Consider the following 115343-nt stretch of genomic DNA (forward strand, 5'->3'; position numbering starts at 1 on the left):
TCGTCCTGACGGCGGACCTGCCCTGGGCGCAGGCGGGGGCCGCGGCCCTGGCCAGTCGCCTGTGCTGCACCGTCACCGAGGTCCTGGGCGCCGGCACGGCCGTCCTGGCGGGCCGCCTGGCGACCGGACGCCGGGGCGGGCGCCCCCTGGCCCTCGCGGGGGAGGCGCCCCATGGCACCTGAGACGTCCGCTCGGGCGGTACGGGCCCTGGGGGCGCAGGCGGCCTGGAGTCTGGTGCGCCGGACCGAGGCACTGCGCGCCCGGTTCACCGGCGGCGCGGGGACCGGTCCCGTCCTCGGACGGGGTCCCGTCTTCCGCGTCCCGGCCGGCCCTGCCCGGGACCCGGATCCGCCGCTGGCCCTCACCGTCGACGACGGCCCCGATCCCCGCTGGACGCCGGCCCTGCTCGACGTCCTCGACACCCACGGGGTGCGGGCCACCTTCTTCGTGGTCGGCACCCGCGCGAGAGCGCATCCCGCACTCCTGCGCCGGGTCCTGGCCGCCGGACACCGCCTCGGCAACCACTCCCTGACCCACCGCCAGCCGTTCGCCGCGCTGTCCGCCGGCGCGCTCGACCGGGAGATCGCGGAGACCCAGCGCGTGGTGGCGGACGAGACCGGCGTCGCCCCGGTCCTCTTCCGGGCCCCGGCCGGCGGCTGGTCGCGGTCGGTCCTCGCCGCCGTACGGCACCACGGCCTGACCCCGGTGGACTGGACGGTCGATCCGAAGGACTGGCGCCGGCCCCCCGCCGACCGGATCGCGGAGCGGGTGGTCCGCGCGCGGGCGGGCGACATCGTCCTCTGCCACGACGGCGGCGGTGACCGCTCGCACACCGTCAGGGCGCTGGACACGGCGCTGGCGTCGCTGCGCGCCCGCGGGACGCGCTTCACCCCGCTGTAGGACCCGGTCCCGGACGCCGCCGGCCGCGTCGCGCGCACATCCGCAGGCGCGTCCGGGACCCACACGGACATGTCCGCCCGCCCCGGCACAGGGCCGGGAGCGGCGACGGACAGCACAAGGAGGAAACCCATGCGAAGAATCCGGGGAATCCGGAACATGTTTCTCGTCCTCGGGGCCATGGCCGGCCTCTTCGGCGCCACCGCCTGGCCGGCCCAGGCGGCGCCCGCCGCCTACCAGTGCGATGCCGCGCACGACCACGACGGCGTCCTCGTCACGTTCGCCGACCGCGACTACGGAGGGGAGTGCCGGGCCACCTCGTACCCCCAGGTCGGAGACCTCCGGAACCTGGGCTTCAACGACACGATCTCCTCGTTGAAGAACCGCACGCCCTACACGCTCTGCTTCTACAGCGACTCGGAGAACAAGGGAAAGGTGTTCCAGATCCACGCCTATGAGTGGTGGTGGACCCTCCCGGACTGGATCGACGACCAGATCTCGTCCTACGACTTCTGCTGAGGGTCCGCGAGGCTGAGCGTCACCGGCCGGGCCGCCTCCCGCCGTCCGGGGAGGCGGTCCGGCCGCGCCGGTGGTGCGACCGGACCGCGGTTCGCCCGGACGGTGCGGGCTGAAGGCGCCGGTTGCGGCCCCCTGCGCACGGCAGGTGTCTCAGGTGGTCAGACCGGCGGCGGTCAGCCAGATGTGCGCGCAGGTCGCCGACGCCTCCTCCAGTTTTCCGGGGGACTGCTGCGAGGCGTGGTAGAACGTCCGCTCGATCATCCAGCACAGGGCGCGGGCCATCGCCGGTGCCTCGTCCGGCGCGGTGCCGGTCCGGACGCCGGCGCGTTCCAGGACGGCGGTGATGGCCGCGATGAACAGGTCGGCCGTATGACTCCACAGCTCGCCGATCTCCGGCACGGTCAACGACAGGTCGATCGCCGTCCGCATGACCAGGCCGTGCTCGTTCCACAGCTCGACCGTGCGCCGCATCGCCGCCGCGACGGCCCGGCGCGGCTCGTCGGCCTGCGCTGTGGCCCGGGACCGTTCCCACAGGTGCGCGACGGTCCGGGACACGAGCGCGGTGACCACTTCCTGCTTGGAGCCGAAGTAGAAGTACAGGGCACCGCGTGTGATCCCGGCGCCCTGAGCGATGTCGCCGACGGTCAGGGCGTCGTACCCCTTCTGCGCCAGCAGGGCTTCGCAGGTGTCCAGGATGGCCCGTTCCCGGACATCGCCCTTGCGTTCGGTGGAGCGCCGGCTCCGCGCGGGGTGGTGGGCGGGCATCAGAGCTGAGCCCCCTCGGGGAAGTCGGTCGTCCGGGAGAGTCCCTCCCACGCGCGGATGTCCTCGTCCACGGCCGTGCGCGCGGCGGTGACCAGGCGCAGCGCGTCCGAGCCCAGGACGAGGTGGGCCGGCGGCTGAGCGACCGACGCGATGTGCACGACGGCCTCCCCGGCCTTGGCCGGATCACCCAGCTGGTTGCCGCTGGCCTTCTGCCGCGCCTCGCGGATGGGGGCGAACAGGTCGTCGTAGTCGTCGACGGTCCGTTCGGCGCGGGTCATGGACCGTCCGGCCCAGGCGGTGCGGAAGGAGCCGGGCTCGATCGCCGTCACGTGGATCCCGAACTGTGCGACCTCCTTGCCCAGTGCCTCGAGGATGCCTTCGAGGGCGAACTTGCTGCCGCAGTAGGCGGACATGCCGGGCACGGCCATGAGGCCGCCCATGGAGGTGACGGCCATCAGGTGCCCGCGGCGGCGCCGGCGCATGGGGGGCAGCGCCGCCTTCAGGGTGGCCACCGCCCCGAAGACGTTGACCTCGAACTGCCGCCGCACCTCGGCCAGCGGCGTCTCCTCGAAGGTGCCCTCCAGGCCGTAGCCCGCGTTGGCGACGACGACGTCCAGCGGACCCGTGTTCCGCTCCGCCTCCGCGACCACCTCCGAGACGGCGTCGTCGTCCGTCACGTCCAGGACACGGCCGTGCGCGTGCCCGGGCCCGAGCGCCTCGAAGACCCGCAGGTCCTCTTCGGAGCGGACCGTGCCGACGACGGTGTGCCCGGCGGCCAGGGCCGCTTGGGCGAAGGCACGTCCCAGGCCCGAGCTGACGCCGGTGACGAGCCAGTTCTGCTGCCGCACTTTTCTTCCTCCCGACGGGACCCGAGGGGGCAGGACTGCCCCCTCACCCACAGAGTCTACACACCGTCGATTTTTATCTTCGATGCGTCGATTCGGGCGTCCTGGGACGGCGCCAGACCTGGCCGAGGCCGGTCCCGCCGGAGGCCCGGCCGCCGCGAGGACCTCCGGTCCGGCCGCTGGAGCGGGGTGAGCCTGGCCTGATCTGGCCGTACGGACCTGATCCGGCCGTACGGACGTGGCCGGTCATGCGGACGTGGCCTGGCCGTACGGACGTGGCCGGTCGTGCGGACGTGGCCGGCCGTGGGGACAGGCAGACCGTAGGGACGGGCCCGTGCCTGCGGTCTGCCTGTTCACGGTCTGTCTGTCCCCACGGTCTGCCTGTCGGTCGGCCGGGCGGCGCGGATCAGTCCTGGGCCGGGGCGGGGTTCAGCTCGGTGTACACCGGGTGGCCGAAGACGCCGTTCTTCACGGCGTCCTTCGCGGTCAGGTACATGGCGTAGTACGCCCAGGAGATGGGCGTCTCGGACAGCCAGCGGTTCACGACCAGACCGCCCGGCGGCTGGTTGCGGTACGCCCATTTCTCGCCGACGGCACTCCACTTGTACAGCCCGTGCCGTACCGTCGCGAGCCCTCCGCCGAGGAACTCGAAGACCCACTCGCCGGTGGTGAGGTGTACGCCCGTGAGGTGCTGGACGACACCGTTGGTCATGAGGTTGCCCACGGTGACGTTGAAGCCCTCCTTGAGTCCCGAGTACAGGGCCTCGCGGAACTTCTGTCCCTTGAACGTGTTCCACGTGGACCCCGGCTCCGGCCCGGCGGAGCCAGGGGAGACGGCCTCCTCGGCCGAGCGCACGCTCCCCGCCGGGGCGGGGGGCGGTTCTGGGTTCCGCCCCGCCACCGCGGCTCCGTCCGTCTCCGTCCTCGACGGGCCGCCCGACGGCGGGTCCCCGGCGCCCGGCTTCTCCCCGGGCGGCCGGGGTGTGCCGGGCCCGGGTTCCGGTCCCGGCTCCCGGGCTCCCGTGCCGGCGGGCTCGGGGGTGGCGGTGGGCTCGGCCGGGGTCCCGGCGGGTTCCGGGCGCACGGCCGGCACCTCGCCCGCCCCTGGGGGCGTCCCGCCGCCCGGGTTGCCGGTCCGTACGGGTCCGGCGGGCGGTACGCTCCCGGCGTCCGGCCCCGCTTCCACGGGCCTCGTCCCGGTGGCGGGCGGCCGCGGTGGGGCGGCCGGGCTCGGCGGACCGGGAGGAGCGCCGTCCTTCGCGGGCGTGCCGACCGCGCGGGGGCTGAGGATCGCCTCCACCTCGTCGGCCCTGGTCATCCGGGTCGCGGCGGAGCCTTCCGCCGCGGTCGAGGCGGACGCGGGACCTTCGGCGGTGCGCGTGGCGGCCCCGTCGCCCGAGGCGCGGACCGATGCCTCGCCCGCGGTCCCGGCTTCCGTCGAGGACGCCCGCTCAGGACGGGAGAGCGTCTGCCCGGTACGGGCCGGGGAATCCGCACGCGCGGTACCGGCCGGCGTCTCCCGCACGGCACCGGTCTCCTCCGCGGACGTCCGCTGCGCGGTGGGCCGGGGTGCTTCCGCTGTCCGTGCGGGGGCAGCCGTGTTGGCCGTCCCGGCCGGGACCTCCCTCCCGCTCTCCGCGGGCGCGGCGGGGTGCTGTTCGCGCACGGGAGACGGTGAGGGCGGCTCGCCACGGGGTTCCCGTGCCGGGACGGCGCTGTCCCCGCTCTTGGGCACGGGAGCGCCCTTGGCAGTGGCGGAAGCATCGGACACGGTCGGCAGGGGCGACCGAGCGGCCCCGGCCCCAGTCCCGCTCCCGGCCACGTCCGGGGACCGGCCCTCCGCCACCGCCTGCGGCTCGGCGGGGCGCGGCGCGGATTCCGCAGGACGCGGCGCGGACACGGCAGGGCCCGGTGCCTGGTCAGCAGGGCGCGGCGCGGGGTCAGTGGGGCGCGGCGCGGATTCCGCAGGACGCGGCGCGGACACGGCAGGGCCCGGTGCCTGGTCAGCAGGGCGCGGCGCGGGGTCAGCGGGGCGTGGCGCGGGTTCCGTGGGGCGTGGCGCGGGCTCCGCAGGACGCGGCCCGGGTTCGCCAAGGCGCTGCACAGGTTCCGTAGGACGCGGCGTGGACACGGCAGGGTCCGGTGCCTGGTCAGCAGGGCGCGGCGCGGGGTCAGCGGGGCGCGGCGCGACTTCGGCAGGGCGCTGCACAGGTTCCGTAGGACGCGACGCCGGGTCGGTACGAGGGGCCTCCGGTCGGGGGCGTGGCGCGTCGGTGGTCCCGGCTCTGGACTCGGTCGTCAGGCGCGTGCCGGCGGGTGCCGCGGTCTCGCCCGAGGCGGCGGGCGGGGGCGGCGCGCTCTCCTGGCGCGGTGTGCCCGCCCGCACCGGTTCGGCCGGGGCGGCCCTGCCGGACTCCGTGACGGTGCGCTCCGCGCCGGACGCGGGACCGCCGGCGTCCGTCCCGCCCGTCTCCGCGCGCGTGCCCCGCGCGGACGCCTGCGCGCCGGTCGTGCCACTCGGCGGGACGGGGTTCTGCGACGCACGCCCGGGCTGCTCCGCGCCCGCCTTTGCCTCCGTCTCGCGGACCGCCGGTGCCGTCGGCGCCTCACCCGCCGGGCGCGCGGGCGGAGGCGGTGTCACGGCGGCCGGACGCGCGGGCGGCGCCGGCGCCATGGCCGCACCGGAAGCCTCGTCCGCCGGGGCGCCGGGCACCTCCCGGCTCTCGCGCGGCGTACCGACCGCCCCCTGGCCCGGTCTCCCGCTCTCCTTGAGCGTGCCGGCGTCCGCCGGGCGCGGGCTCGGCGTCGGGGTGGGACCGGCCGCGGCTTCCTCGGACACGCGCGCGGGCGTGGCCTCCGGGGCCGCCTCCGGACGCGGAGCCGGCGCCGGACCGGCCTCGGTGGGCCGGACGGACTCGGTGGGCCGGACGGACTCGGCGGGCGGAGGCGTCAGGCCCTGCGGCTCGGGCGTTGAGCCGGGCTCCGGCCGCCCCTGCGGAAGCGGCTGCGGCGACCCGGGTGCCTCCTTCCGCAGAACCACGCCGGTCTCCGGGGCCGGCACGGTCTCCGGGGCCTCGGACGGCCGCGCCGGGCCGGTCGCCGCCTCGGGAGCGGGTTTCTCCGTCAGGGCCTTGGTGGACCCCGCGGCCTCCTTCTCGGACGCCGCCGCGGCGTCGTCGACGGCCTTCTCCCCGGTGATGAGGCGCTTCAGCCCGGCACCGAGCGCCGTCTGCTCCAGGACGCCCTCGGCCAGCCCGAGACCCGTGTCGAAACCGAAGAACACGGCGAGCTGCCAGGCGTTGCCCTTCCAGTCCACCGGCCGTCCGCTCAACAGCTTGGGCACGGCCAGCGACACGTAGAAGCCCGGATAGGCCCGCGCCTGAGCCGGCAGGACGTCGATCACGAGGCTCTCGGTGAGCTTGCCCAGGCCCTCGCCGAGACGCTCACCCGTCCGGCCCGCGGCACTCCCCGCGGCGCGCAGGAACTGGGTGAACCCGGCGAGGGTGGCGCGGAACCGGGCGAGCGCGGTCAGGACGCGTTCCATGAGCGGCAGCACACGTGCCCACACCCAGTCCAGCACCAGGCCGCCCAGCCAGCTCAGTGCCATGCCGACGGCCAGGATCTCCAGGATCTCCAGGACGATGCCGATGACCTGTTTGACGATGAGCCAGGTCTTGTCCGCGTGGTCCTGCGCCTGTTGCCCCGTGGTCTCCAGCACCTCGGCCGTGCGGGCCATCAGATCCAGGTGCCCGTCGAGTGCCTTGGTGTAGGCGGGCGCGTCCGGGCCCTCCCAGGCGCCGCTCCCCGCGGTCTCCTCAAGGGTGTCGCGCAGGACACGCAGCCTCTGGCCGTGGGCAGCCAGTTCCTGGCCGTGCTCGTGCAGGGAGGACGGATCGCCGAGCTCCCGGATGACCTGGGTGATCCAGCCGGCGATGGCGTCGTTGATGTCCACGGATCAGCTCAGCCGGCGAACGGCTTCCAGGGCGTGCGCCTGCGCGGCGCTGTAGGTGTGTGCCGCGCGGCTCATGGCCTCGCTGAGTGCCGTCAGATGCCTGCTGATGCCGTTGGTCAGCAGGGTCAGGTCCTCGTGCACCCGCTGGTACTCGGTGTGCGCCTCCGCGCCGCCCGATCCGTTGCCGAAGGCGCGGCCGTCCGGGGCCGTGAGCTGCCGCAGCGCCTCCGCGACCCGGGAGGCGGAGCCGGCACTGGATGCGATGTCGTCCGCGACGGCCACGAGATCCGCGGGGCGGACATGAATGCGTTCCGACATGCTGCACAGCCTCCTGGTCCAGGTTCAGGTGCCGCTGGTGTCCGGCGGGTGCGGCACATGTGTGCCGTGCCGGTGGAACTGATCGAAGGTTCCAGAAAACTAACAGCGCATCAGTGACGCGACAACCACCCTGTGTGACCGACATGTTGCTTTCATGTGTCGCCCGGCCTCCGGCCCGGCCGCGACGTGCGCCGCAGGCGTGGCACGAGGCGCCCGCACGGGCCGTCCCGGCGCCGGAAACGGGGGGACGGCCCGTGAGGTGCGTGGAGGTCAGCCGGTGCGCTCCAACTGCGGCTCGCGGCGCTCGGTGGCCTGCGGGTTGCGGGCCTTGAGGACCGTCCAGCCGATGCCCAGGGCGACGGCCCAGCCCGCCATCACGTACAGGCACACCCGGGAGTCGGCGTCGTAGGCGATCAGACCGGTGACGAAGAGCAGGAAGACGATCGCTGCCCAGGAGCACACCGCGCCGCCCGGCGCGGGGAAGGAGGAGGGGGGCAGCCGGCCCGCGTCGACCGCCCTGCGGTAGCGCACGTGGCTGATCAGGATCATCAGCCAGGTCCAGATGCCGGCCGCGGTCGCCACGGAGGTGACGTAGCCGAAGGCCTTCTCCGGAACGATGTAGTTGAGCACCACGCCGATGGCCATGAAGGCGACGGAGACGGTGATGCCGAGCGCCGGTGTCCTGCTGGCGGACAGCCGGCTGAAGGCCTGCGGGGCTTCGCCGTTGTCGGCCAGGGTGCGCAGCATGCGGCCGGTGGAGTACATGCCCGAGTTGCAGGAGGACAGGGCCGCGGTGAGGACGACGAAGTTGACGATGCCCGCGCCGGCCGGGATGCCGATGACGGCGAAGGCCTTCACGAAGGGGCTGACCCCGGCCGCGAACTCGGTCCACTTCACCACGCACAGGATCACGGTGAGGGCGCCGACGTAGAACAGGGCGATGCGCCAGGGCAGGGTGTTGATGGCCTTGGGGAGGGTTTTCTCCGGGTCCTCCGACTCACCGGCGGTGACCCCGACCAGCTCGACGGCGAGGTAGGCGAACATCACGCCCTGCAGCGTCATCAGGGAGGAGCCGATGCCCTTGGGGAAGAAGCCGTCGAACTGCCACAGGTTGGAGACCGAGGCGGTGTCGCCGGCCTGGCTGAAACCGAAGGTCAGCACACCCAGACCGATGACGATCATGCCGATCAGCGCGGTCACCTTGACCATCGAGAACCAGAACTCGATCTCGCCGAACAGCTTCACGGAGATCAGGTTGGCCACGAACAGCACGACCAGGAACACCAGCGCGGTCACCCACTGGGGGACGGAGGGGAACCAGTAGTGGACGTAGATCGCGGCGGCCGTCAGCTCGGCCATGCCGGTCACCACCCACATCAGCCAGTACGTCCAGCCGGTGAAGTAGCCGAAGAACGGCCCGAGGAACTCCCGGGAGTACTCCGCGAAGGAGCCCGAGACGGGGCGGTACATGAGCAGTTCGCCCAGTGCCCGCATGATGAAGAAGATGATCAGACCGGCGAGGGCGTACATGAGGATGAGACTGGGCCCGGCCTTGGCGATGTTCGCCCCCGCGCCCAGGAAGAGACCGACGCCGATGGCGCCGCCGATCGCGATCATCTGGACCTGGCGGCTGCCGAGTCCCCGTTCATAGCCCTCTTCAGCGGTTTCGGTGCTCCGCGAGGAGGACGCGGCGACCTTCGATGAGGTCATGGTCGTGTGCCTTTCTCCATGCCGGTCCGGGGCCGTGGACGGGCCGCGGACCAGGTCTCGATCTGCCGGAAACGCAGTGGAGTTCTGCCGGGCCGACCCTCGGTCGTCCCGGCGGCGCACCCGGTACGCAGTACGTGTGGTGTTCGCCGGGCGGTCGTGCAGATGTATCACGTCGGCAACCCTGCCCACACCCACCGTCACCTATCCAGTTACTCTTTTGTTATGTATATTGCTCGACTCAGAGGGCGATAAACGCTGGCGATGCCACCTTCAGGCCTCACTTTCCAAGGCAGGGAAGGACGCACTCCTTGACATCCTTTCAACTCTGCTACCTAACATGTATGTATGCGTAGCCCACTCCGGCGGTACGGCGCCCAGCACCCGAAGCCGGTCCGGCTCGTTCTCCGCGGACAGCGGGGGCCCGCCGCCCTGCCGGCCGTCGCATCGCTGGTCGCGGTCACGGCCGTGTGGGGTTCCACGTTCCTCGTCGTGCAGGACGCCACCCGCCTTAGAGCTGCGAACAAAAGGGGCGCCCGGCTCGCGGCGTCCGGCACGCACGCTCGCGGCGTTGCCGGAAGGCCCTGGTAGCTCCGCTACAAGGACCTTCCGACGGTCTCCGCCTTCGTCACCGGACTCTTCGTCGTGCTGACCCCGCTGCTCGCGGCCCTCGTGCTGCGCCGGCGCGTCACCCGCGCCGGCTGGACGGGAACGGCCCTGGCGGCGGGCGGGCTGGGTCTGCTGACGCTGCGCGGTCTCGGCATGGGCCCGGGTGAGCTGCTGACCCTGGGGTGCGCGGTGTGCATCGCGCTCCAGATCGTGGGCACCAGCGCGTGGGGAGCCGACCAGGACCCCTATGCACTGGCGTTCGCGCAGACCCTGGCCGTGGCCGTGGCCGCCTCCCTGGCGGCGGTCCCGGGAGGGCTGCGCTTCGTCCCGCCCGACGCGTCGGCCTGGTTCGCGGTCCTGTGGACGGGGGGCCTGGCCACAGCCGCGGCTCTGGTCGTCCAGACCTGGGCACAGAGCAGGCTCGGTGCCACGCGGGTGGCCGTCATCATGACCCTGGAGCCCGTCTTCGCCGCTGCCCTGAGCGCACTGGCCGGACATGAACTGACAACGCGTCAGCTACTCGGAGCCGGTCTGGTGCTGCTGGCCATGTTCGTCGTGGAGATCGGTTCCCTGCCGGGCTCCGTGGCGGCGGCGCCGGTGCCGTGACCTGGTGGCCGCGGCAGCCACTTCCTTCCCGGGCCCGGCACCGCTCCCGTCTCACCGTTCACACCTCACCGTTCCCGGCCCGCCGTCCGGGGCCCGAGGGCTTCGCCGTCCCGCTGTGCCCGGTGACGTGCCGGTCGTCGACAACGCCGCCGTGGTGCACGGCGGGGTCGTCTTCCGTCCCCGTTGCGACGGCACCGGCCGGTGGCCAAAGGGCGTCCTCGTCCGGGCCACGGGGCCGGCCCGGACGCTAGGCGCACGAGCACGGCCGCCACCAGGTGCCGGCACGGCCGGCGCCGGTGTCCGGGGAAGACACGCACGCGGCCGGCCGGGGCGGGCCGGCGGTCACCGGCGCAGGGGACGGTGACCGGGGACACCGCGGCCGTCGGCCCTCAGCCGGGTTCACTGGCGGCGACGTGCCCGCAGAGCGGCGGACTTGACCCGGTTCCCGCAGGTTCTCATCGCGCACCATTCCCGCCGGTGGCCCCGGGAACGGTCGAGGTAGACCTGGGTGCACCCGGGACGGGCGCACTCACGCAGCAGGACCGCCTCCGCGCTCGCGAGCAGGCTCACCGTCTCGCGCGCCAGGTCCGTCAGCGCCTGCGCGGCCGATCCGGTGCGGCTCGTCCCGTGGGCCCCCAGCCGCACCGAAACGGGACTCTTCGCGGCCTGACGGTTCACCGCGGTCATCGCGGCGGGGGGAAACGGTTCGCCGGTGCGGCGCGCGGTCACCAGCTCGTAGATGCCCTCGCGCAGGCCCACGGCGGCCCGGAGGTCCGACTCCCCGGATCCGGGCGCCTCGTCGAGCAGTCCGGACTCCACGAGCCAGGAGTCCAGGAGCCGGGGCGTACCGATCCTCTCCACCGGAACCGGTGCGTGTCGCGCCTGAAGGGTGCCCAGGAAGTCGAGGGCGGGCGTCCCGCACAGAAATACATGTTTCACATCACTCTCCTGACAGGTGACTGGAATGCCACCCCTCAAAGTAACCCCCTCAACCGGTGACAGTCGAGAAGGCGTGCTGTGCCGTTCGTCAAACCGTCCGCACGGCGGGCGTGTCGCTCCGTCACACGTGTGGCGGGATTCGCCCTTCCCCGCATATGCTTGAAGGTGCAAGCATGTCTTCGGCGGCGTCGGCCGGACCGCACGGAAACGTTCCTCACTCATTCGTCACCGCATCCAGGACAAAGGTGGGTACATGCTCATGCTGAAGACCAAGATCGCCGGTGCTGCCGCCGCGCTGGCCGCCGCCGGGGCGCTGCTGGGGCTCGGAGCCGGGACCGCGGGGGCCGCCGGCTGGCCGCCCCTCCAGGAAGGTGCGTACCTCTACTCGGGCCCCACCGGAACCGGCACCGTGACCAGGGCCGACCTCACCGATCCGGGTACCTGCCACACGCTGTCCAAGGCCGCCGTGTCGGTCCAGGTCGCTTCCGGCTCCTGGGCTCTGGAACTCTACTCAGGGGCCGGATGCACCGGTTCCACCCCCTGGCGCACCAGTTCCCTGGCCCAGCAGAACCTCCCCTGGAACATGCTGAGCTACCGGGTGGTCCCGGCGACGTGACGCCGCTTCCCGCGGCCGTGGCGCCACCGGGCCGGCGCAGCGGTGCGGCCACGGGAACGACACCCGCATGACCGATGGACTCAGCAGTGCCTGAGCCCCGTCGACCACATGACGGTCCCGGCCCCCGCCCTCATCCACGGAGCTCCCATGCGCACCCGGCAGAGACCGAGCAGCCGGTCGTGAGGGACCCGCTCGCACGGCGCCGCACCACCCTCGCCGCGGTGCCGGGCGGCGATCGGGCGCGTTGAGGAGAATCGTCCTCGCGGGCCCGCAGAACTCCCGCTGCCGGACGGTGGCGCAGCGGGGAGACGGCGGCCGCCCCGGCTCGTCCCACTACTCCGGGCGGCCGCCGTGAAGACCGGGACCCGGCGGGGCTCCGCTCGACGCCGCCGACACTGCCGGAGGCCCCCCGCCGCCGGCCAGGGCACTCCGGCCGCCCGCCGGGACCTCCTCCACGCCGCGGCTACCCGGCGGCGGTCTCGTCCCGCGGATGGGCCGCGGACTGCGCGCGGGCGCGCATCTGCGCGGCGCGCGGACTGCCGATCTCCTGCAGCAGCTCGACCGCCCGCGTCCAGCTCGCCCGCGCCGCTTCCGCGTCCCCCAGCTCCAGCTGGGCCTCCGCCAGGTGGTCCAGGACCTCGGCCTGGTTGTAGCCGTCCAGCACCTCTCCGTAGAGCTTGAGCGACTTGCGGTAGTTCTCGACCGCCGCGTCGAGATCGCCCAGGCGGTGCTGCGCGTAGCCGATGCTGTCCCAGGTCGCGGCCTCGTTGCGGAGGTTGCCGTTGCCCTGGAGGATGGGCAGCGCCTCCTGGCACATCGCGATGGCCTCCTCGTACCGGCCGAGCAGGGCCAGGTACCAGCCGACCGCGTTGAGTTCGCGCGCCACCTCGTTGCGTTCCGGGAGCGTACGGTAGATCGCCAGCGCGCGCCGGGCGTGGTGGAGGGCCTGCTCGTGGCGCCCCTGCCGGCCGCGCACCCAGCCGATGCTCCGCTCGGTGGCCGCGCGCTCGGCCGGCCCCAGCCGGTGCAGCTGCCCGAGCATCAGGTCGACCTGTTCGTCGGCCTCGCCCGCCTGCCCCGACTCGGCCAGCGCACGCGCCAGACTCGCGCAGTTCACGGTGATGGCCGTCGGATCGTCCATCGCGAGCGCGGCCTGGAGCGCGACGCGCTTGGTGGAGGCCTCCTCGGCCCACCGGCCCGTGAAGGAGAAGTAGCCCACCCAGTCGGCCGTCAGATGCGTACGCTGCCGCAGCAGCCGGGGATCGTCCAGGGCGGTCAGCGCGGCCATGACCGTCGCCTCCTCCTGGCGGTACCAGTCCAGTGCCTCGGCGCGGTCGTCGATCACGACCCGTGCCACCCCCGGCATCGGCGGAGGGGCGGCCGTGCGTCCGGGCCGGGTGTCCAGCACCCGGGCGGCCGCGTGGGCGTTGTGGCGCAGGTAGTCCAGGAGGCGTGTCTCGGCGCCGTGGCGGTCGTCCTCCTCCTGCGCGCACAGTTCGCCGCCGTAGGCCCGTACCAGGTCGTGCAGGATGTAGCGGCCGTCGGCGTCGCGGGAGAGCAGACTGGCCGCGGTCAGCTCGCGCAGGTGGCGGCGGGCCTCGGCCATCCCGACGGCCGCGAGGGAGGCGGCGGCCTCCGCGGACGCCGCAGGACCGGGGTGCAGGGACAGCAGGCGGAAGAAGCGCGCCGCGCCCGGGGTGAGCGCCCGGTAGGACCAGGAGAAGACGGCGCGGACGTCGCCCCGCCGGTCGTCGGCCGACAGCGCGTCGAGCCGGGAGGCCTTCAGTTCGCGCACGGCACCCTGAAGCGGCATCTGCGGGGCGGCACTGAGCTGGGCGCCCATGACGGCCACCGCCAGCGGCAGGTACCCGCACAGCCCGACCAGACGCGCGGCGGCCCCGGGCTCCGCCGCGCACCGCTCCTCCCCGATCCGGGCGGCCAGTCCGGCGACGGCCTCCTCCTCGCTCCACACGTCCAGACCGACCAGCGTGGCGCCGTCCGTGGCGGCCAGCCCGGACAGCTGGTTGCGCGAGGTGATGAGCGTCAGGCATCCCGCGGAGGCGGGCAGCAGCGGCCGTACCTGCTCGGCGTCGCGCGCGTTGTCCAGCAGCACGATCAGCCGCAGGGCGGCGGTCCGCTCACGGAAGACGGTGCTGCGCTCGCGCGTGCCGGGCGGGATGTCACTGCTGGGCACGCCGAGCGCGCTCAGGAACCGGCCGAGCACCTCGCCCGGCTCCAGCGGGGACCCGGAGTCCTCGAAGCCGCGCAGGTTCACGTACAGCTGGCCGTCCGGGAAACGGTCCGCCACCCGGTGCGCCCAGTGCACCGCCAGCGTCGTCTTGCCCACCCCGGCCATGCCCCCGATCGCCGAGATGACGACGTGCCCGGCGCCCACCGTGATCTGTGCGCCCAGACCCTGGACGGCCGACAGGGTGTCCTGACGGCCGCGGAACACCGCCAGGTCGGGCGGCAGTTGCTGCGGGACCTGCCCGGTACGCCGGCCCGGAGCGGCCGCCTGCACCAGCCGCCGCCGCTCCTGCTCACCCAGCTCCAGCGCGTCCATCAGCTCGGCCAGCGTCGCCTGCCGCGGAAGACTCTTCCCCCGCTCCATGTCACTGATGGCCCGGACGCTCACCCCCGACGCGTCCGCCAGACCCTCCAGCGTCAGCAGCGAACGCCGCCGTGCCTGCCGCAGCAACCGGCCGAACTCACCCTTGTCCATCCCACCCCCGCGGGGCCGCCCCCGACGTGCCTGCCGTGCCCGCCGGCCCTGCCCCGCGACGCCGCGGAACCAGCCGTTGTGGATTGACCATTAAAGCAAACCCGGCCGACGGCAGGCCGAATGACCCGGGGCCGGACGGGGATCGGCAGTCAAACGACTGATCCGCACCGGGCGGACGGCTCGCAGAATGGGGCCCCCTGGCAAGGAACGGGAAAGGACCGCACACATGTCTGTCATCACCAGCCCGCTGCCGGAGAAGGAACGCGAGATCGCCGGGAAGGCCCTCCAGGCCACTCTGGTCGACCTGCTCGACCTGTCCCTGGTGGCCAAACAGGCGCACTGGAACCTGTTCGGACCGCGCTTCCGCTCCATCCACGAGCAGCTCGACGAGGTGGTCACCACCGCGCGCGAGTACGCCGACACGGTCGCCGAACGCGCCGCCGCCCTCGGCGTCGCCCCCGACGGCCGGGCCGCGACCATCGCGGCCACCAGCGGCGTACCCGCCTTTCCGCAGGGCTGGACGAGGGACGCCGCGGTCGTGGAGATCCTGGTGCGCACCTTCTCCGCCGTCATCGAGCGGGTGCGGCAGCGGATCGAGGAGACCGGGCCCGCCGACGCGGTCACCCAGGACCTGCTGATCGGTCTGACCGCCGACCTGGAGAAGCAGAGCTGGATGTTCCAGGCGGAGAACCGCGGCTGAGGAACGTGCGGAAACGCACAGGGACATGTCGGACACGACATGTCGGGAACGGCACGTCGGACACGACACGTAGATCGGACGTGGCACGTCGGATCCGACGGGCGCGCCGGACACGGCACGTCGGATTCGACAGGCACGACAGGCCGGCACACGACGGACGGAAGGCAGTACCCCGCATGCACACGATCGCCGACCACCTCATCGCCTCACTGAAGGCCAGCGGCGTACGCCGCCTCCACGGGCTGCCCGGCGACTCCCTCAACGGTCTCACCGACGCCCTGCGCCGCGACGGCGAGGTCGACTGGGTCCACGTACGGCACGAGGAGAGCGCCGCCTTCGCCGCGGCGGCCGAGGCCGCCCTCACCGGTGAACTCGCCGTCTGCGTCGGCAGTTGCGGGCCGGGCAACCTGCACCTGGTCAACGGGCTCTTCGACGCGCAGCGCAGCCGGGTGCCGGTGCTCGCCATCGCCGCCCAGATCCCCGGCCCCGAGGTCGGCTCCGGCTACTTCCAGGAGACCCGCCCGCAGGAGCTGTTCCGCGAGTGCAGCGTGTACGCGGAGGTGGTCAACAGCGCCGAGTCGGCGCCCCGCATCCTGGCGATGGCCATGCGGGCGGCCGTGGAACGCAACGGAGTGGCGGTGGTGGTGGTGCCCGGCGAGATCTTCCTCGCCAAGGCCCCCCAGGACACGCGGCCCACCGTGGTCCGCGCGGCCCGCACGGTCGCCCGGCCGCAGGAGGCGGACCTGCGGGAGGCCGCCGCGCTGCTGAACGCCGGACGGCGGGTGACCGTGCTGGCGGGCGCGGGCGCGGCCGGCGCCCACGACGACCTGGTCCGGCTGGCCGGGGTCCTCAAGGCGCCGGTGGTGCACACCCTGCGCGGCAAGGAGTACGTCGAGTACGACAACCCCTACGACGTCGGACTCACCGGCCTGCTCGGCTTCGCCTCCGGCTACAAGGCGATCGAGGAGGCCGACACCCTGCTCATGCTCGGCACGGACTTCCCCTACCGGCAGTTCTACCCGAAGCACGCGAAGGTCGTGCAGCTCGACATACGCGGCGAGCAGATCGGCCGCCGCACGCAGGTCGACCTGCCCCTGGTGGGCAGTGTCCGCGACACCCTGCCCGCGCTGCTGCCGCTGCTGACGGCCAAGTCCGACCGGGACCACCTCGACCGTGCCCTGGCCCACTACACCCGCACCCGCCGGTCACTGGACGCGCTGGCGGTCAACGACCACGACCGCACCCCCATCCACCCGCAGTTCGTGGCGAGCACCCTCGACCGCCTCGCCGACGACGACGCCGTCTTCACCACGGACGTCGGCTCGCCCGTGGTCTGGGCGGCCCGCTACCTGACGTTCAACGGACGGCGGCGCCTGCTCGGTTCCTTCAACCACGGTTCGATGGCCTGCGCGCTGCCGCACGCGGTCGGCGCCCAGGCGGCGTACCCCGGGCGGCAGGTCGTCGCCCTCGCCGGTGACGGCGGACTCACCATGCTGCTCGGCGAACTGTTCACGCTGCGGCAGAACGGGCTGCCCGCCAAGATCGTCGTCTTCAACAACGGCTCGCTCAACTTCGTCGAACTGGAGATGAAAGCGGCGGGTGTCGTCAACTTCGGTACCGAGCTGGACAATCCCGACCTCGCGGCGGTCGCCTCCGCGATCGGACTGTGGGCGCGGCGGGTCGAACGCCCCAGCGACCTGGAGGGCGCGCTGAAGGACGCGTTCGCACACGACGGCCCGGCCGTCGTCGAGGTGATGACGGCCCGGCAGGAACTGTCGGTGCCGCCCGCGATCACCATGGAGCAGGCCAAGGGCTTCACCCTCTACGCCATCCGTACGATCCTGTCCGGCCGCGGCGAGGAACTGCTGGACCTGGTCTCCACCAACGTGTCCCGGCGGATCCTGCGTTAGCGCCGAAGGGACGTGCGCGCGGCCGGTCCGTCCCTGGCACGGGGGCGGACCGGCCGCGCGTACGGTCAGCGCGCGCGGAAGCTGTGTGTCGGGCCGAACGTCAGCCACGAGTGGAAGTCGCCCGCGGGCTCGGTCACCGAGTCGCCGGTGCAGTCGGCGTTCTTGTAGTAGCTCACCGGCCCGTTCGTCATGTTGTAGTCCGCCAGGACACCGAACGGCGTGGTGACGCACTGGCTGTCGACGTCCTGGTACAGGGCCACTTTGCCGCTGAACCACTGGTTGTCGTAGAGACACACGTTTCCGCTGCCCACGGTGGCGCACCGGTCGTCGGCCCTGTCCAGGATCGTCGGCCCGGAGGTCGCCGAGGCCGTGCCGGGGGCCAGCCCCAGCAGCGCGGCGGCGGCCGCGGAGGCGAGGGCTGTGGTGACATGTCTGCGGGGGGACCTGCGCATGATCGACTCCTCATGGGGACGGGGACACGTGCACTGCACGCGTAGCCTGCCCACACACCTCGCAGCTGTCGACAGTTCAACTGTTTTTGGCTGAATATGTTTCTCCGGATGTCCGCCTGCGGAGCCTGATCCGGCCGCCCCGGGCGGGGACGAGCGTCACGGAGACCGGTCGCGCCGGCTCCGCGGGACCGGCCGGCTCGGGGACGGCCGCCGCGAGCACCGTCCTCAGCACCGTCTCGGTCCCCAACTGGGCCAGCGACACACCGATGCAGCGGTGCACACCTCCGCCGAACGGGGTCAGGGCGTACGGCGCCGGGTCCGCGCCCAGGTGCCGCTCGGGCCGGAAGGCGTCCGGCCGGGGCCACGGTTCCGGGTCGAGGTGGGTGAGCGGGAACAGCGCCGCGACGAACGCGTGCCGCGGTACGGGGTGGCCGCCGAGCCGGGTGTCGCGCGTCGCGGTGCGCATGGCGTTCCAGACGGCGGGGCGCAGCCGGCCGGACTCCTTCACCGTGGCCCTGAGCAGGCGGTCCGAGCCGGCGTCGAGATCGGCGATCAGGTCGTCGCGGGCGGCGGGGTGGTGGGCCGGCAGGTGCAGCGTCCAGGCGATCGTGGTGGCCGTGATCTCGTAACCGGCCAGGACCAGACCGGTCAGCTCGTCCAGCAGGTGCGCGTCGTCCGGGCCGGCCCCCCGCTCGTCCCGGGCGGCCGGCAGCAGGGACAGCACGTCGTCGCGCCGGGTGCGGTCGGAGGCGGCCCGGCGGGCGGCGATCTCCTCGCGGGCGAGGTCCCGCACGCAGGCCCGCAGCCGGTGGAAACGTCCGCCCGGCGAGAGCGGCCCCAGGTCGCGCCGCAGGGGTCCGGGCAGGAACAGGCAGGCCAGGTTGCCGGTGGCGACGAAGGCGCCGAAAGCCTCCCGGAAGGCCGCCGTCCGGGAGGGGTCCGTCAGACCGAGGACGACCCGCAGGATGACGTCGAGGGTGAGCCGCTGGGCCCAGGGCCGCACCGGCGCCCCGTCACCGGACAGCAGCGCGGGCAGCCGGGCGCGGACCAGTTCGCGCACCCGCTCCGCCCAGACGGCGATCCGCGTGCCGTGGAACGGCGGCAGCACCCGGTTGACGCCGGGGGGCGGGGGACGTCAGCTGGGGCGGGTGGGGGCGGGAGCGATGCGGATCGTCGCGGCCCGGGCCCCGGGAGAGACGACGAGAGAGGCCGCGGCGGCGCCGTACGCCGCCCGGTAGGCGGCGTCGATCTCGGGGGCGGGGCCCGGGTCGCCGGTCTCCAGCAGCACCTCGCGGGTGATCCCTCCCACCCGGATCCGTCCGCGGCCGTGCTCCCGCGCCGCCTGGTACCAGCGGGAGCCGACCCCCCGGTAGGCGCGGACGTACAGGGCGCCGCGGACCAGCACCATGCCGGTCTCGACCCCCTCCCGGTCCTCGTCCCCTGCGGTGAGGACGAGGGAGTCGTGCGCGGCGAGCAGGGCGAGGTCCTCGGGACCGAAGGTGTTCATCGGGTCGGGTTCTCCGTTTCGTCGGTGGCCGGCTGCGGGGCGTGCCAGGAGGTGAGGATCCGCAGGGCGTCGTGCGAGGGCGTGCCGGGTTCGGCGGTCAGGACCATGAGGCACTGTCCGGAGCCGTCGGGCGCGGCCCAGGTGTCGCACTCGAGTGTGAGGTCGCCCACCAGGGGGTGGCGGTAGTGCTTGGTGCCGTGCCCGGCGCCGCTGACCTGGTGCTCGGCCCACCAGGTGCGGAAGTCGCCGTCCCGCACGGACAGTTCGCCCACGAGGCGGGCCAGGCCGGGGTCGTCGGGATCGGCCGCGGCCCGAGCGCGCAGGGCGGCGACGGCGTCGCGGGCGTCGTGGCTCCACCGCCGGTGCAGGTCCCGGACCGCCGGGTCGGTGAACAGCAGCCGCACGTAGTTGCGTTGCCCGGACGGCACCGACGCGAAGTCGGTGTAGAGGGCCGCGGCGGCGGCGTTCCACGCCAGTACGTCCAGGTGCCTGCCGAGGACCATCGCCGGGACGTGTGTGAGCTGGGCCAGCAGGCGGCCGGGGGCGGGACGCGCGTGCTGCACGGACCGGCGGCGGGGCTGTGCGTCGCCCCGGCCGGCGAGTGCGTACAGGTACTTCGTCTCGGCCTCGTCGAGGCGCAGGGCGCGGACCAGGGTGGCGAGCACGGAGGCGGACGCCCGCACCCGGCCCTGTTCCAGCCGGGTGTAGTAGCCGACGCTGATGGCGGCGAGCTGGGCGACCTCTTCGCGGCGCAGCCCGGCGACCTTCCGGAAGGCGCCCGTCGCGGGCAGGCCGCACTCCTGCGGGGCGAGCTGTGCCCGGCGTGCTCTGAGGAAGGCCCCGAGAGCGGGGCCGGGTGTCGGATGCATGTCTCCCAGTGTCACGCCGTCGGCGGCGCAGCGGGACACGTGTGGGGGGGAAGGTTTCTTCCCAGGCAGGAACCTGTCTCTTTTCCCCCCGTGGACGAGGGGCGATCGTAGAAACGTCCCTCCCCGGCACGGCGGGGACCGGGCTCCTCACGGGGCGCCCGGCGACCGTACCGTCATGTGACTGATGTGCGGCCCGCGTCCGCCGTGAACAGTGGGGGAAGGCACGAACCCGTCGTTCCGGGATCGTTCCGGCAAGCACGCCTCAATCAGTTGACAAGGAGATCTCCATGGCCAGGACCAGCGTCACCTTCGACAGCGCCGGCATCACGATCGCCGCCCACCTCTACACCCCCGAGACCACCGTCCCGGGCCCGCGCCCCGCCCTGGTGGTCGGCCACCCCGGCACCGGTGTGAAGGAGCAGACCTCCGGCACCTACGCGCAGCTGATGGCCGAGCGCGGGTTCGTCACCCTCGCCTTCGATGCCGCCTACCAGGGCGAGTCCGGGGGCCTGCCGCGCGGTCTCGAGGACCCCGCCCAGCGGGTGGAGGACTTCAAGGCCGCCGTCTCCTTCCTCACCGCCCGCGAGGAGGTCGACGCCGACCGGATCGGCCTGCTCGGCATCTGCGCCTCCGGCGGCTACTCGCTGGCCGCCACGGGCGGTGACCACCGGGTGAGGGCGGTGGCCACCGTCTCCACCGCCGAGCCCGCCCGCCAGTTCCGCTACGGCGCGGACGGCGCCCAGGACCCGGCCGTCTTCCAGACCCTCCTGGACGCCGCCGCCCAGGCCCGCACCCGGGCCGCCCGCGGCGAGGACCCCGGCGCGATGACCATGTTCCCCGAGACCGCCGAACAGGCCGCCGCGCTCGGCGGCGAGCACGGTGTCGAGGGCTTCGAGTACTACTGCACCTCCCGCGGCGAGCACGAGCGGTCCGCGAAGGTCCTCGCCTGGGAGAGCATCGACAGGATGGCCTCCAGCGACGCCTTCCACGCCGTCCCCCTGATCGGCCCCCGCCCCATCCTCCAGATCATCGGCGAACGCGCCGTCACCGCGTGGATGGCCGTGGAGGCCCACCGCCGCGCCACCGGCCCCGCCGAACTCCACCGCATCGAGGGCGCCAGCCACGTCGACCTCTACGACAAGAAGGAGTACATCGACCCCGCCGTCGACAAGCTGGCCGCCTTCTTCACCGCCCACCTCGTCGTCACCGGCTGAGGAACGCGCCGTCCGTGCCGGGGCAGGGGCCGTGCGGGGCGCCCGCCGCCCGGCGGGCGCCGGCCGCCCGGGGCGGGGATCCGTCCTGGGGCCCGGGCGCCCGATGAGGCGGCAGGAGCGCGCCTCACGGGGCGGCGGGCGGGATGTTCTGGTTGGCGTGGAAGAAGTTGTCCGGATCGTAGGTGCGTTTGACCTCGGCCAGCCGGTCGTAGTGGCCGCGGTACGTCCCCCGGACCCGGTCGCCGCTCTCCTCCTGCCCCAGGAAGTTGATGTAGGCGCCGCCCATGGAGTGGGGGTGCAGCGCGGTCCAGTAGTCCACGCACCACCGGCGGATCAGTCCGGCGTTGGCGGGCTCGGGGTCGATGCCGGCGATCACACCCGACCACGTCGCGTCCCGGTAGGCCCAGGCGGTGTCGTCGGCACCGGTGCGGCGGGCCGCGCCGTCGACCGGGTACAGGTGCATCGTGGACAGTCCGGTGGGCAGGTCCCGGCCGTACTTCTCGTGGACGGCGACGGCGTCGTCGCAGAGGGCGTCGAAGAAGTCACCGCGCCAGTACCACTGCAAACCCCTGGGGAGCAGCCCGTCGAACAGGGACTGCAGGGCGGGGTAGGGCATCGGGGTGGTGAAGTGGAAGGCGGGCGGTCCGGGTGTGTTCACTTCCCTGAGCGCGTCCTCCAGCCGGTCCTGTCCCGGATCACCGGTGCGGCACCACACCACGCCGCACATCTTCCGGCCGTGCAGGGGCTCGGGGAAGGGCGGGGCGGGCGGCACGGCCAGCAGGAGGAAGAAGCCGTTGAGGTCCTCGGGCGCGGCGGGCAGGAACTCCCGGTACCAGCGCAGCACTTCTCCGACGCGGTCGACGGGCCAGACGGTCAGCCCGACGCCGACGGTGTCCACGGGGTGCAGCCGGAAGGTGAACGAGGTGACCACGCCGAAATTGCCGCCGCCGCCCCGCAGGGCCCAGAACAGGTCCGGGTGCTCGTCCGCGGAGGCGGTGAGGAAGGTGCCGTCCGCGCGGACGACGTCGGCGGACAGCAGGTTGTCGATCGTCAGACCGTACCTGCGGGTCAGGTGCCCGTGGCCGCCGCCCAGCGTGAGACCGCCCACCCCGGTCGTCGACATGATCCCGGTCGGGGTGGCCAGTCCGAAGGTGTGCGCCGCGTGGTCGAGATCCCCCAGCAGGCTTCCGCCGCCCACCCGCGCCGTCCCGGCCCGCGGGTCGACGTGCACCCAGCGCATCGGCGTCAGGTCGAGCGTCAGCGCGCCGTCGGCCAGACACAGCCCCGGCCCGCTGTGTCCGCCGCCGCGCACCGCCAGTTCCACGCCCTCCTCCTGGGCGAAGGACAGCACGGTCCGCACGTCCGCCACGTCGACGCACCCGGCGATCGCGGCCGGCCGCCGGTCGATCATGGCGTTGTAGACGCCCCGGGCCTCGTCGTAGCCCGGGTCACCCGGAGCGAGGACGGTTCCTCGCAGTGCCGTACGCAGACTCTCCAGAGCCTGCCCGTCGATCCCGTCCATGGCCGTCACTCCTGCCTGCGCGTGTCAGGCGCGCACGGACGGGGGCGCGACGTCCGGGCCGGCGGCGGGGGCGTGGGACGCGGATCCGTACGCGCCGGTGACGATGACGTTCGGCGGAGCGCGGGCACCACCCCGCCGGCAGCATTGTCCGTCCGCCGGCCGCGTCCCGCACATGGGCGGGGCACCGGCCGTGCCCGCACGCCGGCGGCGGTCCGGCGGAGCCGGCACGGTCCGCGGGCCGTTCCAGCACCCTCACCTCCGTGGTGCGGGCGGGCACACACCGCGCCGAGGCGCCACGGGCACCGCCCCGTCCCCTCACCCACGCCTCACCGCACCGGCGCCTCCCCGCGGTGTTCCTCCGGTGTCCCGGCCTTGGCGCGTATCTCGTCGGCCCGCGGACTGCCGGTCGCGCTCAGCAGGTCGGAAGGACCTCCCGGCACCTTGTGATCGCACGCAGGAGACACCGCCCGCTGATCGGAACCCACTTTGGTCCGCAGCTCTCAGGAAGGGACGGGCCCGAGGGACGCCGGGTGCGGGCACCGCCGGTCTCCCGCTTCGTAGCGGGCGGGAGACGAGACGCCCGGACGGGAGGCCGTCCCGGACCCCTGCCCGCCGGGTTTCGCCGTTCGGCATCCCGCCCCGGGGTTCACGGCTCGCCACCTCGCCCCGGGGCTCCACAGGCGGCGCCGCCCCTACAGGACCTCACACTCCTCGGAGCGGGCGGCTTCGAAGACGGCCCGCAGGCCGGCGGGCGGCGCGGTGATCCTCCGCGCGCGGACGTCGATCCACGCGCCGAGCGAGTGCACGACGGCGGCCTCCTCGCCGTCCTCCCGGAACACGGTCTGGCGCACCCGCCACCGCGCGCAGTCCTCGGTAAGTCCCACCACCTCGCAGGACACCTCGACCTGTTCGGCGAGGAAGACCTCGCGGCGGTAGCGGACCTCCTCACCCAGCAGAACGGCGGCGAACCCCTCCTTCTGCAACGCGCGGACGTCCCATCCCGACGCCACGAGGAAGCCGAGCCGGGCCGTGCTCGCGTACTCCAGGTACCTGGTGCTGCGCAGATGGCCGTTGAAGTCGACATCGTCCCAGCGGACTTCGAAAGATTTCCGGAAAGCCTCATACATGTCATGGAGAGTACCGCCCGCCATGAAGAAACATGTGAGTGGCTGGCCGCGCCCGCCGCTGCCCGTCCCGCGACACCGCACAGGGCGCTGGCCTGGCACAACTCCGCCCGGCTCAAACACGTGGTGCCGGAAATGAACCCGCCGACCGGGTGTGAGCGTGTACCGGACAGTGGCACACGTGTGTGGCCGTGGAGAAACTGGGGTGGAAGACATGAGCATGAAACACCGGTTGGCATCGGCCGCCGTCCTGACCGCCACCGTCGGCGCGGCGCTCGCCCTGGGCACGGCTTCCGCGTCCGCGACGTCCTACGAGAACGTCCTCCTGGACAGGAACGCGGGCAAGTCGTGCCAGAGCCAGGCGAACACCAACAACGACTGGTGGCACTTCTCCCGCAACGGCAGCGACGCCTACTGGTTCTACTGCGGAGGCAGCAACCACACGGAGCTGTGGATCCGTCAGCCCGTGGGCGGCTGGTGGAGGCCGGCCTGACGGCCTGGGCCCGCCCCGCGCCCCATCCGACACGACCAGGGACAGCGCGCAGACGCACGCTGCCGTTCCGGAGAGCCAGGCAGGAAATGATCAAGAACGTACGAGTGAAGGCCGTACTGGTAGCCGCGGCGGCGGCCGGCAGCCTCCTCAGCTTCACCCCGAGCGCCAGCGCGGCCGGGAACTGCGACCACTACGGGCAGCCCGGGTACATCCAGGTGTTCTCCGGAGGGAACTTCACCGGGAACTGCTACGAGACGTACTACTGGAACACGGTCGCTGACTTCAGGCAGGTTCCCAACGGCATGAACGACAGCATCTCCTCCGTGAGGAGCTGGTCCGGCGGTTCCTTCGGGGACGGCGGCTTCTCGAGCGAGTCACTGTGGACGGACCAGTACGGCAAGGGGCTCGCGTTCACCTTCCACGCCGGTGAGTCGTGGCCGAACCTCCCCTCCTGGATCAACGACAAGGCTTCCTCGCTCTACTGAACGCGGGAAAACCAGGCCCTGTGGTCCGGGCCCATGCCCTGTCGTCACATTCCTGTCTGCCCCGGGGCGACGGGAATGTGCCGGCAGGGCCTAATAGCTGTCGTAGCCGGGCTTCCCGTTCGGCCGGTAGACGCCGACGACGGTGCCGCCCTTCGTCGTCGAGACGCTGACCGGCTCCAGCGCGGTGGGGACGGCTCCGTCGGCGAACAGCCGCTTGCCGGTGCCGATGATCACCGGATGGATGGTCAGCCGGTACTCGTCGACGAGGCCGTGCCGCATGAGGGTCTGGGCGAGGCCGCCGCTGCCGATGACCTTGATGTCACCGCCGTCGGACGCCTTCAGCTCGCGTACGGCGTCGACGGCGTCGCCCTCCAGCAGGGTGGAGTTCTGCCACTCGACCGATGTCAGGCTCCGGGACGCCACGTACTTGCGCATGCTGTTCATCCGGTCGGTGAACGGGTTGCCGGGGTCGGCGCTCGGCCAGTACGACGCGAAGATCTCGTACGTCCTGCGGCCGAGCAGCATCGCGTCGGAGTGCTCGTACCAACCGGAGACGGCCGCGCCGACCTCCTCGTCGTCCACCGGTTTCTGCCAGCCGCCGTGCTCGAAGCCGCTCTGAGGGTCCTCGTCCGGGCCGCCCGGGGCCTGCATGACGCCGTCCAGCGTCAGAAACGTGCAAACGATGATCTCGCGCATGGTGCGCTCCCTTCGTCGACGGGTAGACCGCACCACCGCCGGGAACTCATCGGCGGCACCCGGAACTCCGGGCAGAAGGGGAGTCCGGTCAGCTCGCGGCGCCGGTCGCGTCGCTGATGTCCTGGTGGAGTGCGCCCCCGCGTCCCTGCCGGCCGGCGGCCCTGCTCTCGGTCCACCAGGACCTCAGCCCGGTCACCACGGCCTCCCCCCAGCGCCGGCCGGGGAGCCGCGCGGTCAGAGTTCCCCGGCCCTGGCCCTGAGTTCCGCGGCCCGCGGGACCCGCAGGGCGGTGAGCAGGTCGGCGGCGCGCAGCCAGTTGGCCCGTGCACCGGCCGTGTCCCCGAGGTCGAGCTGCGCCGAGGCGAGGTGGTCCAGGGTCTCGGCCCGCTGGTACTCGTCGTGCACCTCGTCGAGGAGCGCGAGCGCCTTCTCGAAGCTGGTGACGGCGGCGGCCGGGTCGCCCAGGCGCTGCTGGGCGTACCCGACGGAGTCCCAGACCGACGCCTCGCTGCCGCGGTCGTCGCTCTCCCGCAGCAGCGGCAGCGCCTCCTCACACGTGCTGATGGCCTCCTCGTACTCACCGTTCAGGGCGAGACACCAGCCCACGCCGATGAGGGTGCGGGCGACCTCGTCGGGCCGGGGGAGCGTCCGGGCGACTGCCAGGGCGGCGCGGGCGTGCCCGAGCGCCTCGGCGTAGCGCTCCTGCCGAGTGCGTATGAAGCTGACGTTGCGCTGGACACGGACCTGGTGCTCCACGGGGAGCCGGTCCAGTTGGCCGAGCATCAGGGCGATCGGCTCGTCGGCCTCGTCGAGGCGCCCGGTCTCGACCAACGCCCGCACCAGGTGCGCACTGCTGCGCGCGACGGTGACGGGCTCGTCCAGCAGGAGCGCCGCCTCCAGTCCGGTGCGCGCGGCCGACACCTCCTCCGCCCAGCGGCCCATGACCGCGTTGTAGCCCACCCATTCCAGCGTGAGGCCGACCCGGTGGCGCAGCAGCCGCGGATCCTCCAGGCTCCGCAGGGCCGCGGCGGCGGTCGACTCCTCCTGCCGGAACCAGCCCAGGCCCTCCTCGCGGTCGTCGAACTCGACGCGCACCGTCCCGGGCGCCGGGGACCCGGCCGGTCCCGGCGGGAACCGTGAGACGAACCGGTTGGCGGTGTGCGCGTTGTGGCACAGGTAGTCGAGCAGGCGGGTCTCGGCGGCGAGGCGGTCGTCCTGCTCCCGGGCGGCGAGTTCGCAGCCGTAGGCGCGGACGAGGTCGTGCAGGACGTAACGGCCTTCGGCGTCCCGGGACAGGAGGCTGGCGGCGGTGAGTTCGCGCAGGTGCCGGCGGGCCTGTACCGGTTCCGTCCCGGCGAGGGAGGCGGCGGCCTCGGCGGAGACGACCGGCCCCGGGTGCAGCGCGAGGTGGCGGAAGAAGCGTGCCGTCCCCGCGCTGAGCGCCCGGTAGGACCAGGAGAAGACGGCGCGTACGCCCTCGCTCCGGCCGTCGGCCGACAGCGCGTCCAGCCGTGGGCTCGTCGCGCGCAGTTCCCGTAGGGCGAGGGCGAGCGGCATGGCGGGGGCCTCGCCCAGCTGCGCGCCGACGACGGCGACGGCCAGGGGCAGGTGCCCGCACAGGGCGACCAGTTCGGCGGCGGCCTCCGCTTCGGCCCGGCACCGCTCCTCGCCGATCCGGGCGGCCAGAGCCGTGACGGCCTCCTCCCGGCTCCACACGTCCAGGCTGATGAGGGCGGCGCCCTCGGTGGCCGCCAGACCGGCGAGACGGTTGCGGGAGGTGACGACGGTCAGACTCCCGGCCGAGACGGGCAGCAGCGGCCTGACCTGGTCCGCGTCGCGCGCGTTGTCCAGGAGGACGATCAGCCGCCGGGCGGCGGTACGTTCCCGGAACAGCACCGTACGCTGCTCCGTGCCGGGCGGTATGTCGCTGCTGGGCACGCCGAGCGCCCGCAGGAACCCGCCCAGCGCCTCCCCGGGGTCGAGCGGTGCTCCCGAGTCCTCGAAGCCGCGCAGGTCGACGTAGAGCTGACCGTCGGGGAAACGTTCCGCCACCTGGTGCGCCCAGTGCACCGCCAGCGCGGTCTTGCCGACCCCGGCCATCCCCCCGATCGCGGAGATGACCACGTGTCCGCCCCGCCCCGCGACCTGGTCCGTGGCCTGCAGGGCGGACCGCAGCGCTTCCTCGCGCCCGCGGAAGGAGACGAGGTCGGGCGGCAGTTGCCGCGGGACCTGGTCCGCACGCCGGGTGGCCGCCTGCACCAGACGCCGGCGCCGGGTCCCGTCCAGCTCCAGCGCGTCCATCAGCTCGGCCAGCGTGGCCTGCCGCGGCAGGCTCCTGCCCCGCTCCATGTCGCTGATGGCGCGGACACTCACGCCCGAGGCCTCGGCGAGGCCCTCCAGGGAGAGCAGCGCGTGCTGCCGTGCGGCGCGCAGCAGCGCTCCGAAGGTCTCTTCGCCCATGCCGGCCTCCGGGCCTCACCCCGACCGCAGGGGCCGGTACCACTGCTTCAGGTTCCCGGAGAACGTAGCAGTTGTGGAGTGATCGGTCCAAAGGACGTCTCGGGGTGGTGACCGCCGCGGAACCGGTGCGCGGCGGCCGCCTCGAACGCCCCCGATGCGCCGGCATCCGCCTCCTCGGTACCGGCTCGACGGAGTTCACGTGAACGGCCGGGCAGAAAGGAAACGGCCGGTCCATGCGGCGGCGCCGATCGTCGAAGACGCCCGCGGCGCCCGCGGCGGGCACCGGTCGCAGCCGAGTGCCGGGCATGGTCCACACTGCGGTGGTGGTCCGCCGGCCGGGGTGCGGACCGTGCGCCCCGGCCGGGTCTCGCCGTCTCGTCCCCTGGGGGTCCAGTGAAGTACAGAGCCGTTCTCCTCGCGTTCTTCCTCCTGCCCGCGCTGTGGGGGGTCGCGGACCTCGCGGGCGCCCTCACGGCCTCGGCCGAGGTGGTGTGCCCGGGGGAGAACGTGCGCGACGGGGAGGAGCGGCCCGGCCCGATGCGGCCCGGGGACAGCGAGTGCTCGGTGCTGGAGGGCTCCCTCGCCGTGGCGAGCCGGACGTACGAGGAACAGCGGAACCACCAGTCCCTGCAGCGTCGGCGGGACGCCAGGAACGGAGCCCTGCTCATGGCGTACGGTGCCGGGGGCGCGCTCCTGGCCTGGCGGGCCACCCTGCGGACCGCCAACGGCACCTGAACCCCGCCCCGCTGACGAACGGACCGCGCGGGTCCCCCGGCCGGCGGCCACCGCGTCGTCCGGGCACCGGCCGCGGAGAGGGCCGCGCGCGGCAGGCGGGGCGGGAAGCCGCCGAAGGCGCGGGTTCGTCGGGCAGGGTCCGGGCCCGCGCGGCGGGCCCGTTCGCCGCCCGGCGTTCCGAGGAGGTCCCCGGCCGGCGGGCCCGCGGTCCGGCCCCGGCCGGGCCGGTGGCACGGACGGTCAGACTCCGTGGCACACCCGGTCACACCCTGGGCGGCACCGGGAACACCATGGAGACATGACCAGCAACAACCCGGCCGTCTTCGGCGGACGCCTGCTCATCGGCGCCACCGGCTCCGCCGCCGTCGCCACGCTTCCGATGTACATCAACGCGCTGCGCACCACCTTCACCGGGACGATCACCGTCCTGATGACGCACACCGCCGCCACGTTCCTCCCGCCGCACACCGTCGGGCTGTTCGCCGACCGTGTGGTCACCGGCACCAGGCCGGACGACTGGGCCCGGGAGAACCAGGCGACCCTGGCGGCCGGCCACGACATGATGGCCGTCCTGCCGGCCACCGCCAACATGCTCTCCGCCGTCGCCACGGGCGCCGTCCCGAACCTGCTGACCGCGACGATCGCCGCCGCCGACTTCCCCGTGGTGTTCTTCCCGGTGATGACCGACGGCATGTGGGGCAAGCCCGCGATCCGGCGCAACGTGGAACAGCTCCGTCTCGACGGCTACCACGTCGTCGACCCGCAGCCGGGACAGCGCTACGACGTCGGCCTCGGCGAGTTCGTCAAGGCGCCCATGCCGCCCGCGCCGCCCCGGTTCGTCGAGGTGGTCCGGGAGTTCATGCCGGGCGACGGCTGACCGTACGAGGGGAGCCGGCCGCCGCTGGTGATCCGGCAGCGGCCGGGTCCCGGCGGTGCTCACGGCGGGCACCGCCCGCTCCACCGCGGACGCGAAGGGGCGCGCCCCCCCTGCGGGTCCCGCCGCCTACCGGACGGCAGCCGCGACGGGCACCGTGTTCGCCGCACGCGTCACCGCGGCCAGGCTGGCGGCGAGGACGGAACGGTCCCGGCCCGCCGCCCACCGGACCCCCTCCCCGTCCCGGAACTCCAGCAGGGTCAGGGCCTCGCCGTCGTTCCCGGCGTCGACACTGGTCTGGTGCAGGCTCACCACGTCGATGCGGATGCCCTGCGCGCCCAGGGCCTCGGTGAGCGCTTCCACCGGGCCCACGTCCGCGTGCGTGCTGGTGTGAGCGGTTCCGCCGATCCGGAGCGTGACCGTGGTGCGGTTTCTTCCGCCGGTGTCGCTCGTCTCGTACCCGGCCAGTTCGACGCCGGGGCAGGCGCTCGCCGCCGCCCTCGGCGCGGGCGCGAGGTAGGCGTCCTCGAAGACGCCCCACAGGCCGGCCGCGGTGACCTCGTGGCCGGTGGCGTCGGTGCGCCGCTGGACATGGCGGGCGAAGTCGATCTGGAGCCGGCGCGGCAGTTCGATGCCGTACTCCGTCTCCAGCAGGTAGGCGATGCCGCCCTTGCCGGACTGGGAGTTGACCCGGATGACCGCCTCGTAGCTGCGCCCGAGATCGGCGGGGTCGACCGGCAGGTACGGGACCGACCACTCCAGCTCGTGCTCCGCGACGCCCCGGGCCGCGGCGCGGGCGCGGTGCTCGGCGAAACCCTTCCTGATCGCGTCCTGATGGGTGCCGCTGAAAGCGGTGTGCACCAGGTCGCCCGCGTAGGGGTGCCGGGGATGGACCTCGATGCGGTTGCAGTACTCGACGGTGCGCCGCACCTCGTCGATGTCGGAGAAGTCGATCATCGGGTCGACGCCCTGGGCGTGGAGGTTCAGGGCGAGGGTGGCGATGTCGACGTTGCCGGTGCGCTCGCCGTTGCCGAAGATGCACCCCTCGACGCGCTGCGCCCCGGCGAGGACGGCCAGTTCGGCGCAGGCGATGCCCGTTCCCCGGTCGTTGTGCGGGTGCACGGAGAGGATCACCGAGGAGCGGCGGGCGAGGTTCTTGTGCATGTACTCGATCTGGTCGGCGTACACGTTCGGGGTGGCGGCCTCGACGGTGGCGGGCAGGTTCAGGATCACGGGGCGGTCGGGCGTGGCGTCCCACAGCCCGGTCATGGCGTCGCAGATCTCCAGCGCGTAGTCCGGTTCGGTGAGGTTGAACACCTCGGGGGAGAACTCGAACCGCACGTGGGGCAGGTGCCCGGCCAGCGCGAGGACGTCGCGGCCGCCGGCGAGGATCAGCTCCTTCAGCGCGTGGCGGTCGTGGCCGAGGACGACATCCCGCCAGACGGGCGCGGTGGCGGTGTACATGTGGATCACCACGGGGTTGGTGATGCCCCGGACCGAGTCGACCGTGCGCTCGATCAACTCGCGGCGCGCCGGGGTGAAGACGACGATCGTCACGTCCTCGGGCGCGAGGTCCGACTCGGCGATGAGCCGGACGAAGTCGTAGTCGGTCTGTGAGGCGGACGGGTAGCCGACCTCGATCTCCTTGTAGCCCATGGCGACCATCAGCTCGAAGAAGCGCCGTTTGCGCGCCGGGTCCATCGGCTCGGCCAGCGCCTGGTTGCCGTCGCGCAGGTCGACGGGCACCCACAGCGGCGCCGTCGTCAACTGCCGCGTCGGCCAGTCGCGTTCGGTGAGCGGGACCTCGACGCGGGAGTGGATGCCGCGGTAGCGGTGTGACGGCATCGGTGAGTGCCGCTGCCGGTTCCAGGCCGGTGCGTCCGCGGGGACGGGGCCCGCCGGGGCCGAGGTTCGGGGGGTCGGTGCGTGAGTCATAGGGTGGAATCCTGCTTCGCTGTCGCGTAGGGGAGACCGGCGCGGACGAGCGCTCCACGTCGGGGCGCCGGCCTTGCTAGGCCCCGACGTGGCGGAGAAGGAGGAGGATTCCGGAGTTCAGCACGGGTGCACCGTAGCACAACTCCTCAGACAAGTAGAGAAGTTACGGAGACGGGAGGGCCGAGATGGCTCAGGTTCGGCGTGCGCCCCTGGCTGATCAGGCGGCGCAGGCGCTGATGGAGCGCATCCGGGCCGGGGAGTGGCGGCTGGGCGGGAAACTGCCTGGCGAGACCACCCTCGCCCCTCAGCTCGGCGTGGGCCGCTCGACGGTCCGCGAGGCGATCCGGCAGCTCGCCGGCCGCGGCGTGCTCGCCTCCCGGCAGGGAGCCGGTGTCTTCGTCACCGCCCTCGACGCCCCCGAGGACTGGGACGACGTGGTACGCCGTGCCGACATCGTCTCCGTGATCGAGGCGCGCGTCGCCATCGAGACCGAGGCCGCCGCCCTCGCGGCCGGACGCCGGACCCCGGCGGAACTGCGGGCGATGCGCCGCGCCCTGGCGGATCGCCGCGAGAGGCGTTCTGGCATCGAGGAGCACGTGGACGCGGACACGGCGTTCCACCGCAGCATCGTCGTGGCGGCGCACAATCCGATCCTGACCGAGCTGTTCGACGGATTCACCCCGCGCAGCCGGCAGGCCATGGTCGAGATGCTGCGGATCCGCGGCGGTCTCGGCGACGACGCCGGCCACGGCGCCGACCACGACGCCCACGCCCGCCTGCTGGAGGCCGTCGCCCACGGAGACCCCCAGGAGGCGGCGCAGGCCGGCCGCGCCCATCTCCTCACCCTCAAGGCACAGCTGGGCTGACCGGCCCCGGCGGCCGAGCGAGGGCTGCCGCCCGGCACCTCTCGTGGCCAGTGCCGGTCGGCCGGCTGCCCCCGGTCACCCCCCCGGCCGGCGCGGCGACCCGGCACCACCCGGGTGACGTCGGCGTCCCCCGGCCCGCGCCGGGCCTCGGCACCACCAGATACTCGGCCCCGCCCGGTCCTCGGCCCCGCCCGGTCCTCGGCCCCGCCCGGTCCTCGGCCCCGCCCGGTACCCGGCGTCGGCCGCCCGCACCACCCGCCCTCCCCGGTCGCTACGCGCCCCGTGCCGTCCGGCGGAAGGCCGTCGGTGTCGTGCCGGTGCGGTGCCGGAAGAACTTGGTGAAGTCACCGGCCCCGGCGAACCCGAGCCGCTCGGCCACCGCGCCGACGGACAGCCCGCCGTGGGCCAGCTCCCGCTTGGCCTCCAGGACCACCCGCTCGTCGACATAGCGCTTCGCCGACATCCCGGTGACCGCCTCCGCGGCCCGGGTGAGCGTGCGCCGGCTGTAGCCGAGGGCGGCGGCGTAGTCCTCCACCCGCCGGGTGACGGCGAAGTCCCGCTCGACGGCCGCGTGGAAGCGGCGGAACGTCTCGCTCGGCACCGGCCTGCCGGGTTCGGCCCCGTAGGCCGCCGTCAGCCGTTCCACGAGCACCGCCAGCAGGTGCCGCAGCACCCTCAGATGGGCCTCCAGCGGCAGTTGTGCCGCGGCGTCGTACTCGTGGCGCAGATGGTCCAGGGCCTTGTGCAGCCCCTCGGCCACCGGACCGGCCGGGGCGAGCGGACCCCGCGCGAAGGGCGGATCGGCGACGGTGGCCGCGGTGGTCGCCGCGTCCGGGAAACCCGGCGGGAAGGCGACCACCACACCGTCCGCCTCCGGCAGGTCCGGACTCCAGCGCTGCACCTGCCCCGGCCGGATCCACAGCCACTGGCCGGCCGCCGGCTCGTACGTGGTGAAGTCCACGGAGACGGTGACCCGGCCGGAGCGCACCGCGACGATCTGGTGGAAGGCCGGCCGCAGCGGCGCGTACGGATCGTTGCCGTGCCGCAGCGCGCGCTCGGCGAGCCCCGCCAGCTCCACCAGTTCCAGACCGGGCGGCGACCCGGCCGTGTGCCGGAAGACCAGCTCCCGGATCGGAGGAGTCGGCGCCGGCGCCGGCGCCGAAGGATGTCCGTTTTTGCCCATCGTGAGTCCCGAGCTTACCGCCGTGTGCCCTGACCGCGCTCCTAGGGTGAAGGTGTCGGCGCAGGTCAGCGCCGCAGGGGCGAAAGGTGCCGCGGTATGAGACTGATCGTGGGAATGACGGGAGCCACGGGCGCCGTCCTCGGTGTCCGTTTCCTTCGGACACTGGCCGAGCTTCCGGAGGTGGAGACGCATCTGGTCCTCAGCCGGTGGGCGCGCACCACGATCGAACTGGAGACCGGTCTGTCCGCGGACGAGGTCGGTGACCTGGCCGACGTCGTGCACCGCCCCGAGGACCAGGGAGCCGTCATCTCCTCCGGCTCCTTCCGCACCGACGGCATGGTGGTCGTGCCGTGCTCGATGAAGACCCTGGCGGGCATCCGCGCCGGTTACGCCGACGGGCTGGTGGGCCGGGCCGCGGACGTCGTCCTCAAGGAGCGCCGCCGGCTCGTGCTGGTGCCCCGGGAGACACCGCTGAGCGAGATCCACCTGGAGAACATGCTCGCGCTGTCCCGGATGGGCGTCCGGATGGTCCCCCCGATGCCCGCCTTCTACAACCATCCGCAGACCGTGGACGACATCGTCGACCACGTCGTCGCGCGCCTGCTCGACCAGTTCGACCTGCCCGCCCCGGCCGCCAAGCGGTGGGAGGGCATGCGGGCCGCCCGTTCCCTGCGGCCGGCCTCCTGACGGCACCCCGGCCGTCCGCCGCCCCCTTCCGCCGCGCCCCACGGCCTCCCACGGCCCCGACCGCCCCCCCCACGGCCTCTCACGGCCCCCGACCGCCCCCCACGGAGTACCCATGCCCTACGACGATCTGCGCTCCTTCCTCGACACCCTCGACCAGGAGGGGCAACTGCTGCGGGTCGCGGAGGAAGTCCTCCCCGAGCCCGATCTGGCCGCCGCCGCCAACGCCACCGGCCGGATAGGAGAAGGCGCCCCCGCCCTCTGGTTCGACAACGTCAAGGGCTTCACCGACGCCCGCATCGCCCTCAACGTGCACGGTTCGTGGGCCAACCACGCGCTCGCCCTCGGCCTGCCCAAGCACACCCCGGTCAAGGAGCAGGTGGCCGAGTTCGCCCGGCGCTGGGACGCCTTCCCCGTCCCGCCCGAACGGCGCGAGGACGCCCCCTGGCGCGCCAACACGCAGGAGGGCGCCGGCGTCGACCTCTTCTCCGTGCTGCCCCTGTTCCGTCTCAACGACGGCGACGGAGGCTTCTACCTCGACAAGGCCGCCGTGGTCTCCCGCGACCCCGACGACCCGGGCAGCTTCGACAAGCAGAACGTCGGCACGTACCGCCTGGAGGTCATCGGCCGCGACCGGCTGGCCATCCAGCCCGTCCCCGTGCACGACGTCGCCCTGCACCTGCGCAAGGCCGAGGAGCGCGGCGAGGACCTGCCCATCGCCATCACCCTCGGCAACGACCCGGTGATGGCGATCGTGGCCGGCATGCCGATGCGCTACGACCAGAGCGAGTACGAGATGGCGGGTGCCCTGCGCGGCGCGCCCGCGCCGATCACCACCGCCCCGCTCACCGGCTTCGACGTGCCCTGGGGGTCGGAGGTCGTGATCGAGGGCGTCGTGGAGAGCCGCAAGCGCCAGATCGAGGGACCCTTCGGCGAGTTCACCGGGCACTACTCCGGTGGCCGCCGGATGCCCGTGATCCGCGTCGACCGGGTCTCGTACCGCACCCGCCCGGTCTTCGAGTCGCTCTACCTGGGCATGCCGTGGACGGAGTGCGACTACCTGGTCGGACCCAACACGTGTGTCCCGCTGCTGAAGCAGCTGCGTGCCGAGTTCCCCGAGGTGCAGGCCGTCAACGCCATGTACACGCACGGCCTGCTGGCGATCATCTCCACGCGCAAGCGTTACGGGGGTTTCGCCAAGGCGGTCGCGATGCGCGCCATGACCACCCCGCACGGGCTGGGGTACATCACCACGGTCATCGTGGTCGACGAGGACGTCGACCCCTTCGACCTCCCCCAGGTCATGTGGGCGGTGTCCGCGAAGGTCAACCCGTCCGGCGACGTGCTGATCATGCCCAACCTGCCGGTCGTCGAACTGGCGCCCGCCGCGCAGCCCGCCGGCATCACCAGCAAGATGATCATCGACGCGACCACCCCCGTCGCCCCCGACGTGCGCGGCAACTTCTCGACGCCCGCGAAGGACCTGCCCGAGACGCGCGACTGGGTGACCAGGATCCAGGACCTCATGGCCGCGCGCGGCTGAGCCGCCGGGCGCCCCCGGCCGCCCGGCACCTGCTACCACCGACCCCGACCTCCCGACACCTGTCGCCCCCGAGAAGGAGAGAAGACCGCATGACCGAGTGCCCCCGCTGCGCCTTCGGGACCATCGAGACGCTGCACACCTCGCCCGTCCCCGGCGTGTGGGACGTCCTGCAGTGCCGGCGCTGCCTGTACACCTGGCGCACCACCGAACCCGCCCGCCGCACCCGGCGCGAGGCCTATCCGGAGCAGTTCCGGCTGACTCCCGAGGACATCGAGGCTGCCTCCGAGGTCCCTGCGGTACCGCCGCTGCGCGCTTCGGCCTGAGAGGCGTACGGCGCCCTTCCACCGGTCCGCCGCGGCAGGCGCGGCCCGGGGGCGGCGCTCGCCCCCATGGCGGCCTCCGGGTCCCGGCCGGGGGCGCCCCGCGGCCCTCGGCCGCGACGGGCGCGGGCGCTGGTGCCGGTGACCCGCTGACCGCCGTCACGAAAGCGGCGCCGGGACCCGCCTGGCCGCCACCGCCACACCGCCACCGTCACCGTCGCCGGGAGCGGTAGGAGCCCGGCGTCATGCCCGTGACGGTCCTGAACGCCCGGTAGAGCTGTGCCTCGCTCCCGAACCCGCACTCGTGGGCCACGGCGGCCAGCGTGCGGTCGGGATGTGCCGACACCAGCCGCTGGGCGAGCGACACCCGCAGCCTGCGGATCAGCTCCGTGAGCGGTTCCCCGTCCTCGGCCAGGGCGCGGTACATCGTGCGCCGCGAGACACCGCAGCCCGCGGCGACCACGGCGGCGTCCAGAGCGGGGTCGGTGATGTTCCGGCGGACGAAGCGGTGGACACGTTCGCGCGTCAGCGCCGCCGCCGACGCCTGGGGCGGTGTGGTGCCGGCCGCCCAGGACACGGCCGTGCCCAGCAGGTCGACGGCGTGCGGCACCAGGGCGCGGGCCGCCTCCGGAGCCGTGCCCTGCAGACGGTTGAGCCCGACCAGGAAGTCGGCGACCACCCGGCCGGGACCGGAGGCGCCCAGTTCCACGGCGGTCACCCCGTTCAGGGAGCGGTGCGGCAGCCGGTTTTTGGGCACCTTGACCACCAGCTGGGAGAAGTCGTCGGCGAAGTCCAGCGTGTAGGGGCGGGAGCTGTCGACGAAGGCCATCGCGCCGGGGGCGAGTTCGACCGCCTGCCCGTCCTGCTCCAGCCCGGCCCGGCCGCGCAGCTGGATGTTGGCGAGCAGGACGTCCTCGTCGTCCCGGGCGATCAGCCGCCGCGTCCGCGCGACCCGCTGGCCGCCGGCGGCCAGTTCGGCGAACCCGATCCCGTCCAGGACGGACGTCTCGATCCGGCCCTCGAAGACACCCGTCGCCCCGGGGCGCACCGCCACCCCGACAATCGTGTCGCAGACCACGTCCGCCCAGTAGGCGAACGCGTCGGCTTGCCCGACGTCGGTGCTGGTCCACCGGGTGTGCGTTCGGTCGTTCATACGTTCATGATGCCGCTACGCCCGCGCAGGCGCCGGATCCCCGGGGCGGCCGGTGACCGGACTCCGGGCGGGGGAGTGCCGGTCCGGGCCCTCCGCACGGGCACAGGCCGGGTGTCCCCGGCGGGCACAGGCCGGGTGTCCCGCGTGGGCACGGATCGGGCCTTCCGCGTGGGCACGGATCGGGCTTTGTGCCCGGGTTCAGAACGGGCTGCCCTAAGAGCTGCGAACAAAAGGGGCGCCCGGCTCGAGACGTCCGGCACGCACGCTCGCGGCGTTGCCGAAAGGCCCTGGTAGCTCCGCTACAAGGACCTTCCGGCGCCTTGCGATCGCACGCACCGGACGCCGCGCAACTGGCGGGCGATGGCCTGGTCCTTGAGCCCGGCCTTGAGCATCTTGAGAAGAAGGAGGTCGTCCGGGCCGAAGGTGTCGTCCGGGGCCGGAGCCGCCGCCGAGATGGGCTCGGCACGGGCCCAGTAGGCCTCGTACAGCTCCATCAGGGCGTCGAGCATGCCCGACGGATGGATGACGAGGAGGTCGTCGTAGACCGGACCGGACAGCGGGACCAGGGCCACCCGCTTGTCGATGATGTGCAGTTTGAACGGCAGGTGCGGCAGCATCCGGGACCGCTCGCCCAGTTCGGCGAGTCTGAGCAGCGTGGCGAACCGCCCGGGCCGCTCCATGGACTGCGGGCAGTAGATCGAACGCACGTCGATGCCCTGGCGCAGCCAGGCCGCCGTGATGTCGAACTCCTCCTCGTTGCTGTGGAGTCCGCCGTCCGGCCGGCCCACATAGGGCGGCCGGTCCAGGGCCCACATGTGACTGGTCGCGGAGTTGCTCAGCTGCTCGACCCGTTCCAGGATCAGCTCCCGGTCGGAGAGGACCTCCACCAGGTTGCGCGGATCGGAGCGCAGCCGCCCCTCCCGGTAGCGTTCGGCGATCCGGTCGATCTCCGTCCGGGCCGAGGCCAGCGTGGTCTCCGTCTCGAACCGCCACCTGGCCAGCAGGGGCAGCAGCGCGGCCTGGGGGTTGGCCGCCTGGAGGCGGCCGTCGCCGGTGTCGTGGAGGAGCCCGAGTTCCCGCAGCCGGGCAGCGGAGGCGAGCACCTCGTCCTCCGGTGTGCCCAGGGACGCGGCGACGCCCGCGACGGTCACCCGGCCGCGGTCCAGGAAACACCGGTACACCGGTTCGTCGGACTCGGCTATGCCCAGCACCGTGAGCACGTATGCATACCTCCGTCGGTCGGTGTGTGACATCCGTGTCGTGATTGGTCAACCGGCCAAACCGGCCATCAGAGTATCTGGACACCTGTCCGAGGTACAGCGTTCACTTTCCTCGCCGCGACACTCGTCCACCCGGCCCGGCCCCCCCTTGCCACCAGCACGCGCAGCGCCACCGAAGGCGCGGAGGCATCCGCCGGCCGGGCCAGCTCCTCATGGAGGAATGTGTGAGTTCCGTGTTCCGAAGAAAGACACTCGCCTGGGGGGCGGCAGCTCTGGCCGTCTCGCTGGCGGCCGTCTGCACCGGCACGCCGGCCCAGGCGGCCGGTGACCCGCAGGCCCGCGCGGCCGGTGACGCCCAGGCCGGGCCGGCCGGTGACCCGCAGGCCCCCGTCGCCGTCACCGGGCGCTCCCCCTCCGGCCGTTACATCGTGACCCTCAAGGACGCACCGGTCGCCCTCTACCGGGGCGGCGTGGACGGCCTGGCCGCCACCGCTCCCTCGGCGGGCGCCAAGGTCGACGCCTCCAGTACCGCCGCGCACCGCTACCGGGACTACCTGCGGGGACGGCAGAGCGAGGCGGCCGCGTCGGTCGGCGCCACGGTCCGCGGCCGTTACACGGTCGCGGTCGACGGCTTCGTCGCGGACCTGACCCCTCTTCAGGCCGTCCGCCTCAGCAGGCGGCCCGGGGTCCTCGCCGTCAGCCCGGACGCCCGGGTCAAGGCGACGGACGACACCCGGTCGACCGACTTCATGGGGCTGTCCGGGCGGCAGGGCGTGTGGTCGAAGCTCGGGGGCACCGCCAAGTCCGGCAAGGGCGTGGTGGTCGGTGTCATCGACAGCGGCATCTGGCCGGAGAGCGCGTCGTTCGCCGCCCCCGCCCTGGGCACCGCCCCGCCCACGGCCAAGGACCCGTACCGCCCCTACCGCGAGGGCGGCGTGATCAAGATGAAGAAGGCCGACGGCGGCACCTTCACCGGCGTCTGCCAGAGCGGGGAGAAGTTCACCGGGAGCGCCTGCAACACCAAGCTCGTCGGCGCCCGGTACTTCAACGACGGCTGGCTGGCCACGACCCCGCCCGAGGAGCGGGGCGACTACCTCTCGGCGCGTGACAACAGCGGCCACGGCACCCACACCGCGTCCACCGCCGCGGGCGACGCGGACGTCGCGGTGACCGTCGAGGGGCACGACTTCGGGAAGATCTCCGGGGTGGCGCCGGGCGCGGCGGTCGCCGTGTACAAGGCGCTCTGGACGGAGAAGGGCACGACGGACGCCGGCGGTGACGCCTCGGACATCGTCGCCGCGATCGACCAGGCGGTGGCGGACGGCGTCGACGTCATCAACTACTCGGCGGGCCGGGTGGTGGAGTCCTGGCTCGACGAGCCCATCGTGCAGGCGTTCCGGGCGGCGGCGCAGGCAGGCGTCTTCGTGTCGGCCGCCGCGGGCAACGAAGGACCCTCCCGGAGCGTCATCGACAACACCGCGCCCTGGATGACGACGGTCGCCGCGAGCACGCTGCGGCCCGCGGAGGCCACGGTGAAGCTGGGCGACGGCCGGACCTTCGTCGGCGGCAGCCTCACCGTGCGGGCGGCCGTCGGCCCCAAGCCCCTGGTCCTCGCCGGCGACGTCAGGTCGGCCGGGGCGACGGACGAGGACGCGCAGCTGTGCCGGGAGGGTTCCCTCGACCCGGCGAAGACGGCCGGCAAGGCGGTGGTGTGCGACCGCGGGATCACCACCCGGGTGAGCAAGTCGGCCGAGGTGGAGCGCGCCGGCGGCGTCGCCATGGTGCTGGTGAACACCGCCGACCAGGAGACCGACAGCGACATCCATGTCGTGCCGACCGTGCACCTGAACGTCCCGGGAGCCGCGGACGTGCGCGCCTACGCGGCCACGCCGGGCGCCACGGTGACGTTGCAGCCGGGCGGCTCGACCGGGACGCCGTACCCGCAGATCGCCCCGTTCTCCTCCCGGGGTCCGTCGGACGTCAACAAGGGCGCGCTGATCAAACCGGACATCGCCGCGCCGGGCGTCGGCGTCCTCGCCGCCGTCGCGCCACCCAGCAACTTCGGCCACGACTTCGACTTCATGACCGGTACGTCGATGGCGGCACCCCAGATCTCCGGCCTCGCCGCCCTCTACTTCGGTGTGCATCCCAAGTGGTCCCCGATGGCGGTGAAGTCCGCCATGATGACGACCGCGGTGGACACCAGGACCGCCTCGGGCGGCACCAGCACGGACGTGTACGCGCAGGGCTCGGGCGAGGTCGATCCCGCCGCGATGTTCGACCCGGGCCTGGTGTACGACTCGTCGGACCGTGACTGGCTCGCGTACGAGGAGGGCCTCGGCATCGACACCCAAACCGGCACGGCGCCCGTCGCGCCCAGCGACCTGAACTACCCGTCCCTCTCCGTGGACCGGCTGCTGGGATCGCGCACCCTGACCCGTACCCTGACCGCGACGCGCCCGGGTGTGTACCGGGCCGAGGTGGACCTGCCGGGCTTCCGTGCCGAGGTGAAGCCCTCCACGCTGCGCTTCACCCGCGCCGGGCAGACCGCCCGGGTCGCCGTCACGCTGACCCGGACCACCGCGCCCTCCGGCACCCCCGTCGTCGGACACCTGACCTGGAGGGGCAGCGGCCACGTCTCCGTGCGCAGCCCCATCGCCGTCACCCCGCAGATGGTGGAGGCCCCCGACCGGGTCGACGCGGGCCCGGGCAGCGAGGGAAGCGTCTCCTACTCCCTGACCCCCGGCACCGAGAAGCTGACGCTCACCGCCCACGCTCCGGTCGTGGGCCCCGCCGTGCGGGGCGAGGTCGACATGGCGACGGGCGGCGCACAGGAGTACGCCATCACCGTCCCCGAGGGGACCAAGGCGGGTGAGGTCCTCGCCACCACGGACACCGCGGACTCGGGCGTCGCCCTGTACGTCCTGAACACCCCGGCGGACGGGCAGCCCTGGACGATCGTGGCCGAGAGCGCGGGATCGGAGCACCGGCAGCACGTCACTCTGAAGGGGCTGGAACCGGGCCGGTACACCGTCTTCGTGCTGGCCGGGGACTACCACGCCGGTACGACGGCCACGCCGTTCACCCTCCAGACCAATCTCGTGGCAGCGGACTCGCCCACGACGGGCACGTTCACCGTGTCGCCGGCGAGGCCCGCCACGACACCGCTGCGGCCGATCACGGTCACCGGCCACTGGAGCGGCGTGACGAGGACCCCGGCCACCGCGTACGTGGAGTACCCGGACGGCACCGGCACACTCGTCGGCATCGGCGGCTGACCGGCCCCCGGCAGGCCTCCGGGAGGCTTCCCACCCCAGGCCCCTGCGGCTGCCGTGCGCGGCAGCCGCAGGGGCGACCGAGCGGCGGCGGTCGTGTTCCCCGGTACCCGTGTGTTCCAGGTACGTGTGTCATGTGTGACGCTTTCGCCCATGTCGATCATCGCAACCGTCGTGGTCCTGCTCATCGCCGCGCTCCACTGCTGCATCCTGGTCCTGGAGATGTTCCTGTGGACCGGCCCCAGGGCCCGGGCCGTCTTCGGGACCACCGCCTCTTTCGCCTCCGGGACGAAGGCGCTCGCGGCCAACCAGGGGCTGTACAACGGGTTCCTCGCCGCCGGGCTGGTGTGGGGCGCCGTGGCGTCCGGCCCGGCGGGGCTCCAGGCGAAGGTGTTCTTCCTGACGTGTGTGGCCGTGGCCGGTGTGTACGGCGCCGCCACGGCCGCCCGGAAGATCCTCTTCGTGCAGACCGTTCCGGCACTGACCGGTCTGGCGCTGGTGCTGGCCGCCCGCTGAGCGAGGCCCGCCGACGCGCACCGATACGAGACGGATACCTGACCGAGCGCCGGCCGATGCCGGCTCGCGCGGCGGTCGCGGCCCGGGATCCCGAGAGTGGTGGCCGCCGTACGTGCCCGTGCGGCGTACCCGGATCCCGGAGGTCGTCCCACCATGCCATCCGCCACTCTTCCCCCGGCGCGCCAAAGACGCGCGTTGCGCGGCGGCGCCCTTGCCGCCTCGGCTCTCGCACTGACCGGATTACTGCTGCCCACCGCGTCCGCCGCGCCGAGGACCGGGCAACGCCTGGACTGGCGCCTGTGCTCGTCGGTCGCCGAGGACTGGCCCGTACCGGGTGACAGGCGGACCGAGTGCGCGGAGCTGACCGTCCCGTTGGACTACGCGAAACCGCGGGGCCGCACCATCACCGTCGCGGTGAGCCGGATCAGGGCCACCGGACCGCACCCGGAGGAACCGCTGGTGTTCGGTGCCGGCGGCCCCGGGACGGCGAACGCGGCGACGCTGCCGGGTCTCCTCGGCTCCGGGCTGGGGACGCTCAACACCGAGCACGACCTCATCGGCATGGACGAGCGCGGCACCGGCTACAGCCAGAAGATCTCGTGCGACTTCCGCGGGGGAGCGGAGCCGCCGGTGACCGCGGGCCAGAAGGAGCGGGCCGAGGCCGCCTTCGACGACCAGGCCGAGTTCAATCGGCGGTGCACGGCGATCGATCCGGAATTCGTGCGCGGGCTCACCCCGGAGAACATCGCGCGGGACATCGACTCCCTGCGGGACGCGCTCGGTGCCGAGAAGATCGACTTCTTCGGAGAGTCCTTCGACACGGCGACCGGCCTGGCCTACCGGTCCCTCTTCGACGACCGGGTCAAGCGCATGTGGCTGGACTCCTCGATGCCGCCGGTCTTCGACCACTCCGCCATGGACGGCACCATCGAGGCCCTCGCCGAGCACAACTTCGCGGACTTCACCCACTGGCTTGCGGAGCACGACTACGACTACCACCTGGGCACCGGCAAGGCCGCCGTCGCGGCCAGGCTCACCGCCCTGCGCGCGGAACTGGACCGCGAACCCCGCATCGCCGGCGGCCTGCGCCTGGACGGCGAGTGGGCGGCCGGTCTCCTCGGCAGCACCCCCGACGCGTGGGTGAGGGCGGCGAACGACCTGGTCACCGTGATCGACGGCGGCATCCCCGGATCCGCCCGCAGCGCCTCGGAGACCGTCCGGCGCCGGTACGGTCTCGGCGACCCGCTCGACGGACTGAACGCCCTGCAGTACAACGCCATGCTCTGCAACACCGACTCCAGCCCCAAGGACTTCCCCCGCCTGTGGTCCGCAGCGCAGGCCCGCCGCGCCGCCTTCCCGGCCGTCGGCGGCACGTACATCTCCCCGTGGTGCGCCGACTGGCCGACGCACACCCCGCCCACGGCCGTGGTCCGCGGACGCAGCCCGCTCCAGATCTCCGGGCACCTCAGCGAGGGCGACACCCCCTACGCGTGGGCGCAGGCGGCGCACAACGCGGCCGGCGGCACCCTGCTGACCGTCGTCGACGGGGTCCACGCCTCCTTGAAGAACCTGCCGTGCGGCGCCCACGTGGTCGATTTCTTCCGCACCGGGAGGACCACCGGCGGCACCTGCCCGGGGCTGAAATGACCCGGCGTCCCGCCCTCGCGCCTGCCCCTGTCCCTGCCCCTCCCGCTCCCTCTCCCGCTCACGGAGGAACGAACCAAGTGACGCGCTTCCCCACGGCCAGGGCCCTCCTCGGCGGCGTGGCCCTCCTCGGCCTGGCACTGCTGACACCCGCTGCGTCGGCCGCCCCGGCGGCCGTGGCGTCCACGGCCGCCGCGAAGTCCACCGCGGCCACAGCGGCTTCGGCGGCGGCCGGCTTCACCGGCACCGTCGACGTCGACGGGTGTTCCGGTTCCGTCGTCCGGATGCCGGTCTCCACGGACGACGACCGGGCACTGGTGCTGACCAACGGGCACTGCTACGAAGGAGCCCAGCCCGTCCCCGGCGAGGTCCTGGTGAACCGGCCGTCCCACCGTCTGTTCAGCCTGCGCGACCGCTCCGGGGACACCGCCGCGCAGGTGCACGCGACGAAGGCCCTCTACGTCACCCTGACCGGCACGGACATCGCCCTCTACCAGATCGACGAGACGTACCGGGAACTGGCGAGGGACCACGGGGTCACCGCCCTGACGGTCGCCGGCCGGCGTCCCGCCCGTGGCACCGCGATCCGCGTCGTGTCCGGGAGCCTGAAGCAGGAGTTCTCCTGCCGGATCGACGGGTTCGCCTACCGCGTCCTGGAGACGGCCAACGTCACCGAGGACGTCGTGCGGTACACACCCGAGTGCGACACCGGGCACGGCACCTCCGGGTCCCCCGTGCTGGCGGACGGGAAGATCGTCGCCGTCAACAACACCAGCAACCACGACGGCGGGCGGTGCACCCTGGACAACCCCTGCGAGATGGCCCGGGACGGCGCGATCTCCGTCCACCGGGGGGCCGGGTACGCCACGGCGACCTACTGGCTGGCCGCGTGCACGGCGCCGGGGAACCGGCTGGACCTGAACCGCGCCGGATGCCTCCTGCCGCGCGCTGATCCCCGGCGGGCCCCGGCCACCCGCTGACCGGGTCCGCGGCAGCCGGCGGCGGCACCCGCACCCGGCCGGAGCGCGGGGGCGCCTGCCCGGCGCGGACCGTTCACGCTGCCGCGCGGCCCCTGGTCACGCCACGACCGCACATGTCCGTAAGGACCCGGAACACACATGTGTGTTCCGGGTCCTCGGCTCGTCGGGCATGATGTCCGCATACAAGGTGTGTGCCGGGTGTGCGCGGCCACAGCAACGCGCACACCCGGCAGGCCGGCACCGCCGGGGCTACGAGACATGCCGAGGACCACTTCTACCGAGGAGCGAACTGTGCCCGACAACAACCAGAGGCCGCTGACCACGGTCGCCGGCGCGCCGGTTCCCGACAACCAGAACTCCCTGACGGCCGGCCCGCGGGGCCCGATGCTCCTCCAGGACGTGTGGTTCCTGGAGAAGCTCGCCCACTTCGACCGCGAGGTCATCCCGGAGCGCAGGATGCACGCCAAGGGATCCGGTGCGTTCGGCACCTTCACGGTCACCCATGACATCACGCGGTACACCAGCGCGAAGATCTTCTCCGAAGTCGGCAAGAAGACCGAGCTGTTCGCCCGGTTCTCCACCGTGGCGGGGGAGCGCGGGGCGGCCGACGCCGAGCGCGACATCCGCGGCTTCGCCCTGAAGTTCTACACGGAGGAGGGCAACTGGGACCTGGTGGGCAACAACACCCCGGTGTTCTTCTTCCGCGACCCGCTGAAGTTCCCGGACCTCAACCACGCGGTCAAGCGCGACCCGCGCACCAACCTCCGCGACCCCGAGAACAACTGGGACTTCTGGACCAGCCTCCCCGAGGCCCTGCACCAGGTCACGATCGTGATGTCCGACCGCGGCATCCCGGCGTCGTACCGGCACATGCACGGCTTCGGCTCGCACACCTACAGCCTGGTCAACGCCGAGGGCGAGCGGTTCTGGGTGAAGTTCCACCACCGTACCCGGCAGGGCGTCGAGAACCTCACGGACGCCGAGGCCGAGGCCCTGATCGGCAAGGACCGCGAGTCCCACCAGCGCGACCTCTTCGACGCGATCGAAAGGGGCGACTTCCCGAAGTGGAAGCTCTTCGTCCAGGTCATGCCGGAGGCCGACGCCGAGCACTACCGCTTCCACCCCTTCGACCTCACCAAGGTCTGGTCGAAGAAGGACTACCCGCTCATCGAGGTCGGTGAATGGGAGCTGAACCGCAACCCCGCCAACTACTTCGCGGACGTCGAACAGGCCGCCTTCACCCCGGCCAACGTCGTCCCGGGCATCGGCTTCTCCCCGGACCGGATGCTCCAGGGCCGCCTCTTCTCCTACGGCGACGCCCAGCGCTACCGCCTCGGCGTGAACCACCACCAGATCCCCGTGAACACCCCGAAGAACCCCGTCAACTCCTACCACCGCGACGGCGGCATGCGGGTGGACGGCAACCAGGGCGCCACCCCCGGCATCGAGCCCAACTCCTACGGCCGCTGGCAGGAGCAGCCCGCCTACCGCGAGCCGAGCGGGCGGGTGGGCGCCGTCGCCGACCGGTTCGACTTCCGTGAGGACGACGACAACTACTTCGAGCAGCCCGGTGACCTGTTCCGCCTGATGAGCCCCGAGGAGCAGCGCAGGCTCTTCGAGAACACCGCCCGCGCGATCGACGGTGCCTCGCAGCGGACCGTCGAGCGTCACATCGCCCACTGCACCCAGGCCGACCCGGCCTACGGCGAAGGCGTCCGCAAGGCGATCGAGGCCCTGGCCGCCGGCGACCTCTGACCCCCGCCGGGGTCCGGCGTGGCACCGCCCGCCCACGCCGGACCCTGCCCCGTACCCCCTCCCCGTACGAGCAGAAGGAGCCGCCCATGACCGGAGGCGGACCGTGACCCCCGAGCAGACGCGTCGCATCGTGGCGATCGCCATGGATCTGGCCCGGGAGGGCCGCACCGCACCACTGGCCGAGTTCGTGGAGCACGGCCTGCCGGCCGACGTCGCCGACCCGGCCGGCAACACCCTCCTGATGCTCGCCGCGTACCACGGTCACGCGGAGACGGTACGCACCCTCATCGGGCTCGGCGCCGACCCCGACCTGCGCAACGCCCGCGACCAGACGCCCCTCGCCGGTGCCCTGTTCAAAGGCGCCGACGACGTGGTGGCGGTCCTCGTCCGGGCCGGTGCGGACCTGGACTGCGGCACCCCGACCGCCCGGACCGCCGCCGCCGTGTTCGGCCGCGCCCACCTGCTCACCGGCTGATCCCGGCCCCGGCGCGTCGCCGCCGGTGTGCCGGGTCACGGAGCGGGCCGCCGCCAGGACAGGGCAAGGCCCGGCTGCGCGCGGCCGGGCCCGGCCATGAGGTGGGTCACTTCCCACCAGTGCTCTGAACCCTTCGGACGGCGTGCCCCGTGAGCACGAGGACAGGGCGCACACGGCCCGCGTCAGGGGGCGACCGCGCCGTCCGTCGCGTCCGTGGAGCGCAGCAGGCGCAGGAACGCCTTCACGCCCGCGATGATCTCCTGGTTGTCGGTGAGGCGGTTCACCGTGGACTCGAACTCCCTGCCCAGCGCGGCGAACCGGCGGTCGCTCTCCTCGGCGCGTTCGTGGGTGCTCAGGGCCAGCGCGTCCAGGGCGCGGCGCAGTTCGGCCAGGGCCCGGTACTGCTCCTCCGCCTTCTCCTCCAGGGCACGTGTCCCGGCCTCGGCGTGGTCCAGCCGGATGCGCAGTTCCACGACGTCGTCCCGGGGGTGGGTGACGTCCCTCAGGAGGGCGCCCAGGCGCCGCCGGAGCTGGCGGAAGTAGGCGCCGGCCGGCCGGAAGAAGGTGCTCAGCAGGAAGAAGGCGGCGAACCAGTAACCGATGAAGCCGCCGGTCGCCCAGGTCACCGCGCACACCACCGCCGCGCTCAGCACGTGACCCGCGACCGCGGCCCGCAGCATGACGCGGGCGATGCGCGCGGCCTCGGCGTCCCGGGCCGGGGAGACGTCGATGCCCTTCTCCCGGCTGACCGCGATCTCGGCGAGCACCGTCTGCGCGCGGAAGTACAGGTTCCAGGGAAGGGTGAGCAGGAGCAGCAGCCACAGCAGGCTCAGCAGGCCCGCGCCGACGGTCAGTACCGCCGCGAGCGGCACCCCCTGCGCACGGGCGAGGACCAGCGCCGCGACGACGGCCACGGCGGCTGCCGCGGCCCCGAGAAATCTCCCCATGCCCATGCCCATGCCCCTGCCCCGTCCGCCGTCCGTTCGCCGACACCAGCCATCGTCCGCGGCGCGGCGCGGGCGGTCATGAGTAGGCGTACTCAGAGACCGGACGGGTGTGCGGACAGGTGTGCGTCGGCTGATCCCCGCGGGGCCGGGCCGCCCTCGCCGCCGAGGCGCGGCTGCCGTCGCTCAGGCTCCGTGCCCGAGCTAGTATCCTAAAAGTATTAGGCAAATGCTTAATGGTTGATGGCAGGGCGGGCCGCGAGTCCCGGCCCTGCGCACCGACAGCCCATCCCGATCAGAAGGCTGGAACATGACCACCACCGGACCCGACCGGATCACCACCCCGGTCACCGCGGACCTGCTGCGCGGCCACCTCGACCTGGAACGGACGGCGCACGGCCTGCTGCCCCACCGTCTGCCCGCCCGCGCGCGCCGCCAGATCCCGGACGACCAGCTCGCCACGGCCGAGGCCCAGCCCTCCGGAGTACGTCTGGTCTTCCGCACCCGGGCCACCGTCGTCGAACTCGACACCCTGCCCACCAAGCGGGTCTACCGCGGCTTCCCCGCCCCGCCGGACGGCGTGTACGACCTGCTGGTCGACGGCGCCCTCGCCGCCCAGGCCACGGTGGCCGGCGGCAACGTCCGCACGATCACCGACATGTTCACCCAGGCCGCCGAAGTGACCGAGGGACCGGCCGGCACCGCCCGCTTCACCGGCCTGCCCGCGCGTGACAAGGAGGTCGAGATCTGGCTTCCGCACGCGGAGATCACCGAGCTGATCGCCCTGCGCACCGACGCCCCCGTCGAGCCCGTGCCGGCCGGCGGGCGCAGGGTGTGGCTGCACCACGGCAGTTCCATCAGCCACGGCTCGAACGCCGCCCATCCGACGGCGATCTGGCCCGCCCTGGCCGCGGCCCGCGGCGGAGTGGAACTGGTCAACCTGGGCTTCAGCGGCAGCGCGCTGCTCGACCCGTTCACCGCGCGGGCGATGCGGGACACGCCCGCCGACCTGATCAGCCTCAAGATCGGCATCAACGTCGTCAACGCCGACGTGATGCGCTTGCGCGCCTTCGGCCCCGCGGTCCACGGCTTCCTCGACACCGTCCGCGACGGGCATCCGGCCACGCCGCTGCTGGTGGTCTCGCCCCTGCTGTGCCCGGTGCAGGAGGACACGCCCGGCCCCCTCGCACCCGACTTCGCCGCGGGCACCCTGCGGTTCAAGGCCACGGGCGACCCCGCCGAGCGCGCCGCCGGGCGCCTGACGCTCAACGTCATCCGCGACGAACTCGCCCGGATCGTGGAAGCCAGGGCGGCCGACGACCCGCACCTGCACTACCTCGACGGCCGCGACCTCTACGGCGAGGAGGACCACGCCGAGTTCCCCCTGCCCGACGGCATCCACCCCGACCCCGCGGGGCACCGCCGCATCGGCGAGAACTTCGCGCGGCACGTGTTCGGCGCCGGCGGACCCTTCGCCGGCGGTCCCGGCGGTGCCGTCTGAGGGAAATCACCCGACAAGGTGCGAAGGGGCGGATTTGAAGCCCTGCGGGGTGGCTGGAGTACGGTGCCGTCGGCCCCCGTTCCGTGTCAGTCGTCCTGCGCGCGGCCGGGACCACGGTACGGAACGCGGATCAGTGAGAGGATCGCGAGGGTGACGGCAAGCAGCAGTGACATCGAGAAGGCGGCCGGGGTGCTGCGCGCCGGGGGCCTGGTGGCCCTCCCGACCGAGACCGTCTACGGTCTGGGCGCCAACGCCGAGGACCCCGTCGCCGTCGCACGCATCTTCCAGGCGAAGGGCCGTCCGCCCTCCCACCCGCTGATCGTCCACATCGGCGGCGCGGAGCAGCTGGACGACTGGGTCGAGGACGTCCCCGCGACGGCCCGTCTGCTCGCCGCGCACTTCTGGCCCGGACCGCTCACCCTGGTCCTGCGACGCGGTCGCCGGGTGCCCCTGGAGGCGACCGGCGGCCTGGAGACGGTGGCCGTGCGCGTTCCCGACCACCCGGTCGCGGGCGCGCTGCTGGCGGCCTTCGGCGGCGGCGTCACGGCTCCTTCCGCCAACCGCTTCGGCTCCGTCAGCCCGACGACGGCGGACGACGTCCGTACGGAACTCGGCGACGCCGTCGACTTCGTCCTGGACGGCGGTCCCTGCGAGGTCGGCGTCGAGTCGACCATCGTGGACGTCACGGGGGACACCCCGAGCGTTCTCAGGCCCGGCGGGGTGACGCGCGAGGCCCTCGAAGCGGTGCTGGGCGGGCCCGTCGCGGTCCCCTCGACGAGCCGTGTCCGGGTGCCCGGCCAGCACCCCTCCCACTACGCGCCGCGCGCCCGGGTGGTCCTCGTCGAGCCCGGGAAGGTGCTCGACGAGGTGGAGTCGGCGCGCGAGCTGGGGCACCAGGTGGGCGTCTTCCTGCCGCCCTCCCTCGCCGGCACCCCGGTGAAGGCGCACGCGACGGTGGCGGTGCCCGCCTCGCCGGCCGCCTACGCCCGAGGGCTCTACGGTTTCCTGCGCGAACTCGACCAGCGGGGATGCGACCTCATCATCGCGTCCCTGCCGGCCGAGGAGGGACTGGGCCTCGCCATCGCCAACCGGCTCCGCCGCGCCGCGGGCCCCCGCTCGGCGCAGCACGCCTGACCGGGCGCGTCAGCGTCCCGGGGAGTCCCGCGCGGGCCGGCGCAACGTGAGGACGTGGGCCGCGGTGAGGGCGACGGCGCGGTCCTCGTCGTGCGACAGCTCTGCCAGGGCGCGGGAGGACGTGGGTCCCGGGACCTCCGCGAGGGCATGGGCCAGGCCCAGCCGCGCGGACGGGGCGAGCGTGCCCCGGGCCAGGCGGTCGGCGAGGCCCGCGGCGATCCGTTCCGCCGGCGCCGGGCCGGACGCCGCCAGCGCGCTCAGCACGTCGGCCGCGTCGGCGTCGTTCGTCTCCCCGACGACCATGTCGATGAGCGCCGGCACCGCGTCGGCCACCCCGCGTGTCCCGAGCGCCAGGGCCGCACACCGGCGGACCGCGCCGCAGGGGTCGGTGAGGGCGCCCCGCAGCACGGCGGTCGCCTCGCCGCCCTCCATCTCGGCGACGGCCCGGACGGCACGTTCGCGTACCTCGGCCACGGGTGAGGCGAGGCCTTCCGCGAGCAGTGTCAGCGCCTCCCCGGCACCGCCCTCGCCCGCGCGGGCCAGAGCCCACCGCAGGGCTCCGGCGACGCTCGGGTCCGTCTCGCTCAGCGCCGCCTCGACCAGCGCTTCCACCGGCACCGGACCCCGCTCCACGCAGGACAGGGCCGCGCGCTGGCGCTGCGCGGCGTCCCACGACCCGAGGGCGCGCAGGAGGGCGACGGTCCGGAGCACGTCGTCCCAGCCGGCGGGCTCGGCGGCACCGATCCGGCTCAGCCGCGTGAGGAGTTCCGTCTCCTCCGCCAGGCGCTGCCGGCTCTGGCGGATGAGGTCGTCCACGAGCGCGGACGCCTGGAAACCGGGATCGTCCAGGGCGCGCCCGACGTCGCGCAGCGACAGCCCCAGCGAGCGCAGGCTCTCGATGTGGAAGATCCGCTCGATGTCCGCGCCGGAGTACTCCCGGTAGCCGCCCTCGGTGCGCACCGACGGCCGTACCAGGCCGAGCGAGTCGTAGTGCCGCAGCATGCGGGCGCTGACCCCGGAGCGCCGGGCCACTTCACCGATCAACACCTGTGTCACTCCTCCTGGCCGGTCACGTGTGTCACTCCTCCTGGCCGGTCGGTCCGAGGGCGACGATGCGCCTCGCCTCCCCGATCGCGAACCCGTGCGCGGCGTCCGGGTCGCGCAACAGCGCTTCCGTGCCCTCCGCATGCTCCCGCACACGAGGGTCGGTGTCCCGCGCCGCCGTGCGCAGGACCGGCACGACGACCTCTTCCCCGAGTGCGATCAGCGCCCTGCTGAGACTCAGCCGCATCTCCCGGCCGCCGCGCCCCAGCTGGGTCGCCAGGACGTCCGCCAGCCCGGGCGCCTCGTCGTCGGGCACCAGGGCGACCGCCGCCCGCCAGGCGCACCGCGCCACCTCGTCGTCGCCGTCGGTCAGCAGCGTCCGCGTGATCGCCGGCCATGCCCGCCGGTCCCCGATCTTGGACAGGGTGTGCAGCGCCTGGCTGCGTGCCCGCGCCCGTCCGGAGCGGAGTTCACCGATGAGCCGGGGGAGCGTCAGGGAAGGCGCGTGGCGGGTCAGCGCCCACGTCAGCGTTTCCCGTACGTACGGTTCGGGCTCGGCCGCGCAGCGCTCGACGAGCCTGCCGACGTAACCCGGATCCGGGGCCGTACCGGCCGCCAGCGCCGCCCGCAGCCGTACCGACGCGGCGCCGTGCTCCAAGCCCCGCAGCACCCGCGTCATGCTCGTGTCCTCTTCCGTCCCGGTCATCGCGACCACCTCCTGGGCCGCAGTCAAGACCTTGGCACTGTGTCAAGGTCAAGCCCGGGGGGGGAGAAGGGGGCGGGGCCCAGGGGGTGGAGGGAGGGGGCCGGGGCCGCGTCAGGCCCCGCGGGTTGCCACGGCCTACGGCGCCAGTTCCTCAAGGCGCCGTCCGCTCGTCTCCTCGGCGGCCACCGCCGTGAGCGATCCGGCCAGGGCCACGGCGGCGAGGGTCACGAAGACGGTGCCGAGCGCGCCGTCCGCGTACACCGCGCCGACCACGACCGGACCGAGGATGACGCCGAGCCGGTTCGCGGCGCCGCCGACGCTGGAACCAAGGGCCCGCACACGGGTGGGGAACAGCTCCGGGGTGTACAGGTACAGGCAGATGTTGGCGCCGAAGAGGAAGACGCTCGCCAGCGAGGTCCAGACCAGGACGCCGGTCGCGGAGCCGCCGGCGAAGAGGCCGAGCAGCAGCAGGGCGACGGCGGAGGCGCCCAGGCAGGCCATGACGACGGGGCGGCGGCCGGCCCGGTCCACGGTCAGGGCGACGGCGAGGCAGCCGATCAGGCCCGCGCAGGAGGTCACCGTCGAGTAGCCGAGGGCGGTGGACAGATCCAGGCCGAAACGGGTGCCGTAGATCGTGGGGAGCCAGGACGTGATGCCGTAGTTGACGAAGTAGCCGGTGAACCACAGGACGCCGACGACCAGGGTGCGGCGGCGGTAGCGGCCGCCGAGGAGTTCGCGCAGACCGCCCGCGCGCCGGTTCTCCGGCGCGCGCTCGCTCTCATCCGTGGCCACGTGCGCGCCGGTGGCTCCGGTCCCGAGGGCGCTCGCGCCCCCCTGCACGCCGGTGCCCGCGCTCGTGCCTGGACCCGCGTCCTCCACGCCGGTGCCCGCGCCCCCGCCCCCGCCCCCGCTTCCGTTCCCGTCTGCGCTGCCGACCGGTGCCGGCCGCACCGGTCCGGGAAGCGGGCAGCCGGTGATCCGTTCGACCTTCCGCTCGATGGAGGCCATGGCGGCGAGCGCCTGTTCGTGGCGGCCGCGGTCGGCGAGCCAGCGCGGGGACTCGGGCACGTACCGGGTGATGACCAGGCACAGCACGCCGGGGACCGCGGCGAGGGCGAACATCCAGCGCCAGCCCAGCAGCGGCACCAGCCAGGCGGCGAGCAGCGCGCCCGCCGTCAGGCCGGCCGGGAAGACCAGCTCGTACAGCAGGACGAATCGGCCCCGCTGGTGGGTGCGGGTGATCTCGGCGATGAAGGTGGCCGCGACCGGTACCTCGCCGCCGATGGCCAGCCCCTGGACGAACCGTGCGGCCATGAACGGCGTCGGCGAGGTGCACAGGGTCAGCGCCAGGTTGCACAGGCTGGAGACGCCGATGCAGACCGCGATGACCTTCACCCGGCCCACCCGGTCGGCCAGGCGGCCGGACAGCAGCGCACCGGCGAGCATGCCCACCGAGCCCACGGTCATCAGGGCGGTGGTCTGCCCGGTGCCGAGGTGCCAGGCGGCGCGCAGCTGGGGCAGGGCGTAGGCGATGAGGAGCTGGTCGAAGGCCTCGAAGAACGTCACCGCGCCGATGACGAGGCGGACGGTGACGTGCCAGCGGCACAGGGGCAGGCGTTCGAAACGGGCGCCGATGGCCGCGGCGAGCGCGGCGGTGTCCGGTCGGCGGCCCGCGGCGGCGCGGGGGGCGTCGATCGTCATGCAGGTCCTCCGGCTCCCGCGCGCCGGACCGGGGGAAGAGCGGCGTGCGCACGGGAGGGTTCGGGCCGGGCGAGGCGGGGCCGGGCGGCGCCGCGTACGCGGGGCGGTACGGGACGGGAGGGGACGGCGGAGGTGACGGGGTGGCCGGGGTGCCGGCGGAACACGCCACCGACCCGACAGGACTGCCCGGTTGGACAAGGGCTGAATCTCTTAGTGCTTAGGTTCTACCGTCTGCGTGTCAGGGGGCGTCAAGGGGTCGTCGCCAAGCGGGGGAAAAACTTGTCGAGCGCGCCCTCTTGCGGGCGAGATATTTAAGCCCTTAGATTTCAATCACTTGGGCATCGCAGCCACGGGCCGGTTCACCGGCCGGCTGCCGAGTTCACCGCACCGCCCCGCACCACCCCCGGCGCCCGCTCTGTCCTCACTCCGTACGAGCACCTGTCACCCGTGACATCACGCAACTTCCCGTACGTCCCCGTACGTTCCCGTACCACTCCTGTCCGGAGGTTTCGCCATGCCGCGCATCCCAGCCGACGAGATCCTCATCGCGGGCCGCTTCCGGCGCGGCGCGGGCGGCCCGGTCCAGACCGTGAACCCGGCCGACGGCACCCTGCTCGCCACCGTCCACGCCGCCTCGCCCGACGACGTCGACGAGGCGGCCCGCGCCGCCGCCGACGCCATGACCGAGCCCGCCTGGCGCGACCTGCTGCCCCATCGACGCGCCCGTCTCCTGCACCGGATCGGCGGCCTGATCGAGGAACACGCCGCCGAACTGTCGGCCCTGCAGACCGCCGACACCGGCAAGACCCTCACCGAGACCCGGGCGCTCGCGCTCAGCGCCGCGGGCACCTTCCGCTACACCGCCGCCGCGCTGGAGACCGCCGAGGACTGCCTCACCCCCGCCCGCGGCCCCTACGTCACCATGAGCGTGCACGAGCCGATCGGCGTGGTCGGCGCGATCAACCCGTGGAACTCCCCGATCGCCTCCGACGCGCAGAAGGCCGCCCCCGCGCTCGCCGGCGGCAACGCGGTCCTGCTCAAACCCGCCGAATGGACACCCCTGGTCTCCCTCGCCTTCGGCCGCCTGGTCCACCAGGCCCTCACCGAGGCACGCCTGCCGACCGCCCTGCTGTCCGTCCTGCCGGGCAAGGGCGGCGTCGTCGGGGACGCCATCGTCACCCATCCTCTCGTGCGGCGGATCGGATTCACGGGCGGCACCGCCACCGGCCGGACCATCGCGCGCGCCGCCGCGGACAAACTCGTCCCGGCCTCGCTCGAACTCGGCGGCAAGTCACCGACGATCGTCCGGGAGGACGCCGACGTCGAACAGGCCCTCGCCGGCGTCATGTTCGGCGTCTTCTCCTCCAGCGGCCAGTCCTGCATCGCCGGTTCCCGGCTCTTCGTGCACCGCTCGATGTACGACTCCTTCGTCGGCGAACTCGTCGAGCGGGTCCGCAGACTGCGGGTCGGTCCGGGCACCGACCCCGCCACCCAGGTCGCCCCCCTCGTCCACCACCGCCACCGCGACGCGGTCGCCGCCCACGTGGACCTGGCCCGCGCGGAGGGCGGACGCGTCCTGTGCGGCGGCACGGTTCCGGACGGCCCGCGGTACGCCGACGGCGCCTACTACCTGCCGACCGTCATCGACCGCCTGCCCAACTCGGCCCGCGCCTGCCAGGAGGAGATCTTCGGCCCGGTCCTGCTCGCCCTCCCCTACGCGGACGAGGACGACCTGGTCGAGCAGGCCAACGACAGCGTGTACGGACTGGCCTGCGGCATCTGGACCCGCGACGCCCGCGCGGCCTGGCGGCTGGCCCGGCGCATCGAGGCGGGCACCGTCTGGATCAACACCTACAAGCAGTTCTCCGTCTCCACCCCGTTCGGCGGGACGAAGGACAGCGGCCTCGGCACGGAGAAGGGCCGCGACCTCATCCGCGCCTACCAGCGGCAGAAGTCCCTGTACTGGGGCACCGACGCCACCCCCCTGCCCTGGGCCAACTGACGCACACCCCGGAGATCCCCACCATGACACACCCTCCTCGTCCGCCGATCGCCCGGCTGCGCGCGCTGCGCTCGGTCGAACTGCTCACCCCCGACTTCACCGCGGCCACCGACTTCTACGAAGAGGCGTGGGGACTGGAGGTCGTCGAGGCCGGGCACAGCGCGAGCTGGCTGCGCGGCACCGGCCCGGAGCACCACGCCCTCCAGCTCACCCGTGCCGACCGGACCGGCCTCGGCCGACTCGCCTTCGCGGTCGCCGCCCCCGCCGAGATCGACGAGGCGGCGCGCAGGCTGGAGGCACGCGGCATCACCCCGGTCACCGGTCCCGGACCGCTCGACCAGGTGGGCGGCGGTTACGGGCTGCGGTTCCACGACCTCGACGGCCGGCTGATCGAACTGACCGCCGACACCTGGGCGGTGGCCCCGCGCGGACGCGACACCGCCGTGCCCGTGGGCGTCACCCACGCCGTGCTCAACACCCCCGACATCGACGCCTCGGTCGCCTTCTACCAGGACGTCCTCGGCATGCGCGTCTCGGACTGGTCCGAGCACCAGATGGCGTTCCTGCGCTGCAACGCCGACCACCACTGCGTCGCCTTCAACCAGGCCCCGTGGGTGTCGCTCAACCACGTCGCCTACGAGATGGGCTCGGTCGACCACTTCATGCGCGGCCTCGGCCGTCTCCGCCACCACGGCATCACCCCCGAGTGGGGGCCGGGACGCCACGGACCCGGCAACAACACCTTCTCCTACTTCACCGACCCGGCCGGCCTGGTCTGCGAATACACCTCGGAGGTCGCCCAGGTCGTCGAGGACGCCTGGATCTGCAGGGTGTGGCGCCGCACCCCCGAACTGTCCGACCTGTGGGGCACCGCCGGGCCGCCCTCCCGGCTGATCCGCGCCCACATGGCGGGCACCCCCGACGGCAGCCCCGTCGCACCGCCCCTCGACGCCGAAGGAGTCCCCGCATGAGCACCCCGCTCCCGCGCCGCGTCGGCCTCATCGGCTGGGGCGCCATCGGCCGCGTCGTCGGCGGCGCGCTCGCCGCGGGCCGCGTCCCCGGCGCCGAGCTGGTGTGCGTGACCGACAACCGGCCCCTCGGCGACTCCGCGCCCGTCCCCCAGTACACCGTCGAACAGGCCCTGGACCACTGCGACCTGGTCGTCGAGGCCGCCGGGCAGGGCGTCGTGCGCGAGTGGGGCGAGGCCGTCCTCGCCTCCGGCACGGACCTGCTCGTCGCCTCCACCGGAGCACTCAGCGACGACGACCTCGCCAAGCGGCTGCTGCACACCGGGCCCGGCCGCGTGTACTTCACCGGCGGCGCGGTCGGCGGGCTCGACCTGCTTCAGGCCGTACGCGCCATGGGACCCCTCGACGAGGTCCGCCTCACCACCACGAAACTGCCCGCCACTCTGGAACAGCCTTGGATGGACGCAGAGTTGCTGACCCGCATGCGGTCGGCCACCGGCCCGGTGGAGGTCATGGCGGGCACCGCGCGGGACGTCCCGGTGAAGTTCCCCAAGTCGGCCAACGTCGCGGCGTCCGTCGCGCTCGCCGCCGGCGACCCGGACGCCGTCCGTGTCAGCGTCGTCGCCGACCCGGCCGCCCGGCACACCTCCCACGTGATCGAGGCGATCGGCGCGCACGGTACCTACCGCTTCGAGGTGCGGCACCTGCCCGACTCCGCCAACCCGGCCACCAGCCAGGTCGTCCCGTACGCCGTACTGCGCTCGCTCGCCGCGCTCGCCGGACGCACGGGACAGATCCTGTGACCGCCCACGACATCACCGGCCTGCACCTGGAAGAGGCCGGCGACAGCGGGCCGCTGCTGCTGTGCCTGCACGGCATCGGCTCCTCCTCGGCGGCCTTCGCCGCCCAGCTCGCAGCCCTGAGCGGCACGTACCGGGTCGTCGCCTGGGACGCCCCCGGATACGCCGGATCGGCCGATCCCGAAGGCCCCTTGACCATGGACGACTACGCGGACACCGCCGCCGGGGTGATCCGCGCACGCGGCGGCCGTGCCCACGTCCTCGGTGTCTCCTGGGGCGGGGTGATCGCCCTGCGGCTCGCCGTGCGCCACCCCGGCCTCGTCGAGTCCCTCATGGTCTGCGACTCCACCCCCGGCTCGGGCACCGACCCCGAGAAGGCGGCCGGCATGCGGGCCCGCGCCGCCGAACTCGCCCGGCTCGGCCCCCACGCGTTCGCCGCCGCCCGCGCCCCGCGCCTGGTCTCCGCCGACGCACCCGCGGACCTCGTCGAACGCGTCACCGCCACCATGGCCGCCTCGGTCCGCCTGCCCGGCTACGGGTACGCCGCCGAGGCCATGGCCGCCACCGACCTGCGCGGCGAACTGCACCGCGTCACCGCGCCCGCCCTCGTCCTGTGCGGCGACAAGGACCGTGTCACCGGTCCCGACAGCTCACAGATCCTGGCCGGCGGTCTGCACAGGACCGCGTACGTGATCGTCAAGGACGCCGGTCACCTGGCCAACCAGGAGCAGCCCGAGCGTGTCAACGCCTGGCTCGCCTCCCATCTGCACATCGCCACCGACCACCGCACACCCCACGAGAAGGGCTGACCACCATGCCTGTCACCACCACCGAGTACGACAACGGCGGCGACCTCGCCCGGTACACCGACTCCCTGATCGCCACCAAGGACTCCCGCGAGCCCGACTGGAAGACCCTGTCCTTCCAGGAGAAGGCCGGCCCGCAGTACCGGCGCGCGCAGATCCGTTACGTCGGCTCCGGCGCCACCGGCAACCACGAGAGCGACAACCGGATCATCCCCTCCGGCGGCTTCACCTTCTCCAACATGCTGCTGCCGCCCGGCGCCGAGGGCCCCGCCCACACCCACCACGACGTCGAGGAGGCCTTCTTCGTCCTGGAGGGCCGGGTCCGCGTCGGCATCCACCGCGGCCCCGGCGAGGCCGAGTACCGCACCCTCGGCTACCGCGACATGATCGTGGTGCCGGCCGGCGTCACCCGCTCGCTCAAGAACGAGGGCGACACCGACGCGCTGTTCTGCGTGATCATCGGCACGCGGAAGCCGCAGGTGCCGACGTACCCGGAGTACTCGCCGCTGCACGGCGTCACCCGTGACTGAGCCCTCCGGGCCGTCGCGACCGTCCGGGGCAGCCGGACCGTCCGGCCGGCGGACCGTCGTCGTGACGGGGGCGGGCCGCGGCCTGGGAGAGGCCATGGCCCGCCGGGCGGCGGCGGACGGCTACCGGGTCGTCGTCGCCGAGCTGAACCCGGCGTGGGGGGAGCGGACCGCCGAGGCGATCCGCGCGGCGGGCGGCGAGGCGGAGTCCGTCCCGCTGGACGTCGCCGACCCCGCCTCGGTGGCCGCGCTCGCCGGCCGGCTGGCCGCCGCCGGCCCCGCCTCGGGCCCCCTCTACGGCCTGGTCAACAACGCGGCCCTCGCCAACGGGGTGGGCGGCAAGGAGTTCCAGGACATCGACGTCGAGGTCTGGGACCGGCTCATGGCCGTCAACGCGCGCGGGCCCTGGCTCGTCGCCAAGCACCTGCTGCCGCTGATGACCCGCCCCGGCCGCATCGTCAACATCGCCTCCGACGCCGCCCTGTACGGCTCACCGCGCCTGGCCCACTACATCGCCTCCAAGGGCGCGGTCCTCTCCCTCACCCGGGGCATGGCCCGCGAGCTGGGGGAGCAGGGCATCACCGTCAACGCGCTCGCCCCCGGCCTCACCGAGGCCGAGGCCACCGCGACCGTACCGGCCGAACGCCACGCCCTCTACGCCGTGAACCGGGCGATCTCCCGGCCGCAGCAGCCCGAGGACCTGCTCGGCCTGGTCTCCTTCCTGCTCGGCGAGGAGTCCCGCTACGTCACCGGCCAGGTGATCGCCGTCAACGGCGGCTTCACCATGCACTGAACCGCCCACCCGCCCACCCCCTGCAAGGAGCACGTCATGGATCTCGGCCTCGCCGACCGCACGGTAGTGGTCACCGGAGGCAGTTCCGGCGTCGGCCTGGCCACGGTCCGCACCCTGCTCGACGAGGGCGCCCGCGTCGCCACCTGCGGACGCGACCCCGAACGCCTCGCCAAGGCCGCCGCTCGGCTCGGCGCGGGCCCGGAGCGGCTGTTCACCGGCGCCTGCGACGTCCGCGACGCCGACGCCGTACGCCGCTTCACCGACGCCGCCGCCGCCCACTTCGGCGGCGGACTCGACGGCCTGGTCAACAACGCCGGCCAGTCCCGCATGAAACGCCTGGACGAGACGACGGCCGAGGACTGGCGCGACGAACTGGAGCTGAAGTTCGCGGGCGTCCTCAACCCCCTCGCCGCCGCCCGCGCTCACCTGCGCGCCTCGGACGCCGCGTCGGTCGTCAACGTCAACGCGGTGCTCGCGAAGCAGCCCGAGACCCGCCTGATCACGACCAGCGCCGCCCGCGCCGGCATCCTCAACCTCTCCGCCTCCCTCGCCCGGGAACTCGCCGCCGACGGCATCCGCGTCAACTCTGTCTGCCTCGGCCTGATCGACACCGGCCAGTGGACCCGCCGGCACGCCGCCGCCGGCAGCGGCCTGACCTACGACCGGTGGCAGGCCGAACTGGCCGCCGACCGCGGCGTCGCGCTCGGGCGGCTCGGCCGCGCCGAGGAGGCCGCGTACGCCGTCGTCGCGCTGCTCGCCCCGCGCGCCTCCTACATCACCGGAACCAGCATCGACGTCTGCGGCGGAGTCGGCCGCGGCATCCTGTGAGGAGCCACCCCATGCACCCCAGGCAGTACGGCGACGGAGGGGACCTCCTCGTCGCCCACCTGAAGTCCCTCGGCGTCGACACCGTCTTCGGCATCGTCTCCGTGCACAACCTGCCGCTCGTCGAAGCGGTCGACCGCGAGCTGCGGTTCGTGCCGGTGCGCCACGAGGCCACCGCCGTGAGCGCCGCCGACGGCTACGGCCGCGCCCGCGGCTCCCTCGGCTGCGCCCTGACCTCCACCGGCACCGGCGCGGGCAACGCGGCCGGCTCCCTGATCGAGGCACTGGCCTCCGGCACGGCCGTCCTGCACGTCACCGGGCAGGTCGAGTCCGCACACCTGGGCAGCGGACGCGGCTTCATCCACGAGACCAAAGACCAGCTCGGCATGCTCGACGCCGTGTCGGCGTACGCGGCCACCGTCACCTCCCCCCACGAGGCCGGCCGGCTGCTGCGCGAGGCGACGGCCGCCGCACTCACCGCGCCCGGCGGCCCCGCCAGTATCGAGTGGCCCATCGACCTGCAGTACGCCGCCCAGAGCGACGACGGCGAACCGGCCCCGGCCGCCACCGTGCCGCAACCGGACCCCGCCGCGCTCGCCGCCGCCCGCGAACTCCTCGCCCGCGCCCGGCGCCCCCTGATCTGGGCGGGCGGCGGCGCGAACACCGCCCGCGACGCACTGCGCACCCTGCTGGAAGCCACCGGCGCAGGCCTGATCACCTCCAACTCCGGCCGCGGCAGCGTCCCCGAGGACCACCCGCAGGTCATCGGCAACTTCGCCACCGCACCGGCCGTCCGCGCCCTGCTCGCCGACGCCGATGTGCTCCTCACCGTCGGCACCCATTTCCGCTCCAACGAGACTGCCGACTACACGCTGAAGCTGCCCGGCGCGCACCTCCAGATCGACGTCGACGAGGCCGCGCTCGGCCGGGTGTACCCGGTCCGGCACGCCCTGCACGGCGACGCGGCCGGCGTCCTGCCCGCCCTGACCGGGGCCGCGGCACGCGCCGGCACCGACTGGACGGCCCGGGTCGCCGCCGTCCGCGAGGACGTGCGCGCCGCTCTCCACGACGGCATCGGCCCCCAGGCCGCCGTCTGCGACGCGCTCGCCGCCGCCCTGCCGCGCGGCGCGGTCGTCGCCCGTGACGTCACCATCGCGTCCTCGTCCTGGGGCAACCGGCTCCTGCCGTTCCACGACCCGCGCGCCAACCTCTTCCCGCGCGGCGGCGGCATCGGCCAGGGCCTCGGCATGGGCATCGGCGCCGCGCTCGCCCGGCCGGACGAGCCGGCCGTCGTCCTCGCCGGCGACGGCGGCCTCGCCGTGCACCTCGGCGAACTCCTCACCGTCGCCCAGGAACGCCCCCGCCTGACCCTGATCGTCTTCAACGACGGCGGCTACGGGGTGCTGCGCAACATGCAGGACAAGTACGGCGAACGCCGCTCCGGCGTCGACCTGTTCACCCCCGACTTCGCGCGGCTCGCCGCCGCCTGCGCCCTGCCCTACGCCCGTATAGCGGCCGAGGCGGACGCCGCACCGGTCCTGCGGGCCGCCCTCGCCTCCGAGGGACCGGTCCTCGTCGAGGTCGACCTCGACGCGCTCGGCCCGATGAAGAACCCGTTCACCCCGCCCGTCACCGTCCCCACCGCGTAGGCCTGTCGTCCGTACCGGGCCGGACCCCCGTGAACCGCTGTGATCCGAACGAGAGGCCCCCAGGGAGGCCACCGCCATGACCGCCGACCGCGAGCACGAACTCGACCTTCTCGTCCGCCGCATGACCTGGGAGGCGGACGGCGTCCTCTCCGTCGACCTGGTGCACCCCGACGGCAAGCCGCTGCCCGCCTGGACCCCGGGCGCCCACCTCGACCTGCACGTCGGCGGGCACGTCCGCCAGTACAGCCTGTGCGGCGACCCGGACGACCCGGCCGCCTACCGCCTCGGCATCCTCGACGAGCCGTCCTCGCGCGGCGGTTCACGGCACGTGCACAGCAAGCTGCGGCCGGGCCAGAGCGTCCGCGTGGCAGGCCCGCGCAACCACTTCGCTCTGGAACCCGCCGCGTTCTACGTCTTCCTCGCCGGCGGCATCGGCATCACCCCGATCCTGGCGATGGCCCGCCGGGCCGAGCGGGACGGGGTGCCCTACCGGCTCGTCCACGGCGGCCGGTCCCGCGCCACCATGGCCTTCGGCGCCGAACTGACCGCGCTCACCGGCGGCGAGGTGACCCTCGTACCGCAGGACGAGCAGGGCCACATCGACCTGGCCGCAGCCCTGGAGGACCTGCCGGAGGACACCCTGGTGTACTGCTGCGGCCCCGAACCCCTGCTCAAGGCCGCCGAACAGGCCTGCCCCGCCGGCCGGCTGCGCCTCGAACGGTTCGCCGCGCCCGCTGCCGTCGCACGCGACGGCGACGACACCGCCTTCGAGGTCGAGTGCCGCGCCTCGGGCGTGACCCTGACCGTCGACGCCACCACCTCCGTCCTCGAAGCCGCCGAGAACGCGGGCCTGCCCGTCACCTCCTCCTGCCGCGACGGCATCTGCGGCTCCTGCGAGACCCGCGTCCTCGCCGGCACCCCCGACCACCGCGACCACCTGCTCAGCGAGGCCGAGCACGCGGCCGGCGAGACGATGATGATCTGCGTCTCCCGCTGCGCCTCCGGCCGCCTCGTCCTGGACCTGTGACCCCGTACGGAGAGCGAGACACCCACATGACCACCGGCCTCACCACCTGGCCCTGCCTCGACCCGCACCAGAGCCGCGGCCGCACACCCACCCCGTACGAGCTGAAACTCGCCCGCACCCTGGAGGAGATCTTCACGAACGACGGTCACGAACTGGCCGACGTCGTGGCGGGGCTGAACTCCCGCCAGGTCCACACCCCCGGCGGCGAGCCGTGGACCGAGGACACCTTCCGCGCCGAGATGCACCGCCTGGGAGCCTGACATGACCCTCTCCACCCGCGACAGCGCGGCCCACATCTACGCCCACGGCCTGCGCAACCAGTGGCACCCCGTGGTCCCCTCCCGCTTCGTCGAGCCGGGCGGCCTGCGCAAGGTCACCGCGCTCGGCGAGAACTGGCTGCTGTTCCGCCGGGCCGACGGCACGCTGTCGATGCTCGCCGACCGCTGCCCGCACCGCGGCGCCCCGCTCTCCCTCGGCAAGCACCTCGGCGACCGGATCGCCTGCTGGTACCACGGCGTCGAGATCGACGGCTCCGGCACCGTCACCTCCGTGCCCGGCCTGCCCGGCTGCAACCTGGAGGGCAAGACGCTCGTCACCTCGCTGCCCGTCCGCGAGGCCGGCGGCGCGATCCTGGCCTGGTTCGGCGACGAGGAGCACCCCGAACCGGCCGCCCTGACCCTGCCCGGACCCCTCACCGACCCCCGCATCTCCGCCATCCTCTGCTACGCCGAGTGGAACGTGCCCTGGCGCTACGCCATGGAGAACCTCCTCGACCCGATGCACGGCGCCTTCCTGCACCACGAGTCGCACACCATGTACGACGGTGACACCACGGCCAGGTTCCGCATCCGCGAGACCGAGCGCGGCTACTTCTTCGAGAAGACCGACCAGCGCGGCGTCAACTTCGACTGGGTCGAGCTGTGCCGCACCGGCGTCGACTGGGTCGACCTGTCCATCCCGTACCCGCCGTCGGCCGGCCCCGGCGGTCCCTTCGGCATCGTCGGGATGGCCTGCCCCGTGGACGCCGGGCGCACCGGCGTCTTCTTCTGGCGCTACCGGAAGGTCTCCGGCTGGCAGCGCGACACCTGGCACTTCCTCTACAGGACCCTCATCGAGGAACGCCACTGGGAGGTGCTGGAACAGGACCGGGTCATGCTGGAGGCCATGCCCGCCGACGCCGATCAGCGGGAGAACCTCTACCAGCACGACCTCGGCGTGGTCCGCCTGCGGCGCCTCTACCAGGCTCAGGCGAAGGAGCAGTCGAGGGAGCAGTCCGAGGAGCCGTCCGAGGCGGGCACGGGCGCGCCGGGGGCGTGACGGCGACGGCGCCTGGTTTCCCGTCGCTGTTTCGCGTCTCCCCGGTACGCGTCCGGCGCGCCCGCCCTCGGGCGTGCCGGACGCCGCCCGCCGGGGCCCACTTTTGTTCGCAGCTCTCAGCCGGCCTCCGCCTCTTCCCCCGCCGGCTCCTCTTCCTCGTCGTCGGACCCGACGATCGAGTGCTCCAATTTGGAGAGCAGCCGGGCAAGTTGGCGCCGCTCGGCGGGCGACATCCCGCCGAGCATGCGCCGTTCGTTCTCCAGGTGGGCGGCGAACACCTCGTCGACCTTCCGCAGCCCCGTTTCGGTCAGGCGTGAGTAGACGACGCGGCGGTCGTCGGCGTCGCGTTCCCGGACCAGCAGTCCGTCCTTCTCCAGCCGGTCCAGGCGCAGCGTGACGCCTGCGGAGGAGATCAGGCCGGACGCCGCCAGTTGCCCGGCGGTGAGCCGGTACGGCGCTCCGGAGCGGCGCAGCGCCGTCAGCACGTCGAAGCCGGCGACGGACAGACCGTGCCGCTCGATCTGCGCGGTGAGCCGCGAGTGGTACTGGAGATACGCACGGTGCAGCCGTGCCAGCACCTCCAGTGGCGCGGTGTCCAGACCGGGCCGTTCGCGTGCCCAGTCCTCGACGATCCCCGCCACGGCGTCCGGTCGCCGCACCGCCTTGCGCTGCGTCATGTCATCCCCTCGCGGCCAGTCCCGTCGCGAGACGCGGGCTCCGTACCCGCGCACCCGCTGAAATCTTAGCCCTAAGAGAAGAGGGGTGGCGGTGCGGCAGCGCCCCGGGAGACCGGCCACCGCGCAGGCCGCATGGCGGGACCGCTTCATCCGTGCGGCACACCCCATGGCACGCGGCCTCATCCCTTCGGCGTCCCGGCGCAGACCGATGGGGGACTGTGCGCGCGCTCCGGCTCCCGCACGGTGGACGCATGGATGAGACCACGGCAGGCGGGGCGGGCCGCGCGGGCGAGGCAGGTAAGGCGCGCAAGGCGATCAGCAGGGGACGGTTCCTCGCCGGAGCGGCGGCCACGGGACTCGCGGCGGCGGTGCTCCCTGCCGGCGGTGCCCGGGCGAGCGAGGCGCAGCACGGACAGCGTGACGGCCGGGAACGGGGACGGAAGGACGGGCAGAAGTACGGACAGGAGGACGCAGAGGCGAACGGACCGGAGGGCGGGCAGGCGCGCGGGCCGCGGCAGCGGCACGGGCGGCGCAGGGGCCTGACCCGGCACGGTGTCGTCTACACCGTCGGGGCGGGGGAGACTCCGGGCACGGCATGGGACCCGGCCCGCATGCGCGCGGACATCCGCGCCGTCCGGCGCGACCTGCACGCCGACACCGTAGGCCTTCCACGCCTTGGCGCACCGCTACGCCAGGGCATGAGGAACCGTGCGGTGGCCCCGGTCCCGTCCTCGCCGACGGGACCGGGGACCGGCCCTCGCCCACCCGGCAGGCAGCCGTCGCCGCGCCGCCGCGGGCCGGGCCCGGGCTCAGTGGCCGCCCGAGCCCTCGGGGCGGGCATGGCGGGGCAGCAGGAACGCGAGCAGGAAGGTCAGGACGAGCATGCCGTCCACGATCCACAGCACCGTCTGCATGACGGCGCCGAAACCGCTGCGGAAGGCCGACGACGCCGTGTCCTGGAGTGCCGCCGGTATCCGGGCGGCGTCCTGGGGCGACGTCACGGCCGACCGGGTGTCCTTCTCCAGGCGGGCGCAGGAGGCGGGGGTCGCCTCCGGGTCCTTGGCCACGGCCCGGTCCGAGGAGCAGGTGCGCAGGTCCGCCACGATCCGCTCCCGAGCGGCGGGCGCGACGTGCGCGGCGGTCAACTGCCCCCGCAGGCCGTCGGAGTGGTGGTCGACGGCGGTGGCCATCCCGCCGCCCAGCAGGCCGAAGAAGACGGTGCCGAGCAGTGCCACGCCGAAGGCGCCGCCGAGCTGCTGGACCGCGGTCATCGTGCCGGACGCCGAGCCCGTCTCGTGCTGGTCGACGCTGGCGAGCACGATGTCGAAGAAGGGCGCCATCAGCAGGCCCATCCCGATGCCGGTGACGAGCAGCGCGGGCAGGAGCTGCCAGGGGCCGACGCCGCTGCCCGCCATGTCGAGGGTCAGCCACACGCCGAACACACCGGCCGCCATGACCAGCGTGCCCGCCTGGAGTACGGCCCGTCCGAACCGGGCCACGCCCTGGGCGACGCCGAAGCCGACGATCATGCCGCCCGACCAGGGCACCATCACGAGCCCCGCCTTGAGGGGCGAGTAGCCGAGACCGATCTGGGTGTAGAGGTTGAAGACCAGCATGAAGCCCTGCATGGTCGAGAAGAAGACCAGCCCGAGGGCCATGCCGCCGCTGAACCCGCGCTTGCGGAAGAGGCTGGGGATGACCAGCGGGTCCCGCCCGGCCCTGCTGCGCCGCGACTCGTACACCCCGAAGGCGACGAAGACGACCACCGAGGCGCCCATCATCAGGAACGTCCACACGGGCCAGTCGTACTCACGGCCCTGGACCAGCGGGAAGATGACGAGCAGCGCCGCCAGGGAGACCAGCACCATGCCGGGGATGTCCAGGCGCGGCTTGTCGTGCGAGATGGTCCTCGGCAGGTAGCGCACGGCGCCGAGGAGGGCGGCGGCTCCCAGCGGCAGGTTGATCAGGAAGATCATCCGCCAGCCGGTGCCGAAGTAGTCGGCGTCCACGAGCCAGCCCGCCAGGACCGGCCCGCAGACCGCCGAGAGCCCCATGACCGGGCCGAACATGCCGAAGGCCTTCTGGGACTCCTTCGGCGGGAACATCTCCTTGATCATGCCGAGGCCCTGCGGCAGCATCACCGCGCCGAACACTCCCTGCACGACGCGTGCGGCGATCAGCATCTGCGGCGACATGGAGACGGCGCACAGCAGCGATCCCGCGGTGAAGCCGGCGGCGCCCACCAGGAACATCCGGCGGCGCCCGTGGATGTCTCCGAGCCGTCCCCCGGTGACGAGTCCGACGGCCATCGCCAGGGTGTAGGCGGCGGCGAGCCACTGCAGGGTGGAGGCGCCGCCGCCGACGTCGGCCCGGATGGAGGGGCCGGCGATGTTGGTGACGACGGCGTCGAGGAGATCCATCACCTCGGCGGCGAGGATCACGAAGAGCGCGGCCCAGCGCCAGCGGTAGGGCGGCGCCGGTGACTCGGTGTGCGTCTCGGGGGACGCCACGCCCGTGGTGGACATCGGTAGTACTCCTCGCGGACGGGTCGCGCCGCCGTGACGACCGGCGGGCGCGAGGGGCTGATGGAAGGGGTGCGGCGCCCGGAGAGCAGCGGCACCCGCTGGAGAACAGTGTTCACCGTAACAGAACACTGCTCTCCAACAGAACAACGTTCATTAAGATATAGCGCAAGCCGCGACGCACGGTCAAGATATATCGCGTCGCCCGTGCCCGGGTGCTCGGAGCGTGGGAGCGAGAACGCCGCTCATCCGCGGAGAACACTGTTCTCCAGGCCCCTAGACTGGCCTCATGAACGACGAGGCCGCCGGTACCCCCGCACTCCCTCCGCCGCCCCCCTGGGAGCGCGGGCGCCCGGCGCGCGCCCGTCTCGCGCCCGCACGCACCCCCCTGTCACGGGAACGCATCGTGGACGCCGCCTTCACCGTGCTGGACCGCCAGGGGCTCGACGGACTGTCGATGCGCCAGGTCGCGGCCGAGCTGGGGGTCACGGTCTCCGCCCTGTACGCCCACGTCAGCAACAAGGACGACCTGCTGCAGCTGATGTACAACCGGGTCTTCCAGGGCGCCGAGATGCCCGAGCCCGACCCCGAACGGTGGCAGGAGCAACTGCGGGACTACGCCCGCGCCGGGCGGCGGCGGCTGCTGGCCCACCGGGACATGGCCAGGATCTCCATGGCCCACGTCCCTTTCACCGCCGAACTGCTGCCGCACGTCGAGGCGTTCCTCGGCCTGCTGCGGACGGCCGGCCTGCCCGACCGCATCGCGGCGGAGGCCGGTGACCTCGTCTCCACCTACATCGACGGGTTCGTCCTGGGCGAGGACCTGTGGCGGGAGCGGACCGCCCGTCCGGCAGACGGGGGCCCGGACCCGGCCGGCCCCGACCTGAGCGAGCTGGCCGAGGAGATGCGGGACTACTTCGCGTCCCTGCCGGAGGGCGACTTCCCCCACCTGCGCGCCCTGGCCGGTCTGATGGTGACGGGCTCCTCCGACGAGAGGTTCGACATCGGCCTGGAGATCATCCTGCGCGGCCTCGCGAGCTATCTGCCCGGCACGTCGGCGGACGCGGACGCGGACGGGGGCGCTGACGCGGGCGGGGACGGGCGGGCGAGTGCGGGGGCCGGCGCGGGCCCGGGCCCCGGCGAGCCTGCGGCCGGCGGCGAGGCGCCCGCCGCCGACGTGTGAGTCAGACGGTCACACTCTCCCCGTCCGGGAACGTGACCCGCACGCGCCCGTCGTCCTCGCGCGTGCACGTGACCGACTCCCGCAGGGCCCACGGGTGGACGGCGTCGCGGGTGAGCACGACCAAGCCGACGTGGACGCTCTCCCCACCCGGATGCCGCACGGCGTTCAGGTACGGCGTCGCCGAGTGCGGACCGTACGCGTTCGCCTCGACCTCGCGCGCGACGCCCGTCTCCTCGTCCCACCCGTACAGCGCGACCACGGCGCTGGTCAGCCCCGACTCCGTGCGGGTCAGCGCCCAGCCGGGCCCCCGCTCCGCCCGCGGGCGCGACGCGTCGGCGACGGCGTAGCCGCCCTCGCGCACCGTCACGCCCCCGGGGGCCCGCACCCGGTGCACGCGCAGCTCCCACGGCCCGTGCAGCACGCTCGTCGACTCGATGGGGAACTCCTCCTCCAGCCCCGCGAGCCGTACCGTCTGACGGGACGACGCACGGCGTCCTTCGCAGGTGAGGGGCTGGATGCGGCGGCGCCGCGACGGGGTGCCGTCGGCGGTGAGCAGGGCGATGTGGTTGTCGACGGTGCGCTGCCAGGCGTGCGGCGCGGACTCCGGGGCGGTGGCCGTGGAGTAGGCGAACTTGGCGTAGTGCGGGTCGTCGCTGCCCGGGCCGTTCGGCGGGTTGTGGTCGCTGCCGTGGTTGACCAGGCGGACGACACCGTCGTGCGGGGTGCCGTGCAGCAGCCAGCCGGGCGCGGGCAGCGCCGTGTACTGCGTGGACTGCTCGACCGGCAGCGGGAGTTCACGGTCCGTCCACACCGGGTGGCCGGCGGGCAGCAGCAGCCCGAGGAACCCCTTGCTCGCCCAGTACGGCGACGCGGGCCCCGAGTACGGCTGGGTCGCGGGCAGGAACGTGCCGTACCAGCCCAGCGGGAGCAGCCCCCGCTCGTCCGGCACCCCGCGCTCGGCGAAGTGCCGGGCCGCTCCGGAGGCGAGGCGCCGGGTCAGGCCCGGGGCGAGCGGGGTGCAGTCGGTGAGCGCGCCCAGCCACACCGGCGCCGTGGCCGCGATGCGGTACGTCAGCGACCGGCCCTGGTGGACCGGCGCGCCGTCCGCGCCGAAGAACTGCGGGTACGTGGTGAGGAACCGGGCCAGCCGCTCCCGGTAGACGGCGCCGCGCCCGCCGTCCCCGTCCGGCCCCGCCATGCGCGCCCACAGCAGCGGGTACAGGTGCATGGCCCAGCCGATGTAGTAGTCGAAGTTGCGGCCGTCCCCGTCCGTGTACCAGCCGTCGCCGACGTACCAGTCCTCGATCCGGTCGAGGCCGGCGTCGATGTCGCCCTGGCTGAACGGTGCGCCCACCGAGGCGAGGAACTGCTCGGACACCACCTGGAACAGACGCCAGTTGTTGTCCCAGGTCTTCGCGCCGACGAACCCGGACAGCCAGTCGACGACCCGTTCCTGGACCCGGGTGTCGAGCCGGTCCCAGATCCACGGCCGGGTCTCGTGCAGGCCGAGTGCGATCGAGGCGGCCTCCACCATCTGCTGGGAGCAGTCGGTGAGCACCGGCCAGGCCTCACCGCTGTCACGGTCCGTGCCCGTTGTCAGACCCTGCGTGTACCTTTCGATGAGGTGGGAGACGACCTCGGAACCGGTGGAGTCCCCGGAGTCCTCGGAGGCTGTGGAGTCCTTGCAACCCCCGGGCTTCGCGGGGCCCGTCCCGCCGCCGCCCGCGCCCGCGATCCGGAAGGAGGCCAGCAGAAATGACCGGGCGAACCCTTCGAGGCCGTCCGAGACGACCCCGGACCAGCTCGCCCGCCCCGGCAGCCGGTACTGGGCCAGGCCCGGGGTGGCGTAGGGCAGCAGGGCCGCCAGCTGCCGGTCGGCCAGGGCCTCCCAGTGCGCCCGGGTCCAGCCGGTCAGGGGAGAGCGGACGCGGTCGGTGGGCGGCAGGGGGAAGTGCGGGGCGGCCATGGCGATTCGCTGGCTCCTTCGGCGGACGGCGGGCGGTACGGGCGGTACCGGCGATACGGACGGTACGGGCGGCGGACGAGGGGGGCGCGGGCCCTGCGGGAGCGGACAGGTCCGGAGCGGCGGCTCTAAGGGCTGCGAACAAAAGGGGCGCCCGGCTCGCGACGCCCGGCCCGCACGCTCGCCGCGTTGCCGGAAGGCCCTGGCAGCTCCGCCACAAGGACCTTCCGGCGCCTTGCGATCGCACGCACCGGACACCGCCCGCTGATCGGAACCCACTTTTGTTCGCAGCTCTAACGCAGCAGGGCCGTGTGCGTATGGCCCCGTGAACCGCCCACGCGGACGGTGAGCACCGGGCGGCGGCCCGGCGTGACGGACACGGTGTCGTCGGCGCTGACCACCCGGCGCACCGGGAAGGGCAGCCGGACGGTCAGGACCGTCGCCGTACGGCCCGGATCCGCCACCGCCACCGACACGCCCTGGTCGCGGTGGCACACCAGGACGGTGCCGGGGCCGTCCGATGCGAGTCCGTCCACCGAACCCGCCGCCCAGAAGTGCGCCGCGAGCAGACCGTGACGGGGCGCGGCGACGGCCTGCACGGTGGCGTCGTTGGCCAGGACGCGCGCCGGGCGGGAGCGGGACCAGGCCAGGGTGGCGGCGGCGGTCGCGCCCGGCAGCAGGACGTAGGAGTAGGACGCGGAGGCGGGGGAGGAGCCGTGGTCGAACCACAGTGTGGCGTAACGGCGGGTGACCGGGGTGGTGCTGCCACCGGTGTCCGCACCGGTGTTGACGGAGCGCCACGTGCCGGTGCGCTCCTCGCGCAGCGCGCGCAGCGGACCACCGGAGGGGAAGACGTACCCGCCGGTGCCCTCCAGGTGGACCCAGCGCGCGTCGTCGAGCGAGGCCGACCACCCCTGCTCCGCGGGCTGCCGGTGCCCGTCGACGAGGAGCCGGGGTGCCCCGCCGGCGTGCAGGTTCCGGTTCTCCACGACCGTCTCGATCGTCCTGCCGTCGCCCGCCGTGATCCCGGCACCGAGCGCGACGACCGCGTTGTCCAGGAAGAACCAAACCTTCTTGGCCCGCAGCGTCGACCCGTCCGCGATCAGCTCCATCGCGGCGGCGCCGTGCCGGGCGTCGAGCACTGCCCCGCCCGCCACCGCGTTCTTCGGGCGGAACGTGCCGGTCCCGGCGCCGGTTCCGAGATCGGTCCGCCGGCGGGTGTCCACCGTCGTGCCCGGCAGCCGGTACGGGTCGACGGTCGGCCAGAAGGCGTCAGCGAAGGCGTCGGTGTCGTCGCCGTCGTACAGGTAGGTCATGCCGTCGCCGGTGTACCAGCCGTGCAGGTTCTCGCCGTTGCCCGCCTCGTAGGCGGCGATGCGTTTCGACGACAGCGACAGCGCGCACGCCCACGACGGGCGCCGGTGCACCACACGGTCCATGTCGGCGAGGACGAAGTGCCCGGTGAGGCGGTCCGCGGGACGCACGGAGGAATCGGCGAGGAGGGCCTTCGCGCGGGCCAGGTCCGGGATCGGGACGAGATCCCGGTAGGGCGTGCTCGTGTTGCGCAGTATCCAGCCCTTGGCCGCAGCGCGCCAGCGGTCCGCGTACGCCCGCGGTGCGGCCTCGGCGAGTTGCAGGATGTGCGCGACCGCACTCGCCCCGTCGTCGTGGTCGCGGGCGGCCTCGCGCGAGACGGCGCGGCCGCGCACCGCGTCCATCATCAGCCCGTCGAACAGGAAGGGGGCGAAGCTCCGCTCGACCGCCTCGTACAGCACGTCGACCGAGGGGTCGGTGACCGCCCAGTCGGAACCGGCGAGCAGCGCCATCAGCCGGCCCGCGCCGCCCAGCAGGACACTGCCGTACGTGCCCGTGTACGCGACGTTCGAGTGCTGCACGAACGAGCCGTCCTCGTAGAAGCCGTCGCCCGAGGTGACGTACTGGAACAGGCTGTTCTGCCCGTTGCCGCGGACGTCGGACAGCCCGTCGCGGGCCAGCGCGAGCGCGGCGGGGTCGCCCGCGAGCAGCCCGCGCAGCGCGACGATGACGGCCTTGTCGGCGCGGTTGGCGCCCGTCTCGGCCAGAGCGGGGGCGTTGGTGCGGTGGTCCGGGTCGGGCACGAACGCGGCCACCGTCCGCACGTAGGCGTCGCGGTCCTCCTGGGGGAGGTCCGCGCGCAGCAGCACGCAGACGTCCATCAGGGCACGCGGCGCGCCGATCTCCCAGAACCACCAGTTGCCGGTCTCCCGCCGGGAGGCGTTGTAACCGGCGGTGTGCAGGAAGCGGAGCGCGTCGAGGATCCCGTCGCGCACGGCCGGCTGTCCGGTGAGCGAGGTGCCGGGGGTGGCCCAGGCGATGGCGAGCGTGCGCAGCCGCGGGTAGCTCTGGCCGAACATGCCGGGGTCCGAAGCCGGGGACAGGTCGGCCCACAGCGCCTGCCGGCCCGCGGAGGTGTCGATCCGCCGCCACCAGGCCGAGGCCTCGGCGTCCAGGGCGGCGAGCGCGGCGGCGAAGTCCGGGTCCCGCGGGTCGAAGGAACCACCGGTCAGCTGCTGCGCGGCGCGGGCCAGCAGCGGCTCGTACGGGTCGCCGCCCTCCTGCCCGGCACCGCCGCCGGCGGCGCTCGCACCGCCCGCGCTGGCGACGAGGGAGGTGACCGCGCCCGCTCCGGCGAGCGCGAGGGTCTGGCGTCTGCTCAGGTCCATGCGGGGTCCGTCCTTCGGGATCAGTCGGTCAGCGTGGCCGGGTCGGTCGACGGCTTCGGCAGGTGCAGTGCGGCCAGTTCGGCCCGCCCCTCGGCGTCGACGGGGAACGCCCAGGTGGTGACGAAGAAGTCGGTGAGGTCGCGCCCCGCGACGCGGCTGGCGTACGTGGCGAGCGCCCGGTAGCGCTTGGCCGTCTCGGTGGAGTCCGACCGCGGGTTCTCCTCCCGCACCAGTTTGTGCAGCCGGGGCCAGAAGTCGTCGCCGAAGGCGAGTTCCAGCTGCCGCAGCGGCACCAGCTTCTCGTACGCGCCGAAGGACTTCTCGTACGTCAGCCCCGGCGTACCGAACTTCGCCCGGGCGGACTGGAAGTAGTCCAGGCCCGTCCTCGGGTCGACGGTGAGCAGGTTGGACGCCTGGCCCAGGGCGCGCTGCACGGCCAGCGAGTAGATGTTCACCGTCACCTCGGTCAGACCCGACGGCTTGTACGCGAACTGCTGGTGCAGGTGCCCGAGTTCGTGGTACAGCCCCCAGCCGCGGGTGCGCAGTCCCGTCACCGTGGTGGCCCGGTCGAGGTAGGCGCGCGGGAAGCCGTTGTAGCCGTGGGTCGCGTACGCCCCGACGCCGGACGGCACCACCGACACCTCGGTGAAGTGGTACCCGCCGGCCTTGGGCCGGTGCACCGGCGCGGAGCCGTCCAGGCCGCTGACGGCGGACTCGGCGTCGATGATCTGCTCCAGCAGGCGCAGCAGCGCCGCGTGGTCCTCGTCCCGGTACAGCAGCGCGCCGTCCCGGGTGAGCGTCACGATCGAGCGCGGCCCGTGCAGTTCGACGACCGGGACACCGGTGTACGTGTCCAACTGGCTCTGGTAGTCCGCCTCGGTGGTGCGTCCGAGCGTGAAGACCGGCATGGGCGAGGAGCCGCTCCTGAACCGGACGGCGGCGCGCTGCCCGCTGCCCTCCAGGGTGAGGTAGACGGGTCCGCCGTGCGGGTCGGTCACGGTGTTCGCGCCGGGCTTCAGCGGATAGGGGCGCGGTTCGGTGACGGTGCCGTAGTAGTCCCACTGCCCGATCCACAGGGTCGGCACCAGGCCGTCGTAGGGCAGGACGGCGAGACGGAGGGGGGTGCCCGGCGGGACGTAGCGGCCGGTCGCCTGGAACTCGGAGGCGCGCAGGGCCTGTCCGAGGCGCAGCCGCTCCGCCTCCGCGGAGGGCCGGGCGACGAGCGCCACCGTGAGGTCGTCGCCGGCGGCCGGGCGAGCGGTGCCGGGCGCGGGTGCGGAACCGGCGGCCCGAGCGGTGCCGGAGCCGGGGCCGCCGACGGCGAGCGCGGCGCCCGTGGCCGCGGCGAGGACGGAACGGCGGGACGGGGATGCGGGGGTGCGCATGAGGCGTCGTCTCCTTGGGGCGGTCCGTACGGTGCGGGGGAGGGGTGTCAGGGGGTCCTGTGTGTCCCGGCCGGCCTGTCCGCGCCGCCCGGCCCGTGCGCGCCGGCCGCCGATGCGGCGTGGCGGTCACGCTGTCAGGCCGTGAGCGGACCCGGGCCGGTCGGCGTCGTCGGGTCGGGGAGGCGCGGGGCGCCCGTCTCCGCGCCGTCCCGGGCCCCGACGGGCGTCGCCCGCCTGCCGCCGGAGAAGTCCGTCCGTGCGCGGTCCGCCGTGCGCGACGCGCGGGTGGCGGGCGCGCCGCCCCGGACGCGGGAGGACGGATCGGCGTGCCCGGTAAGAGCTGCGAACAAAAGTGGGTTCCGATCAGCGGGCGGTGTCCGGTGCGTGCGATCGCAAGGCGCCGGAAGGTTCTTGCAGCGGAGCTGCCAGGGCCTTCCGGCAACGCGGCGAGGGCGCGTGCCGGGCGCCGCCCGCCGGGGCCCACTTTTGTTCGCAGCTCTAAGAGGGGCGGCAAGAGGCGTGGGGGCAGGGCGCATCCAGTGACTCCCATGGGACGAACGACGTCGGGGCGACGGGCGGGACGAGCGGGTGGGGCTGCGCGCCAGCATGTAAGCGTTTGCTATCCACTCGCAAGGGGGTGGACCGAGTTTCTGTTCGTTACTATCCGAACCGGCGTCCGTACGAGCAGAATCGAGCACGCCGGGGCTGCGTCGTCAGCTCCGGCGTCAGTTCCCTCGTCGACTCCGGTGTCAGTTCCTGCGCCGCCCGCCGCTCCCCGAGGCGCCGGTCCCGGACGTCCCGTTCCCCGGTGCACCGCTCCCCGGCGCGCTGCTCGCCGGTGTCCCGTTCCCCGTGGCTCCGCCGCCCGGCGCCGTACTCCGCGGTGGCGCCACCGACTCCCGGACGACGATGTGCGTGCCCAGGCGCAGCGTGCCGGTCGTCGGGGCGCGCCAGTCGTCCTCGTCCCCCCCGTAGAGCGCCACGCGCACCGCCTGCCGGCCCATCTCCTCCAGCGGGATCCGTACGGTCGTCAGCCGTGGCCGCAGCTCCTGGGCCACCGGGATGTCGTCGTAGCCGACCAGCGACATGTCCTGCGGGACGCGTACCCCGGCCTCCTCCAGGGCCTGCGCCGCACCGGCCGCCACGATGTCGTTCGCGGCGAACACGGCAGTGAACTCCGGTCCCCCGCGCAGCAGTTCGGACATGCGCCGGTACCCGAAGGCCCGGCTGAAGGCGCCGGGCTGCTCCAGCCTCGGGTCCCGCGGGACACCGCGCAGTTCGAGCGCCCGCCGGTGCCCGGCGAGCCGGTCCCGCGCCGTGGAGAGGCCGGGCGGCCCGCCCAGGTAGAGGATCCGCTCATGGCCCTGGGTGATCAGGTGGTCGGTGATCGCGAAGGCGCCGCCCTCGTTGTCGTACTCGACGCCGACCGTCGGCACGCCCTCGCCGAGCGAGGGCCGTCCGCACAGCACCAGTTTCGCACCGCCCGCGTCCAGCTCCCGGGCCCGGCGCGCCAGCTCCGCCTTGTAGGCGCGGTCCTCGACGCTGCCGCCGACCAGCACCACGGCGTCGGCGCGCCGCTCGTGCATCAGCTCGATGAAGGCGAGTTCGCGCTGCGGGTCGCCCTGGGTGCAGCACACCAGGCAGAGCCGGTCGCCGTCGGTGGCCTCGCGTTCCACGCCGCGCGCGATGTACGCGTAGAACGGGTCGATCAGCTCGCCGACGATGATGCCGACGGTGCGGCCCGAGGCGCCGGCCAGCGCCCGGGCATGGGCGTTGACCACATACCCCAGCTCCCGCATGGCCGCCTCGACGCGCTCGCGCGTGGCGGCGGCCACCGGATAGTTGCGGTTCATCACCCGGGAGACGGTCGCCGTGGACACCCCGGCGCGCCGCGCGACGTCGACGACCGTCGCGCGGCGCTGCCCGCCGCGCTCGCCCTGTCCGTCGCCCGGCTCCGCGCCGTCCGGTCCGGGTGCCGTGGAACTCTGCCGGGACATCCGGCCCACCCCCTGATGGTCGTGCTGGTCTGTCTGCGGTCCGCCCGCCCCAGAGACTAGGGCCTCTCGTCCGGATCCCGCCGGGCTCGCGGGGTCCGGCAGCGCCCCTCGCGGCGGCGCTGCCGCCGGTCGCCACGGCCCCGCCGTGCCGCCCTCCCGCGCCGTGCGGTGTTCCTCCCCTGTGCCGACGGCGTGGGAGGTGCCCCCGTCACCGGCCCCCGCTCCCTGATCCGGCCGCTTCGGGACGCAAGAGCCCGGGGCGTGCGGTGCGGGCCCGCTCACGCGATCCGTTCCAGGTCCGCCAGGAGCACCGCGTGGGCCAGCGGCAGCCCGCGCGCGTACCGGGCCAGTTCGTCGACGGCGAGCGCCCCGAGCCGGCCCACCTCGTTGCCCTGGGCGCCCGCCAGGTGCGGCGTGATGAAGACGTTGGGCAGGTCCCACAGCGGGTGCCCGGCGGGCAGCGGTTCCGGGTCGGTGACATCGAGCACGGCGTCGATCCGGCCGCTGACCAGGTGTTCCGTCAGGGCCTGCGTGTCCACGAGCGGGCCGCGCGCGGTGTTCACGAGGAGTGTGCCCGGACGCATCAGACCGAGCCTGCGGGCGTCGAGCAGATGCCGGGTCCGCGCGGTGTCCGGCGCGTGCAGGGTCACCACGTCGCTGGTCGCCACCAGGGTGTCCAGGTCGGTTCGGGTGGCACCGAGCAACCGGGCCTCGGTGTCGCCGACGTACGGGTCGTAGAGGAGGACCTCGGCGTCCAGGGTGCGCAGCAGTTGCGCGACACGGCGGCCGATGCGCGAGGCGCCGACGACACCGACGGTGATGCCACGGGTGCCGAGCCAGTGCTGGCGGTCCAGGTCGGCGTCGGTGCGGTGGGTGCGCCGGCCCCGGAAGAGATGGGCGAGCGGGAAGGCCCGCTTGGCCCCCAGGATGATCGCGGCGAGCGTGAACTCGGCGACCGGCACGGCGTTGGCCGCGGCCGCCGAGGAGACCACGATCCCGCGCTCGTAGGCCTCCCGGCTCAGGAACGTCTTCACGGTGCCGGCCGCGTGGATCACCGCGCGCAGCCGGGGCGCCCGGTCGAGCGCGGCCCGGTCGACCGGCGGGCAGCCCCAGCCGGTGAGCAGTACCTCGCACTCGGCGAGGGCCGCCCGCGCCTCCGGGCCGGTGAACTCCCCGACGACACGCGGGGGCCGGATGTCCGCGGTCTCCTCCAGCCGCGCCCGTACGGACGGCGGGAAGACGTCGTCCACGACCGCGGAGTCCATCGCGAGAACCGTGCGGGGCCGCCGCGGGGGCGGTGTGGCGTCGGCGGCCGCGGCCTCGACCGGCGCCTCGTCAGTGGTACGCACCCTGCCTCCGGACAGTAAACGTGTTCTATGGCGGTACCGCACGCTAGGGAGCCCGTCGCTCGACCGTCAAGGTCGGGAGGCAGACACGGCCGATGAGTTGCCCTGGTTCAGTCTGAAATGCCGTACAGAAATGGCCTGTTCGCAGTGCCGGAGGCGACGCGTTCGCCGTCGTTTCACGGTCCGTCAGGTCGGCGGACCTATTGACGATGGGGTTAACCGCTTACTAACTTGCCGCCGCAGAAACCAGTTCCTGCGCCAACCGGCCGAACAGGACCGCGCCATGACTGTCTCCGCCCCACCGACCGCCGTCGACCGCGTTCCCCGCAAGACCCTCTGGCAGCGCCTCAAGCGTGACAAGGTGATGCTGCTGCTGTGCCTGCCCGGCTTCCTGTACTTCGTGGTCTTCCACTACGTACCGCTGCTCGGCTACCTGGTGGCCTTCCAGGACTACCAGCCCTACCTGGGCTACCTGCACAGCGCCTGGAACGGCTTCACCAACTTCACGACGGCCTTCGCCGACCCCGACTTCTGGTCGGCGACCGGCAACACGCTGGAGATCGCGCTGGTCCAGCTCGTCCTGTTCTTCCCCGTCCCCATCGCCCTCGCCCTGCTGCTCAACAGCATCGCCCGCGACAGACTGCGCCGCTTCGTGCAGAGCGTCGTCTACCTGCCGCACTTCATCGGCTGGGTCATCATCGTCTCGATCTTCCAGCAGATCCTGGGCGGCGCGGGAGTCGTGCCCGACCTGCTCGGCTCCCTCGGGCTGCCGCGCTACGACATGACGACCGACCCGCACGCCTTCCCCTGGCTGCTCGCGCTCCAGGTCATGTGGAAGGACGCCGGCTGGGGCACCATCATCATCCTCGCCGCGCTGCTCTCCATCGACCGCGGCCTGTACGAGGCGGCGGCCATGGACGGCGCGGCCCGGTGGCGCCGCTTCTGGCACGTCACCCTGCCCGGGCTGTCCCCGGTGCTGGTCCTGCTGCTCATCCTGAACCTCGGCAACATCCTCACCGTCGGCTTCGAGCAGATCCTGCTCCAGCGTGACGCGGTCGGCCCCGACGCCGGTGAAGTCCTCGACACCTACGTCTACTTCCACGGCATCCGGGACAACCAGTGGGGCACGGCCGCCGCCGTCGGTCTGGTGAAGGCCGTGATCGGCACGATCCTCGTCATCGGCGCCAACAAGTTCGCCCACCGGCTCGGTCATGAAGGGGTGTACCGCGGTGCTGACCGTTGAGACGACCACGGTGAAGGCGCGCCGCGTGCGCGCCGGCCGGCCCACACCCGCGGCGGGAGAACCGCGCCCGTCCGGCGCCCGGCCCCCGTGGATGGAGAAACCCACCAGGCTCGGTCTCGTCCTCAAGGGCCTCGCCCTGGTGATCGTCGTGGGCCTGGTGGCCTACCCCCTGCTCGGCGTGATCGGCACGAGCTTCGCCTCGCAGAGCGACATCATCAAGTCCGGCGGGCTCGTCCTGTGGCCCGGCCACCCCAGCCTCGACGCCTACCGCACCGCGTTCACCGGCGGGCGCGTGACCCGCGCCCTGCTCGTGAGCACCGGCGTCACCGTGACCGGCACCGCCTGCAGCCTGCTCGCCACCATCGGCATGGCCTACGGGCTGTCGCGGCGCGGCGTCGTCGGCGGCCGGTTCATCCTCATGACCGCCCTGTTCACGATGCTCTTCAACGCGGGCGTCATCCCCAACTTCCTCCTGGTGAAGGAACTGGGCCTCTACAACACCTTCGCCGCGCTGGTCCTGCCCACCATGGTCAGCGCCTTCAACCTCGTCGTGATGCGGGCCTTCTTCATGAACCTGCCCGAGGAACTGTACGACGCGGCGAAGGTCGACGGCGCGGGCGACCTCCGGACCCTGATCAGGGTCGTCCTGCCGCTGTCCAAGGCGGTCATCGCCGTCGTCGGACTGTTCTACGCCGTCGCGTACTGGAACGCGTACTTCAACGCCCTGCTCTACCTCGGCGACAACGACAAGTGGCCGCTGCCCATGGTGCTGCGCACCTTCGTCCTCCAGGGCCAGAGCCTCGACACCGCGGCGGCCGGCGAGGTGGTCGCCCCGCAGCAGGCCGTCCAGATGGCCGTACTGGTCATCGCCGTCGTGCCGATCCTGCTCGTCTACCCCTTCCTCCAGCGGTTCTTCACCAAGGGCGTCCTCACCGGCGCCGTCAAGGGCTGACCGCACCGGACCGCCGCACCTCGAACCGCCGCAGGCCCGTCGCCGCGCCCGAACCGCCGAACCGCCGCACCCCTCATCACCGGGTCCAGACCCGCCGTCCCCACATCACCGAGCCCCGGCCCGCGTCAACCCGCGACCGTCCCTCCGAATTTCCGTGCCCCCTCGTGCTGAGGAGTCCCGCCATGTCCGGCACCACATCCGTCGACCGCCGCACCCTGTTCCGCTGGGGTACGGGCGCCGGTCTCGCCGTCGCCGCCGCGCCGCTGCTCGCCGCGTGCGGCGACGGCGGCAGCGCCGCCAAGGCCGAGGCCAAGAGCACCAAGCTGCTGCCGGTCACCACCGTGCGCAACATCGGCATCAGGGCCGACCTGCCCGGCACCGCGGCGGGCGTGCCCAACGCCTTCCTCACGTACCCCGCCCGGCTGGTCCGCGCGACCTCGGGAACCCCGCTCAAGGGCGCCGAGAAGATCACCGCCGTCACCGAGACGTTCGCGCCGCTGCCGCCCGAGCGCGGCAAGAACGCGGCCTGGCGGGAGATCGAGAAGCTGCTCGGCACCCAGGTCGACTTCACCGCCGTGCCCGCGGACGACTACCCCGCGAAGTTCTCCACGATGGTCGCCGGTGACCAACTGCCCGACATCTTCATGTACCCGGAGACCGGCGGCGTCGACAACGTGGGCTCCTTCCTCGCCGCCAAGTGCGCCGACCTGGGCCCGCACCTCTCCGGCGACAAGGTCAAGGCCTACCCGAACCTGGCCGCCGTCCCCCAGTACGCCTGGCGCGACGCCATCAAGGGCGGCAAGCTCTACGGCATCCCGATCGCCCGTTCGGGCAGCGGCGGCACCGGCTTCTACCGGGCCGACCTGTTCCGGCGGGCCGGCGTCACCGGACTCGACCAGATCGACAGCATGGAACGCCTCGTCGAGCTGGCCAAGGACCTCACCGACGCCAGGAAGAAGCAGTACTTCTTCACCGGCGGCAGCACCAACCTGCTCGCCATGTCCGCCGGCGCCCAGCACTTCTGGCGCTTCGACCGCACCACCGGCAAGTGGACCTACCAACTGGAGGACGACAAGTACCGGTACGCCGTCGAGACCGCCGCCAAGCTCTACAAGGCGGGCTGCTACTACCCGGGCACCGTGCAGATGTCCGGGGCCCAGAAAGCCCAGTACACGGACCTGTTCAAGAACGGCAGGGCCGCCTACGTCTACGACGGCATGCCGGCGTACCTGACCACGGCCACCGGATACGTCGACGCCATGGCCGCCATCGACAGGTCCTTCGACGTACGGCCCATGGTCCCGGTCGGCAAGGACGCGGTCACCTGGACCGACAACGTCTCCCTGCAGAACTGCTACATCAGCAGGGCGAGCGAGAAGCGGGTCAGGGAACTGCTGCGGCTCGCCGACTTCGCCGCCTCGCCCTTCGGGTCGCTCGAATACACCCTCATCAACTACGGCGTCGAGAACGTCGACTACCGGCGGGACGCGCACGGCACCCCCGTCCTCACCAAGCAGGGCACCCAGGACGTGACCGTGCCGTGGGGCAAACTCGCCTCCGCGACACCCTCGTTCTTCAGCGCCACCCACCCGCAGGCCGCCCGTTACGTGCACGAGGCGTACGCGGCGCTCATCCCGAAGCTCATCGAGGACCCGACCCTCAGCTACTCCTCGCCGACCTGGGACTCCAAGGGGCTCGGCAGCCTCTACACCGTCCACCTCGACGGCATCAAGGACCTGATCACCGGACGCAAACCGCTGTCGGCGTACGACGCACTGGTCAAGAAGTGGCGCCGCGCCGGCGGCGACACATGCCGCGCCGAGTTCGAGCAGGCCTCGCAGCAGGAGCGGAAGGAGAAGAAGTGACCACCAGCAGACGCGCGTTCCTGACGAGGGCGGCGGCCGCCGCCGCGCTCACGGTACCGGTGCCGGCCTCGCCCGCCGCTGCCGCGGGCCTCGACCCGCGCCCCGGCTCCGACGGGGTCGGCGACCCGCTGTTCCCGACCCTCGGCAACGGCGGCTACCAGGTCCTCCACTACGACCTGACCTTCGACTTCACCCCCGTGACCTACGACTTCACGGCGGTGGTGAGACTGAGCGCGCGGGCCACGCAGGACCTGTCGTCGTTCAACCTGGACACCGACGGCCACACCGTCGGCTCGGTCACGGTGAACGGCCGCACCGCGTCCCACGCCCTGTCCGCCGGCCGGTCGGGCCAGGAGCTGACGGTCACCCCGGCCGCGCCGCTGCGCAAGGACGCGCCCTTCGAGGTCACCGTCGCCTACCGCGGCAACGGCAAGGCGCCGCGCGCCGGACTGACCGGCTGGCGGTTCGGTTCCGACGGCGGCTTCGCCTGCGCCGCCCAGTCGTCGCGGGCCGACACGTTCCTGCCGTGCAACGACACACCGTCCGACAAGGCCACCTGGACCTTCCACATCCACGCGCCCCAGGGGTACGTCGCCGCCGCCAACGGAGTGCTCACCGGCAAGGACGAACGCGCCGACGGATCGGCCGTGTGGCACTTCGCGCTGCGCGAGCGCATGCCGACGGAACTGCTCGGCATCGCCGTCGTCAAGGGCACCTACCTGTACGGCACCTCGCACACCGGGTTGCCGCTGCGGCACATCGTCCCGCGGGGCCAGGAGGACGTCTACGCCCCGGTCGTGGCCCGCACGGCCGATCATCTCGCCTGGCTGGAGGCGAAGTTCGGCCGCTACCCGTTCTCCGTGTACGGCCTGCACATCTACGACGGGTACACCGACGCCCTGGAGAACACGACGCTCACCCTGATGGGCACCAACTGGTTCAGGACCGGCGCCGGCGGCGACCCGACGTACGAGAGCACCATGGTGCACGAGCTGACCCACCAGTGGTTCGGCGACAGCGTCACCCCGCACGACTGGCAGCAGGCCTGGCTCAACGAGGGGCCGGCCGTGTACTACGCCGCCCTCTACAGCGAGGAGCGCGGCTGGTCCGTCATGGCCGACAAGATGAAGGCGACGTACGCCAAGCTCGACGCGGTCCGCGCCAGTGACGGGCCGCCCGGACTGCCCAAGGCCCTCGGCGGCACCAACATCTACGACGGGGGCGCGCTGGTGCTCTACGCACTGCGGCTCAAGGTGGGCGGGCGGCGGTTCGACCGGATCATGGGCCTGTGGCCGCGCCGCTTCAGGGACCGCACGGTCACCAGCGAGGACTTCATCGCCCACGCCGTCACCGTGACGGGCGACCGCTCGCTGGACCGGTTCCTGCGGGACTGGCTGTTCGGCGCGCAGAACCCGCCGATGCCGGGGCATCCGGACTGGACGGCCGCGGCGTGAGCGCCGGGCGGCCCACGGCCACCGCCCGTCCGTAGACCCGCGTGCACGCGGCTCCGCCCGCCCGGCGCGCGGACCCGCGCGGCCCGCCGGCGGAGCCCATCTCCAGACGCACACCGCGGGGGCCCGCCCCGTCCGCACACAGACCCTGTCCCCACGACCCCCGTCCCCACGGCCCCCGTCCACACCCCGCGGTCGCACCCGGCCCGCACGCGGAGCCGTACACACCCGGCCGTGCCCGCGCGGCTCGCGCCACCCGCCCGCACAACCCGCACCGGCCCCGCACCACACTCCCCGAGCGGAAGGTCATCGCATGAGGCAGCGCACGAGACATCCATTGGGACATCGCACGGGACCACTCACCCGTACCATCCGCCCCACCGGCCTGGCCGCCCCCGCCGTCGCGGCGACCACCCGCGGCCTGGCCGCCCCCACGGGCCCGGCCGCTCCCGCCGCCGACCCAGCCGGCACCTCCCGCGCCCCCCGCACGGTCCGCACCCTCGGCGCCGCCCTGCTCGCCGGCGCGTCGCTGCTCCTCGCCCCGCTGCCCGCCGCCCAGGCGGCCCCGGGCAAAGCCCCCGCGCCCAAGGTCCTGTACGCGGCGCCGCACGGCTCGGGATCCCACTGCACCCCCGGGCGCCCCTGCTCGGTGCAGGGCGCGCGGGACGCCGCCCGCACCGTCACCGACCGTGCCGTGCGCGTCGAACTCGCGGGCGGCACCTACCCGTTGAGCACCCCCTTGAAGCTCGGCGCGCGGGACTCCGGAGTCACCTGGACCGCGGCTCCCGGCGCGCGACCCGTGTTCTCCGGCGGGCGGACACTGACCGGCTGGTCGGTGAACGGCGACGGAACCTGGACCGCGAAGGTGCCCGAGGGCATCACGCCCCGCCAGTTGTTCGTCGACGGTCGGCGAGCCGTGCGCGCCCGCGGCGAGGCCTGCCCCGCCGCCGTCTGCGACGCCACCCGGACCGGCATGAGCGGCGCCGGGAAGACCGGCATCGCGCACTGGGCCCGGCCCACCGACGCCGAGGCCGTCATCAGCGTCCGCTGGCGCAACTACCACTGCCGCATCGCCGCCGTCACCGGCGACGAGCTGACCTTCGCCCAGCCCTGCTGGACCAACTCGGCCTCCGGGACCGACCGCACCGGGCCCGCCTGGGACTCGACGGCCGTCGACTCCGCCCGCTACTCCGGGGTCGCCTACTTCGACAACGCCCGCGAACTCCTGGACCAGCCCGGCGAGTTCGTCTGGGACTCGGCCGCGCACACCGTCACGTACCTGCCCCGCGAGGGCGAGGACCCGCGCCGCTCCCAGGCCGTCACCCCGGTCACCGAAGGGCTCCTCGTGCTCGACGGCGCGCACGACGTGCGCGTCAGCGGCATCGGCTTCGCCTACGCCGCCTACCGGCAGCCGGACACGGACGAGGGCTACGCGGGCACGCAGGCCGGTCTCACCCTGACCGGTGCCACCGGCCCCGTCGACCACGCGGGCCGCTACTACACCAAGCCCGCCGCCGCGCTCACCGTCCGCGGCGGCCGCCACGTGGTGATCGACCACGCCGCCTTCACCCACCTCGGCGGCGCGGGCGTGACCTTCGAACAGGGCACCCAGGACTCCACGCTCACCCGTTCCCGCTTCACCGACCTGTCCTCCGGCGCCGCGTACATCGGTGACACCGACCCCACGCCCGCCCCCGGACTCGCGGGGGTCCGCAACACGGTCTCGTACAACACCGTCCGCCGCACCGGCGTGGAGTACACGGACGCCGTCGGCATCTGGGCGGGCTACGAGGCCGGCACCGTCATCGACCACAACACCCTCGAAGGCCTCCCGTACTCCGGCATCTCCGTGGGCTGGGGCTGGAACCAGCCCGAGGCCCGGCAGCCCGTGCTGCGCGACAACCGCATCACGGACAACCGGATCACCGACGTCATGCGGGTCGCCGACGCGCAGCACGACGGCGCCGCCGTCTACACGCAGGGCGCCCAGCCCGGCACCGTGATCTCCGGCAACTACATCGACCGCAGCGCGTACGGGAACACCGAACGCGACGGCAACGGCATCTACCTCGACGAACAGTCCAGCCACATCGCCGTCACCGGCAACGTCGTCACCCGCGTCGGCTACAAGTGGGTCTCCAACTGGGCCGACTACGGCATCGACAACCACGCCACCGGCAACTGGACCGACACCGACGCCCCGGCCTTCGCCGGCACCGGTTCGACCATGACCGGCAACCACACGAAGCTGGACCGGCTGCCGGCCGAGGCGGTCGCGGTCGCCGAGGCGGCGGGGGCGCAGGGCCGGGGCCGTGTCGACCCGCTCCGGCCCGACCTGGCCCGCACCGGCACCGCCGGTCAGTCCTCCACCGACGGCACGGCCACGGCCGGCCAGGCCACCGACGGCGACACCACCACCGACACCCGCACCCTCTCCGAGCCGGGCGCCTGGTGGCAGGTGGACCTCGGCGCCCCCCGCCACATCGGACAGGTCGAGGTCTGGAACAACGCCTCCATGACCACCGCCGGCTTCGACGTGCAGCTCGCCGCCTCGGCGGACTTCTCCGACGCCACCACCGCGCACGTCACCGGCAAGGCGCTGCGCCCCACCCTCCTCGACACCGACACCACGGCCCGCTACGTCCGCATCCGGCTCACCGGCACCGGGCGGGTGGCACTCGCCCACGTCCTCGTGCACCCCTGACCCGTGGCAGGGCAGCACCTGCGCACGGCAGCGGGCGCCACGGACCCGTCGGCGGTCCGCGGCGCCCGCGCGCCGTGCACGCCCGCGGCCCCCGCGTCCCGCCGCCGCACCGACACCCCCTGAAGAAAGGCGGTCACGCCATGACCGGCGTCCCCACGACAGGACCTGGCGACCTGCGCCTCGGCGTCATCGGTTACGGACTGCGCGGCAGCATCGCGCGCACCGCACACCGGCCGGGAGCCGGCTCCCGGGTCACCGCCCTCGCAGACCACGACACCACCGTGCGGGCTCAGGCGGCCCGGGCGTTCCCGGAGGCGCTGATCTCCGGCGACCACAGGAAGGTGATCGCGGACCCGGACGTCGACGCGATCCTCGTCCTGACCCCCGACCACACCCACACCGCCATCGCCCGCGAAGCACTCGAGGCGGGCCGCCCCGTCTTCGTCGAGAAGCCGCTCGACATCACCGTCGAACGCTGCGACGACCTGCTGCGCACCGCCCACGCCACCGGCACCCGCCTCTACGTCGGCCACAACATGCGGCACATGCCCGTCGTCCGGCTGATGCGCGACATCATCGCGCGCGGCGAGATCGGCGAGGTCAAGACCGTGTGGGTGCGCCACTTCGTCGGCTACGGCGGCGACTGGTACTTCAAGGACTGGCACGCCCAACGGCAGTACACCACAGGCCTGTTGCTGCAGAAAGCCGCCCACGACATCGACGTCCTGCACTGGCTCGCCGGCGGCTTCACCCGGCAGGTCCAGGCCCTCGGGGACCTCATGGTCTACGGCGGCAACCCGCACCGGCGCGCACCCGGCGAACCCAAGCACGAGGACTGGTACACGAAGGACGGTCACTGGCCGCCGCACACCCAGCGCGGCCTCAACCCGGTCATCGACGTCGAGGACGTGTCCCTGGTCAACATGCGCCTGGACAACGGGGTGCTCGCGGCCTACCAGCAGTGCCACTTCACCCCCGACTACTGGCGCAACTACACCGTCATCGGGGACGCCGGCCGCCTGGAGAACTTCGGGGACGGCCCCGGGGCCGTGGTCAGGGTGTGGAACTCACGCCGCTCCGTCCACCGCCCCGAGGCCGACGCCGAGTACACCGTCCCGGCCGCCGAGGACGACGCCGGGCACGGCGGCGCCGACCCGCTCCTGATCGACGAGTTCGTGCGGTTCGCACGGGAGGGCGGCGTCACCGACACCTCGCCGGTCGCCGCGCGCATGGCCGTCGCGGCCGGGGCAGGGGCCACCGAGTCACTGCGCGCGGGCGGCACGCCCCGCGAGATCGGGCCGCTCGACCCCGAGCTGGCCGCGTACTTCGAGCGCGGCCAGACCCGCCCGTGACGGACCTGCGGCCAGACCCGCCCGTGACGAACCTGCGGTCACCCCCGGCCCGGGACGGACCTCCGGCCACCCCCGGGACCGTACCGTCCGCCGACCGGAGCGGATTGTCGGGTGTGCGCCGTCTGCCTGGACTGCGCCGTCTTCTCGTCACGGCCGTTCGACTCGTCTGTCACAGGGGCGTCCTGATCCACCTTCACCCGCAGCGGATCACCCGGCCGCGGGTGTCCCATGAGGTGACAGCGCCCCGCTCGGTTCGCACGAGCGGGACGACACCGCTTCCCAGGAGTTACCGATGCGCGTCAAGAAGCTCTCCGCCCTCGCCCTCGTCGTCACCGCCGCAAGCCTCTCGCTGACCGCGTGCGGCGGCGGTGCCGGATCCGGTGCGGCTTCGGGTACGAACGCGTCCACCGCCGCCCAGGGCTCCGCCGGCGACGGGTCCTCGGCCTCGGACGCCGCCTCGGGTTCGGCCGACGGCTCCGGCTCGACGTCCGGCTCGGATTCCGCCCCGGCCTCCGGTTCGGGGACGGGCTCGGGTTCGGGCTCGTCCGGCTCCGCTTCCGGGTCTTCCGGTTCCTCCTCCGGTTCCCGCACCGGCGGCGGCGCCACCACCACCCGGGCCGGGGGCAAGGGGTCGGGCGCCCGCTGCAAGACCGACAACCTCGGTTTCAGCGCCGCCTCCGCCATGGTCAAGAACGAGATCGTCGTCAACCTGAAGAACAACGGCCCCAGCGCGTGCAGCATGCACGGCTTCCCCGGGGTCCAGCTGGTGGGCCCCGACGGCCTGGGCGACACCGGCCCCGATGCCGCCCGCACCGACACCACGGCCTCCACCGTCACCATCGCCCCCGGCGAGGAGACCCGCTTCCTGCTCCACTACATCCCGGCCACCGGCAGCTCCCGCAAGACCTACACCAGGCTCAGCGTCACCCCGCCCAACGAGACGGTCTCCTCCATCGTGAACCTCGGCGGCCTGGACATCACCGTCGCCGCCCCCGACGGCGAGGCGCCCGACGTCTACGTCGACCCGGTCGGCTACCACGTCGGCTCCGGCAAGTGAACCCACTCGCAGAGCGGGGGGCCGGACCGGCCGGCCCGGCTCGCGGAACCGTCACACGCCGCCCGCCGGCCCGGCCCGCCGGTCCGTCACGGGCCGCCCGCCGCAGCGGAGCCGCCGGCCGGCCCGGCCCGGCCCGGCCCGGGACGCGAGGAGGCGCAGCCGGCCGTGGCTCGGGGTGCCGGACTCGGCGGTCAGGGTGATGAGCTGCTGGTCAGGGTCGGCGGCGCAGGTGAGGAAGGACCAGTCGAGGCCGAGCCGTCCGACGGCCGGATGGGAGAAGGCCGCCGAGCCCAAGGAACTTGCCGTCATCGACGGCGCCACGCACATCGACCTGTACGACCGGGACGCCCATGTGACCGCCGCCGTCGACCGGCTCACGGCGTTCTTCACCGCGCACCTGACCCGCTGACCGCCCCTGCCGCCCCGCGCCGCCCGGGCCGGCCTGCCGGGGGAGCCCGTGTCCGACAGGGGCCACGGGCTCCCGGTGACGGGGACCGGCCGGGTCCTTTCGTCGCACGGCAGGACCCGGCACGCGGCAGTCCCCGGCACGCGGCAGGACCTGGCGACCGCGGAGCCGGTCAGCCGGTGGAGCGCTGCTCCAGCATGCTCCGTGCCTCGGCGACCACCGCCGGGTCGGTGACGAAGTGCGTGTCCTGCTCGGCGGACGCGCCGGCGGCGCCGAGCGGGATCCACGCGCCCCCGCGCCGGGGTGCGGCGCGGCGCTTGGCGGAGAGGTGGACGGCTGCCACGCCGGCGGCGGCCAGCGCCGGGATGTCGGCGGGGCGCACCCCGCCGCCCGCCATCACCTGCACGCCGGGCGCGGCCTTCACCATGGCGGCGAGGCGGGCGAGCCCCTGCGCGGCGGCCGGGGCGCCGCCGGAGGTGAGCACCCGGGTGAGCCCGAGGCCGGGCAGCAGCGCGGCGGTGGCGACGGGGTCCGCCGAGACGTCGATCGCGCGGTGCAGGGTCACCTCGACCGGGCGGCCCGCGTCGTGGGCCGCCGCGGCGAGGCGGGCGACGGCGGCGGTGTCGAGGCCGCCGTCGGCGGTGAGCGCGCCGACGACCACGCCGCTTGCCCCGGAGGCGAGCACGGACCGCACCTCGGCGACCATCAGGGCGGTCTCCTCGGCGTCGTGGACGAAGTCGCCCGGACGGCACCGGACCAGCACATGCACCGGCAGGCCCACGGCGGCGACCGCCTCGACCAGGGCGGCCGACGGGGTCAGGCCGCCCAGTTCCAGGCCGGTGCAGAGTTCGACGCGGTCGGCTCCGTGGGCGAGGGCGACCCGGGCGCCCGCCGGTGAGGTGACGGCGATCTCCAGCGCGGGCCGCCCGTCTGCGGGAACCTCGCCGGCGGCCGTCGGAGCCGGCACCGGGTCCGCCCCGCCGGTCCGGGCCGGGCCCGTCCCGCCGGTGGGGGGCGGGGTCGCGTCGAGCGGCCGGGTGTCGCGGCCGGTCACTCGTCGTCCCCGGTGAGCGGCTGGTCGGAGGCCGGGATGACACGGGCCGTCAGGTCCGGGTCGGCCATGTCGCGGTCGAAGGGGAACATGGGGCGCCGGATGCGGCGGTGGCCCAGGCGCACCAGGTCCTGGTCGACACCGCCCGGGGTGAGGGCCATCTTCCAGCCGACCGACATGTCGAACAGCTCCGGCTCCAGGTAGCCGATCTTCACGATCACGATGTCGGCGGAGCGCGGGTCGAGGCCGAGGTCGGTGAAGTCGTGCTCGTGGTGGTACGGCTTGCGCAGCCTGGTGAGGATCGCGTACACACTGCCGACGCGGACGACGACCTCGGTCTCGGCGTCCCGGTCGCCGTGCCGGATCGCGTGGACCACCCCGGTGAGGGTGACGGGCCCGGCGTGCCGGTCGTCCACCTCCGCACCGGCGGTGACGGTGACGGTCGCGCCGACCCCGGCGGCCACCGCGGTCTCGATCGCGGCGGGACCGGGCACCGAGGCGTAGAGGACCGTCGGCCCGTCCTCCTTCTGGAACTCCGGACGCTCCAGCAGCCGGGTCAGGCCCCAGGTGACGTCGCCGGCGCCGCCCGCGGTGGGGTTGTCGCCGGTGTCGCTGATGAAGTACGGCCGCTGGTCGGAGGCGAGGGCCTCGTCGAGGAGTTCGTCGTAGGTGCCGGTCGGGGCGACGAAGGCGAAGTCGTGGCGGGCGTCCCAGAAGCCCCGGGCGAGGCGTTCGGCCCCGGCCGAGACCGCCGCCGTGTCCTCGCCGGTGACGACCACGACGGCGCGGTTGCGGGGCTCGTCGGCCCAGGCGTAGCCGACCCAGATCGCGGCGTCCGTCACGCCGTCGGCTGCCTCGACCTCGTCGACGGCCGCGTACACGCTCTTCGCCGGTTCGATCCGGGTGGAGGTCTGCTCGCCGGCCAGCAGCACCGGCACCGGCACCCACGCCTTGACCGGGCGGGGGGCGCCGGAGACCAGCAGCTCGACCAGGTTGCGCACGGCACGCTCCTTGGTCTCCATGTGGTCCTCGTGCGGGGCCATCCGGTAGCAGGTGATCAGGTCGCTGCGGTGGGCGAGTTCACGGGAGACGTTGCCGTGCAGGTCCATCGAGGTGGAGACGATCACCTCCGGGCCGACGGTGGCGCGGATGCGTTCCAGCAGCACGGCCTCGGCGTCGTCGACCCCCTCCACGGTCATGGCGCCGTGGATGTCGTACCACAGGCCGTCCAGCCGGGGCAGCGCGGCGAGGCGCTCGATCAGCTCGTCGGTGAGCGCGGTCCAGGCGGCGGCGGTGACGGTGCCGCCGGGCAGCGACTTGCCGACCAGGGCGCCGTGCCATTCGGCGGCCTCGCGCAGCTCCCGGCCCGGGGCGAGGAACGGGTACCGGTCGAATATCGCGGCCCCGCGCGCGGGGTGGAAGGCGGGGGCCTCGGTACGGGCCGGGGAGAAGGTGGAGGACTCGATGCCGAGGCCGGCGACGGCGATGACCGGGCGGGCGACGGCGGTGCGGGTGTGCGACATGGCTCCTCGTGCGGGTGGGCGGCGTGGGGCGTGGAGTTGGCCTGGGACGTGCGGTCAGGGAGGCGGCGGAGGGAACGGGGACCGGGGGCGTGGGCCGGCCGGGGCGTGGGCCGGGCGCGGATTAGGCCGGCCCACGCCGGGCCGGGCGGGCGTCAGCTCCTCGGGAGAGGGGTGACGGCGGGGAACCGGTCCGGGCCGCCCGCGCGGGCGGCGGAGCCGCCGGCCTCGCCCAGCGCGCGGGCCAGAGCGCGCTGCAGGGCGAACAGCCCGGCCCCGACCAGTCCGGCGTCGGCGCCCAGGACGGCCCGCTCGATGGTGAGGTGCTCGGTCACCAGCGGGTGGCAGCTCTCGTAGAGCTGGCTGCGCACCGCGGCGACGAACGGTTCCAGGGTGGAGAGGATGCCGCCGAGGTAGACGGCGTCCGGGTTGAAGAAGTTGACGTTGGCGGCGAGCACCTGGCCGAGGTGGTCGCCCGCCCGGCGGACGGCGCGGGTGGCCTCCGGGTCGGCGTCGCCGGCGAGCCGGACCACGTCCTCGGGACTGGTGACGTCCAGACCGCGTTCGCGCAGGATCCGCACGAGCGCGGCACCCGAGGCCACGGTCTCCAGGCAGCCCGTGTTCCCGCAGGAGCAGGGGACGTCGGCGCCGCCGCCGTCGATGCGGATGTGGGTGATGTCGCCCGCGGCACCCGTGGCGCCCCGGTAGAGGTGCCCGTCGGCGATGACACCGGCGCCGATCGCCGAGCCGATCTTCACCGTGATCGACTGCCGGTGCTCGGCGGGCCGCACGCTCTGCTCGCCGACCGCCATGCAGTTGGCGTCGTTGTCGACGACGGCCGGGACGCCGAAGCGCTCCTCCAGCCAGGCGGCGACCGGGAAGCGGTTCCAGCCGGGCATCCGGGACGGCAGGACGACCGCGCCGGCGGTGACGTCCACCGGGCCGGGCAAGGAGAGCCCGACGCCCCTCAGCCGGTCGCGGCCCCGCTGCTGGGCGAGGGTCTCCAGGTGCTCGGCGAGCCGCGGCAGCGCGGCCTCGGGGCCGTCGGCGATCTCGAAGGGCACGGTGGCGACGTCACCGACCCCGCCGCCCGGGAGCACCACACCGATCCGGGCGTGCCGGCCGCCGACGTCGGCGGCGACGGCGTACTCGTCGGTGCTGCCCGCCCTGAGCACCCTGCGGGGGCGCCCCCCGGTGGAGGACTGGGTGCCCTCCTCGGCGAGGAGTCCGCGCTCGACCAGCTCGGCCACGGTGAGGGAGATGGTGGAGGCGGCCGCGCCGAGGAGCTGCGCGAGTTCGGCGCGGGACGAGGCCTGGCCCGAGGCGACGAGTTCGAGGACCCGCGTGGCGAGGGTCGCGCCCTTCGGCGCGGGGCTCTTCGAGGTGGCGCCCTTCGACGCGGTGCCTTTCGCGGACACGCCCTTGGTGCTCTTGCGGTCCCGTGCACTTATTTCAGTCATGTACGAAGTAACTTCCGCGGTGTTGGGTGTGACGGAGACAGTACGCCCGTCCTGACGGGTGGGGAACAGCTCCGTGAAGAAAGTGAACCGTGCTGGTGCATCGTGAATACGCCTCAAAATGGTGCATAAGCACCGTCAGAGGCGTCCGGAGTGGGTGGAGGGGACTTTCATCGAGATCGGAGTAACTTACTTGTTACTAATTCTTGTTTGTTTGTTCGGCGCGTCCGTCGTTGACTGTCGCCATGCACAGCGCCGATCCCGCGGCGCCGGTCCGGGTCCTCCCGGGACGTTTGCGGGTCCTTTCACTCTGAGGAGAGTCATGTTCCTTGCTCACACGGCGGCCGGCCGCCGCTGGGCCCTCGTCGCGGGTGCCGCCGTCATCACCGGCGCGCTGGTCACCGGCTGTTCCGGAGGCGGTACCTCGTCCTCCGGTCCGTCGTCGTCGGACACCGTCAACTACGCCCTCCCGGCGAACTTCACACCGAACTGGATCCTCCCGGTCGGCACCGCCGCACATCTGAACACGAACAACTCCTCCATATCCCAGGCCGTGTGGGAGCCGCTGATCGCGTACGACGGCTCCACCGGCAAGGTCGGCTGGAACAAGGCCAACTCGCTGGCCACCGACGCCCAGTTCGCCGCGGACAGCAAGAGCGTGACGATCACCCTCGGCAACCGCCACTGGAGCGACGGCAAGCCGATCACCTCCCGTGACGTGGAATTCTGGTTCAACCTCGTCAAGGCGAACAAGGCGGACTGGGCCAGCTACAGCCCGGGCAAGGCACCGGACAACTGGACCTCGTTCAAGACGGTCGACGCCACGCACTTCACCCTCACCTTCGACAAGGCCTACAACCAGGAGTGGATGCTCGCCAACGAGCTGAGCATGATCCGCACCATGCCGCAGCACGTCTGGGACAAGACCGGCGACTCCGGCGCCGTCTCCGACCTGGACCGCACCCCGGCCGGGGCCAAGCAGGTCTGGACGTACCTCAACAACGCGGCCAAGAAGATCTCCGGTTACGCGACCGACCCGCTGTGGAAGACGGTCAGCGGCCCGTACACCATCAAGTCGTTCTCGACCGCGGGCAAGGTCCAGCTGACCGCCAACGCGAAGTACGACGGCGGCGGCAAGGCCAACATCAAGAACGTCAACCTGCTGCCGTTCACGACCACGGACGCCGAGGAGAACGCGCTGCGCGCGGGCACCGTGGACTACGGCTACATCAACGCCACGGACCTGGGCCAGGAGGCGTCCTTCAAGGCCAGGGGCTACTCGGTCAAGCCGTGGAGCGGCTGGGCGATCACCTACATGCCGTACAACTTCAACAACTCTGCCATGGGCCCGGTGTTCAAGCAGCTGTACGCCCGCCAGGCGATCCAGATGTCGGTGGACCAGACCACCCTGGCGAAGGTGGTGTTCAACGGCAGCGCCGTCCCCACCTACGGCCCGGTCCCGCAGGGCCAGGAGTCGTCCTTCGTCTCCGCCGAGCAGAAGAACAACCCGTACCCGTTCGACACCGCCGCGGCCAGGAAGCTGCTCACCGGCCACGGCTGGACCGAGCAGGGCGGCACCATGGTGTGCACCCGCCCCGGCACCGGCGGCGACCAGTGCGGCGCGGGCGTCGACAAGGGCACCAAGTTCGAGATGCAGGTGCTGTCCCAGTCCGGCTCGACCGTGACCGACAACATGATGAGCGCGCTGCAGTCGTCGTTCGCGAAGACCGGCATCAAGTACGGCATCAAGACCGCACCGGTCAACTCCGTGCTGTCGCAGGCCGGGCAGTGCACCGCAGGCGACTCGGGCTGCAAGTGGCAGCTGTCCTTCTTCGGCACCGCGGGCAGCTGGTACTTCCCCGCCTACCCGAGCGGCGACTCGCTCTTCGCCACCGGCGGCGGCTCCAACTTCGGCAGCTACTCCAACGCCGAGGTCGACAAGCTGATCACCGAGACCACCACCTCCTCCTCGGACGAGGCGGTGCAGAAGTACAGCGCCGCACTCGCCAAGGACCTCCCCGTGGTCTGGCTGCCCGAGCCCGACTACCAGATCTCCGTGGTCAGGAACGGCCTCGGCGGCTTCGCCCAGGACTCCCTCGCCAACTTCCACCCCGCCATGTGGAAGTGGACCAAGTAAGAGCTGCGAACAAAAGTGGGCCCCGGCGGGCGGCGCCCGGCACGCGCCCTCGCCGCGTTGCCGGAAGGCCCTGGCAGCTCCGCCGCAAGGACCTTCCGGCGCCTTGCGATCGCACGCACCGGACACCGCCCGCTGATCGGAACCCACTTTTGTCCGCAGCTCTGAGTCCGGTCCCTCCCGCGCGGGCCCGCGGCACCCGGCCGGCGGCACCCGGCCGCCCGGCCGGCCGTCCGCACCCCGCGCACACCCCGCCGCGCACCCGCGTCACACCGGCACCCGCCCACCCGGCACCCGCACCCGCAGCCCACCTGCCCGCCGCACCGGCACCCACGCCGGCGCCCATGTCGCAGTGACGCCCCTGTCCAGGTGACGCCCGCGCGCCACAGAGACGAAGCGACCGGAAAACACATGAGTACTTCCTCGTACCTGATCAGACGCGTCCTGCAGGCCGTCGCCGTGATCGTCATCGTGACGATCGTCGTCTTCGGCCTGCTGCACGCCCTCCCCGGAGGCCCCGCACGCGGGATCCTCGGACCGCAGGCCACCGCCCAGCAGATCGCCCGCTTCAACCACGAACAGGGCCTGGACAAGTCCCTGCCCGTCCAGTACTTCTACTACCTCGGCCAACTGCTGCACGGCGACCTCGGCACCTCGTACACCCTCAACGAGCCCGTCTCCCAGCTCATCACCGAGCGACTGCCGAAGACCCTCGTCCTCACCGTGCTGTCGGCCCTGGTGGGTCTCGTCCTCGCGGTCCCGCTCGGCATGTGGCAGGCCGTGCGCCGCAACAAGGCGGCGGACTACGTCATCACCACGCTCAGCTTCATCGCCTACTCCACGCCCGTCTACTTCCTCGGTCTGATCCTGGTCCTGGTCTTCAGCCAGCAGCTCGCCTGGTTCCCCTCGCAGGCCCCGCAGGGCGAGACCCTGGGCCAGGTCTTCTCCGACCCGCAGGCCCTGGTGCTGCCGGTGGTCGCGGGCGCGGCCTCCATGGTCGCGGTGTTCAGCCGGTACATGCGCTCGGCCACCCTGGAGAACCTCTCCGAGGACTACGTCCGCACCGCCCGGGCGGGCGGCTCCCGCCCCGGCGCCATCCTGTGGCGGCACGTGTTCCGCAACTCGCTGACGCCCGTGGTGGCCATGCTGGGCTACTACGTGCCCGTGCTGTTCGGCGGTGCCCTGGTCGTCGAACAGCTCTTCAACTACCCCGGCATGGGGCTGCTGTTCTGGACGGCGGCACAGTCCTCCGACTACCCGGTCCTGCTGGGCTGCGTCCTGGTGATCGCCGTCGCCACCGTCACCGGCACCCTGCTCGCCGACATCGTCCAGCGGATCATCGACCCCCGAGTGAAGGCAGGCCGGGCATGAGCGCCGTCATCCAGCCGGACACGGTCCCGGCGAAGGCCGCCGCCCCGCGCGAGGCCTCCGGCGCACGGCTCGCCGTTCGCCGCTTCCTGCGCAACAGGCTGGCCGTTGTCGGGCTCGCCGTCGTGGTCCTCTTCTTCCTGTTCTGCTTCGCCGGCCCGCTGGTGTACTCCACCGACCAGACCCACACCATGCTCCAGCAGGTCAACCTCGCCCCCAGCGGCTCCCACTGGCTGGGCACCGACGCCGTCGGCCACGACGAACTGGGCCGGCTGATGTACGGCGGCAAGGTCTCGCTCGTCGTCGGCCTCGCCGCGGGCGTCCTGGCCACCGTCATCGGCACGCTGTGGGGCGCCGCCGCCGGGTACGCGGGCGGCTGGATCGACGCCGTGATGATGCGGATCGTCGACGCCGGCATCGCGATCCCCGCGCTGTTCATCCTGCTCGTGGTCTCCGCCATCACCACACCGGGCCTGGCCGGACTCGTCCTCATCCTGGGCCTGGTGTCCTGGCTGGTGCCCTCCCGGCTGGTCCGCGCCGAGACACTGACCCTGAAGAACCGCGACTACGTCCTGACCCTGCGCGCCATCGGTGGCACGCACGCCCGGGCGATCCTGCGGCACATCCTGCCCAACTCGGTCTCGACCGTCATCGTCGCCGCCACCTTCCAGGTCGCCGACGCCATCCTGCTCGTCGCCTACGTCTCCTACCTGGGCATGGGAGTCAGGCCGCCGCAGACCGACTGGGGCGGCATGCTCTCCGCCGGGCTCACCGCCGCCTACTCCGGCTACTGGTGGCTGATCCTGCCGCCCGGCCTGGCCATCATCCTGGTGGTGTGGGCGTTCAACGCGATCGGGGACGGACTCCGCGACGCATTCGATGTGAGGGGACGCGGATGACCGCCACCACCAAGGGCCCCGCCGCCGCCCGTACCGCGGCGCCCGGCCCGATCCTCGAACTCGACGACCTCGGCGTCGTCTTCACCACCGAGACCGGCGAGGTGCCCGCCGTCAAGGGCGTCTGCCTCCAGGTCCGGCCGGGCGAGACGCTGGCCCTGGTCGGCGAGTCCGGCTCCGGCAAGTCGACCATCGCGCTCGCCGCGATGGGCCTGCTCGCCGCGAACGCCCGCGCCACCGGCAGCGCCGTCATCGCCGGCACCCAGATCGTCGGCGCCCCGGAGAGCGGCCTCGCCGCGCTGCGCGGCAAGACCGTCTCCATGGTGTTCCAGGAGCCGGCCACCGCGCTCGACCCGCTCACCCGGATCGGCAAGCAGATCGCCGAGGTGATCCGCAACCACCGCGAGGTGTCCGCCAAGGACGCCGCCGCCGAGGCCGTCGAACTGCTGCGCCGCGTCGGCATCCCCGAACCCGGCAAGCGCGCCCGCGCCTACCCCTTCCAGCTCTCCGGCGGCCAGCGCCAGCGCGTCGTCATCGCCATGGCCATCGCCAACGAACCCGGACTGCTCATCGCCGACGAGCCGACCACCGCGCTCGACGTCACCGTGCAGGCCGAGATCCTCGACCTGCTGCGCCGGCTCGCCGCCGAGACCGGCACCGGCGTGCTGCTCGTCACCCACAACATGGGTGTCGTCGCCGACTTCGCGGACCGGGTCGCCGTCATGTACCGCGGGGAGATCGTGGAGACGGGTCCGGTCGAGGACGTCCTGCTGCGCCCCGCGCACGACTACACCCGGCGCCTGCTGGCCGCCGTGCCCCGGCTCTCCGTCGCCGGGGCGGCGGACGGCACCGCCGGGTCCGCCGGGTCCGCCGGTTCCGCCGTGGCGCAGGACGGCACCGGCCGGACCGCCGGTTCCGGCCACGGCACCGGCCGGCCCGCAGCGACCGCCCGGGCCCGCACGGACGGTCCGGCGGCCGGGCCGTCGGCTCCGCCCCCCGGCTCCGGCGCCCCCGGGGACCGGACCCCGGACCGGCCCGCGGGCGGATCCGCCGACGCTTCCGCCACCGGAGCAGTAGCGAGTCGCGAGGCGGAACCCGTGGTCGAACTGCGGGACGTCTCCGTGGTGTTCGGGCGCGGCAAGGCCGCCGTGCGCGCCCTCGGCGGAGTGTCCTTCCGGGTCGAACCGGCGCAGACCCTCGGCCTGGTCGGCGAGTCCGGCTCCGGCAAGTCCACCGCCGCCCGGGTGGCGCTCGGCCTCATCCCGCCCACTTCCGGCACCGTCTCCCTCTTCGGCGCCGATCTCGCCCGCACCCGCGCCCGGGCCCGCCGCGCCCTGCGGGCCGGTATCGGCGTCGTCCTCCAGGACCCGGTGGCCTCCCTCGACGCCCGGATGACCGTCGGCGAGTGCGTCGCCGAACCGCTCCGGATCCACCGCCGCGACCTGTCCGCCAAGGACCGGCAGGCCAAGGTCGCCGCCGTCCTCGACCGGGTCCGGCTGCCCCGCGAGGTCGCCCGGCGCGCGCCCCGCGAACTCTCCGGCGGACAGCGCCAGCGGGTCAGCCTGGCCCGCGCCCTGGTACTCGAACCCCGGCTGCTGGTCGCCGACGAGCCCACCAGCGCGCTCGACGTCAGCGTGCAGGAAGCGGTCCTGGAGGTCATCACCGAACTCCAGGGCGACCTGGGCTTCGCCTGCCTGTTCGTCTCCCACGACCTCGCCGTCGTCCAGCACTTCGCCCAGCGCGTCGTGGTGATGCGCGCCGGCCGGATCGAGGAGCAGGGCCCCACCGGGACGACCCTGCTGCACCCGGAGACCGACTACACCCGCCGTCTGCTGGCCGCCGTACCGGTGCCCGACCCGGTGGTGCAGCGGGGCCGCCGGGCCGAGCGCCTGGCCACCCTCGCGGCCGGCCGTACGGAGGCCCAGGCGTGACCCGACCCCTTCCCGCCCCGCACACCCCGCAGGAACCGGCCATGCCCCCCACCCTCCGGCCGCTCCTCGCCGGCATCGACATCGGCGGCACCACCACCCAGGTGGTCCTCTGCTCCGACGACCTGACCGTCCTCGACCGCGCGGAGACCGCCACCCCCGCACAGGAGGGCGGCCCGGCCATGGTCGGCGCCGCGCTCGACGCGCTCGCCCCGCTGCTGGCCCGTACGCCCGGCCGCCTGGTGGGCGCCGGGGTCGGTGCCGCCGGGGTGGTGGACTCCGTGAACGGCCGCATCCTGGTCGCCAGCGACTCCTTCCGCGGCTGGGCCGGATTCGCCGTCACCGCCGCGGTCGAAGAGGCCCTCGGCGTCCCGGCCTACCTGGACAACGACGTCAACGCCTTCCTCTACGGAGAGGTCTGCGGCGGAGCGGTGCGCGGCGAGGCCGACGTCCTCGGCATGACCCTGGGGACCGGCGTCGGCGGCGCCCTGTGGACCAACGGCGCCCTATACGCCGGTCCGCACGGCGCGGCCGGCGAGATCGGGCACATCCCCGGCTTCGGTGACCTGCCCTGCTCCTGCGGCGGCCGGGGCCACCTGGAGACGCTGGCCTCCGGCCGCTCCATCGGTGCCCGTTACGCCGACCGCACCGGCCGCAGCCGTACCGCCCGCGAAGTCGCCGAGGCCGCCACCGGGGGTGACGAGGACGCCCTCGCCGTGTACCGCGCGGCGGGGGCGGGCATCGCCCGGGCCATCGTGATCACGGCGGGCGTCGCCGACATCACCACGGTGGTCGTCGGCGGGGGCGTCAGCCGTGCCTGGCCCCTGCTGGAACCCGTCATCCTGTCCGCCCTGGCCGCCGACCCCCCGGTCAGCGGCCACCCCGTCCGCCTGGTCCGGGCCGCCCTGGCCGCCGACGCCGTCCCGGTCGGCGCCGCCGCCCGTGCCCGCCGGGAACTGGACACGGAACTCAGGGCGACGGCGTAGGGCAAGCACCTGCGGCGCTTCCGTCACCGCCCCGCCTGTGCCGCTGAAGCCCGCGGTCCCGAACCGGACCACGGGTCCGGGTCCCGGGCCTCGCCCGGAGGACGGGGCCCGGGACCCGCCCGGAGGACAGCAGGGGCGCTCGGCGCCCGGCGTCCCGTACGTGCCCTTGACCGCCCCGCGTCCGGCCGCCCTCCGCCCCGCGTCCGGCCGCCCTCCGCCCCGCGTCCGGCCGCCCTCCGCCCCGCGTCCGGCCGCCCTCCGCCGCGCGGGCGGCCAGGAGTCCGCCCGTGCAGTGGGGTCACCGGCCGCCGCCGCACAGCGCACGACGCTGGGACGCCCAGGGCGCCGGGGCGGTCCCAAGCGTCCAGGGTGTCCAAGGCGTCCAAGGCGTTTACTGCACCGGGGGCTTACGGCCGGGCGTCCCCCGGCCGTGACGACGCTCAGGCCCGTCGGCCGCCGTCCACCGACAGCGCGGTCCCGGTGACGTAGGACGAGGCGTCCGAGCAGAGCCAGACCACCGCCGCCGCGGCCTCCTCCGGGGTCGCCATCCGGCCGAGCGGGGTGATCGACTCCTGAAGGGCGATCAGGTCGGTGCCGGCCGCCACCCGTTCGAACCCGGGCGTGCGGGTCGGTCCGGGGCAGACGGCGTTGACCCTGATGCCGCGCGGCGCGTAGTCGACCGCGGCGGCCTTGGTGAGGCCCACGACGCCGTGCTTGGCGGCGACGTAGGCGGGTGCGGTCGGGATCGCGTAGAGGCCTCCGTCGGAGGCGACGTTGACGATCGCGCCACCGTCCCCGAGCAGGGGAAGCTCGTGCTTCATGCACAGGAAGGTCCCGGCCAGGTTGACCCGTACCACCCGCTCGAACTCCTCCAGGGACATCTGGTCGAGCTGCCGGTGGTGCGAGGCGAGACCCGCGTTGTTCACCGCGAACCGCAGACCGCCGTAGGCCGCGACCGTGCGCTCCACGGCCTCCCGCACCGAGCGCTCGTCGGCGATGTCGACCGTCACGGCCAGCGCCTCACCGCCCTCCGCCCGGATCAGCCCGGTCGTCTCGGCCGCCGAGTCCGCGTCGATGTCGAGCACGGCGACGGCCGCCCCGCCGCGGGCCAGCTCCAGCGCCGCCGCGCGGCCGATCCCGCTGCCCGCCCCCGTGACGAGCCCCGCCCTGCGGGAGCCGCCGCTCATGCCATCACCTCGTGGTTCGCCCAGGCGACCCGGTACGGGTGCCGGGACTGCCAGCGGTCGATGACCTCGTGCAGGCCGGGCGCGGTGAACGCCTTCGCCAGCGTGTCCAGGTCGGCCACGGTGAACCGCACGATCGCGGACCCGATCAGCGCGGGGACGGCCTCTTCGCCGGGGACGGGAAGGTGGCGGCGGGTGACGGCCGACTCCACGAGACCGGTGGCGCGCATCACCTCTTCGATATCTGCGAGGTATTGGTCGAGGGTGTCCGAAGGCAGGGGCTGGTCGAAGGAAACGATCATTGTGTGCTGGATCATGCTGCAATTCTCGGCACCCGGTGCCGTCCGCGTCCAAGACCGGTTGGACATCCGGCGATAACCTGGGGGCATGAGTGAACTGGAGACCCGGGAGCTGGAGTACTTCGTCGCGGTCGCCGAGGAACTGCACTTCGGCCGGGCCGCCGTCCGGCTCTCGATCGCCCAGCCGGCGCTGTCGAAGGCGATCCGGCGGATCGAGACCCGGCTCGGCGTGGCGCTGTTCGTCCGCTCCAGCCGGCACGTCGAGCTGACCCCGGCCGGACGGGCGCTGCTGGAACACGGGCGGCACGCGCTCAACGCGGTCGCCGCCGCCGTCCGCAGGGCCCGGCGCGCCGGGGACACCGAGGCCCCGCTGCGGCTCGTCCTCAAACCCGGCGGTGACGCCGGCCTGCTGTCCGGGCTGCTGGCCGGGTACGCCCAGCAGCCCGACGCCCGCCGGGTGGACATCCTCTTCAGCGGCCCCGCCGACCGTGCCGACTTCCTGCACGACGGCCGGGCCGACGTCGGCCTGCTCTACGTGCCGTTCGACGACCTCGACGGCCTGGCGCACGAGACGCTGCACACCGAGGACCGGGTGGTCGTCGTCCCGGCCGGGCACCGGCTGGCCGGGCGCGCCGCGGTGCGGATGTCCGACCTGGAGGGAGAGACGCTGCCCCGCTGGAAGGGGGTCCCCGAGGGCGACGGCACCGGACCCGAGGTCGCCGACGTGGTCCAGATGCTGCACATGGTCTCGATGAACCGGATGATCGGGGTCCTGCCCCGCTCGCTGGTCGAACCGGTCCCGGCCGGGCTGGCCGGCGTCCCGGTGACCGACGCGCCGCCCAGCCGCCTCGTGCTCGCCTGGAACGAGCAGGACCGCCGGCCGCTGGTCGCGTCCTTCGTGGCCGCCGCCCTCGAAGCACACCCGCACGCGAGCCGTTCCGAGGGGCCGCACGCGAGTCGCTCCGGGGAATCGCACGCGAGCCGTTCCGCGGGAGCCCAGCGGCCGGCGGGGCCGGACGGCGACGGGCGTCGAGAGGGGCGATCGTCTCCATGACCTCGGGCGGGAGACCGGCCGTCCCCCTGCGCGGCCACCGCTTCGGCGGGCGCTCTCCTCGTACCCCGGTGGTCCACCGCGAACATGACCACGTCCGCCCCGACGGTCACCACCGTGGGAGGCAGGAGGCAGGAGGCAGGAGGCAGGAGGCAGGAGCGGAAGAGGCGGGCAGCGGGCAGCCGGCAGCGGCGGGCCGGTGACGGGCGGACCGGCGTCCGTGCGGGCGGGTGGTCAGCCCAGGGGCACGACGACCTCACCGGCGTGGCCGGCCGACTCGGCCTCGTCCAGCATGAGCGCGGCCACGGAGGCGCGGGACATCCTGGGCGGCAGCAGCGGACGGCGCAGCTCCGCGAGCGGTACGAGGCGGCGCCCGGGACTGACGGGACCGTCGGTCAGATCCGGCGCGTGGAACACGGTGGCGCCCGCGTTCAGGGCGATCCGGTCGGCCTCGGCCTTCTCGGCCAGTTCCTTGCCGACGGCCACCCGCATCACCGCCTGGTAGATCCGCCCGCCCGCGCCGGTCGACACCCCCGACCCCAGGGCGCCGAGCCACACCGTGCGCACCGGCGCCGCGGCGAGCAGCCCGGCCCCGGCGACCAGCGCGCCCGGTCCGTCCTTCTTGCCGATGCCGATGGCCGAGACGGCCACGTCGACGTCGTCCAGGCCGGGGAAGGTCTGCGGGGAGAAGACGTCGGCCTGCCGCACGTCGACCCGCTGCCGCGAGGGCACGGTGACCCGGCCCGGGGTGCGGACGAGGGCGACGACCTCGTGCCCCCGTTCCAGGGCCTGGGTGGTGAGCAGGCCGCCGACCCTGCCGGAGGCGCCGAGTATCGCGATACGCATGGTGGTCCGTCCTTGACTGAACAACTGTTGGTGACATGAGTAAACGACTGTTGGTTACGGCTGTCAAGGCGGCCCGGCGCTGTAGCATGAACACCTGTTGGTGAACGGTTCGCACTGCTGGGAAGGGTCAACGTGTCGTCCGACGAGGGAGCAGCGCCGGAAGCCGCCCCCACCCGTCGCCGCCGCAATCCTCGGGGGCAGGGACAGGTGCTCAGGGCCCAGCTGGTGGCCGCCGCGGCGAGGCTGCTGGCCACCCTCGACCAGCCGGAGACGCTCACGCTGCGGCAGGTCGCGCGGGAGGTCGGGGTGGCGCCCGCCAGCATCTACGGTCACTTCGCGGACCTGGGTGCGCTCATCGAGCACGTACTGCGCCTGCGCTACGACGAACTGGCCGGCCTGATGAACGAGGCCGCGCGCTGCGCGCCGGACCCGCTGTCCGACCTCGTCGGCCGGTGCGCGGCGTACGTGCGCTGGGGAGTCGAGCAGCCCGGCCACTACCGGACGCTCTTCGGCGGGCGGATGCCGGCCGACCTCGTCCCGGGGTCCGCGCACGGCGCCGGCGCCGAACTGCTGGAGTCGGTCGTCGCCTCCCTGGCGGCCGCCGGCGGAAGGGACCGCGGTTCCACGGCGGAGCGGCAGTGGCAGGCCGGACTCATGCTCTGGACCGCGATGCACGGCTTGATCAGCCTCTACAACGACCACGGGGACATCCCCTGGCCGCCCCTGGACGACCTGATCGCCGACCTGATCAGCCTTCACACGGGCCGGCCGGCGGCCGAGGTCGCCGCCCTCCTGGCGGAGAAATGACAGGAGCCCTTCCCCCGTAGCGGGGTGAAGGGCTCCTGCTGCCCGGGACGTCGCCGCCCCGGAGGGAGGTCAGTCGAGGCAGAACTCGTTGCCCTCGATGTCCTGCATCACGATGCAGGACTCGTTCTCCTCGTCGGCGACCAGCACCTCCAGGCACACCGCGCCGAGCGCGACCAGGCGTTCGCACTCGGCCTTCAGGGTGGCCAGGCGCTCCTCACCCACGAGTCCGGTGCCGGCCCGCACGTCGAGATGCACCCGGTTCTTGGCGGTCTTCCCCTCGGGGACGCGCTGGAAGTACATGCGCGGGCCCACGCCCGTGGGGTCCTTGCAGACGGCCCACGCGCCGCGCTCCTCGGGCGGGAGGGAGCTGTTGAAATCGTCCCAGGTGGCGAACCCGTCCGGCGGAGGCGGGAGGACATAGCCCAACACCTCGCACCAGAAGCGGGCGACGCGTTCGGGATCCGCGCAGTCGAAGGTGACCTGGAACTGTCTGACCGATGTCATCGTGCCACCGTAGCAGCGTGACTTCCCTGGTCAACTCCTTTATGAGCGCCCTCCCGCCGACGCCGGCGGGCCCGGGCGGCCCGCCGTCCGGCCCCCGGTACGTCCGGCCCTGACGACCGGACACAGGCCCTGAGTACGGGTACTCATGCGCGTCGCCCCGCGGTCACGGCAGCCTGCACCCATGACGGACATTCTTCCGGCCCCGAGGCGCCGGCGCCCCTGGTCGCAGCGGACGCGGCCGGGCGTGGACCTCGCCCTCGCGATCCCGCTGTTCCTGCTGGAAGCCGCCTGGCTCGTGCTGGACTGCGTCTACGGCTACGGCCTGGACGTCTGGGCGGCCCAGGGCGACCGGGCGGAGATCGACGCGGCTGCCCTGGCGCAGATGGGACGGGTGCGTACGCTGCTGATCGCCGTACTCGTCGTGGCCGTTCCAGCGGCCGTCTTCCGCGCCCGCTGGACGGTGACCGCGCACCTGCTGGTGGCGCTCCTGGCGGGCGGAGTGCCGGCGGCCGCGCAGCACGACTGGGACCGCAGCCACCGCCCGCCGGTCGGATGTGTCCGCTACAGCGCCAACTGCTGAGCGCCGCAGGTCCGCTTGACGCAGAGCGCGGCCGCCCGCCGGGTGTGCCCTGCACCGCCACCGCACCCATCGCACCCCGGCACCGCAGCTCTTCCCGCCCGGCCACACCCCGGGAAGCGTGCCCCGCCCTCGCGCGGAAAGGTCCCGGCGGTGCGGCGGACCGGCCGCCTGGTGCCCGGCGGTTGTCACCGTCCCGTCACAGTCGACGACCGGTGAAACGCGCCCCGGCGGTCCGCGCTCTGTCCGGGTGTCAGCCGATGTCCGCAGCAGAGGACGCTTCATGAACCGTCGTCACGCCTGCGCCGCCGCCGCGGTGCTCGCCTCCTCCGCCGCGCTCCTGGCGAGCGTGTGCGGGACGGCCGGCGCCGGATGGGACTCCGCGACGGCGGCCGGCACCCGGGCCGTGTCCGTGGGGCCCGGTCCGGTCGGCGCCGGGGCCGTGTCCGCGGTGGCGGCCGGTGCCCGGACCGTGTCCGTGGAAGCGGCCGACGCGCGGGCCGTGTCCGTCGAGGCCGGTCCGGCCGGCGCCGGTCCGCGGGTGGTCACCATCGCCGAAGCGCGGGTCAGGACCACGACGGTCACGACTTCCGACCCCTGCCGTCCGCCCGCCGGGTACCGGAGCTTGCCCGGGCCCGTCCCCGGGACGTGCCACCGGCCGGCCTGAGAGGCCCGTCCCTGTGTCCGTGGTGAAGGAGAAGCCCGTGCTCGTCTGGGTGAACGGCGCGTTCGGCAGTGGCAAGACCACCCTGGTGGAGGAGCTGCGGTCCCGTTGGCCGCAGGCGTTGGTGTTCGACCCGGAGACGGTCGGATACGTGCTCCGCGGGATCGTGGAGGTGCCGACCGGCGACTTCCAGGATCTGCCGCTGTGGCGCCGCCAGGTGGCCGCCATGGCGGTCGGTCTGGTCGAGGAGTACCGGCGGCCGGTGCTGGTGCCGATGACCCTGGTCGATCCGGCGTACGCGGGTGAGATCTTCGGCCGGCTCGCGGACGCGGGCGTGGAGGTCCTCCACTTCTTCCTGAAGGTCCCTGCCGACGTGCTGGCCGAACGCATCGACGGCCGGGTCTTCACGCCCGGCGACCCGGCGAGCGACGAGCGGATCCGCGCCTGGTGCAAGGCCCGGATCCCCGCCTGCCTGGCGGCTGCCGACGTACTCCCGCGGGGCACCGTGTCCCTGGACGGCGAGCTGGCCCCGCCGGAACTGGCCGGCCTCGTGCTCGCGCGGGTGCCCGCGGCTGCGCGCCCCTGACGGCGGGGGCCGGCCCGCGCAGGTGGCGTGCCGCGTGGGCCGCAGGACGGGGGCGGGCGCCGGGGGCCCCACCGGCGTCCGCGGTGTCGGTGCCGGTGCTACTCCGGGCGGGACGGGCGGCACGTCACGCCCGGAGCGACAGCCGGCCTCCGGGTCAGCTCACGTGGTTGTACGCGTGGCCCGTGTGGGCGTCCGAGACCGTGCGGGCCTCGCACGGCCGCGTGGCGTCACCCGTGCCGGAGTACAGGTAGACGGTGCTCGTGTCGGGGCGGTACGCGAAGAGGTCGGCCTTGCCGTCGTGGTCGACGTCACCGGCGCCGACGAGCTGGGAGTAGACCTGCCAGCCCGCGCCGATCCTGGTGCGCTGCGCGTAGGTGCCGTCACCCTTGCCGAGGTAGAGCCACAGGACGCCGTCCCTGTCGCGGGCGACGAGGTCACCGCCGGCGCTTCCGGCGAGGTCTCCGACGGCGACGAGCTGGTTGTAGACGTCCCAGCCGTGGCCGATGCGCACGCGGGCCTCGAAGGGGCGGGACGCGCTGCCGGTGCTGCGGTAGAGCCACAGGCCGCCGCTTCTGTCGACGGCGACGACGTCGGGGCGGCCGTCGCCGGTGAGGTCGCTGCCGCCGGTGATGTGCGCGTACGTCTGCCAGCCCGGGCCGACCCGGACGCGCGCGGAGAAGTTGCCGTCCTCCCGGCCCGAGTACAGCCAGAGCACGCCGTCCTTGTCGCGGGCGACGAGTTCGGGGGTGAACCCGGGGTTCTTCGGCCCCGCGATGTCACCGACGTTCTCGATCTTGTCGTAGGTCTGCCAGCCACCGCCGATCCGCGCCCGCGCCCGTCCGTCCCGGGCGCTGTCCCGCCACAGCACGCCCGAGGCGTCCCGGCCCAGCAGGTCGGCGAGACCGTCGTCGTCGATGTCGTGCAGGGCGGAGGTGGGCGTGCCTGCGTGCGCGAGGAGCCGCACCGCCGGCCGGCCGTCCGCGCCGAGCGAGAGGCGGTAGAAGCCCTTGCCCCGGGCGGAGCTGCTGCCCTGGACGATCAGCGCCGCGCCGTCAGGGGTGGTGTACGAGAGGTCCTCGTGGTCGAGGAACTCGGTCTTCTCGCCGGTCCTGAGGTGCAAGGCGGTGGTTCCGTAGGTCACCCAGTCGCCGAGCAGCCCGAACCGCAGGCCCGCCCCTGCCGTGGTCCCCGGTACGGCGACGGCCGTCTCGGCACCGGTGGTCCGGTCGCGGACGACCACCCGCACGGTGTTCGTGGCGGTGTCGTCCTCGGCCCAGGCAAGACGGTTGCCGCGGACCACGGGGTTCCGCGCCTGCCGCGGGTAGGGGAAGGTGAGCGTGGCGTCCGTCAGGTCGACGAGGCCGAAGCGCTCCCCGCCCTGCGCGGTCCTGACGCTGAGCAGGCCGTGCGTGGCGTCCGCCGGCCGCACCCGGTCGTAGGAGGCCCCCTCCGGCATGCCCTGGACCGGCCGCGGTTCGGCGTCCTTGGTCTCCAGCCACAGCTTCGTGGCCCCGCGGACGAAGAGGGCCGACCCGGCCGTGCCGCCGTAGAGGCTGTCCAGACCGTCGTGGACATCCTTCATGCCGAACGAGGTCCCGGTGGACATGTCCAGGACGTTGGTCCCGTTCATGTCACCAGTGGTGACGACGGCCGTGTCCCCGGACGTCTCGACGATCCCGTCGATGGTGCCGTAGGCCGTGTCGCGACTCGGCCCGCCCGCGTACGGGGTCCAGCGCAGCTTCCCGTCCTCGCCGTCGTGCGGGACGTACGTCATGAAGCCTCGGGCGCCCGCGGAGGCGAGCCGGGCGCCGGGCACCATCGGGAGCAGGTCGCCCGCCCCCGCTGTCACGGCAGCGGCCGGAGCCGCGCCCGCCGGGGCCGCGGCCAGGGAACCCGTGGCGAGTGTGACGGCCAGGACGGTGACGACGGCGGCGCCCAGACGGCGCCGGCCGGTGTGTTGAGACGACAAGAACGTTTCCTCCCGCACGAACGGACCGGGACGCCACCTGGTGCGTCCCCGCCGGTCCGACCACCGGCAAGGCGAATTGGTTGTACACGCGGCGTTGCGACCCGGTGTACGGCTCGCTCCGCGACCCGGTCCCGCGACGCTCCGCGGCCGACGCACGCGCGGCGCGCGCACGGTGTCCGCGGGGCGGAGGGCGGGTCCGCCGTGCGGGGGAGCGGGATGCGCCCGGGGGCTGACGCGGGCGGGGGCGCGGGCGCCGCAGGATGGCCCCGGCGGAGGGAGACGCGGTGGAGCGTGGGGACCGGATCGGGCGCGCGGCGGCGTACGGGGCGGCGGGCGCCCTCGTGCCGTACCTGGTCATCAAGGTGTCGTGGGTGGCCGGTTCGCTGCTGGGACTGCTGCCGGTCGGGCGCGGCTTCGGCCTGCGCGGCTGGCTCGTCCTCAACACCGTCACGATCGGCATGGCCGCGGCCGGGATCACGCTCGGGCTGGCGCTGGTACGCCCCTGGGGGATGCGGATCCCCGGCCGGCTGGTGGGGTTCGTCGCCTGGGTCGGCTCCGGGTTCCTGGTGTCGATCCTGCCGTTCGTGGCCGTCAGCGCCCTCGTGGACTCCCGGACCCGGAGCCCGGCGGGCTCCGGGCAGCCGGGCGGTGCCGCGGAGATGCCGGGCTGGGAGGCGGTCCTGCTCCAGTGCAGCTTCGTGGGAACCGGGCTCGCGCTGGCCGTCGCGTTCCCCGCCTACCTGCGACGGCGCCGGCCCCACGCACTGCGCCGCCCGCGACGGACCGGGCCCCGCGCCTCGTCAGGGCCGTGGTGGCCCGTCGTGACCGGCGCCCTGACCGGCTCGCTCTGGCTCTACTGGGCGGCCGGCGGCCTGCTGGGCATCACGGACCGCGACGAGCGGCCGGCCGGCTGGCACGTACTGACCGGCGTCAGCGCCTGCTGGGCGCTCGCGGCGTCCGCCGCCGTCCTGATCCTCCGCCGGCGCCGGCCGGCCCGGCTGTGGTACCCGGTCCTGCTCGCGACGGCGTGGCTGGGGTCGGGCTCGATGTTCGCGTGGAGCGGCTGGCGCCTGCCGGCCACGGTGTACGTGACCCTGGCCCACCCGAGCGACGTCCACTACCCGGAGAACGCCGCCCTGGCGGTGACCCTGCACCTCACGGCGGTGCTGACGGGGGCGGGGCTGCTACGGGCGCTGGTGCGGGGAGGCCAGAACGTTCCGGGACGCTTCGGGCGCCCGCTCGGCCGCCCACAGTATGAGAGTTGACTCTCACATGTTATGAGAGAACACTCTCAGGTATGACCATGGACCGTCACAATCGCCTGGGCGACCTCGAGATCACCGACCCGAAGGCCATGCGGGCGCTGGCTCACCCCGTACGGCTCGCCATCCTCGAACGGCTCCACCGGGACGGGCCCGCCACGGCCACGCAGCTGTCACCGCACGTCGGGGCGACCCCGTCGGTGACCAGTTGGCATCTGCGCCATCTGGCGGGATTCGGGCTCGTCCGCGACGCCGAACCCGCAACGGACCGCCGGGCGCGGCGGTGGGAGGCCGCGGCCCGGGGTTTCCGGTTCGAGGTGCCCGAGGACGAGGAGGGGCGCTCGGCCGCGAGGTCGCTGTCCCGGGAGATGTTCCTCCGCTCGGCCGGACTGCCGCATCGATGGGTGACGGAGACCGAACCCGGGCTCGATCCGCGGTGGCGCCGTCTCGCGGGGCTGGCCGACACCCGCGTCGTGGTGTCCGCCGAAGAGCTGGCGGCCATCGAGGACGCGATCGAAACCGTCCTCGCCCCTTACGTGACACGGGACCGGGCGCAGCGGCCGGACGGCGCCCGCGGGGTCCGGCTCCTGCGCTACCAACTCCCTGAGAGCAGCGACGAGCCGGCCGGCGAAGCGGCCGGAGGTCCAACCGATGAAGCCACCGAAGAACGGTCCGGGGACGCGGCCGGAGAGCCGGCCGGCGAAGCGGCCCGGGTGCAGACCGGCGAAGACACCGGAGTGCAGACCGGCGAAGACACCGGAGTGCAGACCGGCGAAGACATATGAGCACTCCGCCCGCCTCGCTGTGGAGGGACCGGCGGTTCCTCCGGTTCTGGGCGGGACAGTCGGCCTCCCAGTTCGGTGACCGCATCTCCGAACTGGCGTTGCCGCTGATCGCCGTAGGGGCTCTGCACGCCTCGGCGCAGCAGGTCGCGTGGCTGACGGCGCTCGCCTGGGCGCCGAACCTCCTCGCCGTCGTCCTGGGCGCCTGGGTCGATCACAGGGCGCGCAAGCGCCGCCTGATGGTCCTCGCCGATCTGGCCCGCGCGTGCCTGCTGCTGACCTTGCCGCTCGCCTCCCTGTGGGGCGACGTGACGCTCACCCAGCTGTACGCGGTGGCGCTGCTGACCGGGGCCGCGGGCGTGCTGTTCAACACCGCCTACCCGCCCTTCTTCGCCCGCCTCGTACCGCGCTCGTCCTACGTCGACGCCAACAGCAGGCTCAGCGCCAGCCGTTCCGCCTCCTACATCGCCGGTCCGGCCGTGGGCGGAACTCTCGTCCAGGCCGTCACCGCACCCGTCGCCGTGATCGCGGACGCCCTGACCTTCCTGGTCTCCGCAGCCCTCGTGGGACGGATCCGGATGGACGAACCTGCCGCCGCCCGTGACCCGGATGCCGCCCAGGGCGAGCGGGCGGGCGGCGCACTGCTGCGCCGTGCCGGGGAAGGAGTGGCCTTCATCGTCCGTCACCCCGTGCTGCGAGCGAGTCTCGGCTGTGCGACGACCGTCAACTTCTTCACGTTCCTGACGGGCACAGGCATGACCGTGCTGTTCGCCGACCGCGTGCTCGGACTGTCGCCAGGGGCCATCGGGCTGGCCTTCGGCATCGGGTCGACCGGAGCACTGCTGGGCGCGGTGCTCGCCCCGGTGATGTCGCGGTGGATCGGCCTGGGCCACAGCATCGCGGCCGGCTCGGTACTGTTCCCGGCCCCGCTGGCCCTCGCCGCCGCCGCGGGCGGTCCGCCGTGGGCCCGCGCGGGCGCGCTGGGGCTCGCGGAATTCCTCGCCGGCATCGGCGTCATGCTCTTCGACGTCAACCTCAACTCCCTGCAGGCCGCGGTCATTCCCGACGCCATGCGCAGTCGTGTGGCCGGTGCGTACAGCACGGTCAACTACGGGGTCCGCCCCCTCGGTGCCCTGGCCGGGGGAGTGCTCGCCACCGTCGTCGGGCTCAGGGCGACCCTGGTCGTGGCCGCCGCCGGGGGAGCGCTGTCGGTGCTCTGGCTGCTTGCCTCGCCGGTGCCGCGCGTTCGCTCCCTGGCGCCCGGTGAACCGCTCCTCGCCGCCGTCGGGGGCGGTGCCGCCGAGGCGGACATCCGCTCGCGCCGCACGTCTGGACCGCGGCAACGGGGGTATCCGCGCGGGCGGAACGCTGTCACCGAGGAGTGGGGAGTCACTGTGCCGTCCACGGACGTCGTCGAACTGATCCTGAAGGACCACCGGCGGATGGAGGATCTCTTCCGCACCATGCGCAACGCGGAGGCCGACCGGGCCGCGGCGCTCGGGGAGTTCGCCCAGCTCCTCATCGCGCACGCCTGCGCGGAGGAGGACGAGGTCTATCCGGCCCTGCGGCGCTACAAGAACGTGGAGGGCGACGACGTCGACCACAGTGTGCACGAGCACCATGAGGCGAACGAGGCCCTGCTCGCCCTGCTGGAGGTCGAGGACACCGGCTCCGAGGAGTGGGACGAGAAACTGGAGGAACTCGTCACCGCGGTCAACCACCACGCCGACGAGGAGGAGCGGACCCTGCTCAACGACGCACGGGAGAACGTCGCCGCCGACCGCCGGTCGCAGCTCGGCGAGGCGTTCCGGGCCGCGCGCGCCAAGTACCTCGACGAGCGCCGCGGGGACGTCGACAAGGTGCGGGAACTGGTGGCCTCCGCCGGCGAGTGACCGGCGCGGCCCGGCCGTCGCCCCGCTACACCGGTGCCGCGCCCCCGGCCGCCGCCGGCCGCCCGCCCGCGGCGGCCGGCTCGTGCGGTGCCTGTGCGGGCTGAAGGTTCCGGGCGGCCTGAAGGGGCTGGACCGCCTGAAGGTGCTCGGCGGTACGGAGGCGCCGGCCGTCCTGAAGGTGCCCGGCGGTCCCGGCGTGCCGGTCCGCCTCGGCCGCCGTGCAGGGGGAGGCGAAGGTGAACGCCCGGGGCCCCGGCCCGTGCTCCCGCAGCTCCGCCAGACGCTCCAGGGCCTCGCCGGCGGTCGGGCGGTGACCGGCGGGGACCCACCAGAGCACCAGGTGCGCCTCGACGTGCCGTTCGAACCATTCGCGGCGCCGTCGCATCACACCGTTCGTCGAGCTGCTCGACCCGGTCAACGCCGCCGCCGAGAAGGCGCCCGGATTCGTATGGCGGCTCATGGAGGAGGGGGCGGCCGATGCCACCGGCCTGCGCCCGGCGGGCGAGGGCATCATCGTCAACCTGACGGTGTGGCAGTCCCGGGAGGCGCTGTGGGACTTCACCTACCGCAGCGGCCACCTGGAGGCAGCCTGTCCAGATGGTGCGCGGCGAGCGTGCGCGCCACCCCGGCCGCCTCGGCTGCCTCGATGCGGCCGACTTCGCGGCCCTGGGCCACCACGTACTCGTACAGGCGACGCCGTACCGGATCCTGCAGCACCGCGATCGCGTCGATGTCCTCCACCCGGCCATTCTAGGAACAATCCGGATGGGAGATAGAAACACCGACGGCGGCCTCGGCGGTACCCTCCGCCGCCCCGGGGCCGTCCCGGTGGAGGGGGCCCGTGTCCGAACGGCGCGGCGGTCTCTTTCCCGGACGCGCGGCCCCGCCCGTCGCGTTCGCTTCCGGGCGCCGCGGTTCGATCACACGGTCCTCACCCCGGCGCAGGGCCCGGCCCGCCACCCCGATTCCGGGTGGCGCGGGCCGGCGCCGCGGCCGGCTCGCCCCGCGGCGGCACGCACCGGCCGCCCTCATCAACCACCCTCACCGGCCCCCGGTTCCGGTGATCCAACACCCTTGACCATATCTGTACTTGAGAACAAACATGAGTCGTAGTCTAAAATTGCCTTGAGGTCGTCCTCGTGCGGAGTGAGGGGCGGGCGGAGCGCCCTGCGCAAGCCGGGCCGGAAGGAGACTGCAAGGTGGACGTTCAGAGGCTGGAGACATTCGTGGCCGTGGCGCAGAGCAGCACCATGGCCGAGGCCGCCGACCGGCTCGGCTATGCGCGCTCGACGGTCACGAGCCACCTGCAGGGGCTAGAACGCACCCTGGGCGTCTCGCTGCTGGAGCGGGGCGCCTCGGTGAACCGGCTCACGAAGGCGGGCACCCGCTTCCTCGAGTACGCGACCGACATCCTGGACAAACTGGCGCAGGCCCAGGCGGCGGTGACCGCTGCCGCGGAGGACCGGCCCAGCAGCCTGAACATCGGCGCGACCGCGTCCCTGTGCACCTACCGGCTGCCGGGCTTCCTGCGGATGCTCCGCCGGCTCATGCCGAACCTGGAGACCCAGATCTTCGTCGGCTCGGTCGCCCAGCTGCGCGACCAGGTCGGCCGGGGTGAACTGGCCGCGGCCCTCATCAACTCGGCGACCGCACCGGCACCGGCGGCGGTGGTCCGGCTCGTCGGGGACGACGACCGCCGGCACCTGTGGACCGACCGGGTCGTCCTGGCGGGCACGCCCGAGTCGGCGGCACACCCGCAGCGGCTCCTGGTCACCGCGCCGGGCTGCGTCTACCGGGACATCGCCGAGCGCGAGGTGCTGCCCCGCCTGGGCCGCGTCCAGGTCCAGCAGGTGGGCAGCGTCGACGGCGTGAAGTCCTCCGTGCTCGGCGGCATGGGCGTGGGGGTGATGCCGGTCGTCGCGGTCGGACCGCAGCTGGAATCAGGC

The 115343-nt window shown here is 73.4% G+C and carries 98 protein-coding genes and 4 pseudogenes (2 of these 102 cut by a window edge); 60 read left to right on the forward strand and 42 right to left on the reverse strand.

All coding sequences use genetic code 11. From position 1 onward, the window contains the following. From IG64_RS13295 to IG64_RS13305, 3 genes are all read left to right on the forward strand, one after another. Nucleotides 1-182, forward strand: partial view of a lysylphosphatidylglycerol synthase domain-containing protein gene (locus IG64_RS13295; protein WP_051812814.1) — the end only. It extends 760 nt beyond the left edge of the window; the window shows 182 of its 942 coding nt (coding positions 761-942); its start codon lies beyond the left edge, outside the window; the stop codon is at nt 180-182. Next, nucleotides 172-900, forward strand: coding sequence for a polysaccharide deacetylase family protein (locus IG64_RS13300; RefSeq protein WP_037855282.1), 729 nt, complete (start codon nt 172-174; stop codon nt 898-900). The genes IG64_RS13295 and IG64_RS13300 overlap by 11 nt, the downstream gene beginning before the upstream one ends. A gap of 129 nt (nt 901-1029) precedes the next feature. After that, nucleotides 1030-1416, forward strand: coding sequence for a peptidase inhibitor family I36 protein (locus IG64_RS13305; RefSeq protein ID WP_158771555.1), 387 nt, complete (start codon nt 1030-1032; stop codon nt 1414-1416). Between the two features lie 150 nt (nt 1417-1566). On the opposite strand, the gene IG64_RS13310 is transcribed toward IG64_RS13305, so the two are convergent. The 5 genes from IG64_RS13310 to IG64_RS13330 form a co-directional block, all read right to left on the reverse strand. Further along, nucleotides 1567-2181 carry a TetR/AcrR family transcriptional regulator gene (locus IG64_RS13310; protein ID WP_037855288.1) on the reverse strand — a complete coding sequence of 205 codons (615 nt, stop codon included), beginning with the start codon at nt 2179-2181 and terminating at the stop codon, nt 1567-1569. Then, on the reverse strand, nt 2181-3029 hold the full coding sequence (locus tag IG64_RS13315; RefSeq protein WP_037855291.1) for an oxidoreductase: 849 nt from the start codon (nt 3027-3029) through the stop codon (nt 2181-2183). Before IG64_RS13315 ends, IG64_RS13310 begins: the two co-directional genes overlap by 1 nt. A gap of 403 nt (nt 3030-3432) precedes the next feature. After that, a complete protein-coding gene (locus tag IG64_RS13320) occupies nt 3433-6978 on the reverse strand; it encodes a hypothetical protein (RefSeq protein ID WP_037855294.1) in 3546 nt (1181 codons plus the stop codon). 3 nt (nt 6979-6981) lie between these two features. Then, on the reverse strand, nt 6982-7296 hold the full coding sequence (locus tag IG64_RS13325; RefSeq protein ID WP_037855303.1) for a hypothetical protein: 315 nt from the start codon (nt 7294-7296) through the stop codon (nt 6982-6984). 270 nt (nt 7297-7566) lie between these two features. Further along, the gene (locus IG64_RS13330; RefSeq protein WP_037855305.1) at nt 7567-9006 is read right to left on the reverse strand and encodes an amino acid permease; all 1440 of its coding nucleotides are present in this window, start codon (nt 9004-9006) and stop codon (nt 7567-7569) included. 642 nt (nt 9007-9648) lie between these two features. Here IG64_RS13330 and IG64_RS13335 point away from each other — a divergent pair. Next, entirely contained in the window at nt 9649-10218 is a 570-nt protein-coding gene (locus tag IG64_RS13335) for a DMT family transporter (protein ID WP_051812816.1), read from the forward strand. 399 nt (nt 10219-10617) lie between these two features. Here IG64_RS13335 and IG64_RS13340 read toward each other — a convergent pair whose 3' ends face one another. Further along, on the reverse strand, nt 10618-11157 hold the full coding sequence (locus IG64_RS13340) for a CGNR zinc finger domain-containing protein (protein ID WP_078883968.1): 540 nt from the start codon (nt 11155-11157) through the stop codon (nt 10618-10620). A 253-nt stretch (nt 11158-11410) separates the two neighbouring features. Between IG64_RS13340 and IG64_RS13345 the strand changes: the two genes are divergently transcribed. Beyond that, on the forward strand, nt 11411-11773 hold the full coding sequence (locus IG64_RS13345) for a hypothetical protein (protein ID WP_037855306.1): 363 nt from the start codon (nt 11411-11413) through the stop codon (nt 11771-11773). A gap of 463 nt (nt 11774-12236) precedes the next feature. Here the strand turns inward: IG64_RS13345 and IG64_RS13350 are convergent, their stop codons facing one another. Next, nucleotides 12237-14495, reverse strand: a complete 2259-nt coding sequence (locus IG64_RS13350; RefSeq protein ID WP_037855307.1) for an ATP-binding protein — start codon at nt 14493-14495, stop codon at nt 12237-12239. A gap of 226 nt (nt 14496-14721) precedes the next feature. On the opposite strand from IG64_RS13350, the gene IG64_RS13355 reads away from it, so the two are divergent. Both IG64_RS13355 and poxB read left to right on the forward strand, forming a co-directional pair. Next, on the forward strand, nt 14722-15195 hold the full coding sequence (locus IG64_RS13355) for a Dps family protein (protein WP_037855309.1): 474 nt from the start codon (nt 14722-14724) through the stop codon (nt 15193-15195). A gap of 176 nt (nt 15196-15371) precedes the next feature. After that, on the forward strand, nt 15372-17105 hold the full coding sequence (gene poxB / locus IG64_RS13360; RefSeq protein WP_037855312.1) for a ubiquinone-dependent pyruvate dehydrogenase: 1734 nt from the start codon (nt 15372-15374) through the stop codon (nt 17103-17105). Nucleotides 17106-17170: 65 nt separating this feature from the next. Here the strand turns inward: poxB and IG64_RS13365 are convergent, their stop codons facing one another. From IG64_RS13365 to IG64_RS13380, 4 genes are all read right to left on the reverse strand, one after another. Further along, a complete protein-coding gene (locus IG64_RS13365; RefSeq protein WP_037855315.1) occupies nt 17171-17557 on the reverse strand; it encodes a hypothetical protein in 387 nt (128 codons plus the stop codon). A gap of 76 nt (nt 17558-17633) precedes the next feature. Next, the gene (locus IG64_RS13370) at nt 17634-18665 is read right to left on the reverse strand and encodes a cytochrome P450 (protein ID WP_234438501.1); all 1032 of its coding nucleotides are present in this window, start codon (nt 18663-18665) and stop codon (nt 17634-17636) included. Between the two features lie 27 nt (nt 18666-18692). After that, on the reverse strand, nt 18693-19064 hold the full coding sequence (locus IG64_RS13375; protein WP_037855319.1) for a DUF2255 family protein: 372 nt from the start codon (nt 19062-19064) through the stop codon (nt 18693-18695). Next, a complete protein-coding gene (locus tag IG64_RS13380) occupies nt 19061-19933 on the reverse strand; it encodes a helix-turn-helix domain-containing protein (protein ID WP_037855588.1) in 873 nt (290 codons plus the stop codon). The genes IG64_RS13375 and IG64_RS13380 overlap by 4 nt, the downstream gene beginning before the upstream one ends. A gap of 287 nt (nt 19934-20220) precedes the next feature. Between IG64_RS13380 and IG64_RS13385 the strand changes: the two genes are divergently transcribed. Then, on the forward strand, nt 20221-21147 hold the full coding sequence (locus IG64_RS13385; protein ID WP_037855334.1) for an alpha/beta hydrolase: 927 nt from the start codon (nt 20221-20223) through the stop codon (nt 21145-21147). A 124-nt stretch (nt 21148-21271) separates the two neighbouring features. On the opposite strand, the gene IG64_RS13390 is transcribed toward IG64_RS13385, so the two are convergent. Next, nucleotides 21272-22669: an FAD-binding oxidoreductase gene (locus IG64_RS13390; RefSeq protein WP_199811582.1), complete on the reverse strand. Its 1398-nt coding sequence runs from the start codon at nt 22667-22669 to the stop codon at nt 21272-21274. A gap of 692 nt (nt 22670-23361) precedes the next feature. Next, nucleotides 23362-23796 carry an acyl-CoA thioesterase gene (locus IG64_RS13395; protein ID WP_051812818.1) on the reverse strand — a complete coding sequence of 145 codons (435 nt, stop codon included), beginning with the start codon at nt 23794-23796 and terminating at the stop codon, nt 23362-23364. Nucleotides 23797-24007: 211 nt separating this feature from the next. Between IG64_RS13395 and IG64_RS13400 the strand changes: the two genes are divergently transcribed. Together IG64_RS13400 and IG64_RS40370 are read left to right on the forward strand one after the other, a co-directional pair. Beyond that, nucleotides 24008-24286 (forward strand): hypothetical protein, encoded by a 279-nt coding sequence (locus IG64_RS13400; RefSeq protein ID WP_158771557.1) that lies wholly within the window; start codon nt 24008-24010, stop codon nt 24284-24286. 86 nt (nt 24287-24372) lie between these two features. Next, on the forward strand, nt 24373-24771 hold the full coding sequence (locus IG64_RS40370) for a hypothetical protein (RefSeq protein ID WP_037855339.1): 399 nt from the start codon (nt 24373-24375) through the stop codon (nt 24769-24771). 90 nt (nt 24772-24861) lie between these two features. Here IG64_RS40370 and IG64_RS13410 read toward each other — a convergent pair whose 3' ends face one another. Together IG64_RS13410 and IG64_RS13415 are read right to left on the reverse strand one after the other, a co-directional pair. Next, on the reverse strand, nt 24862-25467 hold the full coding sequence (locus IG64_RS13410) for a dihydrofolate reductase family protein (protein ID WP_037855342.1): 606 nt from the start codon (nt 25465-25467) through the stop codon (nt 24862-24864). Nucleotides 25468-25701: 234 nt separating this feature from the next. Then, complete coding sequence (locus IG64_RS13415; RefSeq protein ID WP_037855344.1) at nt 25702-27927, reverse strand: ATP-binding protein; 2226 nt, start codon at nt 27925-27927, stop codon at nt 25702-25704. A 393-nt stretch (nt 27928-28320) separates the two neighbouring features. Here IG64_RS13415 and IG64_RS13420 point away from each other — a divergent pair, with 393 nt between their 5' ends. Both IG64_RS13420 and IG64_RS13425 read left to right on the forward strand, forming a co-directional pair. Next, nucleotides 28321-28662 (forward strand): hypothetical protein, encoded by a 342-nt coding sequence (locus IG64_RS13420; protein WP_037855353.1) that lies wholly within the window; start codon nt 28321-28323, stop codon nt 28660-28662. A gap of 298 nt (nt 28663-28960) precedes the next feature. Beyond that, nucleotides 28961-29539, forward strand: a complete 579-nt coding sequence (locus IG64_RS13425) for a flavoprotein (RefSeq protein WP_037855354.1) — start codon at nt 28961-28963, stop codon at nt 29537-29539. 126 nt (nt 29540-29665) lie between these two features. On the opposite strand, the gene IG64_RS13430 is transcribed toward IG64_RS13425, so the two are convergent. Next, entirely contained in the window at nt 29666-31471 is a 1806-nt protein-coding gene (locus IG64_RS13430) for a 2-isopropylmalate synthase (protein WP_037855356.1), read from the reverse strand. Nucleotides 31472-31656: 185 nt separating this feature from the next. Here IG64_RS13430 and IG64_RS13435 point away from each other — a divergent pair, with 185 nt between their 5' ends. Beyond that, complete coding sequence (locus IG64_RS13435) at nt 31657-32337, forward strand: FadR/GntR family transcriptional regulator (protein WP_037855358.1); 681 nt, start codon at nt 31657-31659, stop codon at nt 32335-32337. Nucleotides 32338-32608: 271 nt separating this feature from the next. Here the strand turns inward: IG64_RS13435 and IG64_RS13440 are convergent, their stop codons facing one another. Beyond that, the gene (locus IG64_RS13440; protein WP_051812821.1) at nt 32609-33520 is read right to left on the reverse strand and encodes a helix-turn-helix domain-containing protein; all 912 of its coding nucleotides are present in this window, start codon (nt 33518-33520) and stop codon (nt 32609-32611) included. A gap of 96 nt (nt 33521-33616) precedes the next feature. Here IG64_RS13440 and IG64_RS13445 point away from each other — a divergent pair, with 96 nt between their 5' ends. From IG64_RS13445 to IG64_RS13455, 3 genes are all read left to right on the forward strand, one after another. Beyond that, nucleotides 33617-34207 (forward strand): non-oxidative hydroxyarylic acid decarboxylases subunit B, encoded by a 591-nt coding sequence (locus IG64_RS13445; RefSeq protein ID WP_037855359.1) that lies wholly within the window; start codon nt 33617-33619, stop codon nt 34205-34207. 112 nt (nt 34208-34319) lie between these two features. Further along, on the forward strand, nt 34320-35747 hold the full coding sequence (locus tag IG64_RS13450; protein ID WP_037855360.1) for a non-oxidative hydroxyarylic acid decarboxylases subunit C: 1428 nt from the start codon (nt 34320-34322) through the stop codon (nt 35745-35747). 89 nt (nt 35748-35836) lie between these two features. Next, nucleotides 35837-36070, forward strand: a complete 234-nt coding sequence (locus tag IG64_RS13455) for a non-oxidative hydroxyarylic acid decarboxylases subunit D (RefSeq protein ID WP_037855362.1) — start codon at nt 35837-35839, stop codon at nt 36068-36070. 208 nt (nt 36071-36278) lie between these two features. Here the strand turns inward: IG64_RS13455 and IG64_RS13460 are convergent, their stop codons facing one another. Together IG64_RS13460 and IG64_RS13465 are read right to left on the reverse strand one after the other, a co-directional pair. Beyond that, nucleotides 36279-37220: a helix-turn-helix domain-containing protein gene (locus tag IG64_RS13460; protein ID WP_037855363.1), complete on the reverse strand. Its 942-nt coding sequence runs from the start codon at nt 37218-37220 to the stop codon at nt 36279-36281. A gap of 299 nt (nt 37221-37519) precedes the next feature. Beyond that, a complete protein-coding gene (locus IG64_RS13465; RefSeq protein ID WP_051812823.1) occupies nt 37520-38440 on the reverse strand; it encodes a hypothetical protein in 921 nt (306 codons plus the stop codon). 233 nt (nt 38441-38673) lie between these two features. Between IG64_RS13465 and IG64_RS41575 the strand changes: the two genes are divergently transcribed. From IG64_RS41575 to IG64_RS13500, 6 genes are all read left to right on the forward strand, one after another. Further along, nucleotides 38674-41718 carry a S8 family peptidase gene (locus IG64_RS41575; protein WP_234438502.1) on the forward strand — a complete coding sequence of 1015 codons (3045 nt, stop codon included), beginning with the start codon at nt 38674-38676 and terminating at the stop codon, nt 41716-41718. Between the two features lie 150 nt (nt 41719-41868). After that, entirely contained in the window at nt 41869-42231 is a 363-nt protein-coding gene (locus tag IG64_RS13480) for a DUF1304 domain-containing protein (protein WP_037855366.1), read from the forward strand. A 195-nt stretch (nt 42232-42426) separates the two neighbouring features. Then, on the forward strand, nt 42427-43878 hold the full coding sequence (locus IG64_RS13485; RefSeq protein WP_037855367.1) for an alpha/beta fold hydrolase: 1452 nt from the start codon (nt 42427-42429) through the stop codon (nt 43876-43878). A gap of 77 nt (nt 43879-43955) precedes the next feature. Further along, on the forward strand, nt 43956-44855 hold the full coding sequence (locus tag IG64_RS13490) for a S1 family peptidase (protein WP_234438503.1): 900 nt from the start codon (nt 43956-43958) through the stop codon (nt 44853-44855). A gap of 258 nt (nt 44856-45113) precedes the next feature. Further along, nucleotides 45114-46610 (forward strand): catalase, encoded by a 1497-nt coding sequence (locus tag IG64_RS13495; protein WP_234438504.1) that lies wholly within the window; start codon nt 45114-45116, stop codon nt 46608-46610. 142 nt (nt 46611-46752) lie between these two features. Continuing rightward, the gene (locus IG64_RS13500) at nt 46753-47085 is read left to right on the forward strand and encodes an ankyrin repeat domain-containing protein (protein WP_107474250.1); all 333 of its coding nucleotides are present in this window, start codon (nt 46753-46755) and stop codon (nt 47083-47085) included. A gap of 182 nt (nt 47086-47267) precedes the next feature. Here the strand turns inward: IG64_RS13500 and IG64_RS13505 are convergent, their stop codons facing one another. Further along, complete coding sequence (locus tag IG64_RS13505) at nt 47268-48032, reverse strand: hypothetical protein (protein WP_037855602.1); 765 nt, start codon at nt 48030-48032, stop codon at nt 47268-47270. Nucleotides 48033-48339: 307 nt separating this feature from the next. On the opposite strand from IG64_RS13505, the gene IG64_RS13510 reads away from it, so the two are divergent. Both IG64_RS13510 and IG64_RS13515 read left to right on the forward strand, forming a co-directional pair. Continuing rightward, nucleotides 48340-49530, forward strand: a complete 1191-nt coding sequence (locus IG64_RS13510) for a GDSL-type esterase/lipase family protein (RefSeq protein WP_037855370.1) — start codon at nt 48340-48342, stop codon at nt 49528-49530. Between the two features lie 150 nt (nt 49531-49680). Next, the gene (locus IG64_RS13515) at nt 49681-50664 is read left to right on the forward strand and encodes an L-threonylcarbamoyladenylate synthase (RefSeq protein WP_037855371.1); all 984 of its coding nucleotides are present in this window, start codon (nt 49681-49683) and stop codon (nt 50662-50664) included. A 9-nt stretch (nt 50665-50673) separates the two neighbouring features. Here the strand turns inward: IG64_RS13515 and IG64_RS13520 are convergent, their stop codons facing one another. From IG64_RS13520 to IG64_RS13530, 3 genes are all read right to left on the reverse strand, one after another. Next, a complete protein-coding gene (locus IG64_RS13520; protein ID WP_037855372.1) occupies nt 50674-51711 on the reverse strand; it encodes a MerR family transcriptional regulator in 1038 nt (345 codons plus the stop codon). Nucleotides 51712-51742: 31 nt separating this feature from the next. Continuing rightward, nucleotides 51743-52414: a HEAT repeat domain-containing protein gene (locus tag IG64_RS13525; protein WP_037855373.1), complete on the reverse strand. Its 672-nt coding sequence runs from the start codon at nt 52412-52414 to the stop codon at nt 51743-51745. Between the two features lie 135 nt (nt 52415-52549). After that, nucleotides 52550-54115 (reverse strand): MFS transporter, encoded by a 1566-nt coding sequence (locus IG64_RS13530; RefSeq protein ID WP_037855377.1) that lies wholly within the window; start codon nt 54113-54115, stop codon nt 52550-52552. A gap of 514 nt (nt 54116-54629) precedes the next feature. Between IG64_RS13530 and IG64_RS13535 the strand changes: the two genes are divergently transcribed. The 11 genes from IG64_RS13535 to IG64_RS13585 all read left to right on the forward strand — a co-directional run bounded on the left by IG64_RS13535 (nt 54630) and on the right by IG64_RS13585 (nt 64829). Further along, nucleotides 54630-56117: an aldehyde dehydrogenase family protein gene (locus IG64_RS13535; RefSeq protein WP_037855380.1), complete on the forward strand. Its 1488-nt coding sequence runs from the start codon at nt 54630-54632 to the stop codon at nt 56115-56117. 23 nt (nt 56118-56140) lie between these two features. Then, entirely contained in the window at nt 56141-57088 is a 948-nt protein-coding gene (locus IG64_RS13540) for a VOC family protein (protein ID WP_037855381.1), read from the forward strand. Continuing rightward, nucleotides 57085-57888, forward strand: coding sequence for an aspartate dehydrogenase domain-containing protein (locus tag IG64_RS13545; RefSeq protein ID WP_037855383.1), 804 nt, complete (start codon nt 57085-57087; stop codon nt 57886-57888). Before IG64_RS13540 ends, IG64_RS13545 begins: the two co-directional genes overlap by 4 nt. After that, nucleotides 57885-58694, forward strand: coding sequence for an alpha/beta fold hydrolase (locus IG64_RS13550; protein WP_037855385.1), 810 nt, complete (start codon nt 57885-57887; stop codon nt 58692-58694). Before IG64_RS13545 ends, IG64_RS13550 begins: the two co-directional genes overlap by 4 nt. Before the next feature lie 5 nt (nt 58695-58699). Beyond that, nucleotides 58700-59221 (forward strand): cupin domain-containing protein, encoded by a 522-nt coding sequence (locus tag IG64_RS13555; protein ID WP_037855386.1) that lies wholly within the window; start codon nt 58700-58702, stop codon nt 59219-59221. A gap of 61 nt (nt 59222-59282) precedes the next feature. After that, nucleotides 59283-60011, forward strand: coding sequence for an SDR family oxidoreductase (locus IG64_RS13560; RefSeq protein WP_037855387.1), 729 nt, complete (start codon nt 59283-59285; stop codon nt 60009-60011). A 36-nt stretch (nt 60012-60047) separates the two neighbouring features. Next, a complete protein-coding gene (locus tag IG64_RS13565) occupies nt 60048-60839 on the forward strand; it encodes an SDR family oxidoreductase (protein WP_037855390.1) in 792 nt (263 codons plus the stop codon). A gap of 11 nt (nt 60840-60850) precedes the next feature. Further along, nucleotides 60851-62485, forward strand: coding sequence for a thiamine pyrophosphate-binding protein (locus IG64_RS13570; RefSeq protein WP_037855393.1), 1635 nt, complete (start codon nt 60851-60853; stop codon nt 62483-62485). A gap of 76 nt (nt 62486-62561) precedes the next feature. Beyond that, nucleotides 62562-63512, forward strand: coding sequence for a PDR/VanB family oxidoreductase (locus IG64_RS13575; protein WP_037855396.1), 951 nt, complete (start codon nt 62562-62564; stop codon nt 63510-63512). 26 nt (nt 63513-63538) lie between these two features. Next, nucleotides 63539-63772, forward strand: a complete 234-nt coding sequence (locus tag IG64_RS13580) for a recombinase-like helix-turn-helix domain-containing protein (protein WP_037855406.1) — start codon at nt 63539-63541, stop codon at nt 63770-63772. Nucleotide 63773: 1 nt separating this feature from the next. Next, on the forward strand, nt 63774-64829 hold the full coding sequence (locus IG64_RS13585) for an aromatic ring-hydroxylating oxygenase subunit alpha (protein ID WP_037855408.1): 1056 nt from the start codon (nt 63774-63776) through the stop codon (nt 64827-64829). A 116-nt stretch (nt 64830-64945) separates the two neighbouring features. Here IG64_RS13585 and IG64_RS13590 read toward each other — a convergent pair whose 3' ends face one another. Beyond that, the gene (locus IG64_RS13590; protein WP_037855410.1) at nt 64946-65506 is read right to left on the reverse strand and encodes a MarR family winged helix-turn-helix transcriptional regulator; all 561 of its coding nucleotides are present in this window, start codon (nt 65504-65506) and stop codon (nt 64946-64948) included. A gap of 251 nt (nt 65507-65757) precedes the next feature. Between IG64_RS13590 and IG64_RS43245 the strand changes: the two are divergent. Next, a pseudogene (locus tag IG64_RS43245) lies at nt 65758-66189 on the forward strand (hypothetical protein); the annotation flags it as partial. A gap of 126 nt (nt 66190-66315) precedes the next feature. Here the strand turns inward: IG64_RS43245 and IG64_RS13595 are convergent. Further along, nucleotides 66316-68031: an MFS transporter gene (locus IG64_RS13595; protein ID WP_037855412.1), complete on the reverse strand. Its 1716-nt coding sequence runs from the start codon at nt 68029-68031 to the stop codon at nt 66316-66318. A gap of 286 nt (nt 68032-68317) precedes the next feature. Here IG64_RS13595 and IG64_RS13600 point away from each other — a divergent pair, with 286 nt between their 5' ends. Then, entirely contained in the window at nt 68318-69211 is an 894-nt protein-coding gene (locus IG64_RS13600) for a TetR/AcrR family transcriptional regulator (protein WP_078883973.1), read from the forward strand. Between the two features lies 1 nt (nt 69212). Here IG64_RS13600 and IG64_RS13605 read toward each other — a convergent pair whose 3' ends face one another. The 5 genes from IG64_RS13605 to IG64_RS13630 all read right to left on the reverse strand — a co-directional run bounded on the left by IG64_RS13605 (nt 69213) and on the right by IG64_RS13630 (nt 78607). Then, nucleotides 69213-71177: a DUF2264 domain-containing protein gene (locus IG64_RS13605; RefSeq protein WP_037855415.1), complete on the reverse strand. Its 1965-nt coding sequence runs from the start codon at nt 71175-71177 to the stop codon at nt 69213-69215. Nucleotides 71178-71467: 290 nt separating this feature from the next. Beyond that, nucleotides 71468-73876: a polysaccharide lyase 8 family protein gene (locus IG64_RS13610; RefSeq protein WP_037855418.1), complete on the reverse strand. Its 2409-nt coding sequence runs from the start codon at nt 73874-73876 to the stop codon at nt 71468-71470. A 20-nt stretch (nt 73877-73896) separates the two neighbouring features. After that, nucleotides 73897-75261: a M60 family metallopeptidase gene (locus IG64_RS13615; RefSeq protein ID WP_051812830.1), complete on the reverse strand. Its 1365-nt coding sequence runs from the start codon at nt 75259-75261 to the stop codon at nt 73897-73899. Between the two features lie 749 nt (nt 75262-76010). Beyond that, entirely contained in the window at nt 76011-77267 is a 1257-nt protein-coding gene (locus IG64_RS13625; RefSeq protein WP_234438505.1) for a LacI family DNA-binding transcriptional regulator, read from the reverse strand. A gap of 269 nt (nt 77268-77536) precedes the next feature. Further along, entirely contained in the window at nt 77537-78607 is a 1071-nt protein-coding gene (locus tag IG64_RS13630) for a hydroxyacid dehydrogenase (RefSeq protein ID WP_037855421.1), read from the reverse strand. Nucleotides 78608-78887: 280 nt separating this feature from the next. Between IG64_RS13630 and IG64_RS13635 the strand changes: the two genes are divergently transcribed. The 7 genes from IG64_RS13635 (at nt 78888) to IG64_RS13665 (ending at nt 89228) form a co-directional block, all read left to right on the forward strand. Further along, nucleotides 78888-79847 (forward strand): ABC transporter permease, encoded by a 960-nt coding sequence (locus IG64_RS13635; protein WP_234438506.1) that lies wholly within the window; start codon nt 78888-78890, stop codon nt 79845-79847. 91 nt (nt 79848-79938) lie between these two features. Continuing rightward, nucleotides 79939-80799 (forward strand): carbohydrate ABC transporter permease, encoded by an 861-nt coding sequence (locus tag IG64_RS13640; RefSeq protein ID WP_037855611.1) that lies wholly within the window; start codon nt 79939-79941, stop codon nt 80797-80799. A gap of 182 nt (nt 80800-80981) precedes the next feature. Then, nucleotides 80982-82664, forward strand: coding sequence for an extracellular solute-binding protein (locus IG64_RS13645; RefSeq protein WP_037855423.1), 1683 nt, complete (start codon nt 80982-80984; stop codon nt 82662-82664). Continuing rightward, on the forward strand, nt 82661-84118 hold the full coding sequence (locus IG64_RS13650) for a M1 family metallopeptidase (RefSeq protein WP_037855427.1): 1458 nt from the start codon (nt 82661-82663) through the stop codon (nt 84116-84118). The genes IG64_RS13645 and IG64_RS13650 overlap by 4 nt, the downstream gene beginning before the upstream one ends. A gap of 310 nt (nt 84119-84428) precedes the next feature. Further along, complete coding sequence (locus tag IG64_RS13655; protein ID WP_234438507.1) at nt 84429-86819, forward strand: right-handed parallel beta-helix repeat-containing protein; 2391 nt, start codon at nt 84429-84431, stop codon at nt 86817-86819. 140 nt (nt 86820-86959) lie between these two features. Further along, nucleotides 86960-88171 carry a Gfo/Idh/MocA family protein gene (locus IG64_RS13660; protein ID WP_037855428.1) on the forward strand — a complete coding sequence of 404 codons (1212 nt, stop codon included), beginning with the start codon at nt 86960-86962 and terminating at the stop codon, nt 88169-88171. 292 nt (nt 88172-88463) lie between these two features. Next, nucleotides 88464-89228 carry a DUF4232 domain-containing protein gene (locus tag IG64_RS13665; protein WP_037855431.1) on the forward strand — a complete coding sequence of 255 codons (765 nt, stop codon included), beginning with the start codon at nt 88464-88466 and terminating at the stop codon, nt 89226-89228. 51 nt (nt 89229-89279) lie between these two features. On the opposite strand, the gene IG64_RS42160 is transcribed toward IG64_RS13665, so the two are convergent. Next, a complete protein-coding gene (locus tag IG64_RS42160) occupies nt 89280-89537 on the reverse strand; it encodes a hypothetical protein (protein ID WP_234438508.1) in 258 nt (85 codons plus the stop codon). Between IG64_RS42160 and IG64_RS13675 the strand changes: the two genes are divergently transcribed. Further along, entirely contained in the window at nt 89458-89637 is a 180-nt protein-coding gene (locus IG64_RS13675) for an alpha/beta hydrolase (protein ID WP_037855435.1), read from the forward strand. The genes IG64_RS42160 and IG64_RS13675 overlap by 80 nt on opposite strands. Nucleotides 89638-89806: 169 nt before the next feature. Here IG64_RS13675 and IG64_RS13680 read toward each other — a convergent pair whose 3' ends face one another. The 3 genes from IG64_RS13680 to IG64_RS13690 form a co-directional block, all read right to left on the reverse strand. Continuing rightward, nucleotides 89807-90601: a copper homeostasis protein CutC gene (locus IG64_RS13680; protein WP_037855613.1), complete on the reverse strand. Its 795-nt coding sequence runs from the start codon at nt 90599-90601 to the stop codon at nt 89807-89809. 83 nt (nt 90602-90684) lie between these two features. Beyond that, on the reverse strand, nt 90685-92208 hold the full coding sequence (locus IG64_RS13685) for a M81 family metallopeptidase (protein ID WP_037855437.1): 1524 nt from the start codon (nt 92206-92208) through the stop codon (nt 90685-90687). A gap of 152 nt (nt 92209-92360) precedes the next feature. Next, entirely contained in the window at nt 92361-93665 is a 1305-nt protein-coding gene (locus IG64_RS13690) for an ROK family transcriptional regulator (RefSeq protein WP_107474247.1), read from the reverse strand. Between the two features lie 319 nt (nt 93666-93984). On the opposite strand from IG64_RS13690, the gene IG64_RS13695 reads away from it, so the two are divergent. From IG64_RS13695 to IG64_RS13715, 5 genes are all read left to right on the forward strand, one after another. Continuing rightward, entirely contained in the window at nt 93985-95799 is a 1815-nt protein-coding gene (locus IG64_RS13695) for a peptide ABC transporter substrate-binding protein (protein ID WP_037855440.1), read from the forward strand. 408 nt (nt 95800-96207) lie between these two features. Further along, the gene (locus IG64_RS13700; RefSeq protein WP_037855442.1) at nt 96208-97167 is read left to right on the forward strand and encodes an ABC transporter permease; all 960 of its coding nucleotides are present in this window, start codon (nt 96208-96210) and stop codon (nt 97165-97167) included. Further along, complete coding sequence (locus IG64_RS13705) at nt 97164-98063, forward strand: ABC transporter permease (protein ID WP_037855444.1); 900 nt, start codon at nt 97164-97166, stop codon at nt 98061-98063. Before IG64_RS13700 ends, IG64_RS13705 begins: the two co-directional genes overlap by 4 nt. After that, nucleotides 98060-99991: a dipeptide ABC transporter ATP-binding protein gene (locus IG64_RS42165; RefSeq protein ID WP_037855447.1), complete on the forward strand. Its 1932-nt coding sequence runs from the start codon at nt 98060-98062 to the stop codon at nt 99989-99991. Before IG64_RS13705 ends, IG64_RS42165 begins: the two co-directional genes overlap by 4 nt. Nucleotides 99992-100032: 41 nt before the next feature. Beyond that, nucleotides 100033-100974 carry an ROK family protein gene (locus tag IG64_RS13715; RefSeq protein WP_037855450.1) on the forward strand — a complete coding sequence of 314 codons (942 nt, stop codon included), beginning with the start codon at nt 100033-100035 and terminating at the stop codon, nt 100972-100974. Between the two features lie 440 nt (nt 100975-101414). On the opposite strand, the gene IG64_RS13725 is transcribed toward IG64_RS13715, so the two are convergent. Continuing rightward, on the reverse strand, nt 101415-102161 hold the full coding sequence (locus tag IG64_RS13725; RefSeq protein ID WP_037855460.1) for an SDR family NAD(P)-dependent oxidoreductase: 747 nt from the start codon (nt 102159-102161) through the stop codon (nt 101415-101417). Continuing rightward, nucleotides 102158-102475, reverse strand: a complete 318-nt coding sequence (locus tag IG64_RS13730; RefSeq protein WP_037855463.1) for a hypothetical protein — start codon at nt 102473-102475, stop codon at nt 102158-102160. The genes IG64_RS13725 and IG64_RS13730 overlap by 4 nt, the downstream gene beginning before the upstream one ends. A gap of 70 nt (nt 102476-102545) precedes the next feature. On the opposite strand from IG64_RS13730, the gene IG64_RS13735 reads away from it, so the two are divergent. Next, complete coding sequence (locus IG64_RS13735; protein WP_078883975.1) at nt 102546-103511, forward strand: LysR family transcriptional regulator; 966 nt, start codon at nt 102546-102548, stop codon at nt 103509-103511. A 231-nt stretch (nt 103512-103742) separates the two neighbouring features. Here the strand turns inward: IG64_RS13735 and IG64_RS13740 are convergent, their stop codons facing one another. Further along, on the reverse strand, nt 103743-104354 hold the full coding sequence (locus IG64_RS13740) for an NAD(P)-dependent oxidoreductase (protein WP_037855466.1): 612 nt from the start codon (nt 104352-104354) through the stop codon (nt 103743-103745). 207 nt (nt 104355-104561) lie between these two features. On the opposite strand from IG64_RS13740, the gene IG64_RS13745 reads away from it, so the two are divergent. Then, nucleotides 104562-105161 carry a TetR-like C-terminal domain-containing protein gene (locus IG64_RS13745; RefSeq protein ID WP_234438509.1) on the forward strand — a complete coding sequence of 200 codons (600 nt, stop codon included), beginning with the start codon at nt 104562-104564 and terminating at the stop codon, nt 105159-105161. Nucleotides 105162-105230: 69 nt separating this feature from the next. Here IG64_RS13745 and IG64_RS13750 read toward each other — a convergent pair whose 3' ends face one another. Further along, entirely contained in the window at nt 105231-105665 is a 435-nt protein-coding gene (locus IG64_RS13750; protein ID WP_037855471.1) for a VOC family protein, read from the reverse strand. Between the two features lie 181 nt (nt 105666-105846). Between IG64_RS13750 and IG64_RS13755 the strand changes: the two genes are divergently transcribed. After that, entirely contained in the window at nt 105847-106245 is a 399-nt protein-coding gene (locus tag IG64_RS13755; RefSeq protein WP_234438510.1) for a DUF6234 family protein, read from the forward strand. Between the two features lie 291 nt (nt 106246-106536). On the opposite strand, the gene IG64_RS41150 is transcribed toward IG64_RS13755, so the two are convergent. Then, entirely contained in the window at nt 106537-106827 is a 291-nt protein-coding gene (locus IG64_RS41150) for a hypothetical protein (protein WP_158771559.1), read from the reverse strand. Nucleotides 106828-106946: 119 nt separating this feature from the next. On the opposite strand from IG64_RS41150, the gene IG64_RS13765 reads away from it, so the two are divergent. Further along, the gene (locus IG64_RS13765) at nt 106947-107492 is read left to right on the forward strand and encodes an AAA family ATPase (protein WP_037855618.1); all 546 of its coding nucleotides are present in this window, start codon (nt 106947-106949) and stop codon (nt 107490-107492) included. 154 nt (nt 107493-107646) lie between these two features. Here IG64_RS13765 and IG64_RS13770 read toward each other — a convergent pair whose 3' ends face one another. Then, entirely contained in the window at nt 107647-109461 is a 1815-nt protein-coding gene (locus IG64_RS13770) for an FG-GAP repeat domain-containing protein (protein ID WP_037855479.1), read from the reverse strand. Nucleotides 109462-109745: 284 nt separating this feature from the next. On the opposite strand from IG64_RS13770, the gene IG64_RS13775 reads away from it, so the two are divergent. From IG64_RS13775 to IG64_RS38750, 4 genes and pseudogenes are all read left to right on the forward strand, one after another. Further along, on the forward strand, nt 109746-110726 hold the full coding sequence (locus tag IG64_RS13775) for a hypothetical protein (RefSeq protein WP_051812837.1): 981 nt from the start codon (nt 109746-109748) through the stop codon (nt 110724-110726). 32 nt (nt 110727-110758) lie between these two features. Then, nucleotides 110759-111508: an ArsR/SmtB family transcription factor gene (locus tag IG64_RS13780; protein WP_234438511.1), complete on the forward strand. Its 750-nt coding sequence runs from the start codon at nt 110759-110761 to the stop codon at nt 111506-111508. Then, a pseudogene (locus IG64_RS13785) lies at nt 111505-112746 on the forward strand (MFS transporter); the annotation flags it as partial. The gene IG64_RS13780 and the pseudogene IG64_RS13785, both read left to right, overlap by 4 nt. Before the next feature lie 153 nt (nt 112747-112899). After that, nucleotides 112900-113397: a hemerythrin domain-containing protein gene (locus tag IG64_RS38750; RefSeq protein WP_078883986.1), complete on the forward strand. Its 498-nt coding sequence runs from the start codon at nt 112900-112902 to the stop codon at nt 113395-113397. Between the two features lie 25 nt (nt 113398-113422). On the opposite strand, the pseudogene IG64_RS43250 reads toward IG64_RS38750, so the two are convergent. Beyond that, nucleotides 113423-113785 (reverse strand): annotated as a pseudogene (locus IG64_RS43250) (DUF3291 domain-containing protein); the annotation flags it as partial. 13 nt (nt 113786-113798) lie between these two features. Here IG64_RS43250 and IG64_RS42175 point away from each other — a divergent pair. Then, nucleotides 113799-113924: pseudogene (locus IG64_RS42175) on the forward strand (DUF3291 domain-containing protein); the annotation flags it as partial. 31 nt (nt 113925-113955) lie between these two features. On the opposite strand, the gene IG64_RS38765 reads toward IG64_RS42175, so the two are convergent. After that, nucleotides 113956-114138 carry a hypothetical protein gene (locus IG64_RS38765; protein WP_420709921.1) on the reverse strand — a complete coding sequence of 61 codons (183 nt, stop codon included), beginning with the start codon at nt 114136-114138 and terminating at the stop codon, nt 113956-113958. A 458-nt stretch (nt 114139-114596) separates the two neighbouring features. Here IG64_RS38765 and IG64_RS37600 point away from each other — a divergent pair, with 458 nt between their 5' ends. Beyond that, nucleotides 114597-115343 carry the 5' portion of a LysR family transcriptional regulator gene (locus IG64_RS37600; protein WP_051812839.1) on the forward strand. 174 nt of this gene lie beyond the right edge of the window, so only the first 747 of its 921 coding nucleotides appear in the window; it begins with the start codon at nt 114597-114599; its stop codon lies beyond the right edge, outside the window.

This window comes from Streptomyces sp. NRRL S-340, from assembly GCF_000720185.1.
Taxonomy (GTDB): Bacteria; Actinomycetota; Actinomycetes; order Streptomycetales; family Streptomycetaceae; genus Streptomyces.

Excerpts from the sequence above, each read along its gene's own strand:
- IG64_RS13635 (WP_234438506.1), top strand. The coding sequence starts at position 78,888 with ATGACTGTCTCCGCCCCACCGACCGCCGTCGACCGCGTTCCCCGCAAG.
- IG64_RS13645 (WP_037855423.1), top strand. The coding sequence starts at position 80,982 with ATGTCCGGCACCACATCCGTCGACCGCCGCACCCTGTTCCGCTGGGGT.
- IG64_RS13705 (WP_037855444.1), top strand. The coding sequence starts at position 97,164 with ATGAGCGCCGTCATCCAGCCGGACACGGTCCCGGCGAAGGCCGCCGCC.
- IG64_RS13660 (WP_037855428.1), top strand. The coding sequence starts at position 86,960 with ATGACCGGCGTCCCCACGACAGGACCTGGCGACCTGCGCCTCGGCGTC.
- IG64_RS13480 (WP_037855366.1), top strand. The coding sequence starts at position 41,869 with ATGTCGATCATCGCAACCGTCGTGGTCCTGCTCATCGCCGCGCTCCAC.
- IG64_RS13300 (WP_037855282.1), top strand. The coding sequence starts at position 172 with ATGGCACCTGAGACGTCCGCTCGGGCGGTACGGGCCCTGGGGGCGCAG.
- IG64_RS13365 (WP_037855315.1), bottom strand. The coding sequence starts at position 17,557 with ATGCGCAGGTCCCCCCGCAGACATGTCACCACAGCCCTCGCCTCCGCG.
- IG64_RS13460 (WP_037855363.1), bottom strand. The coding sequence starts at position 37,220 with ATGAACGACCGAACGCACACCCGGTGGACCAGCACCGACGTCGGGCAA.
- IG64_RS42165 (WP_037855447.1), top strand. The coding sequence starts at position 98,060 with ATGACCGCCACCACCAAGGGCCCCGCCGCCGCCCGTACCGCGGCGCCC.
- IG64_RS13730 (WP_037855463.1), bottom strand. The coding sequence starts at position 102,475 with ATGATCCAGCACACAATGATCGTTTCCTTCGACCAGCCCCTGCCTTCG.
- IG64_RS13755 (WP_234438510.1), top strand. The coding sequence starts at position 105,847 with ATGACGGACATTCTTCCGGCCCCGAGGCGCCGGCGCCCCTGGTCGCAG.
- IG64_RS13615 (WP_051812830.1), bottom strand. The coding sequence starts at position 75,261 with ATGCGCACCCCCGCATCCCCGTCCCGCCGTTCCGTCCTCGCCGCGGCC.
- IG64_RS13530 (WP_037855377.1), bottom strand. The coding sequence starts at position 54,115 with ATGACGATCGACGCCCCCCGCGCCGCCGCGGGCCGCCGACCGGACACC.
- IG64_RS13415 (WP_037855344.1), bottom strand. The coding sequence starts at position 27,927 with ATGGGCGAAGAGACCTTCGGAGCGCTGCTGCGCGCCGCACGGCAGCAC.
- IG64_RS13400 (WP_158771557.1), top strand. The coding sequence starts at position 24,008 with ATGAGCATGAAACACCGGTTGGCATCGGCCGCCGTCCTGACCGCCACC.
- IG64_RS13780 (WP_234438511.1), top strand. The coding sequence starts at position 110,759 with ATGACCATGGACCGTCACAATCGCCTGGGCGACCTCGAGATCACCGAC.
- IG64_RS13540 (WP_037855381.1), top strand. The coding sequence starts at position 56,141 with ATGACACACCCTCCTCGTCCGCCGATCGCCCGGCTGCGCGCGCTGCGC.
- IG64_RS13375 (WP_037855319.1), bottom strand. The coding sequence starts at position 19,064 with ATGAACACCTTCGGTCCCGAGGACCTCGCCCTGCTCGCCGCGCACGAC.
- IG64_RS13585 (WP_037855408.1), top strand. The coding sequence starts at position 63,774 with ATGACCCTCTCCACCCGCGACAGCGCGGCCCACATCTACGCCCACGGC.
- IG64_RS13695 (WP_037855440.1), top strand. The coding sequence starts at position 93,985 with ATGTTCCTTGCTCACACGGCGGCCGGCCGCCGCTGGGCCCTCGTCGCG.
- IG64_RS13510 (WP_037855370.1), top strand. The coding sequence starts at position 48,340 with ATGACCACCACCGGACCCGACCGGATCACCACCCCGGTCACCGCGGAC.
- IG64_RS13570 (WP_037855393.1), top strand. The coding sequence starts at position 60,851 with ATGCACCCCAGGCAGTACGGCGACGGAGGGGACCTCCTCGTCGCCCAC.
- IG64_RS13690 (WP_107474247.1), bottom strand. The coding sequence starts at position 93,665 with ATGACTGAAATAAGTGCACGGGACCGCAAGAGCACCAAGGGCGTGTCC.
- IG64_RS13640 (WP_037855611.1), top strand. The coding sequence starts at position 79,939 with ATGGAGAAACCCACCAGGCTCGGTCTCGTCCTCAAGGGCCTCGCCCTG.
- IG64_RS13350 (WP_037855307.1), bottom strand. The coding sequence starts at position 14,495 with ATGGACAAGGGTGAGTTCGGCCGGTTGCTGCGGCAGGCACGGCGGCGT.
- IG64_RS13525 (WP_037855373.1), bottom strand. The coding sequence starts at position 52,414 with ATGACCGGGACGGAAGAGGACACGAGCATGACGCGGGTGCTGCGGGGC.
- IG64_RS13410 (WP_037855342.1), bottom strand. The coding sequence starts at position 25,467 with ATGCGCGAGATCATCGTTTGCACGTTTCTGACGCTGGACGGCGTCATG.
- IG64_RS13655 (WP_234438507.1), top strand. The coding sequence starts at position 84,429 with ATGAGGCAGCGCACGAGACATCCATTGGGACATCGCACGGGACCACTC.
- IG64_RS13565 (WP_037855390.1), top strand. The coding sequence starts at position 60,048 with ATGGATCTCGGCCTCGCCGACCGCACGGTAGTGGTCACCGGAGGCAGT.
- IG64_RS13330 (WP_037855305.1), bottom strand. The coding sequence starts at position 9,006 with ATGACCTCATCGAAGGTCGCCGCGTCCTCCTCGCGGAGCACCGAAACC.
- IG64_RS13385 (WP_037855334.1), top strand. The coding sequence starts at position 20,221 with ATGGCCAGGACCAGCGTCACCTTCGACAGCGCCGGCATCACGATCGCC.
- IG64_RS13575 (WP_037855396.1), top strand. The coding sequence starts at position 62,562 with ATGACCGCCGACCGCGAGCACGAACTCGACCTTCTCGTCCGCCGCATG.
- IG64_RS13580 (WP_037855406.1), top strand. The coding sequence starts at position 63,539 with ATGACCACCGGCCTCACCACCTGGCCCTGCCTCGACCCGCACCAGAGC.
- IG64_RS13600 (WP_078883973.1), top strand. The coding sequence starts at position 68,318 with ATGAACGACGAGGCCGCCGGTACCCCCGCACTCCCTCCGCCGCCCCCC.
- IG64_RS13310 (WP_037855288.1), bottom strand. The coding sequence starts at position 2,181 with ATGCCCGCCCACCACCCCGCGCGGAGCCGGCGCTCCACCGAACGCAAG.
- IG64_RS13305 (WP_158771555.1), top strand. The coding sequence starts at position 1,030 with ATGCGAAGAATCCGGGGAATCCGGAACATGTTTCTCGTCCTCGGGGCC.
- IG64_RS13345 (WP_037855306.1), top strand. The coding sequence starts at position 11,411 with ATGCTCATGCTGAAGACCAAGATCGCCGGTGCTGCCGCCGCGCTGGCC.
- IG64_RS13590 (WP_037855410.1), bottom strand. The coding sequence starts at position 65,506 with ATGACGCAGCGCAAGGCGGTGCGGCGACCGGACGCCGTGGCGGGGATC.
- IG64_RS13450 (WP_037855360.1), top strand. The coding sequence starts at position 34,320 with ATGCCCTACGACGATCTGCGCTCCTTCCTCGACACCCTCGACCAGGAG.
- IG64_RS13380 (WP_037855588.1), bottom strand. The coding sequence starts at position 19,933 with ATGCATCCGACACCCGGCCCCGCTCTCGGGGCCTTCCTCAGAGCACGC.
- IG64_RS13545 (WP_037855383.1), top strand. The coding sequence starts at position 57,085 with ATGAGCACCCCGCTCCCGCGCCGCGTCGGCCTCATCGGCTGGGGCGCC.
- poxB (WP_037855312.1), top strand. The coding sequence starts at position 15,372 with ATGCACACGATCGCCGACCACCTCATCGCCTCACTGAAGGCCAGCGGC.
- IG64_RS13425 (WP_037855354.1), top strand. The coding sequence starts at position 28,961 with ATGACCAGCAACAACCCGGCCGTCTTCGGCGGACGCCTGCTCATCGGC.
- IG64_RS13725 (WP_037855460.1), bottom strand. The coding sequence starts at position 102,161 with ATGAGCGGCGGCTCCCGCAGGGCGGGGCTCGTCACGGGGGCGGGCAGC.
- IG64_RS13500 (WP_107474250.1), top strand. The coding sequence starts at position 46,753 with ATGGATCTGGCCCGGGAGGGCCGCACCGCACCACTGGCCGAGTTCGTG.
- IG64_RS13355 (WP_037855309.1), top strand. The coding sequence starts at position 14,722 with ATGTCTGTCATCACCAGCCCGCTGCCGGAGAAGGAACGCGAGATCGCC.
- IG64_RS13555 (WP_037855386.1), top strand. The coding sequence starts at position 58,700 with ATGCCTGTCACCACCACCGAGTACGACAACGGCGGCGACCTCGCCCGG.
- IG64_RS13430 (WP_037855356.1), bottom strand. The coding sequence starts at position 31,471 with ATGACTCACGCACCGACCCCCCGAACCTCGGCCCCGGCGGGCCCCGTC.
- IG64_RS13605 (WP_037855415.1), bottom strand. The coding sequence starts at position 71,177 with ATGGCCGCCCCGCACTTCCCCCTGCCGCCCACCGACCGCGTCCGCTCT.
- IG64_RS13700 (WP_037855442.1), top strand. The coding sequence starts at position 96,208 with ATGAGTACTTCCTCGTACCTGATCAGACGCGTCCTGCAGGCCGTCGCC.
- IG64_RS13740 (WP_037855466.1), bottom strand. The coding sequence starts at position 104,354 with ATGCGTATCGCGATACTCGGCGCCTCCGGCAGGGTCGGCGGCCTGCTC.
- IG64_RS13445 (WP_037855359.1), top strand. The coding sequence starts at position 33,617 with ATGAGACTGATCGTGGGAATGACGGGAGCCACGGGCGCCGTCCTCGGT.
- IG64_RS13440 (WP_051812821.1), bottom strand. The coding sequence starts at position 33,520 with ATGGGCAAAAACGGACATCCTTCGGCGCCGGCGCCGGCGCCGACTCCT.
- IG64_RS42160 (WP_234438508.1), bottom strand. The coding sequence starts at position 89,537 with ATGACGGCAAGTTCCTTGGGCTCGGCGGCCTTCTCCCATCCGGCCGTC.
- IG64_RS13595 (WP_037855412.1), bottom strand. The coding sequence starts at position 68,031 with ATGTCCACCACGGGCGTGGCGTCCCCCGAGACGCACACCGAGTCACCG.
- IG64_RS13495 (WP_234438504.1), top strand. The coding sequence starts at position 45,114 with ATGCCGAGGACCACTTCTACCGAGGAGCGAACTGTGCCCGACAACAAC.
- IG64_RS40370 (WP_037855339.1), top strand. The coding sequence starts at position 24,373 with ATGATCAAGAACGTACGAGTGAAGGCCGTACTGGTAGCCGCGGCGGCG.
- IG64_RS13610 (WP_037855418.1), bottom strand. The coding sequence starts at position 73,876 with ATGGACCTGAGCAGACGCCAGACCCTCGCGCTCGCCGGAGCGGGCGCG.
- IG64_RS13715 (WP_037855450.1), top strand. The coding sequence starts at position 100,033 with ATGCCCCCCACCCTCCGGCCGCTCCTCGCCGGCATCGACATCGGCGGC.
- IG64_RS13455 (WP_037855362.1), top strand. The coding sequence starts at position 35,837 with ATGACCGAGTGCCCCCGCTGCGCCTTCGGGACCATCGAGACGCTGCAC.
- IG64_RS13685 (WP_037855437.1), bottom strand. The coding sequence starts at position 92,208 with ATGTCGCACACCCGCACCGCCGTCGCCCGCCCGGTCATCGCCGTCGCC.
- IG64_RS13395 (WP_051812818.1), bottom strand. The coding sequence starts at position 23,796 with ATGTATGAGGCTTTCCGGAAATCTTTCGAAGTCCGCTGGGACGATGTC.
- IG64_RS13665 (WP_037855431.1), top strand. The coding sequence starts at position 88,464 with ATGCGCGTCAAGAAGCTCTCCGCCCTCGCCCTCGTCGTCACCGCCGCA.
- IG64_RS13435 (WP_037855358.1), top strand. The coding sequence starts at position 31,657 with ATGGCTCAGGTTCGGCGTGCGCCCCTGGCTGATCAGGCGGCGCAGGCG.
- IG64_RS13750 (WP_037855471.1), bottom strand. The coding sequence starts at position 105,665 with ATGACATCGGTCAGACAGTTCCAGGTCACCTTCGACTGCGCGGATCCC.
- IG64_RS13505 (WP_037855602.1), bottom strand. The coding sequence starts at position 48,032 with ATGGGGAGATTTCTCGGGGCCGCGGCAGCCGCCGTGGCCGTCGTCGCG.
- IG64_RS13325 (WP_037855303.1), bottom strand. The coding sequence starts at position 7,296 with ATGTCGGAACGCATTCATGTCCGCCCCGCGGATCTCGTGGCCGTCGCG.
- IG64_RS13535 (WP_037855380.1), top strand. The coding sequence starts at position 54,630 with ATGCCGCGCATCCCAGCCGACGAGATCCTCATCGCGGGCCGCTTCCGG.
- IG64_RS13390 (WP_199811582.1), bottom strand. The coding sequence starts at position 22,669 with ATGGACGGGATCGACGGGCAGGCTCTGGAGAGTCTGCGTACGGCACTG.
- IG64_RS13735 (WP_078883975.1), top strand. The coding sequence starts at position 102,546 with ATGAGTGAACTGGAGACCCGGGAGCTGGAGTACTTCGTCGCGGTCGCC.